Annotated in this window: 86 protein-coding genes and 2 tRNA genes; 53 read left to right on the top strand and 35 right to left on the bottom strand. The window is 45.2% G+C overall.

Translation table 11 applies throughout. The features are described 5' to 3' along the window. Nucleotides 1-21: 21 nt before the first annotated feature. Nucleotides 22-627 carry a LuxR/HapR/OpaR family quorum-sensing transcriptional regulator gene (locus AB4375_RS00675; RefSeq protein WP_019824386.1) on the bottom strand — a complete coding sequence of 202 codons (606 nt, stop codon included), beginning with the start codon at nt 625-627 and terminating at the stop codon, nt 22-24. A 337-nt stretch (nt 628-964) separates the two neighbouring features. On the opposite strand from AB4375_RS00675, the gene hpt reads away from it, so the two are divergent. Further along, nucleotides 965-1495, top strand: a complete 531-nt coding sequence (gene hpt, locus AB4375_RS00670; RefSeq protein WP_017068881.1) for a hypoxanthine phosphoribosyltransferase — start codon at nt 965-967, stop codon at nt 1493-1495. A gap of 74 nt (nt 1496-1569) precedes the next feature. Here hpt and can read toward each other — a convergent pair whose 3' ends face one another. Then, nucleotides 1570-2238 carry a carbonate dehydratase gene (can, locus tag AB4375_RS00665; RefSeq protein ID WP_017063246.1) on the bottom strand — a complete coding sequence of 223 codons (669 nt, stop codon included), beginning with the start codon at nt 2236-2238 and terminating at the stop codon, nt 1570-1572. Nucleotides 2239-2524: 286 nt separating this feature from the next. On the opposite strand from can, the gene AB4375_RS00660 reads away from it, so the two are divergent. The 3 genes from AB4375_RS00660 to AB4375_RS00650 all read left to right on the top strand — a co-directional run bounded on the left by AB4375_RS00660 (nt 2525) and on the right by AB4375_RS00650 (nt 6168). Beyond that, complete coding sequence (locus AB4375_RS00660) at nt 2525-4156, top strand: SulP family inorganic anion transporter (protein ID WP_017063247.1); 1632 nt, start codon at nt 2525-2527, stop codon at nt 4154-4156. 322 nt (nt 4157-4478) lie between these two features. Continuing rightward, a complete protein-coding gene (locus AB4375_RS00655; protein ID WP_017059435.1) occupies nt 4479-5396 on the top strand; it encodes an ABC transporter ATP-binding protein in 918 nt (305 codons plus the stop codon). 1 nt (nt 5397) lies between these two features. After that, nucleotides 5398-6168 carry an ABC transporter permease gene (locus AB4375_RS00650; protein WP_010435987.1) on the top strand — a complete coding sequence of 257 codons (771 nt, stop codon included), beginning with the start codon at nt 5398-5400 and terminating at the stop codon, nt 6166-6168. Nucleotides 6169-6253: 85 nt separating this feature from the next. On the opposite strand, the gene panC is transcribed toward AB4375_RS00650, so the two are convergent. The 7 genes from panC to sfsA all read right to left on the bottom strand — a co-directional run bounded on the left by panC (nt 6254) and on the right by sfsA (nt 12392). Then, nucleotides 6254-7144 (bottom strand): pantoate--beta-alanine ligase, encoded by an 891-nt coding sequence (gene panC / locus AB4375_RS00645; RefSeq protein WP_017059434.1) that lies wholly within the window; start codon nt 7142-7144, stop codon nt 6254-6256. Nucleotides 7145-7152: 8 nt separating this feature from the next. Beyond that, entirely contained in the window at nt 7153-7947 is a 795-nt protein-coding gene (gene panB, locus AB4375_RS00640) for a 3-methyl-2-oxobutanoate hydroxymethyltransferase (RefSeq protein ID WP_017059433.1), read from the bottom strand. A gap of 22 nt (nt 7948-7969) precedes the next feature. Next, nucleotides 7970-8455: a 2-amino-4-hydroxy-6-hydroxymethyldihydropteridine diphosphokinase gene (gene folK, locus AB4375_RS00635; protein ID WP_004735459.1), complete on the bottom strand. Its 486-nt coding sequence runs from the start codon at nt 8453-8455 to the stop codon at nt 7970-7972. Beyond that, a complete protein-coding gene (gene pcnB, locus AB4375_RS00630) occupies nt 8452-9807 on the bottom strand; it encodes a polynucleotide adenylyltransferase PcnB (RefSeq protein ID WP_017059432.1) in 1356 nt (451 codons plus the stop codon). Before pcnB ends, folK begins: the two co-directional genes overlap by 4 nt. Nucleotides 9808-9990: 183 nt before the next feature. Then, nucleotides 9991-10866, bottom strand: coding sequence for a tRNA glutamyl-Q(34) synthetase GluQRS (gene gluQRS / locus AB4375_RS00625; protein ID WP_372050861.1), 876 nt, complete (start codon nt 10864-10866; stop codon nt 9991-9993). Between the two features lie 218 nt (nt 10867-11084). Then, complete coding sequence (gene dksA / locus AB4375_RS00620) at nt 11085-11531, bottom strand: RNA polymerase-binding protein DksA (protein ID WP_017068883.1); 447 nt, start codon at nt 11529-11531, stop codon at nt 11085-11087. Nucleotides 11532-11666: 135 nt separating this feature from the next. Then, nucleotides 11667-12392, bottom strand: coding sequence for a DNA/RNA nuclease SfsA (sfsA, locus tag AB4375_RS00615; RefSeq protein ID WP_102394608.1), 726 nt, complete (start codon nt 12390-12392; stop codon nt 11667-11669). 34 nt (nt 12393-12426) lie between these two features. Between sfsA and hrpB the strand changes: the two genes are divergently transcribed. The 4 genes from hrpB (at nt 12427) to acnB (ending at nt 22554) form a co-directional block, all read left to right on the top strand. Next, entirely contained in the window at nt 12427-14925 is a 2499-nt protein-coding gene (hrpB, locus tag AB4375_RS00610; protein ID WP_080582206.1) for an ATP-dependent helicase HrpB, read from the top strand. After that, nucleotides 14922-17321, top strand: coding sequence for a penicillin-binding protein 1B (gene mrcB, locus AB4375_RS00605; RefSeq protein WP_017063253.1), 2400 nt, complete (start codon nt 14922-14924; stop codon nt 17319-17321). The genes hrpB and mrcB overlap by 4 nt, the downstream gene beginning before the upstream one ends. Before the next feature lie 38 nt (nt 17322-17359). After that, nucleotides 17360-19693: a patatin-like phospholipase family protein gene (locus AB4375_RS00600; protein WP_017068886.1), complete on the top strand. Its 2334-nt coding sequence runs from the start codon at nt 17360-17362 to the stop codon at nt 19691-19693. Nucleotides 19694-19965: 272 nt separating this feature from the next. Next, nucleotides 19966-22554 carry a bifunctional aconitate hydratase 2/2-methylisocitrate dehydratase gene (gene acnB / locus AB4375_RS00595; protein ID WP_017068887.1) on the top strand — a complete coding sequence of 863 codons (2589 nt, stop codon included), beginning with the start codon at nt 19966-19968 and terminating at the stop codon, nt 22552-22554. A gap of 101 nt (nt 22555-22655) precedes the next feature. On the opposite strand, the gene AB4375_RS00590 is transcribed toward acnB, so the two are convergent. The 3 genes from AB4375_RS00590 to AB4375_RS00580 all read right to left on the bottom strand — a co-directional run bounded on the left by AB4375_RS00590 (nt 22656) and on the right by AB4375_RS00580 (nt 26353). After that, on the bottom strand, nt 22656-23789 hold the full coding sequence (locus AB4375_RS00590) for a glycerate kinase (protein WP_017059424.1): 1134 nt from the start codon (nt 23787-23789) through the stop codon (nt 22656-22658). Nucleotides 23790-23805: 16 nt separating this feature from the next. Beyond that, the gene (locus tag AB4375_RS00585; RefSeq protein ID WP_017059423.1) at nt 23806-25071 is read right to left on the bottom strand and encodes a GntP family permease; all 1266 of its coding nucleotides are present in this window, start codon (nt 25069-25071) and stop codon (nt 23806-23808) included. A 127-nt stretch (nt 25072-25198) separates the two neighbouring features. Then, nucleotides 25199-26353: a sugar diacid recognition domain-containing protein gene (locus tag AB4375_RS00580; protein ID WP_017066809.1), complete on the bottom strand. Its 1155-nt coding sequence runs from the start codon at nt 26351-26353 to the stop codon at nt 25199-25201. Nucleotides 26354-26484: 131 nt separating this feature from the next. On the opposite strand from AB4375_RS00580, the gene AB4375_RS00575 reads away from it, so the two are divergent. From AB4375_RS00575 to AB4375_RS00550, 6 genes are all read left to right on the top strand, one after another. Continuing rightward, nucleotides 26485-26853 carry a YacL family protein gene (locus AB4375_RS00575; RefSeq protein WP_019824378.1) on the top strand — a complete coding sequence of 123 codons (369 nt, stop codon included), beginning with the start codon at nt 26485-26487 and terminating at the stop codon, nt 26851-26853. A gap of 238 nt (nt 26854-27091) precedes the next feature. Next, nucleotides 27092-27430 (top strand): P-II family nitrogen regulator, encoded by a 339-nt coding sequence (gene glnK, locus AB4375_RS00570; RefSeq protein WP_004738200.1) that lies wholly within the window; start codon nt 27092-27094, stop codon nt 27428-27430. A 27-nt stretch (nt 27431-27457) separates the two neighbouring features. After that, nucleotides 27458-28687: an ammonium transporter gene (locus tag AB4375_RS00565; RefSeq protein ID WP_017059420.1), complete on the top strand. Its 1230-nt coding sequence runs from the start codon at nt 27458-27460 to the stop codon at nt 28685-28687. A gap of 295 nt (nt 28688-28982) precedes the next feature. Next, on the top strand, nt 28983-29996 hold the full coding sequence (locus tag AB4375_RS00560; protein ID WP_372050860.1) for a Fe(3+) ABC transporter substrate-binding protein: 1014 nt from the start codon (nt 28983-28985) through the stop codon (nt 29994-29996). A gap of 243 nt (nt 29997-30239) precedes the next feature. Then, complete coding sequence (locus tag AB4375_RS00555) at nt 30240-31865, top strand: iron ABC transporter permease (RefSeq protein WP_017068890.1); 1626 nt, start codon at nt 30240-30242, stop codon at nt 31863-31865. Continuing rightward, nucleotides 31865-32893: an ABC transporter ATP-binding protein gene (locus AB4375_RS00550; protein WP_017068891.1), complete on the top strand. Its 1029-nt coding sequence runs from the start codon at nt 31865-31867 to the stop codon at nt 32891-32893. The genes AB4375_RS00555 and AB4375_RS00550 overlap by 1 nt, the downstream gene beginning before the upstream one ends. Before the next feature lie 173 nt (nt 32894-33066). Here the strand turns inward: AB4375_RS00550 and AB4375_RS00545 are convergent, their stop codons facing one another. From AB4375_RS00545 to AB4375_RS00485, 13 genes are all read right to left on the bottom strand, one after another. Beyond that, complete coding sequence (locus AB4375_RS00545; protein ID WP_017068892.1) at nt 33067-34479, bottom strand: phosphoglucomutase/phosphomannomutase family protein; 1413 nt, start codon at nt 34477-34479, stop codon at nt 33067-33069. Nucleotides 34480-34553: 74 nt separating this feature from the next. Beyond that, nucleotides 34554-36959 (bottom strand): GH36-type glycosyl hydrolase domain-containing protein, encoded by a 2406-nt coding sequence (locus tag AB4375_RS00540; protein WP_372050859.1) that lies wholly within the window; start codon nt 36957-36959, stop codon nt 34554-34556. A gap of 128 nt (nt 36960-37087) precedes the next feature. After that, nucleotides 37088-39022 carry a beta-N-acetylhexosaminidase gene (locus AB4375_RS00535; RefSeq protein WP_372050858.1) on the bottom strand — a complete coding sequence of 645 codons (1935 nt, stop codon included), beginning with the start codon at nt 39020-39022 and terminating at the stop codon, nt 37088-37090. A gap of 12 nt (nt 39023-39034) precedes the next feature. Then, the gene (locus tag AB4375_RS00530; RefSeq protein ID WP_372050857.1) at nt 39035-39919 is read right to left on the bottom strand and encodes a BadF/BadG/BcrA/BcrD ATPase family protein; all 885 of its coding nucleotides are present in this window, start codon (nt 39917-39919) and stop codon (nt 39035-39037) included. 2 nt (nt 39920-39921) lie between these two features. Then, on the bottom strand, nt 39922-41643 hold the full coding sequence (locus tag AB4375_RS00525) for a glycoside hydrolase family 9 protein (RefSeq protein ID WP_171732448.1): 1722 nt from the start codon (nt 41641-41643) through the stop codon (nt 39922-39924). 98 nt (nt 41644-41741) lie between these two features. Next, nucleotides 41742-42737: an ABC transporter ATP-binding protein gene (locus tag AB4375_RS00520; RefSeq protein WP_048605696.1), complete on the bottom strand. Its 996-nt coding sequence runs from the start codon at nt 42735-42737 to the stop codon at nt 41742-41744. Nucleotides 42738-42824: 87 nt separating this feature from the next. Further along, complete coding sequence (locus tag AB4375_RS00515; RefSeq protein WP_048605693.1) at nt 42825-43808, bottom strand: ABC transporter ATP-binding protein; 984 nt, start codon at nt 43806-43808, stop codon at nt 42825-42827. A 2-nt stretch (nt 43809-43810) separates the two neighbouring features. Continuing rightward, nucleotides 43811-44836, bottom strand: coding sequence for an ABC transporter permease (locus AB4375_RS00510; protein WP_017056648.1), 1026 nt, complete (start codon nt 44834-44836; stop codon nt 43811-43813). Between the two features lie 2 nt (nt 44837-44838). Next, entirely contained in the window at nt 44839-45825 is a 987-nt protein-coding gene (locus AB4375_RS00505; protein WP_017059409.1) for an ABC transporter permease, read from the bottom strand. Nucleotides 45826-45994: 169 nt separating this feature from the next. Then, nucleotides 45995-47677: an ABC transporter substrate-binding protein gene (locus tag AB4375_RS00500; protein WP_017056650.1), complete on the bottom strand. Its 1683-nt coding sequence runs from the start codon at nt 47675-47677 to the stop codon at nt 45995-45997. 711 nt (nt 47678-48388) lie between these two features. Next, nucleotides 48389-51778 (bottom strand): response regulator, encoded by a 3390-nt coding sequence (locus AB4375_RS00495; RefSeq protein WP_017068896.1) that lies wholly within the window; start codon nt 51776-51778, stop codon nt 48389-48391. A 216-nt stretch (nt 51779-51994) separates the two neighbouring features. Beyond that, nucleotides 51995-53017: a 16S rRNA (guanine(1207)-N(2))-methyltransferase RsmC gene (rsmC, locus tag AB4375_RS00490; RefSeq protein ID WP_017068897.1), complete on the bottom strand. Its 1023-nt coding sequence runs from the start codon at nt 53015-53017 to the stop codon at nt 51995-51997. A gap of 110 nt (nt 53018-53127) precedes the next feature. After that, nucleotides 53128-54213, bottom strand: a complete 1086-nt coding sequence (locus AB4375_RS00485) for an AI-2E family transporter (protein WP_372050856.1) — start codon at nt 54211-54213, stop codon at nt 53128-53130. Between the two features lie 76 nt (nt 54214-54289). Between AB4375_RS00485 and AB4375_RS00480 the strand changes: the two genes are divergently transcribed. Then, the gene (locus tag AB4375_RS00480) at nt 54290-54415 is read left to right on the top strand and encodes a hypothetical protein (protein ID WP_004734537.1); all 126 of its coding nucleotides are present in this window, start codon (nt 54290-54292) and stop codon (nt 54413-54415) included. 140 nt (nt 54416-54555) lie between these two features. On the opposite strand, the gene hemL is transcribed toward AB4375_RS00480, so the two are convergent. Continuing rightward, complete coding sequence (gene hemL / locus AB4375_RS00475) at nt 54556-55851, bottom strand: glutamate-1-semialdehyde 2,1-aminomutase (RefSeq protein WP_010436060.1); 1296 nt, start codon at nt 55849-55851, stop codon at nt 54556-54558. 296 nt (nt 55852-56147) lie between these two features. Here hemL and erpA point away from each other — a divergent pair, with 296 nt between their 5' ends. The 3 genes from erpA to AB4375_RS00460 all read left to right on the top strand — a co-directional run bounded on the left by erpA (nt 56148) and on the right by AB4375_RS00460 (nt 60988). Then, nucleotides 56148-56489 carry an iron-sulfur cluster insertion protein ErpA gene (gene erpA, locus AB4375_RS00470; protein ID WP_004734539.1) on the top strand — a complete coding sequence of 114 codons (342 nt, stop codon included), beginning with the start codon at nt 56148-56150 and terminating at the stop codon, nt 56487-56489. Nucleotides 56490-56760: 271 nt separating this feature from the next. Then, nucleotides 56761-57885, top strand: coding sequence for an efflux RND transporter periplasmic adaptor subunit (locus AB4375_RS00465; protein ID WP_372050854.1), 1125 nt, complete (start codon nt 56761-56763; stop codon nt 57883-57885). A 10-nt stretch (nt 57886-57895) separates the two neighbouring features. After that, nucleotides 57896-60988: an efflux RND transporter permease subunit gene (locus AB4375_RS00460; protein WP_017063268.1), complete on the top strand. Its 3093-nt coding sequence runs from the start codon at nt 57896-57898 to the stop codon at nt 60986-60988. 84 nt (nt 60989-61072) lie between these two features. On the opposite strand, the gene AB4375_RS00455 is transcribed toward AB4375_RS00460, so the two are convergent. Next, nucleotides 61073-62362 carry a peptidoglycan DD-metalloendopeptidase family protein gene (locus AB4375_RS00455; RefSeq protein WP_372050853.1) on the bottom strand — a complete coding sequence of 430 codons (1290 nt, stop codon included), beginning with the start codon at nt 62360-62362 and terminating at the stop codon, nt 61073-61075. A gap of 129 nt (nt 62363-62491) precedes the next feature. On the opposite strand from AB4375_RS00455, the gene tyrS reads away from it, so the two are divergent. Beyond that, complete coding sequence (gene tyrS, locus AB4375_RS00450) at nt 62492-63679, top strand: tyrosine--tRNA ligase (RefSeq protein ID WP_017059402.1); 1188 nt, start codon at nt 62492-62494, stop codon at nt 63677-63679. Nucleotides 63680-64073: 394 nt separating this feature from the next. Beyond that, nucleotides 64074-64919 (top strand): magnesium transporter, encoded by an 846-nt coding sequence (locus tag AB4375_RS00445; protein ID WP_102428941.1) that lies wholly within the window; start codon nt 64074-64076, stop codon nt 64917-64919. Between the two features lie 125 nt (nt 64920-65044). Here the strand turns inward: AB4375_RS00445 and dacB are convergent, their stop codons facing one another. Together dacB and AB4375_RS00435 are read right to left on the bottom strand one after the other, a co-directional pair. Continuing rightward, nucleotides 65045-66472, bottom strand: coding sequence for a serine-type D-Ala-D-Ala carboxypeptidase (gene dacB / locus AB4375_RS00440; protein WP_029235489.1), 1428 nt, complete (start codon nt 66470-66472; stop codon nt 65045-65047). Between the two features lie 112 nt (nt 66473-66584). Further along, a complete protein-coding gene (locus AB4375_RS00435) occupies nt 66585-67652 on the bottom strand; it encodes a porin (RefSeq protein ID WP_017068904.1) in 1068 nt (355 codons plus the stop codon). Nucleotides 67653-68163: 511 nt separating this feature from the next. Here AB4375_RS00435 and greA point away from each other — a divergent pair. After that, the gene (gene greA / locus AB4375_RS00430) at nt 68164-68637 is read left to right on the top strand and encodes a transcription elongation factor GreA (RefSeq protein ID WP_008222155.1); all 474 of its coding nucleotides are present in this window, start codon (nt 68164-68166) and stop codon (nt 68635-68637) included. Nucleotides 68638-68763: 126 nt separating this feature from the next. On the opposite strand, the gene yhbY is transcribed toward greA, so the two are convergent. After that, nucleotides 68764-69060: a ribosome assembly RNA-binding protein YhbY gene (yhbY, locus tag AB4375_RS00425; RefSeq protein ID WP_004738252.1), complete on the bottom strand. Its 297-nt coding sequence runs from the start codon at nt 69058-69060 to the stop codon at nt 68764-68766. 114 nt (nt 69061-69174) lie between these two features. On the opposite strand from yhbY, the gene rlmE reads away from it, so the two are divergent. The 17 genes from rlmE (at nt 69175) to AB4375_RS00340 (ending at nt 87463) form a co-directional block, all read left to right on the top strand. Next, the gene (gene rlmE, locus AB4375_RS00420; protein WP_017059396.1) at nt 69175-69804 is read left to right on the top strand and encodes a 23S rRNA (uridine(2552)-2'-O)-methyltransferase RlmE; all 630 of its coding nucleotides are present in this window, start codon (nt 69175-69177) and stop codon (nt 69802-69804) included. A 107-nt stretch (nt 69805-69911) separates the two neighbouring features. Continuing rightward, entirely contained in the window at nt 69912-71879 is a 1968-nt protein-coding gene (gene ftsH, locus AB4375_RS00415) for an ATP-dependent zinc metalloprotease FtsH (RefSeq protein ID WP_017068905.1), read from the top strand. 88 nt (nt 71880-71967) lie between these two features. Further along, on the top strand, nt 71968-72798 hold the full coding sequence (gene folP, locus AB4375_RS00410; protein ID WP_372050852.1) for a dihydropteroate synthase: 831 nt from the start codon (nt 71968-71970) through the stop codon (nt 72796-72798). Between the two features lie 21 nt (nt 72799-72819). Next, nucleotides 72820-74160 carry a phosphoglucosamine mutase gene (glmM, locus tag AB4375_RS00405; protein ID WP_017059393.1) on the top strand — a complete coding sequence of 447 codons (1341 nt, stop codon included), beginning with the start codon at nt 72820-72822 and terminating at the stop codon, nt 74158-74160. Nucleotides 74161-74454: 294 nt separating this feature from the next. Next, on the top strand, nt 74455-74787 hold the full coding sequence (gene secG / locus AB4375_RS00400; RefSeq protein WP_017059392.1) for a preprotein translocase subunit SecG: 333 nt from the start codon (nt 74455-74457) through the stop codon (nt 74785-74787). 16 nt (nt 74788-74803) lie between these two features. Beyond that, nucleotides 74804-74888, top strand: a tRNA-Leu gene (locus AB4375_RS00395). Between the two features lie 53 nt (nt 74889-74941). After that, a tRNA-Met gene (locus AB4375_RS00390) sits at nt 74942-75018 on the top strand. A 234-nt stretch (nt 75019-75252) separates the two neighbouring features. After that, the gene (gene rimP / locus AB4375_RS00385) at nt 75253-75708 is read left to right on the top strand and encodes a ribosome maturation factor RimP (RefSeq protein ID WP_004738265.1); all 456 of its coding nucleotides are present in this window, start codon (nt 75253-75255) and stop codon (nt 75706-75708) included. Nucleotides 75709-75743: 35 nt separating this feature from the next. After that, complete coding sequence (gene nusA / locus AB4375_RS00380; RefSeq protein ID WP_017059230.1) at nt 75744-77231, top strand: transcription termination factor NusA; 1488 nt, start codon at nt 75744-75746, stop codon at nt 77229-77231. A gap of 22 nt (nt 77232-77253) precedes the next feature. Then, nucleotides 77254-79944, top strand: coding sequence for a translation initiation factor IF-2 (infB, locus tag AB4375_RS00375; protein ID WP_017059231.1), 2691 nt, complete (start codon nt 77254-77256; stop codon nt 79942-79944). Between the two features lie 134 nt (nt 79945-80078). Continuing rightward, nucleotides 80079-80492: a 30S ribosome-binding factor RbfA gene (rbfA, locus tag AB4375_RS00370; RefSeq protein ID WP_017059232.1), complete on the top strand. Its 414-nt coding sequence runs from the start codon at nt 80079-80081 to the stop codon at nt 80490-80492. Continuing rightward, nucleotides 80492-81445 carry a tRNA pseudouridine(55) synthase TruB gene (truB, locus tag AB4375_RS00365; RefSeq protein ID WP_017059233.1) on the top strand — a complete coding sequence of 318 codons (954 nt, stop codon included), beginning with the start codon at nt 80492-80494 and terminating at the stop codon, nt 81443-81445. Before rbfA ends, truB begins: the two co-directional genes overlap by 1 nt. 213 nt (nt 81446-81658) lie before the next feature. Continuing rightward, nucleotides 81659-81928 carry a 30S ribosomal protein S15 gene (gene rpsO, locus AB4375_RS00360; protein WP_010436144.1) on the top strand — a complete coding sequence of 90 codons (270 nt, stop codon included), beginning with the start codon at nt 81659-81661 and terminating at the stop codon, nt 81926-81928. 378 nt (nt 81929-82306) lie between these two features. After that, nucleotides 82307-84427 carry a polyribonucleotide nucleotidyltransferase gene (gene pnp / locus AB4375_RS00355; protein WP_372050851.1) on the top strand — a complete coding sequence of 707 codons (2121 nt, stop codon included), beginning with the start codon at nt 82307-82309 and terminating at the stop codon, nt 84425-84427. 124 nt (nt 84428-84551) lie between these two features. After that, complete coding sequence (nlpI, locus tag AB4375_RS00350; protein ID WP_136981642.1) at nt 84552-85475, top strand: lipoprotein NlpI; 924 nt, start codon at nt 84552-84554, stop codon at nt 85473-85475. Between the two features lie 153 nt (nt 85476-85628). Continuing rightward, nucleotides 85629-86036 carry a MarR family winged helix-turn-helix transcriptional regulator gene (locus AB4375_RS00345; RefSeq protein WP_017056675.1) on the top strand — a complete coding sequence of 136 codons (408 nt, stop codon included), beginning with the start codon at nt 85629-85631 and terminating at the stop codon, nt 86034-86036. Nucleotides 86037-86125: 89 nt separating this feature from the next. Next, complete coding sequence (locus AB4375_RS00340; protein ID WP_372050850.1) at nt 86126-87463, top strand: MATE family efflux transporter; 1338 nt, start codon at nt 86126-86128, stop codon at nt 87461-87463. Nucleotides 87464-87548: 85 nt separating this feature from the next. Here the strand turns inward: AB4375_RS00340 and AB4375_RS00335 are convergent, their stop codons facing one another. The 3 genes from AB4375_RS00335 to AB4375_RS00320 form a co-directional block, all read right to left on the bottom strand. Continuing rightward, nucleotides 87549-88427 carry a U32 family peptidase gene (locus AB4375_RS00335; protein WP_017059237.1) on the bottom strand — a complete coding sequence of 293 codons (879 nt, stop codon included), beginning with the start codon at nt 88425-88427 and terminating at the stop codon, nt 87549-87551. An 18-nt stretch (nt 88428-88445) separates the two neighbouring features. Continuing rightward, entirely contained in the window at nt 88446-89459 is a 1014-nt protein-coding gene (locus AB4375_RS00330; RefSeq protein WP_017059238.1) for a peptidase U32 family protein, read from the bottom strand. A gap of 168 nt (nt 89460-89627) precedes the next feature. Next, nucleotides 89628-91667: a bifunctional diguanylate cyclase/phosphodiesterase gene (locus AB4375_RS00320; protein WP_017059239.1), complete on the bottom strand. Its 2040-nt coding sequence runs from the start codon at nt 91665-91667 to the stop codon at nt 89628-89630. Between the two features lie 216 nt (nt 91668-91883). On the opposite strand from AB4375_RS00320, the gene AB4375_RS00315 reads away from it, so the two are divergent. The 12 genes from AB4375_RS00315 (at nt 91884) to deoD (ending at nt 103138) form a co-directional block, all read left to right on the top strand. Further along, nucleotides 91884-92453, top strand: coding sequence for an SCP2 domain-containing protein (locus AB4375_RS00315; protein ID WP_017080003.1), 570 nt, complete (start codon nt 91884-91886; stop codon nt 92451-92453). Then, on the top strand, nt 92437-92940 hold the full coding sequence (locus AB4375_RS00310) for a GNAT family N-acetyltransferase (RefSeq protein ID WP_004734484.1): 504 nt from the start codon (nt 92437-92439) through the stop codon (nt 92938-92940). The genes AB4375_RS00315 and AB4375_RS00310 overlap by 17 nt, the downstream gene beginning before the upstream one ends. A 154-nt stretch (nt 92941-93094) precedes the next feature. Then, nucleotides 93095-93493 (top strand): DNA polymerase III subunit psi, encoded by a 399-nt coding sequence (locus AB4375_RS00305; protein WP_372050872.1) that lies wholly within the window; start codon nt 93095-93097, stop codon nt 93491-93493. Beyond that, complete coding sequence (gene rimI, locus AB4375_RS00300) at nt 93486-93941, top strand: ribosomal protein S18-alanine N-acetyltransferase (RefSeq protein ID WP_017059243.1); 456 nt, start codon at nt 93486-93488, stop codon at nt 93939-93941. The genes AB4375_RS00305 and rimI overlap by 8 nt, the downstream gene beginning before the upstream one ends. A 172-nt stretch (nt 93942-94113) precedes the next feature. Next, nucleotides 94114-95694 carry a peptide chain release factor 3 gene (gene prfC / locus AB4375_RS00295; protein ID WP_017059244.1) on the top strand — a complete coding sequence of 527 codons (1581 nt, stop codon included), beginning with the start codon at nt 94114-94116 and terminating at the stop codon, nt 95692-95694. Between the two features lie 98 nt (nt 95695-95792). Further along, a complete protein-coding gene (locus AB4375_RS00290) occupies nt 95793-95948 on the top strand; it encodes a DUF5363 family protein (RefSeq protein ID WP_158089201.1) in 156 nt (51 codons plus the stop codon). Beyond that, complete coding sequence (locus AB4375_RS00285; protein ID WP_017068224.1) at nt 95929-96741, top strand: TatD family hydrolase; 813 nt, start codon at nt 95929-95931, stop codon at nt 96739-96741. The genes AB4375_RS00290 and AB4375_RS00285 overlap by 20 nt, the downstream gene beginning before the upstream one ends. Nucleotides 96742-96945: 204 nt before the next feature. Further along, nucleotides 96946-98208, top strand: coding sequence for a NupC/NupG family nucleoside CNT transporter (locus AB4375_RS00280; RefSeq protein WP_017058833.1), 1263 nt, complete (start codon nt 96946-96948; stop codon nt 98206-98208). A 520-nt stretch (nt 98209-98728) separates the two neighbouring features. Continuing rightward, nucleotides 98729-99505 (top strand): deoxyribose-phosphate aldolase, encoded by a 777-nt coding sequence (gene deoC / locus AB4375_RS00275; RefSeq protein WP_010436196.1) that lies wholly within the window; start codon nt 98729-98731, stop codon nt 99503-99505. 222 nt (nt 99506-99727) lie between these two features. After that, the gene (deoA, locus tag AB4375_RS00270; protein WP_372050848.1) at nt 99728-101056 is read left to right on the top strand and encodes a thymidine phosphorylase; all 1329 of its coding nucleotides are present in this window, start codon (nt 99728-99730) and stop codon (nt 101054-101056) included. Between the two features lie 76 nt (nt 101057-101132). Then, complete coding sequence (locus AB4375_RS00265) at nt 101133-102353, top strand: phosphopentomutase (protein ID WP_372050847.1); 1221 nt, start codon at nt 101133-101135, stop codon at nt 102351-102353. A gap of 65 nt (nt 102354-102418) precedes the next feature. Then, on the top strand, nt 102419-103138 hold the full coding sequence (gene deoD, locus AB4375_RS00260; protein ID WP_017066980.1) for a purine-nucleoside phosphorylase: 720 nt from the start codon (nt 102419-102421) through the stop codon (nt 103136-103138). Nucleotides 103139-103265: 127 nt separating this feature from the next. Here deoD and AB4375_RS00255 read toward each other — a convergent pair whose 3' ends face one another. Continuing rightward, nucleotides 103266-103877, bottom strand: coding sequence for a YtjB family periplasmic protein (locus tag AB4375_RS00255; protein WP_076655999.1), 612 nt, complete (start codon nt 103875-103877; stop codon nt 103266-103268). A 109-nt stretch (nt 103878-103986) separates the two neighbouring features. Here AB4375_RS00255 and serB point away from each other — a divergent pair, with 109 nt between their 5' ends. Beyond that, nucleotides 103987-104967: a phosphoserine phosphatase gene (gene serB / locus AB4375_RS00250; protein ID WP_371721146.1), complete on the top strand. Its 981-nt coding sequence runs from the start codon at nt 103987-103989 to the stop codon at nt 104965-104967. A gap of 122 nt (nt 104968-105089) precedes the next feature. On the opposite strand, the gene AB4375_RS00245 is transcribed toward serB, so the two are convergent. Continuing rightward, complete coding sequence (locus AB4375_RS00245) at nt 105090-107435, bottom strand: PilZ domain-containing protein (protein WP_017066978.1); 2346 nt, start codon at nt 107433-107435, stop codon at nt 105090-105092. 161 nt (nt 107436-107596) lie between these two features. Here AB4375_RS00245 and radA point away from each other — a divergent pair, with 161 nt between their 5' ends. Beyond that, nucleotides 107597-108976, top strand: a complete 1380-nt coding sequence (gene radA, locus AB4375_RS00240) for a DNA repair protein RadA (protein ID WP_017063288.1) — start codon at nt 107597-107599, stop codon at nt 108974-108976. A gap of 234 nt (nt 108977-109210) precedes the next feature. Further along, on the top strand, nt 109211-111298 hold the full coding sequence (gene fusA / locus AB4375_RS00235) for an elongation factor G (protein WP_372050845.1): 2088 nt from the start codon (nt 109211-109213) through the stop codon (nt 111296-111298). Nucleotides 111299-111394: the final 96 nt, after the last annotated feature.

Here is a 111394-nt window from a genome sequence, read left to right as displayed (position 1 = left end):
CTCGAATCTCGAATCTCGAATCTACTTATAAATGCACAGCATGTTCAAGTAGCTATCCGTTAAGCTTGAAAGCTCTTCTGGCGTTTCTACACGTTTCGCTTGGATGAATAGCGAGTAGCAAATGCCGTGGAATAGATTCGCTAGATGTTTAGGGTCGTGATCGTCACAGACTTCGCCGCGTTCAATCGCTTTGCTAAACATGTTTTGTACTAACATTTGGTTAGTGCGGTTCGTTGTTACGAATAGCGGCCATACTTCATCACGAGTCGAAGCGCTCCATTCGAACCATACATTTAACCAATGGCTATCTTGAGCCACTAACGTCACCATTTCAGTCGCAATATTATGTAGGTTTTGTTTTGCGTGAATATCTAGATCGATATTGTCTGAAAGGAAGTTCGAGAATTGACGGACAACATGATTTAGCACTTCATCAACTAGATCTTCACGAGTAGGGAAGTAGTTAAATACGGTTGCCACAGACACCTGAGCGATGTCTGCAATGTCAGCGTGACCACCACGACCGATGCCGCGGCGAGAGAATACCTCAAGAGCGATTTCCATCAATTGAAGTTTTCTTTTTAAAGGTGAAAGCCTAGTTCTAGGTCTCTTAGATATTGAGTCCATTTTATTTTCCTTGCCAACGAAATTTTTATATTAATGATTTTATTATTATTTAAGCCAAGATGAGTGTAATGGTGCATATGCGAATGGTCAATCCTTTGAGCTTATTTAATAGACAGTTACATCAAACTTGATACATAAAGCGTGATCAGTATTGATGTGAAAGGAAGAGAGTATCGGACAAGGCATCAACGCGTATTATCGTTGATAATCTGACAGTAAATTTGAACCATAAGGTGGTGTGGGTATTTGAGCAGTGCTAGACTTACGCACAAATTGAGCGGCGCCGATGGCAGAACTGTCTACACTTGTCGCAATCACCAAATAAAATGAGAGCAGTATGAAGCATACAGTTGAAGTCATGATCTCTGAGCAAGAAGTTCAGGATCGAGTGAACGAACTAGGCAAACAGATCACGGAACACTACAAGGGTAGTGAAGATCTAGTTTTAGTTGGCTTATTACGTGGATCTTTTGTCTTTATGGCGGATCTTGCTCGTGCTATCGATTTAACTCACCAAGTTGATTTCATGACTGCGTCTAGCTACGGCAACGGCATGGAAAGTTCACGTGATGTTCGTATTTTGAAAGACCTAGATGACGACATCCAAGGTAAAGACGTTCTACTTGTAGAGGATATTATCGATACAGGTAACACGCTGACTAAAGTAAAAGAGATTCTGAGCCTTCGTGGTCCTAAGTCTATCGAGATTTGTACGCTACTAGATAAGCCTTCACGTCGTGAAGTTGAAGTTGATACGAAGTGGATTGGTTTCGAAATCCCAGACGAGTTCGTTGTTGGTGTAGGTATCGACTACGCTCAAAAATATCGTCACCTACCGTACATCGGTAAGGTAGTACCTCAAGAGTAATCATTACGCTTGTGGTTTAGAAGTCATTAAAAAGCCCGCTTGATGCGGGCTTTTTGTATATATGACGGAATGGGTTAGCTTTGTTGACTAAGAAGAGGCGTCGTTAAGATCTTGTTTAATGCATCTAAGTGACTGTTCTCTAAAGTATCGTTACTTGAGCAACGTACGCCAAGGTCCTGTAGCTTGCCATCGCCAATACCATAAACCACACCATGGATTTCAACGTCTTGGCCACGCTCCCACGCATTTTGCATAATGGTTGAGTTACCTAGGTTATAAACCTGTTCTGCGACGTTAATTTCGCATAACTTGTCACCCCATTGCTCACGAGGAAGCCCCTCGATTTGCTTGCGGTATTTTAGGTAATTGTCACGGATGTGCAGTAACCAGTTGTTGATAAGACCAAGTTTCGGGTTATCAATCGCCGCGTTAACACCGCCACAACCGTAGTGACCACAGACAATAATGTGTTTCACTTTAAGCACATCTACTGCGTACTGAACAACAGATAGACAGTTTAGGTCTGTATGAACCACTTGGTTGGCCACGTTTCGGTGAACAAACAGTTCTCCAGAATATAAGCCAGTCAGGCGCTCGGCTGGAACTCGGCTATCTGAACAACCTATCCATAGAAAACCAGGGCTTTGACCCTCTTCAAGCGTTGTAAAATACTCAGGTCTTTCAGAGCGAATTTCTTCAGACCATTTGGAATTGTTCTCAAAAAGCTGTTTTATTTCTGGCATCTTGCTTCTTACATCCCTCAATTAAGATGCTTAACTATACACAATGTTACAAATTCAATCTCGTAAAAACTGCGTCAAAATGTACTCATCTGACGTGTTCTAGTACGGAAAATCATAAACTTAGCCCACTATCAATAATCCGGTTATAAGACATGAATAATGTGATTGAATTAACACTTTCTGAACACTTGATACATTTGCTAAAGTGATAAGGTTTGTCATTTCATCATCAGGAAGGTGTGTTTTGTTTGGAAGTCGTTTTACGGATATCAATCTCAAAGGGGATATGTTTGGCGGTGTAACTACAGCCATCATCTCGTTACCTTTAGCATTGGCATTTGGTGTTGCTTCTGGCGCGGGAGCTGAAGCTGGCTTGTGGGGCGCCATTATGGTTGGCCTATTTGCAGCATTGTTTGGCGGTTCGAGTAGTTTGATTTCTGAACCTACCGGCCCGATGACGGTGATCATGACTGCCGTAATGACGAGTATGGTTGCTAAATATCCTGAAACGGGTATGGCAATGACCTTTACTGTCGTGATGATGGCCGGTGCATTCCAGATATTACTTGGTACGTTAAAGCTAGGAAAATACGTCACTTTGATGCCATATAGCGTGATCTCCGGATTCATGTCGGGCATTGGCGTTATTCTGATTATCTTGCAGCTGTCTCCATTGTTAGGGCATGCCGCTCCATCCGGTGGTGTAATGGGCACGCTCTCTGCTTTACCTGATACGCTAGCAAACTTAAAAGTGAGTGAGCTATTTCTAGGTGCTCTGACACTCGGTATTCTTTTTGGCTTCCCCGCTAAGTATCGTAAGTATGTGCCTGCTCAACTGGTTGCGTTAGTGGCTGTAACGCTCTTGTCCGTCATTATTTTTGATACCGACTCTATTCGCCGTATTGGTGAAATCCCAGCTGGTTTACCTTCCCTCGTTATCCCTACGATCAGCGCTGAACAGTTTACTACTATGGTTATCGATGCCTTGGTGCTTGGTACATTAGGTTGTATTGATACGCTTTTGACCGCGGTTATCGGAGATTCATTGACTCGTAAAGAGCATGACTCAGACAAAGAGCTTCGTGGCCAAGGCATTGCCAATATGATCTCTGGCCTGTTTGGTGCACTACCTGGCGCGGGTGCCACTATGGGGACTGTAACCAATATTCAGGTGGGAGCGCGTTCTCCGCTTTCAGGTGTTATTCGAGCTTTAGTACTTGCGCTCGTGGTATTGGTTGCAGGTGGTTTAACAGAACCGATTCCTATGGCAGTGCTGGCTGGTATCGCGATGTATGTTGGTTTCAATATCCTAGATTGGAGCTTTATCCAGCGCGCGCACAAGGTTAGCTATGCCGGCATGGGCGTGATGTACGGCGTGATGCTATTGACTGTGTTTGTTGACTTGATTATTGCCGTTGGACTGGGTGTGTTTATCTCGAATATTCTGATTATTGAAAGATTAAGCCGAGAGCAAGCCAGACAAGTTAAGGCGATCAGTGATGGTGATGATGAAGACGATATCCCATTGACTGATAGCGAACGTCAGTTACTCGATAGTGCCAATGGTAAGGTGCTATTCTTCTACCTATCAGGGCCGATGATATTCAGCGTTTCAAAGGCGATTTCACGTCAGCACTCAAGTATCTCTGACTATGAAGCGATGATTCTAGACCTGACAGATGTACCTATGATTGATGTCACTGTTGGCCTAGCGCTAGAGAATGCGATTAAAGATGCATTGGATGCGCAGTGTGAGGTGTATCTGCTGTGTCCTAATGAGAATACTCGTCAACAACTAGAGAAGTTCCATGTGATTGACCTAGTACCTGAATCCAACACTTATCGATTCAGATATGAAGCCCTGACGGCAGCAACAAGCTATGTCGACAGAGATGAGCATCAATTTGAGTCAGTTTAATTTTTCAGTAATAAGCTGATATGAATAAGCCATAGACGCTCACTTCAAGACTGATCATTAATGCCGTTAAGTGAATCACTTAGCGGCATTTTTATATTTATTGAACGTTGATTTAGTCTTCACGTAGCCAAGACGCTTATTTGTTTTCGAAAGAAACTCTCACACGATATTTGTATTCATCGTCAATCAACGATAAACTTGTTCGCAAAATGGCCGAGTTAACAAGTTTGGGTTAGCTTTCAGCTAGTTCGTTTTAAGCATTACTCTCTTCCTCAAGCTCGGTCGTCTACATCTTATCTATAGCAAATGGCAGTCTATCTCTATGTATGCATTAGAAATTGAGCAATTAAGAAAAACTTATGCTGGGGGCTTCGAGGCTCTTAAGGGCGTTAGTTTACAAGTAGAAAAAGGCGACTTTTACGCACTACTTGGTCCCAATGGTGCGGGTAAATCAACCACCATTGGTGTTATCTCTTCACTGGTAAATAAAACGTCAGGCAAGGTTAAAGTGTTCGGCTACGACATTGATACCGATCTGGAATTGGCGAAGCAGAACTTAGGCCTTGTGCCTCAAGAGTTTAACTTTAACCCGTTTGAAACCGTTGAACAGATCGTGCTGCAACAAGCGGGTTATTACGGCGTGCCAAAAGCATTAGCGAAAGAGCGAGCGAAAAAGTACCTATCTCAACTCGATCTGTGGGAAAAGCGTGGCGAACGCGCGCGTAACTTGTCTGGTGGTATGAAGCGTCGTTTGATGATCGCGCGTGCATTGATGCATGAACCTCATTTGTTGATCCTTGATGAACCGACAGCAGGCGTTGATATTGAACTACGTCGTTCAATGTGGGAATTCCTAAAAGAGATCAATGAGAAGCAGGGCATTACCATTATCTTGACCACGCACTACCTAGAAGAAGCAGAAATGCTGTGTCGCAACATTGGTATCATCAATCGCGGTGAGCTGATTGAGAACACAACAATGAAAGCGCTGTTGGGCAAATTGAGTGCTGAGACCTTTATTCTGGATCTGGAAGAGGGCACGACTGAACCTAAGCTTGAAGGCGTGAATAGCCAAGTGATGGTCAATGGCTCGCTAGAAATCGAAATCGACAAGAACCTAGGTTTGAATACCATCTTTGCTCAATTGAGCGAGCAACAGGTTAAAGTCCTCTCTATGCGTAACAAAGCAAATCGTCTAGAAGAGCTATTTGTGAGTATCGTCCGTGAGGGGAGTAAATAATATGTACAGCCTATATTGGACCGCTTTCTGCAGTTTGTTGACCAAAGAGATCAATCGCTTTACTCGTATCTGGGTGCAGACTCTGGTGCCGCCAGCGATTACCATGACGCTTTACTTCATCATCTTCGGTAACCTGATTGGTGCGCGTATTGGTGAAATGAACGGCTTTAGCTACATGGAATACATTGTTCCCGGTCTGATCATGATGTCGGTGATCACCAACTCATATTCCAACGTTGCTTCATCGTTCTTTAGTGCCAAGTTCCAGAAGAACATTGAAGAGCTGCTTGTAGCGCCTGTTCCTAACTACGTGATTATCGCCGGCTTCGTAATGGGTGGTGTGGTTCGTGGCTTGTTAGTGGGTACCATAGTAACCTTCGTGTCGTTGTTCTTTGTCGACTTACAAGTTGACCATTGGGGCGTGATCATTGCGACGGTATTTTTAACGTCGGTAGTATTCGCTTTGGGTGGCTTGATTAACGCGGTATTCGCACGCACGTTTGATGATATCTCTATTATCCCAACCTTTATCTTAACGCCGCTGACGTACCTTGGTGGTGTGTTCTACTCGATCAGTCTATTGCCTGAATTCTGGCAAGGTGTATCGAAGTTGAACCCTATCGTGTACATGGTTAACGCGTTCAGATATGGCTTCTTGGGTGTGTCTGATGTGGGGATCGTGACGTCGTTTGGCGTACTAGGTGTGTTTATCGTGCTGTTGTATGGCATTGCACACTACCTAGTGACAAAGGGTATTGGCTTACGTAGCTAACCTTTGGTTCATCTAAGTAACAGGTAAAGAAAAAGGTCGATATAACATCGACCTTTTTTTGTTTTGCGTTAAGAGCAGAAGCCGACTATTCAGTCGTTTCTTCTTTCACTTCTTCTTTGGTTTCCGTTACCAAATCGAGAACTTGGTTATCGATAAGACGCGTCTTACCTAGGAAAGCCGACATTAGAATCACTGCTTGAGTTGATTCTGAAGTGATCGCTTGCAGAGTTTTAGCATCACAAATGAAGATTTCGTCAGGTTGAAGATCTGCAGCGCGTAGCTGGTCAGTAGCATCTTCAATCACTGATGCGTAATCATCGCGACCACCACGAATAGCGCTGCTGATCCAGCGCATAGTACGCGCTAAAACGGGCGCTCGTTGGCGCTCGTCAATCGTTAGGTTGCTATTGCGAGAGCTCATTGCCAAACCATCCATTTCACGAACGGTCGCAACGCCGACAACTTCAATGTCTAATGCTAAATCAGTGGTCATCTGGCGAATAACAGCAAGTTGCTGAAAGTCTTTCTCGCCGAAGCATGCAAAGTCTGGCTGAACGATATTAAACAGTTTAGTGACAATGGTTGATACACCACGGAAGTGACCTGGACGAGAGGCACCTTCAAGCATGTGAGATATGCCAGGGACCTCAACAAACGTCTGCTTGTCTAATCCATCTGGGTACATCACCTCTGGCGTTGGTGTAAATACTAGCTCAACCCCTTCACCTGTTAGTTTGCTTAAATCTGCTTCTAACGTTCGAGGGTAGTTGTTTAGGTCGTCTGCACGGTCAAACTGCATTGGGTTTACAAAGATGCTTACCACAACGATGTCGGCCAGTTCACGAGCTTTCTTTACCAGAGTCAGGTGGCCTTCATGCAGGTTTCCCATTGTCGGTACAAAAGCAACCGTACGTCCATCACGCTTAAACTGTTTAATCTGCTCACGAAGAGCTGCTATTTCAGCAAAAGTTTGCATACTTACTCCTAAGCGATTGTATGAGCTTCATCAGGGAAGCGCGCGCTCTCTACTTCTTCTTTGTATAGAGCTACTGCCTTACGCATATCACCTGTTTCTGCTAGGAAGTTCTTAGAGAACTTCGGCATGTAGTTCGCAGAAATACCGAACATGTCATGCATAACCAAGATCTGACCATCGGTAACATTACCTGCGCCGATACCGATAACCGGTACGTCACAAGCTTCTGTAATTCGTTTTGCCAATGAAGCTGGCACACATTCAAGTAGAACGATTTGAGCGCCTGCGTTTTGCAGTGCTAACGCGTCAGCAACCATTTTGTCGGCTTGCTCGTCGTCACGACCTTGAATCTTGTAACCACCAAAGATGTTCACAGATTGAGGCGTTAAGCCTAAGTGCGCACATACTGGTACTGCGCGTTCTGTTAGCATTTTCACAGTATCAACCAACCAGCTTCCGCCTTCGATTTTTACCATGTTCGCACCAGCACGCATCAAGGTAGCTGCGCTCTCACAAGCTTGTTCTGGCGTTGCGTAGCTCATGAAAGGCATGTCAGCCATAAGAAGACAGTTCGGGCTACCAGCACGCACTGAGCGAGTATGGTAAGCAATGTCTTCAACAGTTACTGGTAATGTATCGTTATGGCCTTGTAAAACCATACCCAGTGAATCACCGACAAGCAGAACTGGCATTTCTTGGCTTTCGAATAATTGAGCAAAGCTCGCATCATAAGCTGTCGAAGTCGCAAATTTACGGCCTTCACGTTTGCATTTGATCAGGTCGTTAATGGTTACTTTTTTCATTGGTTTTCCTTAATGCGCTTGGCTATTGTTGCCAAACATTGAGCCCGTTCTTATCTACTATTTTCAGTAGTTCTGTCAGCTCAGTCCCATCAGGGAGTTGTAAACTTGGTGCGATTTCAGCAAGCGGGTAGAGTACAAACTCTCGTTCTTTCATTCCATAATGAGGAACGATTAAGCGCTCTGAATCGATCACCTCATTGCCGTATAGCACAATGTCGAGATCCAAGGTTCTTGGTCCCCAACGTTCGTCTTTACGGACGCGCCCTTGCTCTAGTTCGATCTTTTGAGTGCAATCAAGCAGTTCAATTGGCGTTAATTCGGTTTGGATAGCGACTACCGCGTTGATGTAGTCTGGTTGATTTTGCGGTCCCATTGGAGTGCTACTATATAGCTGAGAGGTCGCAATAAACGTTGATCGCGGTAGGCTTTTTAGCGTTTCGATAGCCAAATTTGCTTGGCTAACTGGGTCGGCAAGGTTGCTGCCGACCGCAATGTAAGCAGTTATCATTCTGATTGCTTACTCTTTTTGTTTCGGTAAGTCTTACGGCGACGATGGCCTGACTTTGATGGTGCTGCAACGTCGTTAGCCATTGCTTGACGCATGTTACGACCTGCAGTCTGATAACGCTCCCACCATTTTGCTAACTCTTTGGTTTCGCCACCTTCAATCTCACCACGCATTTCTAGGAAATCGTAGCCTGCACGGAATTTGTTTAATTCCATTAGACGAACAGCGCGTTTACCGTTGCGACGAGGCAGTCGAAGTTGCAGTTGCCAAACTTCGCGAATGGTTGCTGTGTGACGACGAGGAATCGCAATAGACTTTACTTGCTGATCTAGAATGATGTTACTCGCTTCCATGATCGCATCGTAGTGTGCCATACCCTGTTCAGCGACAAGTTTGTCTGCCAGCTTGTTCATTGGGTACCAAAGCATCGCTGCGAACATGAATGCTGGGTTTACTCGCTTACCATCTTCGATGCGAAGGTCGGTTGAATCGAGAACCAAATCAAGCATCTGCTCTGTGTGAGAGTCGTAATCTTCGGTGAAGTGCTCCGCTACCGCTGGGAACATCTGTTGGAATAGATTGTACTCGCGCATCAAGTGGTAGGTTTCTAAACCGTGACCTGATTGCAGTAATTTCAGAGACTCTTCGTAAAGGCGCGCTGCTGGGATATCTCTTAGAAGGTGAGCTAACTCTTCAATCGGGTCAGCCGTGTCTTCTTCGATGTCGAAATCCAGTTTAGCGGCGAAGCGCATTGCACGTAGCATACGTACTGGGTCTTCGCGGTAACGCGTTTCTGGATCGCCAATCAGGCGGATCAGTTTATCTTCTAAATCTTCTACACCACCCGCGTAATCGTGGATGCTGTAGTCTGCAATGTTGTAGTACATCGCGTTGATTGTGAAATCACGACGCTCTGCATCTTCATCAACACTGCCGTACACGTTATCGCGAAGTAGCATGCCTTCTTTCGATTGTGCAGAAACGTTCTTCGATGGTTCTTGGTGGTGACCACGGAAAGTTGCCACTTCAATGATGTCGCGACCAAACATGATATGTGCCAAGCGGAAACGGCGACCGATAAGACGACAGTTTCTGAAGAGGTGTTTGATTTGCTCTGGCGTTGCGTTGGTCGCAATATCAAAATCTTTTGGCTGAGAGCCTAATAAGATATCGCGCACACCACCACCGACTAGAAATGCGTCAAAACCCGCACCATTCAGGCGATATAGCACTTTTAGTGCGTTGTCGCTGATCTGCTTGCGTGAAATATTGTGCTCTTGACGAGTATAAATATTCAGAGCTAATTCGTGGAATCCGCGTTGTTCGCTTGGGGTATTGTCGTTTGTATTCATTAGTTTAGAACAAAGTAGGTATCGCCAACTTTGTTTTTCTCTTAGTCCAAAGTGGTAGTGCAGAGTTTAATTGCGGCTAATAATAGCTTAGCGCGAGCCATTTGAGAACATCGTCTGCTTAACCACAGTGGTTGGTTATGGCATTTTTATGTGTCGTTTTTGCTATTTGCCGTGAGTTTCGAGCTAATTACAGTGCTCTTTTTGTAAACTATCAGGTAACTGATTGACGTTCCATTGCTGGCAGCCCCACAATAAAATCTCATCCATTGAAGCCTCACAAAGAGCCGTCGGGATATCAAAACCTAAGAATCGCATCGCGTTGAGCAGCGTTGGTTTTGGGTTGTCGAGATCTATCGCGGTGGCATGGTTCTGTTTTGACAGTTTATTCCCCAAGCCATCGGTTGCCAATGGTAAGTGCAAGTAGCTCACTGTTTTTTGCTTGAGCGTCTTATACAAACTGATTTGTCGACCGGTGGGTTCTATCAGATCTGCGCCTCTTACGACTTCTGTTACTCCTTGTTCGATGTCATCAAGGACAACGGCCAAGTTATAGGCAAACAATCCATCTCTGCGTTTAATAATAAAATCTTCTACAGCTAGTGCTTTAGGGATTTGAATGGTGCCGTGGCGAACATCATCAAAGGACTCTACTGGAAAGTCCATGCACAAGCGCACCGCCTGTTCACCTGAATCGATTAGGCCTACATCTCGACAGTGACCATTGTAAAAGCCGCCCAAAGCCTTTATCTGCTTGCGGGTGCATTGGCAGTAGTAGGCTTGATTGTCAGCAACCCATTGATCGATTTGAGCTTGATACAAGTCATGACGTTGGCTTTGATAGACGACTTCACCATCCCAAAATAGATGGTAAGCCTCAAGCGTCTTAAGAATGAGGTCTGCAGCGCCGGCCATTTCTCTTGGCGGGTCGAGGTCTTCCATACGAACTAACCATTTTCCTTGGTTAGATTTCGCTTGAAAGTAGCTACCAAGAGCAGCAACAAGTGAGCCAAAATGAAGAGGACCTGACGGTGATGGTGCAAAGCGCCCGATATAATTCATGAGTGAACAACCTAATCTAAATGGTACCGCAGTAGCCGATTCTTAAGACGTTTGACAAGAGCTTTAATGCCTAGAACTAAGCTTCAATCTATAGAACAAGGTTTGATGTATAGAACTAAGGCTTAAAGCTGCTATTTACTATAAAGCGTGTGAAATACTTCGCTTGGATAACAAACAAAAAAGGGAGCCAAGGCTCCCTTTCTTTACATCTGCAAGAATTAACCTTGCATCTGTTTTTCTTTGATCTCTGCAAGTGTTTTACAGTCAATACAAAGATCAGCAGTTGGACGAGCTTCAAGGCGACGAATGCCAATCTCGATACCGCAAGAATCACAGAAGCCGAAATCGTCTTCTTTGATCTTGTCTAATGTCTTCTCAATTTTTTTGATAAGACGACGCTCACGGTCACGGTTACGTAACTCTAAGCTGAATTCTTCTTCTTGAGAAGCACGGTCAACTGGGTCTGGGAAATTCGCTGCTTCGTCCTGCATGTGGTGCACAGTACGATCAACTTCTTCCCTGAGCTGGTTGCGCCAAGCTGCTAAAATTTTTGTAAAATGTTCCGTTTGCTCAGGTGACATGTACTCTTCACCTGGCTTCTCTTGGTACGGTTCAACACCTGCGATGGCTAGGATGCCTAGCGCTTTTTTCTTAGATTCTGGCATACAGCATCTCCTATTTACACCTAGTCAACTGCAAAGCAGCTAATTTTAAGGCGGGTATCTATAGCAGAAAGAACGAATGGTGGCAAATACTCTTATTCAAACTTGCAATCAATGTGATTAGTTCAGCATCTTTGCCTAGCTATTGATAAATTCAACAGCTTGTTTTAGTTGTATTTGAGTACTGCTGAGCTCTGCTTTATAGCAAAGCACTTGAACTCCAGCGTCTTGTGCTTGTTTTAGTAATAACGAATATTTGGCGTCTATATGGTGTGCCGCAGACACTTTTTCAATACCTGAATGTAAAACAGTGAATAAAAGTACGGCTCTATTTCCAGATTCGACCATTTCTGTGAGTTCACGCAGATGTTTTTGGCCTCTGGTTGTGACCGCATCAGGGAAAAAACCTTGCCCTTTAGTTGACGTTTCTAGCTCGTCGAGCAAAGTGACGCTTTTCACTTCGATATAGCAAGGCGGCTTTTCGTTATCTTCAAGCAGAATATCAATGCGACTATTCTCACTGCCATATTTCACTTCGGTTCGTAACGCGTTATAACCTAAGAGTTCAACTATAGTCCCATTTTCAATTGCTTCCACTGCTAGCTGGTTTGCCCGCGCAGTATTTACACAAATACGATGACCTTTGTCTGTTTCTGAGATCTCCCAGCTGTTTGGGTACTTTCTCTTTGCATTATCGGAGGTTGAGTACCACACCGTATTGCCAGGAGTCGCACATCCTGTCATCGCTCCAGTGTTAGCGCAGTGAATAGTACGCTCGCTACCGTCAGGAAGTTGGATGTCAGTGAGGAAACGTTTATAGCGTTTAATAAGAGTCGCAGGCTCTAATGGCGGATTGAAGTGCATATTACTTATTTAGACAGGTAGGTTTTTATGTACAATGTTGCCAACATTACACCACAAGGTTCTCCCATTGCCACAACTGCCCATAGAAGCTGTGATGCCAGATCTGCTCGCTGGCGTAGAAACACACACTCAACTTATTCTAAAGGCCGCTCCCGGTGCGGGTAAGTCAACATTCTTCCCTTTACAGTTAGTTAAGACCAACGCCGTTCAAGGCAAAATCATCATGCTTGAACCGAGGCGTTTGGCTGCAAGGAATATTGCTACTTACTTAGCGAGCCAATTGGGAGAAAAGGTGGGAGAGAGCATTGGCTTTAGAGTTCGTGGTGAATCTAAAAGCAGCAGTGCGACTCGCTTAGAGATTGTTACTGAAGGGATCATGACAAGAATGATCCAAACCGACCCTGAATTAACTGGGGTTGATATGGTGATCTTTGATGAATTTCACGAGCGCAGTATTCACGCCGATACCGCATTGGCGTTTAGCTTAGAGATCCAAGAGGCGTTGCGTGACGATCTGAAAGTGGTAGTGATGTCGGCAACTTTAGATCAACAAGCTCTGCAAACTTTGCTGCCGAATGCCAAATACGTTGAATCACAAGGTCGCACCTTTCCGGTCGATTTCCGTTATCAGCCTCTTAACGCAAATGAATATCTAGCCCCTAAAATGGCTAACGTGATTCGCTCTCTGATGGAGAAAGAGTCAGGCTCACTTCTGGCCTTTTTGCCGGGCGTTTCTGCGATTAAGCAGGTGGAATCTCAACTAGAACAATTCGCCAATGATATCGATGTGTGTCCTCTATATGGGCAACTCAGCTTTTCTCAACAGCAGAAAGCGATCGCGCCATCAGAGAAAGGGCGTCGAAAGGTGGTGTTAGCGACCAATATTGCTGAGACTTCTTTGACGATTGAAGGTATTCGATTGGTGGTTGATTCCGGGCTTGAACGTGTGGCGAAGTTCGATCTGAAAACCGGTATTACTAAGCTTGAGCAAGTGAAAATCTCGCAATCTTCAGCTGAACAACGAGCGGGCCGTGCGGGACGAATTGAAGAGGGCTTGTGCGTTCGTTTGTACAGCGAAACGCAGCTGATGCAGCAACCAGCTATACCAGAACCTGAAATTCTTCATTCTGATTTGTCTTCGCTGGTGTCTGAATTGACGCAATGGGGCGCTGCGAGTGCTGATGAACTGCAATGGTTAGACGTTCCACCCAAAGCTTCTATCGGGCAAGCCAAGCAACTCTTACAGACTCTTGAATTGTTAGACGATAATGGTCAATTTACGGCATTAGGAAAACAGGTCCAACGTTTAGGTCTAGAGCCTCGTATTGCCAGCATGTTGGTTAAAGCGCAGCAAGGTAGTCCTGCTCTGTTGAATGTCGCGATTGTTGCTGCTGCTTTGCTGGAAGAGCCGGAGCGCAATGTGACGGATATTCAACACTCTTTGCATCGACTTAAGCAAAGAAAACATTCCAAAAATAGCGTTGTGATGCAGCGAGCGAAAAGTCTCGCGAGCAAACTCAATCATCACTTAGATTTGTCACAAGCTGACGAATCATTGCTACCATTAGTGCTTTGTTTTGCCTTCCCAGATCGGATTGCACAAGTGAGAAGCGCGACCAGCAGTGCTTTCCTTTTGGCGAATGGCCACGGTGCTGAGGTTCGTGATGATGATCCACTGGCGAACAATAACTATATCGTAGTGATTGATTTGATGCGCAGCACAGGGCGAGCCAGTCAGATTTTCTTAGCCACCGCGGTTGATATCGCACAGTTAGAAGCTGAATTTCCAAAACTGTTTGTGCGTTCCGATTACGCCGATTGGGATGAGAAACGTGGCCGTTTAGTTGCTGAGCAGCGTGTATCTCTGGGCAAGTTGATTATCAGCACCAAAGCTTTACCTGATCCCGATGCGAATCAGGCGAGCCAAGCGCTGCTCAATTATGTCGCTCGATGTGGGTTGGATCGCTTAAATTGGACAGCTTCGGCTAAGCAGTTGGTTGAGCGTGTACGCAGTGCAGAGCTTTGGATGCCTGAGCATGATTGGCCAGCGATGGACGATGCGAGTTTGATTGAACACCTTGATGAGTGGCTATCTCCCTATCTGAATGGCATTAAGTCGGCAAAAGGACTGTCTAGTGTTTCGATTGAGCAAGCATTGTCGGCTTATCTTGGTTGGCCTTTGAATCAAGAAATCGACCAATGGTTGCCAACGCACTATCTGATGCCAACAGGCAGCAAGAAGGCCATTCGTTATCAATATCAATCTGAACCAGTGATCTCAGTGCGAATGCAGGAAGTCTTTGGCGAACAAGACTCGCCATTGATCGCTCAAGGGCGTAAAAAAGTAGTGCTTGAGCTCCTTTCTCCAGCACAGCGACCACTACAAATTACTCAAGATTTAGCTGGCTTTTGGGCTGGCGCGTACAAAGAAGTACAAAAAGAGATGAAGGGCCGTTACCCAAAACATCCTTGGCCGGATGACCCTGCTAACCATGTAGCAACCACTAAAACCAAACGACAGTTGAATCGATGATGACCAAAATGTTAACGCCAAAAAAGGCACCACCTAAAAAAGCGCCAGCAAAGAAGTCACCAGCGACCAAAGCCAAGCCAAGAAAACCAAGAGCGGCTGCGAAAAAGACCAAACCTAAGGCTAAGAAATCTGGCAAAAGAGGTTGGTTGAAGATCCTATGGGGCATTTCTTGGAAAGCGGGCTTAGCGCTTGCGGCATTGCTGTTGTTCGTCGGTATTTATCTTGATTCTGTGGTCAAACAGCGCTTTGAAGGTCAGCTGTTTGATTTGCCAACCGTGGTTTATGCGCGAGTGCTAGACCTGTCTCCGGGAACTCCGGTGAGTTTGGTTCAGGTTAAGAATGAGCTCGATGTACTTAATTACCGTAAGGTGAACGCGCCTCGTCACCCAGGCGAATACTCTTCTTCTTCGACCAAGATTGAAATGATTCGTCGTCCGTTCGAGTTTGTTGATGGACCGGAAGCGGATCGTCATGTGATGCTGCACTTCAATGGTAACGAATTAACTCGCATTCAGTCGCTGGAGAAGAAAGGCGACATGGGCTACCTGCGTGTTGAACCGAAAATGCTTGGCATGCTTGAGAAAAGTAACGATGAGCAGCGCCTGTTCTTAAAACGCAATCAGTTCCCAGAAGTGATGGTTGATGCCTTACTGGCAACCGAAGACCGAAACTTCTATCAACACGATGGTGTGTCGCCACTGGCCATCGCTCGTGCAATGGTCGTTAACGTCAAAGCTGGGCGAACGGTACAAGGTGGTAGTACGCTGACACAACAGTTGGCAAAAAACCTGTTCCTGTCCAGTGAACGTACATTGTGGCGTAAGGTTCGTGAAGCCTACATTGCACTTATCTTAGACCATCGTTACAGCAAAGACCGTATCCTAGAGGCTTACTTAAATGAGGTTTATCTTGGACAGAATGGTGGGCAAGCGATTCATGGCTTCGGTTTAGCGTCTCGTTTGTATTTTGGTCAACCTATTCAAGAGCTGCGCATCGATCAGCTAGCACTGCTGGTGGGTATGGTGAAAGGACCGTCGTATTACAATCCGGTTCGCTATCCTGAGCGTGCTAAGACTCGACGCGATCTGGTTCTTCGCTTATTGATGCAACAAGACATCTTAACTCCGCGACAATACGAAGAGGCGGCGAGTCGTGATTTGGATATTCAAGACAACCCACGCATTGCTAGCCGTCAGCCCGCTTATTTCCAACAAGTAAACATTGAGCTTAAGAAGTATGTCGGCGATCGATTTGAGGCGAAAAAAGGGATTCGAGTCTTTACCTCTCTGGATCCGGTATCTCAAGACAAGTTAGAGAAGTCGATTGCTCGTAAGGTGCCTGATTTATCGAAAACCGCAGGTAATAAGCTGGAAGCAGCAGCTATTGCCGTGGATAGAAATACCGGTGAAATCCGGGCGATGGTCGGTGGTAAGCGTACTGGCTACGATGGCTTTAACCGTGCCTTGAACGCGAGTCGCCCAATTGGTTCTTTGGTCAAGCCTGCAATTTACTTAACCGCACTAGAGCAGCCTCAGAAGTACACGTTGGCGACAACATTGAAAGACACGCCACTGAGCTTGAAAGGCAGCAAAGGTAGCGTGTGGAGCCCGAGAAACTTCGATCGTAAGTTCCGTGGCGATGTGCCTTTGTATGTGGCGCTTTCTAAGTCTTACAACGTACCTACTGTTCGTTTAGGCATGCAATTAGGCATTGATAGTGTCTCGGATACGATTGGAAAACTGGGGGTCGATAAAAATGAGATTCGCCCAGTGCCGTCGATGTTTTTGGGTTCGTTCTCACTGACTCCGTTCCAAGTTGCGCAGATGTATCAAACCATTACCAATTCTGGGCGTATAGCACCTTTGTCTGCGCTTCGCTCAGTTGTTGATAACGATGGCGAGGTTCTGTATCAGTCGATCCCTCGTGTATCACAAAGCGTTGACCAGCAAGCCGCTTGGCTTACAACCTATGCAATGAAACGTGGCGTGTCGGAAGGCACGGGCCGTTTCCTACAAGGTCAGTTTGCATGGGCAGGATTAGCTGGTAAAACTGGCACTAGTAATGACAGCCGAGACAGTTGGTTCGTGGGCGTAGATGGCCGTGAAGTGACGACCATCTGGCTAGGACGTGATGATAATAAGCCGACTAAGCTTACTGGTTCGAGTGGTGCGTTACGTGTTTATGCCGATTATCTCAAACAGAGAACACCCGAGCAGTTATTACTGCCTTGGCCGACAGGAATTGTCACCGCTAACTTTACTCGAACTTCTGAAGGGGCTTTAGAGTTTGATTGTGATGGTGCAGTTAAACTGCCACTTTGGGATGAGGGTGGAAACATTAAAAAGGGCTGTGAAAGTCAACCAAAACAGTGGCTAAAGAAGCTTTTTCAGTGGTAAAGTCGTAACAAGAAAGAATGACAAGGACAGTTAACATAATGATTTCTCGTTGGTTAGTGAGTGGCTTAGGTGTTGTCGGTACTGTGATCAGTTTTCAGCTGTTTGCATCCACCGCGACACAGATTGATCAATCTCAGCAGGCTGAACAAGCTCATAAAAGGCCAACCGTTGCTGTCGTTCTTGCTGGTGGTGGGGCAAAAGGTGCAGCTCACATTGGTGTGCTTAAAGCTCTAGAAGAGATGCAAATCCCGGTTGATTACATTACCGGTACCAGTATGGGCTCATACGTTGGTGGTCTTTATGCGACAGGGATGAGCGCAGACGAGATCGAGAGCTTTATTTATACGGTTGATTGGAATCGCGGTTATCGTGATCGCGTTAACCGTAGTGATCGCCGTGTACGTGACAAAGAATATGAAGACCGCTACCAACTGAACACCGATCTCGGCTTAGGTTGGGGCGAAATCAAAGCAAGGAAAGGGGTGGTGCAAGGCCAGAATATGTTGCGTATTCTGCGTGAGACCACGGGTAATCTATCCTCATTCGATTCTTTCGACCATCTTGCTATCCCATACCGTTCAGTCGCAACTGACATTATCGAACTTGAAGAGGTGGTCATCGATCATGGCCACCTTGTTGATGCCATGATGGCGAGTATGTCAGTTCCCGGCGCGCTTCCCCCTTATGACCTCGATGGTCGAATGCTGGTTGATGGTGGTGTCACCAATAACATGCCCGTCGACGTAGCCAGAGCGATGGGTGCAGACATCGTCATTGCGGTGGATATCAGTACCAACTACAAAGGCAAAGATGATTTCACGAATTTTCTAGCCGCAGCTGACCAACTCTCTAATTATCTTGTTCAACGCAGCACCCAAGAGCAAGCTGAAACTTTAACAGACGATGATGTCTTCCTGCGCCCAGATGTTGGGGAAATGGAGACGACAGAATTTGATAAAATGCCATCGGCTTTCCTCGCGGGCTATGAAGCTGCTAAGCAGCATACTGATGAACTTTCTAAGCTATCGCTCTCAAATGCCGATTATCAGCATTATATCGAGGACAAACAAAAAGCGCGCAGACAGCTAAAACACGGCGATAAGACCGTCGTTGACCGAGTTGTTATCAATAACAATACCCACTATTCCGATAAGCTGATCGAAAACCGTTTAAACCTTGATTCAGGTGAGATTCTGAAGACCAGTGAAATTGAATCTAAAGTACAAGACCTCTATGCGCTAGATAGATTCGAGTTGGTGACTTATGAATTTGACACGGTAGATGGCGAGGAGCAACTGCTGGTCGATGTGAACGAAAAATCTTGGGGGCCAAACTACCTCAACTTTCGATTCTTTCTTGAAGATGATTTCTCTACTACAAGCCAATACTCGCTCGGTGTCTCAGCCAACTTTACTGATATTAATAAGCATGGTGCAGAGCTAAGAACCAATATCGAGATGGGAACGGACAAGCGAATTGAAGCGGAACTTTACTCGCCATTCTTTTCGAGTCAAAAGCTGTTTACTTCGGCATCGGTTGTTTACAGCAAAGAGAACAGAAACCTACCCGCAGATATTGATGATATTGAAGAACCGACACTGGACGTAACGAAAGATTATCTCCCTATGACGTATAGTGAATATGTCGGTGAATTGGCATTAGGCTATCAACCAACCTTGTGGCAGGAGCTGACATTTGGTGTTCGTTATACCGATGGGGATGTTGAGGTTTCTTCGTTACCTTCATTGGGCAGTGGTGGCTACAAGCGTATTGGTGGCTTCATGGGTTACCGACTGGATACTTTGGATAATTTCAGCTTACCGACCAAGGGTTACTTTGTCGATTTAGAGTACCTCGTTTCTCATGATGATTTTGATAATGACAGCTCTCTTGGTGAATCGGATTTAACGTCTGAGAGTGATACGGTTTATGAGTTTTCGGCCAATTTCATGGCAGCAAAGAGTATTGAGAAGCATACTTTAGTCGCAAAGCTGGATTACGGTATTGTAGCGAGCAAAAATTCGATTTTCCCTATTGATCCCAAAGAGCTTGGTGGCTTCTTAAACCTGTCAGGTATTCCAAGGAACAGTATGATTGGTCAGAACTTGGCTTATACCAGTCTTACTTATCGTTATAAGTGGTTTGAAAATGACTTCGGCCTCTTTGAATCACCATTCTACGTGGGTGCATCCATTGAGCATGGTGGTGTTTGGTCGAACAATGATTTGAGTATTGATGAAGCGCCAATGTACACCGCGGGTTCTGTTTTCGCAGGTGTCGATTCACCAATCGGGCCGATCATTTTAGCTTATGGCCGAACCGAAGATAATTTCGATTCGGTGTATCTGATTGTAGGTACGTCCTACAAATAATCATGCGCAGAGTCGCCATTTAAGTGCGTAATTAGGCAAAAATAGTGGGACTTTCGTCTTAACTTGCTATGTTGGTCAAAATGATAAGATTTTAATTTAACGTTAAATTTGCTATTCTACCGCCCACAGTTTGGCCTCTATGACGCCGCTCATCAATACAAATTGAATGACAAAAATGGCAATGGAGAGCCAAGTTTCCAAGGATGTTCACTTCTTTATTTTACTAACAATTATGAAGGGAAGAAGTGAACCGCAATGAGAGGAAAAAAGTCGTGCTTGAAGCCTACCGTAAACACGTCGAAGAACGTGCTGCCGAAGGAGTTGTTCCAAAACCACTAGATGCTGAGCAGGTAGCTGGCCTAGTTGAACTTCTGAAGAATCCACCTCAAGGTGAAGAAGAAATCATTCTTGACCTACTAGAAAATCGCATTCCACCGGGTGTAGATGAAGCTGCTTACGTAAAAGCTGGCTTCCTTACGGCTATCACTAAAGGTGAAGTAGCTTCGCCACTAGTAAGCAAAGCAAAAGCTGCAGAACTGCTTGGTACCATGCAAGGCGGTTACAACATCGAATCTCTAGTATCTCTACTAGACGATGCTGAGCTTGCTCCAATCGCTGTTAAAGCGCTATCTCATACTCTACTGATGTTCGATGCGTTCTATGACGTAGAAGAGAAAGCGAAAGCTGGCAATGCTGCTGCACAACAAGTACTTCAATCTTGGGCTGATGCTGAATGGTTTACAGCGAAAGATAAAGTAGCAGAAAAAATCACAGTAAAAGTATTTAAAGTCACTGGTGAAACGAACACCGATGACCTATCTCCAGCGCCTGATGCATGGTCACGTCCTGACATCCCAGTACACGCGAAAGCGATGCTGAAGATGGAACGTGATGGCATTACTCCTGATGAACAGGGTAGCGTTGGTCCAATCAAACAAATTGAAGAAATGCAAAAAGATGGCATTCCACTGGCTTACGTTGGTGATGTTGTTGGTACAGGTTCTTCACGTAAATCGGCAACAAACTCAGTACTTTGGTTCATGGGTGAAGATATCCCATTCGTACCAAACAAGCGTACTGGCGGTGTTTGTCTTGGTGGTAAAATTGCACCAATCTTCTACAACACAATGGAAGATTCAGGCGCACTACCCATTGAACTGAACGTACAAGACATGAACATGGGCGATATCATTGATATCTACCCGTACGAAGGTGTTGTTCACAAGAACGGTTCTGTGATTTCAAACTTTGAGCTAAGCAAAGTACTTCTTGATGAAGTGCGTGCTGGTGGCCGTATTCCACTGATCATCGGTCGTGGTTTAACAAGTCGCGCTCGTGACGCTCTAGGTCTAGCTGAAACGGATCTGTTTGCTAAACCAATCGATCCATCTGCATCTGATAAAGGCTACACGCTAGCTCAGAAGATGGTTGGTAAAGCATGTGGCGTTGAAGGTGTTCGTGCTGGTCAGTACTGTGAACCTAAAATGACGACAGTCGGTTCTCAAGATACGACCGGTCCTATGACTCGTGATGAGCTTAAAGATCTGGCGTGTCTTGGTTTCTCTGCAGACCTTGTAATGCAGTCTTTCTGTCACACATCGGCATACCCTAAACCAGTCGATGTAAACACTCACCATACGCTACCTGATTTCATCATGAATCGTGCGGGTGTTTCACTTCGTCCGGGTGATGGCGTTATCCACTCATGGCTAAACCGTATGCTTCTTCCTGATACTGTAGGTACAGGTGGTGACTCGCATACTCGTTTCCCTCTAGGTATTTCATTCCCTGCGGGTTCTGGCTTGGTAGCATTTGCTGCAGCAACAGGCGTTATGCCTCTTGATATGCCTGAATCTATCTTGGTTCGCTTTAAAGGTGAAATGCAACCGGGTATCACGCTACGTGACCTAGTACATGCCATTCCTCTTTACGGCATCAAGCAAGGCCTACTAACGGTAGAGAAAGCCGGTAAGATCAACGAATTCTCTGGTCGTGTACTAGAAATTGAAGGTGTTGAGCACTTATCTGTTGAGCAAGCATTTGAGCTTTCTGATGCATCTGCTGAGCGTTCTGCTGCAGGTTGTACCGTTAAGCTTTCTGAAGAGTCTATCTCTGAGTACTTGAACTCGAACATCGTGATGCTGAAGTGGATGATCGCTGAAGGTTACGGTGATGTTCGTACGATTGAGCGTCGTATTACAGCAATGGAAGAGTGGCTAGAGAACCCTGAGTTGCTATCTGCTGATTCAGATGCGGAATACGCGCACGTTATCGAGATTGATCTTGCTGACATCGATCAACCAATCCTATGTGCACCAAACGATCCAGATGATGCTCGTCTTCTTTCGGACGTTCAAGGTACTGAGATTCAAGAAGTGTTCATCGGTTCTTGTATGACCAACATCGGTCACTTCCGTGCTGCAGGTAAGATGCTAGAAGAGTTTAACGGCTCGCTAAATACTCGCCTATGGGTGGCTCCGCCAACGAAGATGGATAAAGACCAACTGACAGAAGAAGGCTACTACGGCATCTTCGGTCGTGCTGGGGTACGTATCGAAACTCCTGGCTGTTCACTATGTATGGGTAACCAAGCTCGTGTTGCTGATGCTTCGACGGTTATGTCGACGTCAACGCGTAACTTCCCGAACCGCTTAGGTAATGGCGCGAACGTTTATCTGGCTTCTGCTGAGCTTTCTGCTGTTGGCGCGATTCTAGGTCGCATCCCAACGAAAGAAGAGTACTTAGAGTACGCTGAGAAGATTAATGCAACCGCTGCTGATACATACCGTTACCTGAACTTCCATAAAATGGGTCAGTACACGGAAAAAGCAGACACGGTTATCTTCCAAGAGCCTGCGTAACGTCTGATTTTGTTGTAAATATAATTAAGGCCGCTGTGAATAGCGGCCTTAATTGCTTTTAGCATACAGCGAAAATTGCTTTTAGCTTACAGAGAGCTCGATTAGTGCTTAATCGTATACATTGCTGCAACATTGCGAGCAGTAAGTTCAATATTTTCAGCCGCTTCAGCCAAAGCTGTCGGCAAGTCTACTGAACGGTTCACTACCGCAAATACCGCGTCGATACCATGCTCATGAACCACACCACAATCACTGGCTAGACAGCCGGCAATACCGATGACAGGCAGTTTATGTTTTTTGGCTGTGCGAGCGACACCAATCGGTGTTTTGCCATGAATGGTTTGGCTATCAATGCGCCCCTCTCCTGTAATCACAAGATCAGCATCTGAGACTATTTCATCTAAATTGACGGCGTCCATTACGATGTTAATACCAGGGCGAAGCTCCGCATTTAACAGGCCAACAAGTGCCGCGCCTAGACCGCCTGCCGCGCCAGCACCAGGGAGATCAATGACATCGACGCCTAACTGGTTTTTCATGATACTGGCATAATGAGCAAGGTTAGCATCTAACAGCTCAACCATTTCTGGTGTTGCGCCTTTTTGCGGACCGAATACCTGTGATGCCCCTTTTGGTCCGCATAATGGATTATCGACATCACAAGCGACCTCTAAGCGTACGTTTTGTAGGCGTGGGTCGAGGTTGGTGAGATCAATGGTTGTCAGTTTTGACAGTTCACCACCACCAAACACCAGCTCGTGACCCTCTGCATCTAGCATACGAATGCCTAGCGCTTGAGCCATTCCTAAGCCACCATCATTGGTCGCACTACCACCAATGCCAATAATAATATGCTCAACACCTTTATCTAATACGGCTTTGATCAACTCACCCGTACCATAGGTAGTGGTTTTTAGTGGATTACGTTGTTCTGGAGAGACTAAATCTAGGCCGGAAGCGGCCGCCATTTCAATAATGGCAGTTTTACCGTCACCGAACATACCGTAGAAGCCTTCGACAATTTCACCTAATGGACCAATCACTGGATGTTGGATGATAGAGCCATTGGTCGCATCCACCAGAGATTGTACTGTGCCTTCACCACCATCAGCCATTGGTAATTTTACGTATTCGGCGTTTGGTATTAGCTGTTTAAAGCCATCTTCAATCGCTTGAGCAACGCCCATTGCTGATAGGCTTTCTTTATATGAGTCAGGAGCAATTACAATTTTCATTTTGATACCTTTAAACTTAAACAAACAGACCAAATACACCGAAGATCATTACTGAGACGAAGGCGATAACAAGACCGACCGCTGACTCATAAGGGATGAGTTTTAGACGTTCATGAATACTCATATGTACCGCACCACCCGTGGCATGGAAGAAGCTACCATGTGGCATATGGTCAAGTACTGTCGCACCAGAGTGGATCATTGCTGCGCCTGCGAGAGCTGGAACACCTAGCTCAAGAATGGTGCTGGCAAATACATTCGATGCCACTACTGTTCCGGCAGTTGTCGATGCGGTTGATAGTGCCATCAGTGCGCCAGAAAACGGAGCAAGTAAGTAAGAAGGCAGCCCAGACATCGTCAGCACTTCAATCAGATCAGCTTTTAGTCCTGAGTTAGCAATGATGCCTGCAATGGTTCCTGTGCCCAGTAGCATTACAGCAACCGGTGCCATACGTGACAAGCCTGAAACCGCAAAGCTATTGGCTTGTTTGAAGCGACCCATAGCCAGTGCACCCAGCAATCCACCCAAGGGTAATGCAATTAGAGGATCAACATTGATATCAGCGAGTGGTCGCAGCGCGAGTAGGGCAATAGCCACTAACGGTGCAACGATTGAAGAAGAAAAGCTTGGCAGTGAACTTTGATCCGCTTTGACCACTTCACTTTCCGCTACTTTTGAACCTTTATTGACGAGGCGCTTTGCCAAGAAGTAGGCGAAAAGCAGCCCAAATAGACCCGGAATCACGCCTGCAGCCATCACAGAGGTTAACGGAACATTGAACGCATCAGCCGCCGCAATGGCATTTGGGTTAGGCGACATGACATTACCTGCTTTACCGCCGCCCACCATCGCCAAAAGGATCGCGGTTTTAGAAAGGTCTGCGCGGCGAGCAATAGCCAGTGCAATAGGAGAAACCGTGATAACGGCCACATCAACGAAAACGCCAACAGCGGTTAAAATCATGGTCGCAATGGCAAGAGCAAGTAAGGCGCGAGTTTCGCCTACTTTTTTGATGATGGATTCTGCAATCGAGGTAGCCGCCCCTGATTCAATTAGTACGCCGGCCAACACACCAGCGGCGAGAATTCGCATCACTGAAGTGACGATCCCTTGGGCACCACCTATCATTAACTCAACGGTTTCGGTGAGAGAAACGCCGCCAACCACGCCGCCAACCAAAGCACCGATGATCATGCCGTAGGTGGGTGGCACTTTTTTAAGAATGAGCGCGATAGCAACAATCAATGCTGAAAGTGCGCCAAGAGTTGAAACTTCAATCATGTTCTATTTCCCAGATAACGATGTGTCATTTTCGGCAAATATAAAGATATAGGGTTGGTAAGTCTTTGTCATTCTCTACAAATAAGTGCTCAAATCGGTCCTTTTAAATTGTGCAGTTGCACATTTTTTAGCTCGACCAGTGGAATAGATTTATTGCAATGTAGAGTTGAAATAGATCGTCTATATTGTTGATATTTAATGATGTTATTTGGTTTATCTTGTCTGTTCGATAGCGTAGCGTATTGCGATGGATATGTAGTTCGTTACAGGTGAGAGCTGAATCACAGTTCTGCTTTAAATATGTCTTCAAAGTTTTGATCAGTATCCCTTTACTGTCCTGTTGTTGAAGATGTAGGTAAGACTGCTCCAGTTGCTCACGAATCCATGGATCTTGTAACAGGCTACTCATAATGGCCGGCAGTCGATAGTCTTGATAGAAAAACATGTCTCCGGGGCGGTTACCGACACTGCGCATAGTGAGCTCAGCGGTATCATATGAGCGTGCTAAACCAGAAAGTCCGGTAAAGTAATCCCCAAGCGCAATCTTGATTTGAAACTTAGCTTCTTTCTTTATTCTTTTGAGTAGCAATTTCACGCGCTTGGCTTCTGCATCCTTGGACCAGCTGTTCCCTATCAGGGTTATAGGCTTGAGTACCACCACTTCGTTTTGTGAAACAGACAAGATACCGACTAAATTATCGCGCTCGGGATATTCAAGTAAATGTACTAATTGCTGTAAGTTTTCCAATGAAGGCGCAGTGTCTCCTATCGGTAACACCTTGACGATGGCGGCAATCCGCGGTTGTGCAAGGTCGAGATCCAGACGCTGTGCGATGGATTGCAGTTGCATGTCATTAAGCGTGCTACCTCGGATTAATTGCAATACCAATTCTTCACGATGCCTCTTATTCCATTCTACTTGAGACATAAGTACAGCTTGTTCAACAATAAGCTCAGCGGTCATCTTCACCAGCTCACCAAAATGATGAACTTGCTGCAGTGTCCCAGAAACCCCAATCGCCCCAATGACATTATCCTGAAATAGAATCGGTAAATTAACTCCAGGCTTAACCCCTTTTAGGTGTTCGGCAGTGGCTTCGTCAATATTAACGACTCGTGATTCGGTGATGGCAAGTACCGCTCCTTCATGTTTTTGGTATAAGCGAGTAGGATCACTGGATCCAATAATGCGACCTTTATTATCCATCACATTAATCGAGTGTGGGATGATCTTCATGGTTCGTTCGACAATTTGTTTGGCAATCATTTCGTTCAACTGCATAGAGCCCTCCTCTTCATTGACTGTGTAGGTTGGATCGTAACGATAAATTCGTCAATACACTCGTTTCTGACAAGACAATGGTATACTCAGAAATAGTATCGCTTGAGTATTAATGCAGTATAGGTTGAGTTATGGAGTTTGAATTTACTAGAAACACTCTAATGGGTGAATACTATGTGAAATGCAGCATGGGCCATGAGATTGTTGGCCGTTGGCTTCAAGAAGAGATCGGTAAAGATAAGCAAAAATTAGATCATGTGATGGCGTTGATTGAGCAATCTCGACAGGACTTGAGCAATGAAGTGACGTTGCTTGGCAAAGAGATTAGCCTTGCGATTAATGAAGACGAAGTAACGATTCAAGAAAACGTGTTAGCGCATGAGCAAGAGATGGAAGAGGGCAGTGAGTTCGACTTCTATAACTGTGAAAGCCAAGCAAGCTGTGGAATCGACGATTTCGAACTGCTCATCGAACGCTGGATGGATTTTTTAGGTTACTAGTCCTAAGACCTATTTGTTAGTCATTCAGAGCTTTGAAGGCTCCGTTGCCCAAAACTGGAGCAATAAGAGCATCGCGCATTAAGATAGTGAAAAGGCTGCACCATGTTGGTGCAGCCTTTTTCGTTATTACGACCTTATTATCTTCATCTTATTTAAAATCAACCACTTAACTTTTTGGCACGCTACTTGGATTGTAATAAGAGAATTAACGGATTAAGTAAGAATTTAAGGAACGAATATGAAATTAATAAATGCCATTGTTAAGCCATTCAAATTAGACGATGTACGCGAAGCGCTCTCTGATGTGGGTATTGAAGGTATGACTGTTTCTGAAGTGAAAGGCTTTGGTCGTCAGAAGGGACATACTGAATTGTATCGTGGTGCAGAGTACCAAGTGGATTTCCTACCAAAGGTGAAGCTAGAGATTGCTACCCAAGCTGAGAATGTTGACCGAGTTGTTGAAGCGATTAGCCAAGCGGCACACACCGGAAAAATCGGCGACGGCAAAATTTTTGTGTATGACCTAAGCCAAGCCGTACGAATTCGTACTGGTGAAATGGATGCTGAAGCACTTTAAAGAATTACAAGGACTGGAGACTTTAATATGGAACTTACAACAACAGTAACGGAACTACGTTACGCACTAGACACTTTTTTCTTCCTCATTTCAGGTGCGTTGGTAATGTGGATGGCAGCAGGCTTCGCGATGTTAGAAGCTGGCCTAGTTCGTTCAAAGAACACCACAGAAATTTTAACTAAGAACATCTGTTTGTACGCAATTGCTTGTACTGCTTTCTTAGTGGTTGGTTACAACATCATGTATGTCGACAACGGTGAAGGCGGTTGGTTGCCATCATTTGGTACTCTAATTGGTACACAAGGTGAAGGCGCAGATCACTCTCTAGAATCAGACTTCTTCTTCCAGGTAGTATTCGTTGCAACAGCAATGTCTGTAGTATCTGGTGCGGTTGCTGAGCGTATGAAGCTTTGGTCATTCCTAATCTTCTCTGTAGTACTAACAGCGTTCATTTACCCTGTTGAAGGTTATTGGACTTGGGGCGGTGGTTTCCTATCAGAAGCGGGTTTCAGTGACTTCGCAGGTTCAGGTATCGTACACATGGCTGGTGCAGCAGCAGCGTTAGCTGGTGTTCTACTACTCGGTGCTCGTAAAGGTAAATACGGTAAGAACGGTGAAATCTACCCGATTCCTGGTTCAAACATGCCACTTGCAACGCTAGGTACATTTATCCTTTGGTTCGGTTGGTTCGGTTTCAACGGCGGTTCTCAACTGATGGTTTCGGATTTTGAGAACGCAACAGCAGTAGGTCAAATCTTCCTTAACACCAACGCAGCAGCAGCAGCAGGCGCAATTGCAGCACTACTAGTATGTAAAACAACTTGGGGTAAAGCAGACCTAACAATGATTCTTAACGGCGCGTTAGCTGGCCTAGTAGCAATCACTGCAGACCCTCTATCACCATCACCTCTATTTGCTGTAGCGATTGGTTCGGTATCTGGTGCATTGGTTGTATTCAGCATCATCGCTCTAGACAAAGCTAAGATTGATGATCCAGTAGGTGCTATCTCTGTACACGGTGTATGTGGTTTCTTCGGTCTAATGGCTGTGCCACTAAGCAACGCTGATGCAACGTTTGGTGCTCAGCTAATGGGTGCAGCAGTCATCTTTGCATGGGTATTCGGTGCTAGCCTAGCAGTATGGGCGGTGCTTAAAGCAACAATCGGTATCCGAGTAACGGAAGATGAAGAACTTGAAGGTATGGACATGCACGATTGTGGTGTCGGCGCTTACCCTGAGTTTGTATCAGTAAAATAATCAACAGTCGTCGCCTAATCTGAATGGGTTAGGTTGGACAAAGAAAGCCCCGCAACTCTTGTTGCGGGGCTTTGTTGTATTTACGGTTGCACAATATATAAACACGAACGTTGAAGTTAGGCTCATTGTTTAAGAGGAACGACAAGACACAAAGTTGAAATGGTTTGTTACAAAAGTGAGAGTTTGAATGGTCTGAGTAGATGGATTTTTTGTTGGTCGTCATTGTAATAATGTTAATGATGAATATAATAACCCAACTGATAGACATTATCATTTCGATATAAAGGATTTTACAATGAAGAAACTGCTAACACTTTCAGCTCTAGCGTGTGGTGTAATTGCCCCGACAGCAATGGCTGCGGAAGAAGTAAACGTATACTCTTACCGTCAACCTTTCCTAGTTGAACCAATGTTCAAGGAATTCACAAAAGAGACTGGCATTAAAGTAAACGTTAAGTTTGCTAAAAAAGGTTTAGCAGAAAAGTTAGCTCAAGAAGGCGAATACAGCCCTGCAGACGTAGTGTTAACTGTAGACATCAGTCGTCTATCTGAGCTAACTAAACAAGGTTTAGTTCAGTCTGTTGAAAGCGAAGTTCTTGAAAAGAATATTCCTGCTCAATACCAAGATACAAACAATGAGTGGTTCGCTCTAACAACACGTACACGTAGCGTTTACTCTTCTCGTGACCGTGTTGGTCGTCTAGGTGAGGAGTTTACTTACGAAGATCTAACTAAGCCTGAATTTAAAGGTAAGATCTGTACGCGTAGCGGTAAGCACCCATACAATGTTTCTCTAGTATCTTCGATGATTGCTCACAAAGGTGAAGCTGAAACGAAAGAGTGGCTAGAAGGCGTAAAAGCTAACCTAGCACGCAAGCCTCAAGGTAACGATCGCGCACAAGTTAAAGCGATTAAAGAAGGCCTATGTGATGTTGCTCTTGGTAACAGCTACTACCTAGGCAAGATGGTTAACGATAAAGAGCAAAAAGTTTGGGCTGACGCTGTTTACATTAACTTCCCTAACCAAGAGACAACGGGTACTCACGTGAATATCTCTGGTATGGCAATGGCTAAATACTCTCCAAACGAAGAGAATGCCGTTAAGCTAATGGAATTCCTATCGGGTAACACAGCACAAAGCATGTATGCAGAAGTGAACTATGAATACCCAGTGAAAGCTGATGTTAAACCTTCTGAGCTTGTTGCTTCATGGGGTGAATTCAAAGCAGATACAATTTCTCTAGACCAAATTGCTGACCACCACGCAGCAGCAATTAAACTATTAGACGAAGTTAAGTTCGATCTTTAATTTATTACTGTAGGCTTCGGCCCAAGTAAAATGACAACCTCAAGTCGCCATTTCGGTCACTTGGGGTTGTTTGTTTTGGAAAATCACTTTTTGATACAAAGCTCGCCGTCGATCCCTTGAGTTATTAGCATCTCACCTTGAAGTCATTACAGTATATGGGTATAAATAACCCCACCATTAAAAGGACATGAGATGTATTTGCAAATGCATTTGTGTTTCATTAAGCCTCTTTGTAGTTAGGCGATGAAAGAAAAGAATTATTTATGGAACACCAGTAGCGGCATTATTGCTGTATTACTGGTTTTACCGATCTTAGCGATTTTTACGACGGCTGTTGGAGAAACAGATGAGCTATTTTCTCATCTGATGTCCACAGTAATGCCCACCTATGCTTACAATACGGTGGTTTTAGTCATGGGAACCTTATTCCTGTCTTTGGTTTTTGGTATTCCGTCTGCTTGGATTATGGCAATGTGCCGTGTTCCGGGAGAGCGGGTTTTGCAATGGGCGCTAGTACTGCCATTAGCAATGCCAGGCTATATTGTTGGGTATATATTCACCGATTGGTTCGACTTTGCTGGGCCTGTTCAAGTTCTACTGCGAGATCTTACTGGGTGGGGACCCGGTGAGTATTGGTTCCCGGATATTAGAACCTTATCTGGTGCTATTATTGTTCTGTCTCTCGTTCTCTATCCTTATGTTTACTTGCTGTGCCGCGCCGCATTTATGGAGCAAAACGTCTCCTTACTGCAATCCGCTCGGTTGCTAAAATGCTCACCTTGGGAAAGCTTTCGTCGTATCTCGTTGCCACTTGTTCGCCCATCAATGGCGGTAGGTCTATCGCTTGTTGCGATGGAAACTATCGGTGATTTTGGTACCGTGAGTTACTTTGCAGTCAACACTTTAACGACAGCGGTTTACGATACCTGGTTAGGTTATTCAAGTTTAACGGCTGCTGCGAAAATATCGGCAATTATGCTAGTTATCGTGATCTTGCTGTTGAGTTCAGAGCGCTACAGTCGTCGTAAACAGAAACTGTTCCAGAATCAATTCAGCAGTCGTGAAGACTTTCGTTACGACCTATCCGGTTGGAAGAAGTGGTTGGCACTGTTTTGGTGCTGGGGATTAGTGTGCGTTGCATTCTTATTCCCTCTGGGTCAGTTGATGATCTATGCCTACAAATACTTTGCACAAAGTTGGACGCCTGAATTCAGAGAGTATGCTGTTAACAGTCTTTATGTGTCAGTAATCGCGGCGATTATTGGCGTTATCATTGCGATGATTGTGAACTTTAATCAACGTGTCAGCCCGAGTAAGAAAAATCAGGCTTACATGCGTATTGCTTCGATGGGCTATGCTGTTCCAGGCACTGTGTTGGCGATTGGTGTGATGGTGCCTGTGTTGTTCATGGATCACTTAGTCAATGATATTGCCAAAGTGATGGAGTGGGGACGTCCGGGGCTGATTTTCTCTGGTTCCATGTTTGCGCTTATCTTTGCAATGGTGGTGCGTTTTTCTGCAGTGGCGATTGGCAGTATTGAAAGTAGCTTGAGTAAAGTATCTCCTTCATTGGATATGGCTTCTAAAACCATGGGTTGCAATACCAACCAGATGTTACGTCGTGTTCATTTACCTTTGATTAAACGCGGCGCGCTGATCGCCGGTTTACTGGTGTTTATCGAATCAATGAAAGAGCTAAATGCGGCATTGCTGCTGCGTCCTTTCAACTTCGAAACATTAGCGACCTATGTTTATAACTATGCCTCAGATGAGCACCTCGAATTGGCGGCGATGCCTGCTGTATTACTGGTGTTAGTAGGTTTAATTCCTCTGATCATCGTAAACCGTTCTTTGGAGCAGAAACACTAATGAGTTGTGCATTATCAATTAAAGATCTGACTTGTAAGTATGAGTCGCAAACCATCTTGGAAGCGCTCTCGTTAGAAGTTGAGCATGGTGAAATTGTTTGTCTTCTTGGTGCAAGTGGTTGCGGGAAAACCACCTTACTGAAGGCGATTGCTGGCCTGCTTCCATTGAGTAGTGGCGTAATGAGTTTAAACTGTCAAACCATCGATGATGGCGATAATTGGTTGCCACCGGAGCAACGAAATATCGGTATGATTTTCCAAGACTACGCTCTGTTCCCGCACTTGACGGTCAACCAGAACGTTGGCTTTGGACTAAAAGAACTCTCAGAGCAGCAAAAGAAAGACAAAGTTCAAGAGATGCTGGAGCTGGTTCACTTAGGTGAGTTCGGTGACCGCTACCCACATCAACTTTCAGGTGGTCAACAGCAGCGTGTCGCTATTGCTCGTTCTTTGGCGTACAAGCCAGACTTGCTACTGTTAGATGAACCATTCTCAAACATCGATACTCAGGTTCGTCATGAGCTGATTTCTCAGATTCGCAAGATTTTTAAGAAGCAGGGTGTTACAGCTATCTTCGTAACTCACAGTCGCGAAGAGGCATTTGCTTTTGCAGATAAGATGGCTGTGATGAACCATGGTGTGATTGAACAGTATGGTTCGGCATCTGAGTTGTATTTCCACCCTTCGAGTAAGTTCGTTGCTGATTTCTTGGGTGGCGGTAGCTACTTAAAGGCACAGCGTATTTCGGAGCATGAATTTGAAACCAGTTTGGGTATGGTTGAAGCCAAACCGCAAACGGAGATTGAGTTCGGCAATACATGTGAGCTTCTGCTAAGGCCCCAGCATATCCAAGCAAGTTACGAGCAAGATAGTGCTATTTCGGTGCTAGAACAGCAATTTATGGGTGATCACTGTCGTTATGTAATCGAAGCGCATGGTCAGAAGTTATTATCGACCTCTTCTGAAGCGCTTGAAGTCGGTATGCCAGTAACTGTGAAAGTAGACACCAAAGGCGTGCTTGCGTTCTAACTCAGTTTAGTCGCTAGCTAGACTCAGTAAATCTTACTCGGCTAAGTAATAGAAGTTCGCTATAAAAAAGCCCAGCACTTTAATTAAAGTACTGGGCAAGAGTTCTTCACCTATAGGCTTTAACAAGGCAGTGATTTGTTAAACCCCATCCAAAACTGCTGCACTCTATAGGCCTATAGAGAGAGGAAGTCTTTCACTTTCTGAAGAACACGTTCTGCTGTCTCTTTATCTTCCATTTCTGCGAAGATTCGTAGTAACGGCTCTGTTCCTGAGAAGCGAGCAATCACCCAGCCGCCATTCTTGAAGTACACCTTAGCACCATCTTCATAGTTGACTTTTTCAATTTCGTACTCAAATTCAGGCAGTTGTTTCTCTACGTAGATCTTAGTGTAGAGTGCTTCTTTCTCTGAAGGCTTAAACTTGCAGTCGCCTTCAGCGGTGTAGGCATAGCCGTATTTGGAATAGATCTCATCAAGCAGTTCAGACAGCTTTTTGCCCGTCACGCTGATCATTTCAACCAGCAAGCTAGAAGCAAATACGCCGTCTTTACCTTTGATGTGACCACGAATGGTTAAACCACCTGAGCTTTCTCCACCAATCAGTGAGTCATCGGCTTCCATTTGCGAGCTGATATGTTTAAAGCCTACCGGAACCTCAAAGCTCTTCTCGCCGTGATCAGCCGCCACTTTATCTAGCAGGTGTGTGGTTGCGATGTTACGCACGACAGAGCCCTTCCAACCTTTGTATTCCAGTAAGTAGTAGTAAAGCAGCAATAACACTTCGTTAGGATGAATGAAGTGACCTTTCTCATCTATAATGCCTAAGCGGTCGGCATCGCCATCGGTACCGATACCGATGTCATAACCTTCAGCGGCTACTAAGTGCTTCAAGCGATACAGCGTTGCGGCATTTGGCGATGGCATCAAGCCACCAAAATCTGGGTTTTTACCATCGTTGATTACGTCGACATCACAGCGACCGTTGATCAGAACCGTTTGTAGAGCATTTTTTGCTACACCAAACATAGGATCAATCAGTACGCGTAGGTTGGCTTTCTTGATCGAATCGATATCAATAAAGTTGATGATCGAATCCACAAAGTCGTTCATCGGATTGATGATCTCGATCTCTTTGTCATTTAACGCTTGTTCGAAATCGACACGGATAACGTCTTCGTTAGTTAGGGTTGCGATTTGCTGTTCGATCTTCTCGGTGATGATCTCGTCAGCATCACGACCACCTTCAATGAACACCTTGATACCGTTGTAGTCTGCTGGGTTGTGAGAAGCGGTAATACACGCTGAGTAGGTACACCCCATCTCTTTTGCTTGGAACATCACGATAGGTGTTGGAACGAATTTATCAATGAAGCTTACTTTGATGTTATTCGCTGCAAGTACTTCTGCAAACCAGCATGCCGCTTTATCTGAAAGGAAACGACGGTCATAACCGATCACAAAACCATTCTTGGCTGCATCTTCGTTGTTAATGATGTTAGCGAGCGCTTGCGCTACTAAGCGAACGTTCTCTCTGGTGAACTCTTCACCAATGAAAGCGCGCCAGCCACCTGTACCAAATTTAATCATTAGAAAATCCTTTTAGTCTCATTGTCTCAAGCCTGTAAAGACTTGAGACAAGAGCTGTTCGTTAAATTGAGTGACTAGCCTAGAACAACGACAACGTCGTTCACGCTGCCTTCTGCTTGTACTGGGATTGCACCTTCAACTGACTCACCATTGATAGTGATAGAAGCAACGCCTTTGCTTACTGCATTCGGGTTTTGCACCGTGATGTTGTAAGTTGCGCCACGCCATTGGCGAGTAACCTCGAACTCTGGCCAATCAGTCGGGATACATGGATCAACCGTTAGGCCTTCAAAGCCGGTACGAACACCAAGAATGAAGTTAGTTACCGCGAAGTAAGCCCAACCAGAAGTACCCGTTAACCAAGGGTGGTTTGCACGGCCGTGGTCTTGGTGGTCTTTACCCATGATGAACTGCACGTACGAGTATGGTTCTGCGTAACGTGTTTCAATCATGTCGTTTTGGTTGTACGGGTTCAGTGCGTCGTAGAATTTCATAGCACGGTCACCACGACCTAGTTTCGCTTCTGCTACCCAAGCCCATGGGTTAGGGTGAGAGAAGATTGCACCGTTCTCTTTTACACCTTGGTAAACGCGAGTTACGAAGCCGATATCATCGTTTGGTGTTGCGAATGAAGGAGAGTTTAGGTGTAGGCCGTATTCAGAGAAAAGGTTCTCATCAACAGCGTCCATCGCTTTCTCGCCACGTTCTTGAGAAACAGCACCAGATAAAACCGCGAGCGTGTTTGACTCAAGGTGCACACGACCTTCAGCTTGTTGAGCGGTACCGATCTTGTCGCCATTTTTAGTCAGACCACGGATGTACCAGCCACCCTCGTCATCCCAAAGGTGCGTTTCACACGCCTCGCGAACGTTAGCAGCCATTTCAGTGTATTTCGCAACATCAGCATCGTTATTACGGAACTTAGCAAGATCTAGGAATTCTTGTAGCGCCCAGAAGTGTAGGAATGAAACCATTGAAGATTCACCACCACCTAGGTTCAAACAGTCATTCCAGTCAGCTCGAAGACCTTTACAGATACCCGTTTGACCCACGTATTCAGCAGAGAAGTTCAGTGCCGCTTTCATGTGTTCATAAACTGTCGCCTCGCCACCGTCTGCGTATGGAATCACTTCATCGAAGAAGTCGTGCTCACCGGTTTCCATTACGTATTTGATAATGGTCGGAACGATCCATAGGTGGTCATCAGAACATGTGTCTTCAATGCCGTGGATCTTGTCGTCATCTGACGGTGTTGGAACAACAGTTGGTGATTTTGAAGGCTCAACGTCGGCTTTCTCTGGATCGAACCAGTCAGGATCGAACAAGTGTAGACCGTAGCCCGCTTTCACTTGGCCGCGAAGCAGGTCGATAATACGTTTCTTGGTCATTTGTGGGTTGGCATGGGGTACTGAAATAGCATCTTGAGCCGTATCACGGTAACCAAGACCAGTACGACCGCCAACTTCGATGAATGATGCAAAGCGTGACCAAACCACACAGGTTTCCGCTTGGTATAGCGTCCACGTGTTGATCATTGTGTCTAAGCCTTCGTTTGGCGACTTAACTTGGAATTTGTTGCAACGCTCGTCCCAGTGATCTTTGATGCCTTGGAAAGCGGCGTCTACGTTTGCTGTGTCTTGGTACTTCTCACGTAGGCGTTCACCGTTGCCTTTACCGATACCGAGTACATACGCAAAGCGAACTTCTTCACCGGGTTGAATCGTAAATTGCTTGTGCAGAGAACCACAATGGTTGTAACAAGTTTGAGCGCTGTTAGAACACTTACCGTTTTCAACCGCAATTGGATTTGCTTCATCACGGTACATACCAAGGAAGTTATCACGTTGGCCATCGTAGCTGTCTGGTGAGAAAGTTGAAGCTAGGTAGTAGAAGCCTTCAAAGTCGTTAGTGTTGTAGTACAGGTCGTATTCCAGAACACCTTCTTGGTAAGACGTGCCCGCAGAGTACAAAGACATCTGATGGTTTTGATTGTCTGATTGAATATGGCTGAAAGAGAACTCAACAAACGAGAAAGTGCTGATAGTACGTGGCTTGTCAGTGTTGTTCTTTAATATAACGTCCCAAACTTCTGCATCTTCACCCTTAGGTACGAATAGCGTCTTGGTTGCGGTAATGCCGCTGTATTCACATTTGAATTTTGAGTATGACAGGCCGTGACGAACTTCGTAGTTCGCTTCATCTAGGCTCTTTGCCACTGGTTGCCAAGAGATAGACCAGTAATCACCCGTCTCATCATCACGCAGGTAAACATAGTGTCCTGGGCGGTCAAAGGTGCCGTTTGGACGGAACTTAGTAACACGGTTGTATTCCGGAGAATTGTAGAACGAGTAACCGCCCGCATTGTGCGAAATCACGGTACAAAACTTTTCAGTACCTAGGTAGTTTGTCCAAGGTGCTGGTACATCAGGGCGAGTGATGACGTATTCGCGATTGTCGTTATCGAAATAGCCGTATTTCATTGTCATTTCCTTTTTAACAAACTGCATCTATGCAGCTAATTTTTAAATAGTGATGCTGAGTCTTATCTGACTGAGCACCTTAATTTGAGTTAGCAAGCGCTCGATGTGAGTGTTGCTTTGGTTTTGTTTTATTGAGCTTTCCAAGGGTTGCGATAGTCAACATTGAGTCTGTCGAGTAGCGGCAAGTGACCCTTTAGGCGAGACAGGTAATCTAGCCAGTTTCGGTTGTTTTTATGTGTCCAACATCCTTCAGCTAAAGCGCTAATTCTTGGAAATACCATGTAATCCATACGCTTTTGGTTGGTGACGATCTCACACCATAGAGCACACTGAATTCCGCGGATCCGCTTACGAATTGGGTCGGTGTCGGATATCTCAGCAAGCGCTTCGTAGGTATAAGCTTGTTCTAATGGGATAACGGCAGCCCAATCTACGCCCGGCTCTTCCGGTGCATAATCTTGGGTCATGTCGAGATAGGTAAATTGTGCAGGTTGCAATACCACATCAAAGCCTTGGCGAGCGCAGTTCACAGCCGCTTCTTCACTGAGCCATGAATAGATGATGGTCTCTTTGCTCACCTTGTCGCCGTGCTGAGCTTCTTCCCAGCCCACCATGCGTTTGCCGAGTTGCTTAAGCTTATTCTCGGCATAGCGGAATAGGTGACCTTGCAAATCTTTGCTGTCTTGGTATTGATGTTCTTTCATCAGCGCTTGAGCTGCAGGGCTGTTAGTCCATACGCCCGGTGGTACTTCGTCTGCGCCCATGTGAATCAATTCGCTAGGGAATAGCTCTGCGACTTCTTCAATAACCGCATCTAAGAACTGGTAAGTGCCCGGTAAACCTGGGTTTAGGACGTTGTCGTTGTAGTGCTGAATGCTTTTGTATTGAGTAGTGTCAGCTTGCTCCACCAACATGTCAGGCAGTGATTTGATTGCGGCACGGCAGTGTCCCGGAATATCGATCTCTGGGATCACCGTGATGCTGCGTTGCTCTGCATATTCAATGACTTCGCGAATCTGTTGCTGGGTGTAGAAGCCGCCGTAGTTTTCAGCAATATGGGTATATTGTGGCTCTAATGCATGGTCAGGACCTCGCCAAGCACCGATTTCAGTGAGTTGAGGTAGGCTCTTTATCTCGATCCTCCAACCTTCATCATCGGTTAGGTGCCAATGAAAAACGTTGAATTTGTAGTGCGCCAACTGGTTGATTAAACGTTTCACTTGCTCCACCGAGTGGAAGTGACGTGCACAGTCCAACATCATGCCGCGGTATTTGAAACGAGGTTGGTCGGCGATTTTGCAACATGGCACAGAGAAGCGTTCAGCATTTTGTTGTTGAACTAATTGTATTAAGCTAGCTACTGCATGAGTGAAGCCTGATTGACTGCCTGATTCTACGACCACTTGTTGAGTTGTGATGGTCAGTTTGTATTCGGCTTCATCTAAAGTTGGGTTGCTACGAAGTAGAATGTCTCCGCTCGCTTCTGGTGAGAGTTCTGTTGAAATCGCTAGCTCGAACGTAATCAGTAACTCTTGTTGTAACCAAGCGCTGGCCTTCTCTGCAAGGTGAGATTGAACCTCAATTTTGCATTTACTATTTAACGCGAAGCTACCTTGCTTAAGTTCGAACTGATTCGGCTGAGGAATTAATGCCACCTCAGCAGCGTTCACTTCAGGTATCTGATTGCGTTCACGGTATGGTGACGCCAGAACAATAGGTGATATCGCGACTGGCAGCACCGAGGTTTCGCCTTGGTGATGTGTTTGGATAAAGGCATCGTTTAGACCGTCAGAATAAAAACGGAATGGGGCGCTTTGAATGCTGAATTCAAGGTAGTAATGGTTGTTCGCCTTTAACACTGACGAACTTGGTTTGAACGAACAAAAGCTTCCAACTTGAGTCAGTTCACCTTGCGATAAACTTTCTGGAAGGATGAATCGATCAAATGCAAAGTGCAGAGACCAATCTGTTACGTCGAGGTCACTTAAGTTATGTACCGTAAGGCCAAATCGGCAGTTATTTTTTTGTTCAGAAAGAACAGCTAAGTCGATGCGATAATTCATATAACTTCCCTGCTAAGCCTGTTGATACAAGTTGTGTTGTGGTTTCCCGGCAAACATCAATGCGCCTTCGATAGCGTCGAATTGAGGTTTAACGATCCATTGCTGTACTGGTGGTGATAGCCAGTTGAGAATTCGCTCTGCGATACTTCCCATCAGGCATACCTTGTCCGCACCTTTGTGATGCAGTGCTAGTACAAACATTTCGATATCAGCGGCGGTTTGCTTGAGCATCTCGATAGCCAGTTCGTCACCTTCATTAGCGAGTTGAAAAATAACTGGTGAGAATTGACCGTAATCCTTTGGAATAGCACCTTTTGACCATTTGACAATGGCATCCACATCATTATTAAAGTGATTCATCACATGTAGAGTCAGCGGGGTTTTGTTGCGAATACCGTCTTCTGCAAGCAAGACTTGTTGAATCAAACGTAAGCCCATGACTGCGCCGCCGCCTTGATCTGAAATCGGAAATTCACGACCGCCAACCACATATTGCTCACCGTCTTTTAGGAAGATACCGCAAGAACCCGTACCACCGATCATGATTGCGCCGTTTTGGCCATTGTGAGCACCAATGCAAGCGCCATAAGCGTCGGTATTTAGTGTCATGCTTGCGAAAGGGTGTGGTTGAGCCATGAAGTCGAACCATGCTGATTTTTGCTCAGCGCCAGCCAGTGCTAGGCCAACATGCATATTTGAAAAATGGTCTGAGTTGAGTTGCCCTTGTTGTGCTGCTTTTGTAATGGCATCAATAATTGAGATCATTGCAACATCAACACCCAAAAGGATGTTGGCACTGCCACTTTTCGCTTCACCAATCAATTTGCCTTGGTCGTCACGAATACGAGCACGACAAGAAGTACCACCACCATCAATACCTACGTAGTAAAGAGTCATTATTATTGCTCCTTACGCTGAGCTAGGAAGCTGAACTGTGCCGCTGTGGCTAATAGGAACCAAGCGCCGTGAGGGATCCATTGTTCGCCCCAGCGCCAGTTTTGAAGCATGTCATCTTTTTGTGCTGGTGGATTGAACGCAATGTCTTGTTCATCTTCAAAACCAGCTGTGATGCCATTACAGATACCGCCTTTCGCATTGAAGAACCCAAGCTGAGGTAGGTAGTCTGGGTTGTTATGGCCATGACCATCGAGCATGCACATGTGGTATGGGTTGAGGCCCAAGATCCAATCAAGGCTATTTTGTGAAAGCTGGATTAAGCGCTCTTGAAGCTCGCTATCTTTAATGTGCGGTTGAACTAGGTAAGCCATGGTTGCGAGTGAGCCAAGGCGTGCGTTCTCGCCTTGCCACCAGTAACCGGTTTCGTTCTGTTGAGCGACGAAGAAGGCATCACGTTTATCACCATCGATAGATTTTACGTATTGTCTTGGATAGCCAAATGGGTTGGTGACTTTGTCGGTGATGTTGATTTCGAACTGACAAGCTTGTTCAACAACTGTGCGAGCCTGTTCTTTTAGTTCAGCATCGGTTTCGTTGTTGATGTATTCACATAGTGCAATCACCGGAAGACCGGCTTCAGCTGCGTGAAAGTATGGACGAGAGCCATCAGAGTTTGCCGACCAGAAGTGCTCAAATGAATCATCGGATTGCTGACGAGAGATTAAACGAGTCGCCCAAGTTCTTGCTTCTGATAGGTATTGCTGGTCTTGTGTTACGCGATACAGCTCATTGGCTGCGAGTAGGGCGCAATACTCATCGATGATGTTCTCTTCACCATCGTTTAGATACTGGAGGTTGTACTCTTTTAGATGCCAGTAACCCTTAACAGCCGTTTCAAGGTATGTGTGGCTCGAGTAGCTGCCAGAGATTTCAAGCTCAGAAGCTGCGGCTAATGCTGCGATAGCAACACCTGCACCTTGTCGGTAGCCCGCTTGTAAGTCCGTTGATTTATGACCTTCTTGAGTCGCATAAGCGCAGATATCGCGTTGGTTGATATCTTTGCTCCATTTGTCGAATACCGTCATATAGAAGTATCCGTCAGCGTCTTGCATACGCACTAAGAAGTCGGCACCGAACAGAGCCTCTTCCGTTAGACGAGTCATGGAGAATTTCGGGAAGTCTGGGTTATGGCCAGTCAAGCGTACGCTTTTTAGCATGTTCCAAACGACCATCGGAATTTGTTGTGGGTTTAGGTAGTTACCATAAGACAGGTGGCTAAAATATTTACTGACATCACCTGATGCGTCATACCATCCACCGTGGACATCGACGTATCGGTCGGTACCTAGAATTTGTGCTTGTCGATCTTTTTTGTCGAAAATACCGCCACAGCGTTGTGACTTAAAGTAATGAAGCACATCAGAAAACGTGTGGTTCATTAATAGGTTGCTACCAATCTCAAATACTTCTGAACGCAGGTTGTCAAAACGTAGGTAGTAGCGACCAGATTCAGTGACTGAACTGAAATCAATAGTGAAGAATTGCCCTTGATGCCAATTTGCTACGCGGCCTTGTTTAACCACATCAAAATTTCCGACAGTCATATGGTTGTCAGCACAGACGAGTAGAGCCGTAGTGCTTGATAGGCGAGCTTTCTTAGTTTGTAGGATAGCTTGCTTCGGGCCTGTGGACTCATAGCCAATATGGTTGGTCAATAACAGCATCAATATTCTCCGACAGTCCTAGTTTCTATTGGCTAGGTACTTGAATGTTTTGGATATAAATAGTTAGGGTCCGAAGACCCTAACTTGGGTTTTATTGCTTAGCTTTCGTGTAGGTAACAGCGCACAAAGTGGTTATCAGCGAGCTGCGTAACCCCTGGTAGCTGCTCTTTGCACTTATCCATTGCGTGAGTACATCGGCCTGCAAATGGGCAGCCTGCTGATACTGGTGTCCACAGAGGAATCTCACCTTTGTTGCCTGCAAGTTGCTCGTGGATCGACTTCTTAGGATCTGGAACGGCCGAAACAAGCAATTGGGTGTATGGGTGCTGAGGGTTAGCAATCACGTCATCGGTATCGCCCCATTCCACCATGTGTCCCACGTACATCACCGAAAGGTCTTCAGCGATGTAACGAGCGGTTGCGATATCGTGAGTGATGTAAAGCAGAGACATTTGCTTCTCGAACTTCATCTCTTCCATCAGGTTTAAAACACCCGCACGAATTGAAACGTCTAGCATTGATGTTGGTTCATCGGCCAGAACAACTTCAGCACCAACTGCGATGTTACGTGCTAGATTGACACGTTGACGTTGGCCGCCAGACAGTTGGTGAGGGTATTTCTTCGCCGTCTCTTTTGGCGGAATGAGACCAACTTGCTCTAAAAGATCGTAAACGCGTTCTTCTAGTTCTCTTTTATTGCCCGGAGATACTTTCTTGTGGATTAACAACGGTCGAGCAATGTGGTGGAAGATATTGTGCGTTGGGTTCAGTGAACCAAACGGGTCTTGCCATACCATCTGCACGCCTTCACGGTAGTGCATAAGATCTTTTCTGCTTGAGATCTCTTGGATATCACGGCCTTTGTATTCTATCGTGCCGCCCGAAGGCGCGTACATTTTTGCGATCATCTTTGCCGTTGTTGATTTGCCTGAACCAGACTCACCAACCACCGCTAAGCCGCGACTTTTATACATCTTGAATGACACGTCGTTAATCGCACGCATCATTGGGGTTTGAATGGTGGTACTGCTTATTGGGAAGTCTTTTACGACATTTTTGCCTTCTACCAATAATTGACCGAAATCTTTGCTCATAATTGTCTCCAGAATCCTTATTCGCTTTGCTTGTTTTTAGGCGGACGGGCCGCCTTGTTCGTTATTCACGCCAAGTTAGCGTGCAAGCTATAGCTTCCTTTGTACTATTGGGTCACCGTACAGGTGGCAGTTAGACAAATGTCCCGGGTCGATAGAACGCAGCTTGGTTGGCACCTTGGTACACGTTTCATGTACACGGTCACAACGAGCTTGGAAACGACACCCTTCAGGGATCTCTAACAGGTTCAGAGGGTTACCTGGAATACCTGCTAACTTTGTCTTTGGCCCTGTCAGTGGAGGGAAAGAACTTCCCAGCCCTTTGGTGTAAGGGTGGTAAGGGTTTTCTAGAATATCTTGAGAGTTAGCCACTTCGATTAGCTCACCTGAGTACATGATGCCGATGCGGTCAGAGAACTCAACCATCAATGACAAGTCATGGGTGATGAACAGAATTGAGAAACCAAACTCTTCTTTTAGTGCATAGATCTTTTGTAGGATTTCGCGTTGAACAACCACATCAAGCGCGGTCGTTGGCTCATCCATAATGATCAGCTTCGGATTCAGTGCTAACGCGATAGCAATAACCAAGCGCTGACGCATGCCGCCAGAGAATTGGTGAGGATAGTCACTCAATCGGCTCGGGTGAATATCTACGATTTCAAGTAGACCTTCAGCACGCTGCTTAGCTTGCTCGCGAGTCATGTTGGTGTGACGCATGATTACGTCACAGAACTGCTCTTCCATCGGTAGTACTGGGTTGAGTGCGTTCATCGCGCTCTGGAATACCATCGACATCTCACTCCAACGGAACGACTGCATACGGTCATCACTGTATTCAAGGATGTTCTCACCGTTGAAGATAACCTCACCACCACTGATGTAAGCGGGCGGCTTATGAAGACGCATAAGAGAGAAAGCGACCGTTGATTTACCACAGCCAGATTCACCAGCTAGGCCGAAGACTTCACCTGGAGCGATGTCGAAACTTACGTTGTTACACGCACGAACATCGCCAGACTCTGTGATGTAATCCACGCATAAGTTGCGGATAGAAATTAGTGGTTCAGACATGATTATTTATCTCCGCTCCAAAGTGCATTTTGTGGTGGTAGTTCTGGTTCACGTTCTTCTTTGTCTTGAGCTGCTAGTTTCTTCCAACGCTTCATGCCTTTGTGAGAACGCAGTTGCGGGTTAGCAATTTCATCGACCGCGAAGTTAAGTAGAGCAAGACCAGTTACAAGTAGTGTCAATGCGATACAAGGAGCCAACAGTTCCCACCAAGCGCCAATCAGCATTGATGAAGAGGTTTGAACGTTGTAAAGCATGATGCCCCAGCTGATTGTGTTCGGGTCACCAAGACCTAGGAACGAGATGGTTGCTTCCATCATGATTGCGTACATCACCGAACCGATGAAGCTTGCGCCAACGATAGAGATAAGGTTTGGCAGAATCTCTACGAAGATGATGCGGAATGAAGATTCACCCAAAACTTCAGCGGCTTTTACAAACTCTTTTTCACGCAGTGCTAAGGTTTGGGAGCGAACAACACGGGCACCCCAAGCCCAAGACATAAAGCCGATAACCAAGGTTATGGTGAGTGGCCCTGCCTCACCGATAAAGGCTGCTACTACGAACAGTAATGGGTATTGAGGGATTACCAGCATGATGTTCATTGCGGCTGTTAGAACGTCATCGACACGGCCACCGAAGTAACCTGCAGAAACACCAATAACAGTTGCGAGTAAACATACGGTTAGACCCGCACCAAAACCTACAGCAAGAGATACCCGTGCGCCGTATACCACTTGAGACCAAACGTCACGACCCATACGAGTTGTGCCTAGTACGTGGTCTGCCTTTTTAGACATGATCAATGTACGACGGTCGTCTGCTAGATTTTGAGCAACCCAGCCATCAGGGTTAGTTTGTGCAGACTTCACCACGAAACCAGGATATTCGTGTGGGTTACCTGTACGCTTGTCTGGTACATGTTTGGTGATTAATGGAGCTGCAATCGCGCCAAGAATAAAAATACTTAGGATGATGACGCCTGTTAGGGCCATCGGGTTACGCCAAATGAGTTTTAGAAAGTCTTTCATGATTATTTACCACCCTTACGAAGACGAGGGTCAAGAACAACGTAAAGCATGTCTGCAACTAGGTTAAAGAACAGCATGAATAGCGTCATGATAAGCAGCTGACCTTGCAGTACTTGGTAGTCACGAGCGTTAATTGCGTTGAAAAGTACGCTGCCAAGACCTGGGTAGTTAAAGATGATTTCGATAATTAACTGACCGCCGATTGCCATACCTAGCGACATTGACAGGGCTGTCACACTAGGTAGCATCGCGTTACGAGCTGCGTAGTTGAATACCACTCGGTTTTCGCTCAGGCCTTTGCCTTTCGCCATGGTGATGTAGTCTTCGGCTAGTAGGTTGATCATGTTGTTACGCATGTTTACTAGGAAGCCACCAATTTGAACAACAGAAGCACAGAACAGTGGTAAGAAGGCGTGGTAAGCGACATCTTTAATGAATGCCCAGCTTGTCCAATCAGGTATAGTACCAGCGGTGTAGGCATACCCTGTTGGGAACCACTTCAAGCCAATTGCAAAGGTAAATAGTGCAATCATCGCGATAACAACTTGAGGAACGGCTTGTAGAATCAGCATCCCTGGCGTTACGAAGGCATCGTACTTACTGCCGCGTTTCCACGCTGCGAAAATACCTAGGATTGAACCAATCGAGAAAGAAAGAATAACTGCGGTGCCGGCTAAGAAAAGCGACCAACCGAATGCTCCACCCAACAGTGTGTTTACAGAAAGTGGGTAGAATTGAATTGATGTACCAAGTTCCCAGCTAAGAATGTTCTTCATGTACGCCACGTATTGAACTAAGTAGCCACCATCAACGAAGCCTAATAGTTCTTTCATTGCAGCAATACGCTCTGGAGTAACTTGTACAGAAGCGTTCGCAAACATCATGGTAACTGGGTCACCAGGCATTGCTCTTGGAATAATAAAGTTTAACGTCGCAGCAACTAATAGCGCGACAAAATAAAATGACAAACGTCTTAAAAAATAACCCATAACTCACACCTTACTCACCCAGATTGTTTCCCTGTTTCTGGATTCAGGTCGCTCCTAGCGAAATTTGGAACGAAAAATCCCCTGACGACTAGCGCCATACTTTCAATTGAGAGTGTGGGGATTTTTATAAGCGGCGTAAGAGGTTACGCCGCAAGGATTGAACGATTACTTATTTAACTGGTTTTAGGTCCAGTACATGAAGTAGACGCTCTGGAATACCAGCCCAAATGTTTGGACGGCCTTTTGGATTTTCTTCGTTCCACCAACCAGTGAAGCGAGTTGTGTTGTATTGGTACATGTAAGCACCAGACATCACAGGGATTGTCACTTGGTCTGCAGCGATGATTTGCTGGATACCGTGTGCAATGTCTAGCTGCTCGTTCTTATCAGCTGTTTTGTAGAAGCTGTTTAGAAGACCATCTAGCTTGTCGTTTTTGTAGAAGTGCATTGCGAAACGAGGCATACCGTCACCAGATTGTAGTGATGAGTTGTAAGCACTGTTCCAGTACGTGTATGGATCCGCACCGTGGAAGTAGTTTGTGTATGCTACGTCGTATGTACCTTCAAGCATTGCTTGGTTGTAAACAGAGAAGTCAGGTGTACGAGCTTTTGCTTTAATACCGATTTCGTTTAGCTGTTCTACCGCTAGTTGAACTGTGTTGTTGAAGTCAGTCCAGCCGTTTGGCGATTGAATCATTAGTTCGAAAGACTTGCCTGATGGAGTGTCAACAAAACCATCTTTGTTTACATCTTTGAAGCCAGCGTCAGCAAGAAGCTTCTTCGCGCCTTCAGCGTTGTAAGTGTTGAAGCCTTTGTACTTGTCATGAGTTTTTTCATCAGACCAAGCTTCAAACGCGTAGCCAAGACCCGATGCGAAATCGTTTACAGTACCGCCACCGTAGAATGCGATGTCGATGATAGTTTGACGGTCAAGAGCCATAGAGAAAGCACGACGGAAGTCAACGTTGCTCAATGCTTCATGCTTCGCAGCATCAGGGTGCTTGAAGTTAACGATGAATGCCTGTGTACCTGCTGGCGGGTACCAGTAGTGGTGTTTAGGGCTAGCTGCTGCGTATGTACGATCGATATCTGGAACGAAAGAAGACGTCCAGTCCATTTCACTGTTTACAACTTTACCTAGGAATTGGTCGTTGTTCGCAATTTGTGGAACACGTAGACAGTCAACATCTAGGTTGTCTGCATCCCAGTAGTTCGGGTTTGCACACTGGATGTATAGCTGCGCTGTAAACGTATCGATTTCTGTAAATGGACCAGAACCTACCGGGTTCTCATTGGTAAACGTTGATGGATCTTTAACGTCTTTCCAGATGTGCTTAGGTACTACAGGTACTTTAGCAATCTCGTAAGGTACGTTTGAGTTTGCTTCTGTTAGTGTGAACTTAACTTGGTTGTCGTTCAGTTTTTCTACAGAAGTTACCCAAGAGTTGATACCAGATTGGTCAAGCTCTGGCTTCTCTTTTACAAGGTTGAAAGAAAAAACAACATCATCAGCAGAGAAAGTTTCTCCGTCTGACCATTTAACACCCTTACGAATGTCGAAAACAACGCTCATCAGATCATCTGACATCTTGAAGTTTTCAGCTAGACGGAACACTGGAGTGTTACCGTGCATTTCGTTAAATACTACTAGCGGCTCATACATGAAGTCAGTTGTAGTATGTAGGTTAGTAGCACCAAGGTACGGGTTAAAGTTACGTACGAAGGTAGTGTACTCTTTCGGGTGAACGGTCAGTTCACTGCGTTCTGCAGCGGTTGCTACTGATGCAAAACCTGTTGTAGCAGTTGCAATAATTGCTGTTGCTATTGCTGTTTTTTTTATATTGGCAAGCATAGCTGTTCCTTACTATTTGCTTTCATTTCACTAATGGATTGAATGTTATCTGTCGCTAAATTGTTTAGTAGATACACACTCTGGTTAAAGGCCTACCTCTTCTTCGTTGCTCCAGATTCATCGTTGATTCTGAGAAGTGGTAAGAGTGGCCTGTAGGCCTTTGGCAGGAGTAAGAAAACACCTTATCGATGAATTAATCAAACTCGTTTCCCGTCAAAAATGTTAAAAACACACAACCCCACGTCATTAACGTCAAAATAGGTTGCTTTGGTGGTTTTTCGTACGCAATTGTTAAAGTGATGTGACTCGCATTTGGTTTTGAGGTTCTTGCAGGTTGTAAGTGGCCACTAACTTTAAAGGCTTTTTATTATAATGCCTTACCCTACGTTGGTATAATTGTAGATCTCGGTCACTTGCCAGTTTTACGTTAAATTTCCCTAGAAAATTAAATCTGCCGTTCTGTTGTGACTCGCTTCTCAAACTGCAACAAAGAGTCAGATAACGGTCAGATATGATTGAGAATAGAACGAAAAGTACTGACGGTTACCAGCACGCACTGTGAGTAATTAGCGTGAATTTCCCCTTGTTTAAAGGCGTAAAAAAAGTGCGTTGCAAGCGTTGGGATTCTACTTTTTGTGATTATTAGGCGTACAAAAAAGCCCACGCTAGGTGGGCTCCATTATTCAAAGTATCGTGATGTTGGTTCAGGGTTTAACTGGTCAGTAGTTTCTGAAGTTTATCCCTCAGCATCTCAATATGGGTTCTTTCTGGCGTCTGTTCTTTGCAGTGTTCCAGAATGAATTCGATTGAGCTCAGTACCGTTCGCCAGCGAGGCGTTTTCGGTAGGGTTTCTACGCGTAGGTATTTGTCTAGCGTTCGAGTTTGCAGCGTACTGCGGTCTAAGTAGACGCGCCACAAGCCACTCTTCTCGGCGAAAGCAAACTTGGTTTCACCCGTCACCGATTCCCAGTAGATGATGGCATTCGTCATCGCATCGACCAGTACCTCACGCATTAACTCTTGCTTGTTTTTACCTTCACCGGTTGCCTTGTCAGCAAGACGAGTAAATTCTCCGCCAAGCTCTTTAAGCTGCTGTAACTTATCTTTGTCGCCTTCAAAGGCATAACTAGAGAGAGCTTCAACCGCCGTTTCAAGGTTATTGATTCGGTTTGAGTTAACACCACCACCTACATTAAAGATATACATGGTGTCGAGCCCTGAGCCTTCAGGCAGCTTAAGGATGTCACTTGGTATGCGCTGACGTGTGTCATCTATATAGATATCAATGTCACCGCAGTAGTGGGCTTGTTCCACCTTAAGGTATTTAGGCGCAATGATTTCGTCAGCCATTGAGCGTTTAAGTTGTTCTTGTCCGCGTCTGAATAGCTTCGCCGCCGCTTCGTTAGCAAAGCGAATACGTTGGTCATCACGAATACAGATAATGGCTTCAGGTGCCGATTCTAGTTGCTCTAATAAGCGGCCTTGAGTTTCTAACAAGTTAGCTTCAACCATCGCTCTATGTTTGAGCTCGAGTTGCAGTTGGTCGTTTTCAAGGCGTCTCTGTTCCGCTTTACTTGCTGATAGATGCGCTGTAATTCGAGCCGCCAGTTCTTGTTTGTTGAACGGTTTAGACAAGTAGTCATTGGCACCCGCTTCGAAACCTCGAACACGGTCTTCTGCTTGGTTGAGTGCCGTTAGCATGATGATTGGCAACTGAGCATGATCGTATTGCTTACGCAGTGCTTCACAAACCTGATAGCCGCTCATTCCTGGCATCATTATGTCGAGCAGAAGCAGCTCTGGCTTCTCTTTCTCAATCAGTTCAATGGTTTCAGGGCCATCACATGCAGTACGTACTCGATAACCTTCTAACTTCAAGAAGCTGTCTAATACTCGCAGGTTAACCGGCTCATCATCGGCGATAACCAATAACGGGCCATCTGGGTTTTCACTGATAACACTATTTTCTTGTTGGCTGTTATCAATTAAATCAGGCGTTTGGAAGTGCGAGTAGTGACCTGATTCGTTGTAACTGTCTAACTCATCTTGAGTAGCTAGGGGCAGGGTAAAGCTAAACGTAGTGCCGAGCATTGGTTGGCTACTAACGTACAGTGAACCGCCCATTAGCTCGATCAACTGACGACTGATCGATAATCCAAGCCCTGCACCTTGGCGGTAGTTACTCGCATCTTGGCCTGCTTGAATCAATGGCTCAAAGATGTGCTCAAGGTACTCGGCCGGTATACCTTGGCCAGTATCGACAACTTGTACACGAATGTTGTCATCGATAACGCTGGCAGAGATAACAATTTTACCTTCTGAGGTGTACTTGATGGCATTGCCGACCAAGTTATACATCACTTGCTCAAGTCGTTGAGGATCCGATGAAACCAGACCTAAATCACTTGGGACTTGGTTAATAATACGGATTGGCTTATTGCCCAATAGGTGATGAGACAACTCTAGGACCAAGCTGGTGGCTGCCGACAAATCAACGGCTGATTTCTTAATATCTAAGCTGCCATAGCGCATCTTGTGATAATCAAGCAGATCATCAACCAAGGTCGCCAATCTCTGACCGCTATTGATGATGATATCCAACTGATATTTCTGATTAGCAGGAATAGGGCCGTTAGCTCCAGATATCAACGCTTCAGCGATACCCACCATGCCATGCAGTGGTGTTCTCAATTCATGTGAAGTAGTCGCTAAGAACTCATCTTTGAGTTTATTTGCCAGTTGTAACTCTTCGTTTTGCTTTTGAATGGTCTTAAGGTTGTCCTCAAGCTCATCGTTTTGGCTTTTGATGAGCTGCATTTTTTCACGAATAGATCGCTGCATTCTTTCGAAGCTCACCGCGAGTCGGCCTATCTCATCTTTGCGCTCGGTATTGATCATGGTTTCATCGAGATCACCCGCCGATACTTTTTCGGCAGCCCACGTCAGTTTAAGCAGTGGGGATGTGATGAAGTTAGACAGATAGTGCGATGCAACGACTACCAGAATGATCGCCGTTAGCATCACGATCACGAAGATCTTTTCTAACTGATGAATACGGTCAAACGCCTCTTTCTCTGGCAGCTCTACGACAAGAGCCCATGTTGCGTATTTCAGCTCAATTGGCGTATATGCCGCGATGATCGCTTGATCTAGGGTGTTGTCGAAGGTGCCAACCGCTGTTTCGCCAGCCAATGCTTTATCGACAACATCTAGGCTCAAGTTGATAGATTCTTGTGAATGAGCAAGGCTACGCGGCAGGTGATCATCACCTACAAGCAGCGTTTGAATATTCGAACTCTTGTTGAGATCCGCAATCAACTTAGTAATGCCGTTGATTGGTAGCCTAAACATCGCGTAACTGTGTAGGTAGCCTTGTTGAACGATAGGTGCGCCTAGCCATGCGGTCTGTTTGCCATTCTCGTCTTTAAAGTCAGAAACGATAACCGGCGTGTAATCTTCGTTAGATTTGCGTCGGTCGGTTACGTCTTTGGCTAGTCGTTGAAAGGTAATACCTAGGTTGGAGTCCTTGTATTTTCCTGTCAGCAGATTGGTGCCGTAATCGTCATTTTTAAAGACGGAATAAGCGACGTTACCGTTGATATCAACTAAGAGAATATCGTCAAAATCAGAGCGTTTAAGCAGTTCTAGGTAAGCATTATGGTAGCGCTTGTGGAGCAGGCGATAACGCTCGCTGCCAATAAAGCTGCTGGATTCAGGGAGGATCGACGTTTTGATTTGATCGCCAGAGCCTTGAATATAGCGCTGCTGTGCATTACTGCGTGCCTCGTCAATATCTAACCCCAATCGTTGAAATGCATTGATCAAACCATAAAATCGCCCGCCACTGGCATTGGCCAATTCTGAGCGAACAAAGCCCATCACTTGGGATTCTTGAGCTTGTAGGTAATCGACAATTTGCTGCTGCTTAGTATCACGAACCGAAACAAGGTGTGAGGTGCTTTGTTCCTGGAGATCCTGACTGTGCGATTGGAGGAAAAATATCGCGATAAGTGTCACAGGGGTAATACTGAGGACAAGAAATGCCAGCATTAGGGTATTTTGAAGGCGCTTAAACTTCTGCTTACGATAGAATCTAAACATAAATTGGGTACTACTTTCCTTTGATGTACTGCTAAAAGGGGCGAAAACAAGTACAGAGAATAGAATTAACGGGTTCCAATTTAACGAAATTAACGAGTTTTTTTACTTTGACAAGTAAGTGGTATTTAAAGCGTGTGCAAAAGCTCATTTTTATAGAGTTTTGACAAAAATATGAACAGACAGCGCAGATAATGACCCTGCGCTGTGCTAGAGAGGTTATTTGTTTGCGTGATAGATCGCGAATTTAGTGGTCTTATTTAGAGTCGAGCATTTTCCAAACGCTTGTTCAATAATTGGAATGTATTTTAAGAAACTATTCGCAACAATAATCATCTCACCAGAACGCTTCAAATGCTTAGGAGCCTGAGAAAGTAAGGTCTCAGTCGCGCTGTAGCTAGTGTCTAAACCTGAATGGAATGGTGGGTTACTGATGATGAACTGATAGTCTTCTGCAGTATCAGAATAGACATCGGATGCGAAGACTTTACCCGTTAAACCATTCGCTTCTAGCGTTGCTTGGCTTGATGCCACGGCAAATGCACTGATGTCGCACATTTCTAGCTCGATATCTGGGTTACGAGATGCCATCACCGCGCCCAATACGCCTGCACCACAGCCAAAATCCAGTACCTTGCCTTTTAGTTTTGGCAGAGTATCCAACAGAAGTTGGCTACCGACATCGAATTGACCGTGACTGAAGACGCCAGGAAGGCTTTTTACCGTAAGTGATTGCTCACCAATGTTAACCGTGTAGGTCTTAAACCAGTCTTGCAGGTTGAACGCTTGTGGTTGCTCGAAGCATTGACCCCAGTAGAAAGAGCAACGACGCGCTGAATCGTATTTAACAACTTTGCCGTAAGGAGCAAACATCTTCTCGATGCTTTTCACGCCTGAACGGTTTTCACCAACCACGACGATCTCGGTATCTTTGCCTAGCTTGGCAAATAGCATCGCCAACAAAAATTCCGCTTCCGCTTTGGCTTTTGGCCAGTACAACATCACTAAGTCGGCTTTGGTCTCTTCGGTAAACTCCGCACCATAAAAACGTTGGATGGTGTTGTAGCCTTCTAATTGACGGTAGTAGCTGTAATTAGAAGTAAACACAGAGACAGATTCACAATGCTTCGCTAACTCAACAGGGAACAAGTCTTCTGCCTCACCGGCAACTAAAACATGTTTGCCTTCAAAGTAGGCGAGTTGGCGTTGAGCAATCTGGCTTGGTGCAATATAAGCTGACATAGGACACTCTGTTGAATCGTTAGCAAAAAATGAGGGCGGATTTTCGCATAATCCGCCCAAAGCTTGAAGTGTTTAATACGGGTTCGCCAATCAAGTTGACGTCAAGTTCGTTAACTCTTGTCTTGCTGGTTTAAAAAGTCCTTAAACTCTTCATCGTAGATGTTGAATAGGACAATGGTAATCGCAAAAATCAATGGTCCGTAGATAAGACCAATTAGGCCAAACAGTTGAATACCACCCAATAGTGAGAAGAAGATCATCAGGGTATTCATGCCTGCACTGCCTTGCATTAGCAGCGGACGCAGAAGGTTATCAATTGAACCAACAATCGCTACACAGTAAACCGTTAGGAAAATCGCCCACGTGGTATCACCAGTTAGGAACAAGTAGGTTGCTGCTGGAATCCAGATTAATGCGGTACCCACAACTGGGATGAAAGAGGCAAAGCCCATCATAGTACCCCAGAATAGACCTGGGAAACCGGCAATCCACATACCTAAACCGCCGGAAAAACCTTGCGCTATTGCGGTTAAGAATGAGCCCATTACTGCTGATTTAGATACTTGTTCTATCTCTGTTAGAAGTTTGTCTTCTTGGCTACGAGACAGCGGCAGAATATGACGAACCACACTGATGATTTTGTCATGATCTCTTAATAAGAAGAACAAAACGAACAGCATCAAGAAGAAATCCATCAAGAAATTGGTCGCGTCACCTAAGATTTTGGCACTGATACCAACTAGCTTAGAACCAAAGCTTGTCGCAAACTCACCGACTTTTTGTGCGATGGCTTGGGGATCAATGTTGTCGAAAGGCAGGTAGTTATTCACAAATGACAGCGCTTTGACCACTAACGGGTGAGCAAACAGAGTCTGAATGCCACCGTGGGTCACCCATTGGTAAGTATTCTGAGAGAACAGAGAACCTTGCTGAACAATTGCTGCGAATACTGCCAATAAAGGGATAACAATAATGAAAGTCAGAATCACACAAGACAGCAGAGAGACGATGTTTTCTTTATTCGGGAGCTTTTTTTCAAGCCACTCATGGATTGGGAACATCAATAGTGAAATGATAAAGGCCATCACGATAGAGTTAACGTATGGCTCGATAAGTAAGTAACAAGCATAAGCCGCCGCGAGTAGGGCAATGATGATCACCCAGTGGCTGGAATTGATTTTGAGTTTTTCTGACACGGTAATGGTCTCTATATTTGCGTTCTGAGTTTATAATGGCTGCAAAACAGAGAGTTAGCAATGAGGAGTTTTGATAATGGGATGCTGTAATAAAGATAAGAAATGCCAAGACGAAGAACAGCAAACAAAAAAAGAGATCCCTTGGTTCAGAATGTTCCTTGGTACCTTGATGTTGTTGGTTTTCCTTTTCTGGGAACGTTAATGCTTTTGGTTCAGCTTTAGCCTTAGTCGACGGCTAAATAAGCTGTCATATTTGTGGCTGGTGAGCGCGATATATAAAAAAGGGCTGCATTTAATGCAGCCCTAAATTCAATCGGTTAGCGACTTATAAAGTGCTTTCGATTATTTGCTTTCAGCAGCAATGATCGCAAGAGAGCGGTCAGCAGCTTCTAGTGTTGCATCAAGTTCTTTTGAACCATGAGCAAGAGAAGTAAAGCTTGCTTCGAATGCTGAAGGTGCAAGGTAAACACCGTGATCTAACATTAGGTGGAAGAAGCGCTTGAAGCGTTCTACATCACACTTAGTTACATCTTCGTAGCACGTCACAGTTTCTTGATCTGTGAAGAAGAAACCAAACATACCGCCAACTTGATGAACTAGCATCGGGATGCCGTGCTTGTCAGCAAGTTGCTTGAAGCCTTTTGCCAACTGCTTAGTTTTTGAAGCTAGACGCTTTTCGTTGCCTTCTTCTCGTAGAAGGTTCAAACATGCGTAGCCAGCAGCCATTGCAACAGGGTTACCTGAAAGCGTACCCGCTTGGTAAACAGGGCCAGTTGGTGCGATGTATTGCATCACGTCTTTACGACCACCGAAAGCACCGACAGGCATGCCGCCGCCAATCACTTTACCAAGACACGTTAGGTCTGGCTTGATGTTGTAGTAAGCCTGAGCACAACCTTCAGCAACGCGGAAACCTGTCATTACTTCATCAAAGATTAGCAATGCACCTTCTTGATCACAGATTTCACGTAGACCTTCGTGGAAGCCTTCTACAGGAGGGATACAGTTCATGTTACCCGCTACTGGCTCAACGATGATACAAGCGATCTCGCCTTTGTTTGCTGCGAAGATTTCACGTACTGAATCTAGATTGTTGAAGGTTGCTGTTAGCGTTAGTTTCGCAAAATCAGCCGGTACGCCTGGAGAGCTTGGTTGACCTAAAGTCAGTGCGCCAGAACCAGCTTTTACAAGTAGGCTGTCTGCGTGGCCGTGGTAGCAGCCTTCAAACTTAAGAATTTTGTCACGACCAGTGAAGCCACGAGCTAGACGAATCGCGCTCATTGTTGCTTCTGTACCTGAGCTCACCATACGTAGCTGTTCCATTGATGGAACCATCTCAGATACCAGTTCAGCCATTTTGATTTCAGTTTCGGTTGGAGCACCGAAGCTAAGGCCGCGTTGAGCTGCTGCAATAACAGCGTCACGAATAACCGCGTGGTTGTGACCAAGGATCATTGGACCCCAAGAGCCAACGTAATCGATATACGCTTTACCATCAGCATCAAAAATAAGTGGGCCATCAGCGCGTTCAACGAAGATTGGAGAACCACCTACGCCATTGAATGCACGAACTGGAGAGTTTACGCCACCAGGAATGGTTTGCTGTGCTTTTTCGTACAGCTCTGCTGATTTGGTCATTGATATATCCTCTTTTGACTGTCGGACCAATTGGCACGCATTGTACCTATCCCTAATCCAACTAGGAATGCTTTCGCCCAGATAATCACCCGAATCTGGTTGTTTTGTGTGGTTACACGTTTTAATTGTTAGATATTGGCGAGTTTACAGCAGTAAAAGGACCGATCCTGTGGTGAATACTTGAACGTTTCAGTCAGGTATTAGATAATCACCGGAATATAAGAAAATACTCAACAACTATGGTCTCGAATTAGATTTGTATCATGTTGTTTTTGACACAGGTAAGAGAGGTTGTCGTGAGCGAAGTAAATATCCCATTGTCTTTTTCTGATGCAGCAGCTACCCGCGTACAAACGCTAATTGCTGAAGAAGAAAACCCAGAACTAAAACTGCGTGTATACATTACAGGTGGTGGTTGTAGCGGTTTCCAATACGGCTTCACATTTGATGAAAAAGTAAATGATGGCGACACTACAATTGTAAACAGCGGTGTAACGCTGGTTGTTGATCCAATGAGCCTACAATACCTAATGGGCGGCATGGTTGATTACACTGAAGGCCTAGAAGGCGCACGCTTCTTTGTGAACAACCCGAACGCTACAACAACATGTGGTTGTGGCGCATCATTCAGCGTATAGCATGAGTTGAAAATAGCTTGAGCTCAAAGCTGTATTAGATACATTTCAAACGCCGAACTTATGTTCGGCGTTTTTGTTTTTACTTAGTAACTTATTACTTTTCAAAGCATTCCTCTCATTTTTAGTACACGGCATATTTTTTAAACTGTCGATAGCGTCCAACTTCGTTGAGGATTGGTCTGTTAAGGTTACCTTTGTGCATAAGGAAGTTGCACATCACGCTATTAAGCCAACTAGCGCGCCTGAATGACATCGGACAAAAGGATTTGTTATGCCCACTCTATTTTCTAACTCACCACTTTTTCAGAAATTGAAGCAGCCGTGGCTGGTTTCTCTGACTCTAGTCGTGTTGTTGTCGATCTGGCTTGGTTTAGGCGTAGGGCAAGCAGAAGAGTCACCTGAAAAAAAGGCAACAGAAATTCCGCTGGCTAAGGTTTCCTTTCAAACCTTCACCTCATCACCGACCTTTAAAACGATTGATCTCTATGGAAGAACGGCGCCCGATCGGCATGCTCGTCTAGGTGCAGAAGTCGCGGGCAAGATTGTCAGATTGAACGTTGTTAAGGGGGATATGGTTAAAGCTGGACAAGCCATTGCCCAGATAGATAAGGGTGATTTAGAGATTCAACTAGAGCGAGCCTCGGCTTTATATCGCTTGAAGCAGAAAGAGTTTAAAGCGGCGCAGTCACTGAAGAAAAGAGGACTGCAAGGCGAAATCGCCTACACCACAGCAGAGGCCTCATTAACAGAAGCAAAAGCCATGATGCGCAACGCGGAATTGGCTTTAAAGAATACTGTCATTACTTCGCCTTTTTCGGGTGTGGTTCAAGACTTAATGGTTGAGCTCGGTGATTTCGTTAGTGTTGGCGATCCTGTTGCTGGCGTGATTGACCTCGATCCTTTGGTTATTGAGGCGGATGTCAGTGAGCGTCATATCCAACATTTGCTAGTCAATCAATCTGCTTTGGTTCGTTTGTTAGGGCGAGAAGAAGCGGAAGGCCGTTTACGCTATGTTTCTCGTATCTCTTCTGTTGCTACTAATACCTTCCCAATCGAGATAGAAATCGATAACTCTAGAGGCCTATTACCAGCAGGTGTCAGTGCCGAAGTTAAACTCAACCTAGAAACAAGAGATGCAATAAAGATAACACCGGCGATGCTAGCATTGGATGAGGCGGGTAACCTAGGGGTCAAAACCTTGGTTTCAGTCGATGACTCACCAACGGTGAAGTTTGTAGGCATTCAGCTAGTAAAGGCCGAACAAGATGGAGTGTGGCTCACGGGGCTAGGTCAACGCGTCGATATCATCACAGTAGGCCAAGGGTTTGTGCGTGATGGTGATTCGGTGATTGCTGTTGAGCAAGTCGCTGAACTCTCTAACGTAACCGCAGAGTAGGAGATAACCGATGTATTCAATTATTGATGCAGCCTTGTCTCGTGCTCGAACAATGCTCTCCCTTTTAGCGTTAATCCTTGTAGCCGGTGTCGTCACCTATATCACGATACCTAAGGAATCGAGCCCAGACATTACCATCCCAATTATCTATGTTTCGGTCGGGCACCAAGGGATCTCGCCAACGGATGCAGAACGTTTATTGGTTCGACCTATTGAGCAAGAGCTGAGGTCGATTGAAGGCGTAAAAGAGATGACAGCAACCGCAGCAGAAGGGCATGCCTCTGTTGTGTTGGAGTTTAATGTTGGCGTCGATCTCACCAAAGCAATGGCCGATGTGCGTGACGCGGTTGATCTGGCTAAACCAAAACTACCAGAAGACAGTGACGAACCGACCGTAAATGAGGTGACGCTGGCTTCTGAGCAACCTGTTTTGTCTGTTGTGCTATTCGGTACCGTTCCTGAGCGCACCATAGTGCAAATTGCCCGAGAGCTTGGAGACAAATTAGAAAGCTATCGCCAAATCCTTGAAGTCGATATTGCGGGCGATCGCGCTGACATCGTCGAGATCATTGTCGATCCGTTATTGATGGAGAGCTACAGCTTAGATCAAGCGGATATCTATAATCTGATCGCTCTGAACAATCGAGTGGTGGCCGCAGGTTTTGTTGATACTGGCTACGGACGTTTTTCTGTCAAAGTCCCTTCGGTATTTAACTCCTTAAAAGACGTGCTTGAGTTGCCTATTAAAGTGGATGGCAAGCAGGTGGTCACTTTTGGCGATGTCGCTACGGTTCGTCGAGCGTTTCGAGATCCTGAAAGTTTTGCTCGTTTAGATGGCAAATCTGCGGTGGTGTTGGATATCAAGAAGCGTGCAGGTGAGAACATCATCGAAACGGTTGAGCTAGTCAAAGCCGTAATGGCAGGCGCTCAGCAGCAAGCGGAATGGCCAAATAACCTGTTGGTCAAATACACCTGGGATGAATCTAAAGATGTGAAGATCATGCTTAATGATCTGCAAAACAATATCTTATCCGCCATTATTCTGGTGGTGATCGTTATCATCGCCATTCTTGGTGTGCGTACCGCTTTGTTAGTGGGTATTTCAATCCCAGGCTCCTTTCTTACCGGGCTGCTAGTACTGTCTGTGTTTGGCCTAACCGTCAACATCGTAGTGCTGTTCTCTCTGATTATGGCGGTGGGGATGCTAGTAGACGGTGCGATTGTGGTGACCGAATTTGCAGACAGGCGAATGCAAGAGGGTGAAGGGCGCAAAGCCGCTTACCGAGATGCAGCGAAACGGATGGCGTGGCCGATAACCGCATCGACTGCCACAACCTTAGCCGCATTTGCTCCGTTACTGTTTTGGCCTGATGTGACGGGCGAATTTATGAAGTTCTTACCACTAACTCTGATCGCGACTTTAACTGCATCATTGATCATGGCGTTGTTGTTTGTGCCCGTGCTGGGCGGTTTGATTGGCAAACCTCAATACGTATCGTCTAAAAGCCAAGCTCGAATGGTCGCACTGCATAATGGTGACTTTTCACAGGCTACTGGTTTAACCAAGGCTTACTACCACACGCTTTCTTTAGCGATTAAACACCCCTTTAAGATTTTGTTCAGTGCGGCACTGCTCGCGGTTGCAGTTGGTTTTACTTATTCAAAAGCGGGTCTAGGTGCAGAGTTCTTCCCAGAAGTTGATCCGCCATTCTTTAATGTCAAAGTTCGCTCGCATGGGGATCTGTCTATCCAAGAAAAGGATGACATCATGCGTGATATTGAACTGATGATGCTCAATCATGATGAGTTCGATACCGTTTACACGCGTACTGGTGGTGACGACCAGATTGGTTTGATCTCAATTACGCCTGTTGACTGGCAATATCGACGCAGCGTTAAGGCGATTATTGATGAGTTGAAGGTACAAACCGATCAATACGCTGGTGTTGAGATTGAATATAAGTTCCCTGATGCTGGGCCTCCGGTTGAAAATGACTTAGTGATTGAGCTGTCGGCAAGAACTCCAGAGCAGCTCAATCAGGCTGCAAAAATTGTGAGAGGTTGGGCTGATGGAAATAAAGCACTGACCAATATCAGCGATACTGCGAGTAAAGATGGCATCGATTGGAAGGTGGATATTCGCCGCGACGATGCTGCGCGCTTTGCAGCTGATGCGACCTTAGTGGGTAATACCGTTCAATTCGTGACTAATGGTCTCAAGATTGGTGATTATCTGCCCGATGACTCTTCAGAAGAGGTCGATATCTTGGTGCGCTACCCTAATGATAAGCGTGATATCGGGCGCTTCGACCAGCTTAGGGTGAAAACGCCAGCAGGTTTAGTACCTATTACTAATTTCGCTCAGATCGTTCCCGACCATAAGCAAGACACCATTAAACGCCTTGATGGCAAGCGTGTGGTGAACATCATGGCGGATATGGAAGAAGGGTATAACCTTGCTCTCGAACTACCAAAGATCGAACAAGCATTGAGTGAGCTAGGGCTGCCGAGTAGCGTGGAATTTCGCATCCGTGGTCAAAACGAAGAACAAGAAAACTCGTCAGCCTTTTTACAAAGTGCTTTCTTGGTTGCTTTGGCGGTAATGGCTTTGATTCTGATTACTCAGTTCAATAGCTTCTATCAAGCGTTTTTGATTCTGAGTGCTGTATTGTTTTCGACCGTTGGCGTGTTCGTTGGCTTACTGATCTTCCAACGTCCGTTTGGCATTGTGATGTCGGGAATTGGGGTAATAGCGCTCGCCGGCATAGTCGTGAACAACAACATCGTGTTGATTGATACTTATAATCAGCTCATCAAAAGAGGCTTGGACAAGCGAGATGCGATTCTAAGAACCGGTGTTCAGCGTTTAAGGCCAGTAATGCTCACGACGGTTACGACTATCTTAGGTTTAATGCCGATGGTGTTAGAGATGAACATCGACCTGATTAATCAAAAGATAGAGTTTGGCGCGCCAAGTACACAATGGTGGTCACAGCTTGCGACCGCTATTGCTGGTGGTTTGGCGTTTGCCACGGTGCTGACTTTAGTATTAACCCCTTGTTTGTTAATGCTTGGACGGAACAACAAACCTGAAAAACAGTAGCTAGTTGTGGTATGTGAGCATAAAAAAGAGCGCCTTGATGGGCGCTCTTTGCATTTTTCTATTTTGCAGTGAAGCTACAAACGCCTAGTTAGTCGCTAGTAACTGACCGTATCGCTCAAGGTTTCTTAATCGAATCTCTGAGTTGGCAATAAAGGTTGCTTTTGCTTTACCAGTTAACGACTTGGATTGAGGCAATTTCACGGTACGCGCATTTTTATGTACGCCATTGACCAAGAATTCATAGTGTAAGTGTGGGCCAGTCACTCGGCCCGTACCACCCAAAGTACCAATGGTTTGGCCTTGTTTTACGCGCTGACCAGTTTTCACCATACGTCGCTTCATGTGCAGGTATTTGGTGATGTAGGTGTTGCTGTGGCGTATGAACACGTAGTTACCATTGAATTGGTTGTAACCCGACTTCTGAACGATACCGTCACCGGCAGCCCAGATAGGCGTGCCAACAGGGGCTGCGTAGTCAGTGCCGCGGTGAGCGCGAACCTTACCGGTTACTGGGTGTTTTCTGTTAGGGTTAAAGTTCGATGTTACACGACGAAAATCAATAGGAGAGCGCAAGAACGCTTTCTTCATTGCACGACCATTTTCATCGAAGTAGTTGCCGCTCTTATCATCTAATACCGCGGTAAATGAATCACCTTGGTTTTTGAATACGGCTGCCATGATCTTACCGCGACCAACCACTTCACCTTCAACTACTTTTTCTTGGTATAAGATTTTGAAGCTGTCATTCTTACGAATATCTAACGCAAAGTCGATATCCCAGCCGAAGATGCCCGCCAGTTCCATAATTTGGTTTGCGGTTAAACCTGCGCTTACGCCAGCATTCCAGAAATTCGAGGTGATGTCGGCTTCGGCATAATTGTATTGGTAGGCAACCTCTTTCTTGTCGAAACTAGAGGAAAACGAATCGCCAGACTTAGTGATCTTGAAGCTTTCAAACGCACTAAGTTGTCGTTTTAACTGAATAAGGTCGTTGTTTTCATCAAAGCCGAACTGCAAGACATCACCAGGTCTTAGGTTAGACAGCTGCTTCTTAATATCATTATTGGTATTGAGTAGCGTGATCAGCAGACGGTATGAGAGGCCAATACGTTCAAATAAAACAGAGGTGCTTTCGCCAGAGCGAACGGTGTATTTCTCCCAATTGAGCACTGCCGTCGGTGGAGCGTCACTTGAGCTAATAAGTGCAGAGGCATTGATAGTCAGTGGGTAATGTTTTCCCACAACTAAAGCGCCCGAATCGTCACGCAAACTGTTGACGTCGGGGAGTAAGAAAATCGCGACGAAAATTATGGCACTAAAAAATGCGATAAAAGCCCGGTGCAAAATAGGAAGGCGTGCAAAAATAGACAACATGTTCCGGTTCGTTCTGTAAATATTATGAAAATCGACGACGGAATAGTGTAACTGGTTTCAAAATACATCGCTATTCAAGTAAGATGTCTAATTAATGTATTTTTGCCAAATCTGTGGGAGTGAACAAGAATGGCGAGTATTGAAGCTGCACTAGCCGAGATCAAACGTGGCGTAGAAGAACTGATTCCAGAAGACGAACTGATTGCAAAACTAAAAGAAGGTCGTCCTTTACGCATTAAGCTGGGTGCCGATCCAACAGCTCCAGATATCCACCTAGGCCATACGGTTATCTTTAACAAGCTTCGTGCTTTCCAAGAGCTTGGTCATGAAGTGACATTCCTTATCGGTGATTTCACTGCAATGGTTGGTGACCCATCAGGTAAAAACTCAACACGTCCACCGCTAAGCCGCGAAGACGTATTGAAGAATGCTGAAACTTACAAAGAGCAAGTATTCAAGATTCTAGATCCTGCGAAGACGCAAATTCGTTTCAACTCTGAATGGCTATCTGAGCTTGGCGCTGAAGGCATGATTCGTCTTGCTTCTAACCAAACTGTTGCTCGTATGCTTGAGCGTGATGACTTCAAAAAGCGTTACGCTGGTGGTCAACCGATCGCAATCCACGAATTCATGTACCCACTTCTACAAGGTCACGACTCTGTTGCACTAGAGAGCGACGTTGAGCTTGGCGGTACTGACCAGAAGTTTAACCTTCTAATGGGTCGTGAACTGCAAAAAGCAGCAGGTCAAAAACCACAAGCGGTACTAATGATGCCACTACTTGTTGGTCTAGACGGTGTTAAGAAGATGTCTAAGTCTGCGCATAACTACATCGGTATTAGCGAAGCACCAAGCGAGATGTTTGGTAAGATCATGTCTATCTCTGACGATCTAATGTGGAGCTACTACGAGCTGCTGTCTTTCCGTCCTCTTGAAGAAGTTGCGGAACTGAAAGCTGGCGTTGATGCAGGTAAGAACCCGCGTGACGTTAAAGTGCTTCTTGCTAAAGAGATCATCGCTCGTTTCCACAGTGAAGCAGATGCTGAAGCCGCTGAGCAAGAGTTCGTTAACCGTTTTGCTAAGAACCAAGTTCCTGATGAAATGCCGGAGTTTGAATTCGAAGCAGGCCTGCCAATTGCGAACGTTCTAAAAGAAGCGGGTCTTGTAAACTCGACTTCTGATGCGATGCGTATGATCAAGCAAGGCGCTGCTAAGCTTGAAGGCGAGAAGATTGAAGACAGCAAATTCGTGCCTGAAGCAGGTACTGCCGTTTACCAAGTAGGTAAGCGTAAGTTTGCTCGTATTACTATTAAGTAATAATGCACATCAATAATTGAACCAAAGGCATCCACGGATGCCTTTTTTATTGACCCCTATTTATTGACAGGAATTTGACGAAGTTTTTGAACGGCTATTGCTACACTATGCGCGCTGTCAAATTGACAGTAATTCTGGAGATTTTTATGAACAATACCGACCATCCTCCTAGTTTGAATGGAGAAGAATAACCTGTCTCGGTATTGATCTATTGTCCTGCCGTTCAGGTAGGGTATCTTTGTTTTCCCTTCATTCTTTTCCACACACTAGATTCTAACAAGTAGACACATCAGTAGCTTTCAGCTCTTGGTGCGCTTAGCTGTACGCTCTTGGTGTATTAGCTATAGGCTATTTGTTTTGATGGTCGTTACCTTTGCCAATCGGGAGATTCGCCATGACGGTAATGAACAACACTTTTTTATCTATTGAAGCTCTGTACTCAGAGCAAGACATCCAAGCTGTATCGAATGCATTTCAACAGTACGGACGTGAACAACAAATTAATCTTTTGAATCGAATGCCGCTCGAAGATGCGGTGCTAGTGCTGGGGCAATGCTCTTTGAGTACGATTCAGACTTTACTTAGTGAGCTAGAAGAGCAGGGCTTTGAGAAGCGCTCTCGACATCTAGCTCACCAACTAGGGCTGATCTACTCTGAGGTAGAACCTCAACAGGGTTACCTTTCGACTGGCGTCATGAGCCACGTCAGGCAGCGTATCGGTTGGATTATTGCGTTAGCACTATTGGGAATCGTCTCAGGGCTTATCATTGCTCAGTATGAAGACATTCTCAGTCAGTTGGTACTTTTGGCAATCTACATGCCGGTAATTGCTGCTGCTGGTGGTAACACCGGAACACAAGCAGCGACTTTGGTGATCCGAGCCTTAGCCACAGGTGAGTTGAAAAAACGCCAATGGGCTAACGTTCTATGGAAAGAGTTTAGAGTTGCTATTTGTTTAGCTTTAGCGATTGCTGTAGTGATGATTGGACGTATTTTGCTCTTTAGTGAAAACCAAGCGACAGGTGGTTATGATATCAACATGATTGCGTTAGCTATTGCGGTAGCGCTGTTTATTCAGGTGACCATATCAACCGTGCTGGGTGGCGGATTGCCGATAGTTGCTAGGCTATTTAAGCTTGATCCAGCGGTGTTAGTGAGCCCAGTGCTTGCTTCCATAGTTGATATCTCAGGAATGTGGATCTACTTCACTGTGGTGAACTCATTTTTAGGAATTGCTTAGCTCTTATAAAAATGGGCACCTATAAAAATAGTTAAATACATCTGAGAAATAAAAATGGCGCTGAAGATTTAAGGTCTTCAGCGCCATTTTTGTTATTAAAGTAGAAGCTTACACAGATCTAAGCATTATTTAGATTTGCTTTGTGTTTGACTGAATTCGACTACATCTTTGTAGAAAGCACGTTCAAACTGGGTGATTGGTGCTTCCACTGGTTTGTCTGGATCTTGTTCTTCAGGGAAGTAATCACGGACAAATTGCACAAACAGAGAGTTTGGTTTTCCCGCTTTATCTAATCCGTATCCCGCCATGTTGTAACTGCCGTATAGAGAACCACTTTTGGCGATAATGTTGCCTTGAATCGGTGCTTTTCTCATGCTTTGACGGTATTTGAGCGTTCCATCAGTGCCAGATGTAGGCATAGCCTCAATCAGGCTGAGCTGTTGATCGTTTTCCCAGATATAACGAAGCACTTGAGCCATGGTCTGTGACCTCATTCGGTTATTTCTGGATAACCCTGAACCATCGACGAGCTGCGCTTTACTGAGGTCAATATTAGCCTTGGTCAGCAGTATCTGTTTTATTGCTTCAGTGCCGTTATTGAAGCTGCCCGGTTGAACATAAAATGTTGCTCCTAGCGTTTTAGTTAGATTATCTGCGATAAGGTTATCTGACTTCTTGAGCATGATATCGAGCAGTTCAGGAAGCTTTTCTGAGTTGTGACTAGCGACTAACGTGGTTTTGTCTGCTTGCGCTTTTTTACCAATAATCACATCACCTTTTACTTCTATTTTCAGTTCTTTGAGAAGCGATGCAACAACTTGATAGGTGTAAAGTTCTGGATTTTGAATGGCGAACTTAAGTGGCAGTGGCTTTTTGCGCTCAACCAAGCAACCAGAGAGCTTGTAAGCGTTATCTGGTGTGGTGATGAGTTCCAAGTCGCATTGTGTCGCCTTCTGCCCAGAGCGAGTTACCGTGGCAGCGGTGGTCGTCACGTCTATCGGATAGTGAGCGGGAATATAAACGCGAGTGTTGCCATTACCTTTTGTATAAATAGAGGCTTGTGCGCAGTTGCTGTCTAAGGTCATTGCACTAGAAGGCGCGCTGTAACAAACCCCTAGAATGTCCCAAGGCCACCCCACCGCTCGCTGATAGCCGGTATAAGCTGTGTTATCCAGATATAAATTGCCCTTGATGGTTCTGGATTGAGACTTAGCGTATTGAGTTAACAGGCTTTTTAGCTGCTCACGTTGCAGTGTTGGGTCGCCGCTAAATGAAATGATTGAATCATTGCCAGAACGAAGAATGCTAGTCGTGTAATGAAAGTCATCTCCCAACTCTAGCTTGGCCGCTAAAGCCGTCACCAGTTTTAACGTGCTGGCTGGTGGATAAAAGTCATCGCTATTGGTATTAAGCTCGCTTGAACCACTGCTTAACGATTTGATGATCAAACTCGTACTACTACCATCGGGCAGTGTATCTAGCGGGGCGTATGCGTTAACAGATAAAGCGCTAATGGAAAAACTACATAGCAGTAGTGGGGATAGAAGGCGCATAGAAGATTGTCTTGGATGGCTGATGTTTTCAGTATACAGATATAAAAAACGCCCGCTAGAGAGCGGGCGTTTTGATTCTCAATTAACTAATTAATCAATTAGGTAATCAGAATTAGAAGTCGTAACGTAGACCTAGAGCGATTTCGTCTTCAGCGTCTGCAGAGCTTGCTTTGCCGTTAGACACTAGGTTTGTTGTACCGATCGTATCATTTTCACTGATTAGGTTGAAGTTGTACGAGATGTACGTACGGAAGTTCGGCTTGAAGTAGTACGTTGCATCGATTGCAATGTTGTCAGCTGAAGTTTCACCGTCAGTTTCTGCATTGTTGTACGTTAGTGTAAATGCAGTCTTATCTAGCGTGTAAGCAGTTGCGAATTCGTAACCAGTGTAATCTACAGATCTGTTGCTGTATTCAGCGCCGTTTGCTGTCGTCGCTTGTTTTTCACCATCAGTGAATAGACCTGCGAAGTAGAAGTGGCTCATGCGGTAAGATGCAGAAAGCATGTATTCATTAGATTGATCTTGGTCTGCGTAACCAGCACCTAGCTTAACGCCAGAATCACCGATTGCGTAGATAGCAGATAGAGAGTAGCCATCTTTACCGTTGTCGTTGAACTCACCGCTAGTTTCAGAACGGTCAGCGAAGCGGTAGCTTGCTTTTAAGCCTAGGTCTTGGAATTGACCTTTGTAAGAAAGCATGTTGTCTGAACGGTCAGCTACTGCGATTTTGTCTGCCGCTGAGTTACCGTGGTAAGACATGATATCGGTAAAGTCAGTGATAACGCCTAGCGCACCGTCGTTTTTACCGTATGTAACTTCACCGAATGTACCGCCGATACCAGCGTATGTGTAACGGTTAGTGATGTCGCCGTCGTTGTTATCAGTAGAGCCGCCGTTTTCAGCAGTTGTGAATTCGCCTTCGTAGAAACCAACACCGTATAGGCCGTCTTGGATTTCAACTTTACCTAGGAAGTTAAGACGTACACGTGTTTTGTCTTCAGCTTTGCCATCTTTCATCGATAGACGAGCTTCCGCACGACCACCGATCTCTAGAGAAGTGCCGTTTGAGCTGTATACAGAAGTGCCGGCAATATCACCAGCTTGTTTACCGTCGGCTGCCACTGCGTTAGTAGCAAGAGCTGCAGCAGATACAGCAAGCGCGATCATAGTCTTGTTCATGTTATTATTTCCTAATTACTGTCCATAGAAGTTTTATTAAGGATTTGAACCCTTTTGTGTATTGCCTGTATTAATCAGGCTTCATAATCATGATTAGAACAGAAGTCTGAAAATGCCAGTGCAATCCATGGGTTACTTTTTACCTCTAAAGTTCCATGGTCAGTTAGTAAAATGATATAAAACTAAAAAATGAACACTGTTTTATTATATCTTTTTTGTTTAAGTGGTTGTTTTTGAGTGTATTTTATAAAAGTGTGATCTGTGTTTATTTTGTTTGTTTTTTGTTTTTTTAGGTATTTAGCTCTCCACTTATTGATGGGTAGGTTATTATTCATTTTTGTGATGTCTGTGATTTAGACCTAGATAAAGCTTTTATAACGCAAAGTGGAATAAAGGTGATTTAGCCATAAAGTTTGTTTACACTAAGCCAAATCGTTTTGTTTCTATCACCCAATAAATACGTTGGGTGTATTTATGTTGGCCAAAGAAAGCTTTGGCATAGAGGTAAAAAATGGAAAAGGTTCCAATGACAGTACGTGGCGCTCAGCAGCTACGTGACGAATTAGATCGCCTACTTAAGCTACGCCCTGTTATCTCAGCAGCTATTGGTGAAGCACGTGAACTAGGTGACCTGAAAGAGAATGCTGAATACCACGCCGCTCGTGAAGAGCAGGGTATTTGTGAAGCTCAAATCCGTGATATCGAATACAAGCTATCTCTAGCTCAGATCATCGATGTAACCCAAATGGAAAACACGGGTAAGATTATCTTTGGTACAACAGTCACTCTGATTGATGTTGATACAGACGAAGAGTACCGTTACCAAATCGTTTCTGAAGACGAAGCCGATATCAAAACTGGCCGTATCTCAGTGAAGTCACCAATTGCTCGTGGTCTTATCGGCAAGATGGAAGGCGACGAAGTGATGATTTCGACTCCTGGCGGTGATAAAGATTACGAAATTGACAAAGTAGAATATATCTAATTGAATTTTCTTTGTTTCTGATAAGTAAAAAGGTCGCTAAATGCGACCTTTTTCGTTTCTCACGCTACACTAAAAGATAAGCGCACTGGCTATCCCTTTGTGAAGCTAGCTTATTATATGGCTAACTTATTTACGTGGAATCTCGATTTTACGTGCTTCTGACTGGCGGAACAGTACTAGAACTTTACCGATAGTCTGTACTTTCTCAGCTTTAGTTTCACGTACAATTGCATCGATAATCAGTTGCTTAGTCTCACGGTCTTCTGATGCAACTTTAATCTTGATCAGTTCGTGGTGGTCTAGAGCTAATTCGATTTCCGCTAGAACAGCTTCAGTAAGTCCATTTGCGCCCATTAGCACAACAGGTTTTAAACTGTGAGCTAGGCCCTTTAGATGCTGCTTTTGTTTGGTACTTAGGTTCATTACGCGGCCAATTTTCTTTACTATTAGGGTTGAAAAAACCTATTTTAACGCCATCTAAAGCTGAAGACTATAATTTATTCAGCAATTAGTACTTTCCTCCAATTTAGGTATCCAATGAGCAAACAGAAACACTCGGCCAGTTCAGGCCGTTGGTTGAAGGAACACTTCGACGACAAGTACGCAAATGAAGCAAGAAAGAAAGGCTATCGTTCACGTGCTTATTTCAAAATGGAAGAGATTCAAACGAAAGATAAATTGCTGTCTCCTGGGATGACCATTGTGGATTTGGGTGCAGCACCTGGCGGTTGGTCTCAATATGCTGCTAAGATTGTTGGAGACAACGGACAAATCATTGCGTGTGACTTGTTACCAATGGATCCGATTGCTGGTGTTAGCTTTTTACAAGGCGATTTCCGCGAAGAAGCTGTGCTAGATGCCTTGTTGGAACGTATACAACCAAACATGGTTGATGTCGTGATGTCAGATATGGCACCTAATATAGCAGGCAACAATTCTGTGGATCAGCCAAGAGCTATGTATTTAGTTGAATTAGCGTTGGATATGTGTCGACAAGTTCTAGCTACCAATGGTAGTTTTGTTGTAAAAGTATTCCAAGGCGAAGGGTTTGACCAATACGTTAAGGACGTCCGCGAGATGTTTAAAACAGTAAAAGTTAGAAAACCCGACTCTTCTCGAGCTCGATCTCGTGAAGTGTTTATCGTAGCCACTGGTTACAAAGGTTAACGATTCTCTTCCAAGAGTGAGAGTTAACAACATGGCTACAGGTTACAAACTGTAGTACCCTACCTTTAATTACAATTAGTTATCGAGAGGCTTACACCTTGAGTGACATGGCAAAAAATTTAATTCTGTGGCTTGTTATCGCGGTAGTGTTGATGTCGGTATTCCAGAGCTTCGGCCCTGGGGAAAGTAACGGCAGAGCAGTAGATTACACCACGTTTGTACAGGAAGTTGGCCAAGGCCAGATTCAAGACGCACAGTTCAATAACAGCGAAATCACTTTCACACGTCGTGGTGGTGGTTCTAAGTATGTAACTTACATGCCTGTTTATGATCAAAAGCTACTTGATGACTTAATTAATCAAAACGTAAAAGTTCAGGGTACACCACCTGAAGAGCAGAGCCTGCTTGGCACTATCTTCATCTCATGGTTCCCAATGATCTTACTGATTGGTGTATGGATTTTCTTCATGCGTCAAATGCAAGGCGGCGGCGGCGGTAAAGGCGCGATGTCTTTCGGTAAGAGTAAAGCTCGAATGATGAGCGAAGAACAAATCAAAACCATGTTTGCTGATGTTGCTGGTTGTGACGAAGCAAAAGAAGACGTGAAAGAGCTTGTGGACTACCTTCGTGACCCAAGCCGCTTCCAAAAGCTAGGTGGTAAGATCCCGACAGGTATCCTGTTGGTTGGTCCTCCTGGTACGGGTAAAACATTGCTTGCAAAAGCGATTGCCGGTGAAGCGAAAGTACCGTTCTTTACTATCTCTGGTTCTGACTTCGTTGAAATGTTTGTTGGTGTTGGTGCATCTCGTGTGCGTGACATGTTCGAACAAGCGAAGAAAGCGGCACCTTGTATCATCTTTATCGATGAAATTGATGCTGTAGGTCGTCAACGTGGCGCTGGTGTTGGTGGTGGTCACGATGAACGTGAACAAACACTGAACCAAATGTTGGTTGAGATGGATGGTTTCGAAGGTAACGAAGGTATTATCGTTATCGCTGCGACTAACCGTCCAGACGTACTAGACCCTGCATTACTTCGTCCTGGTCGTTTTGACCGTCAAGTTGTGGTTGGTCTACCGGATGTACGTGGTCGTGAACAGATTCTTAAAGTACACATGCGTAAAGTGCCACTATCAGGTGATGTTGAACCGTCGCTGATCGCTCGTGGTACTCCAGGCTTCTCTGGTGCAGATCTTGCGAACCTTGTGAACGAAGCGGCGCTATTTGCTGCTCGTGGTAACAAGCGCAATGTATCTATGGTTGAGTTTGAACTTGCGAAAGACAAAATTATGATGGGTGCAGAGCGCCGTTCAATGGTTATGTCTGAAGAAGTGAAAGAGTCAACGGCTTACCACGAAGCGGGTCACGCAATTGTTGGTCGTTTGGTACCTGAACACGATCCAGTGTACAAGGTGTCAATCATTCCACGTGGTCGTGCGCTTGGTGTAACCATGTACTTGCCAGAGCAAGATCGTGTGAGCATGTCTCGCCAACATCTAGAGTCTATGATTTCTAGCCTGTACGGTGGTCGTCTTGCTGAAGAACTTATTTACGGTAAAGACAAAGTGTCAACTGGTGCGTCTAACGATATCGAACGTGCAACTGATATTGCTCGTAAGATGGTTACGCAGTGGGGCTTCTCTGAGAAATTGGGTCCTCTTCTTTACGCAGAAGAAGAAGGTGAAGTTTTCCTAGGTCGCGGCATGAGCCAAGCTAAGCACGTTTCTGATGACACGACTAAGCTTATCGATGAAGAGATTCGTATCCTTATCGACCGTAACTACGATAGAGCTAAGAAGATTCTTGAAGATAACATGGATATCATGCATTCGATGAAAGACGCTCTAATGAAGTTCGAAACGATCGATGCAGGTCAAATTGATGACTTGATGGAGCGTAAGCAAGAGATTCGTGATCCAGCTGGTTGGGGTGATCAGGTAAAAGCTGAACCTACAAAGGAAGAAGCAAAACCTGAAGCTAAGGCAGAAGAAGCTAAAGCGGAACCAAAAGCTGAAGAGTCGAAAGTTGAAGAAGTTAAATCTGAAACAGATGATGCTCAAAACAAAGATTCTTAATCGCTAAGTTATAAATTAAAACCCTGAGTACGCTCAGGGTTTTTCTGTTTCTAGCCCTAGATGTTTTTACCTTTAAGACCCACCTTCCATGATATTAAAAGCACATAATAAAACGCTCGTTTTAGACCGCCCACATGTGATGGGTATCCTCAATGTCACCCCTGACTCTTTCTCTGACGGTGGGAAATTTAACTCACTTGATAATGCCTTACAGCAAGCTGAACGCATGGTTCAAGCGGGCGTTAGCATTATCGATATTGGTGGTGAGTCAACTCGACCTGGCGCTCCTGATGTTTCGTTAGAAGAGGAGCTTGCTCGTGTCATTCCTGCTATTAAAGCCATTCGTGCCAAGTTTGATGTGTGGATCTCGATAGATACCAGTAAAGCGGAAGTGATGCGCCAAGCTGTTGAAGCGGGCGCTGATTTGATCAATGATGTGCGCGCTTTGCAAGAGCCTGGAGCATTACAAGTCGCCGCTGATGCTAATGTTCCGATTTGTCTGATGCACATGAAAGGTCAGCCAAGAACCATGCAAGCTAACCCTAATTACGATGATGTCCTAATGGATGTTGAAGCGTTCTTAAAAGAAAGGGTGGAGGCTTGTGAGGCTGTTGGTATATCAAAAGATCAGCTGATTCTGGATCCTGGTTTTGGTTTTGGTAAAACCATTGAGCATAATTACCACCTATTAGCGCACCTTGAAAAGTTTCATTCGTTAGGCTTACCTGTTTTAGCGGGGATGTCGAGAAAATCGATGATCTTTAAATTGCTAGACAAGGTTCCGGCCGACTGCATGGTCGCAAGCGTCACTTGCGCGACGATTGCCGCGATGAAAGGCGCACAAATTATTCGCGTTCATGATGTCGAGGAGACACTGGAAGCGATGAAAATAATCGAAGTGATGAACAACAATCACTAAATATAATTAAGGAAAATCACTATGTCTGATAAAAGACGTTATTTCGGCACAGATGGTGTGCGTGGCAAAGTAGGCCAGTACCCGATTACACCTGATTTTGTTCTGAAGCTTGGCTGGGCTGCGGGTCGTGTTCTTGCGAAGCAAGGCACAAAGAAAGTCATCATTGGTAAAGATACTCGTATCTCTGGTTACATGCTTGAGTCAGCGCTAGAAGCTGGTCTTGCTGCTGCTGGTCTTCAGGCTACGTTTACTGGCCCAATGCCAACACCTGCTGTGGCTTACCTAACTCAAACCTTCCGCGCTGAAGCCGGTATTGTTATCTCTGCATCACACAACCCATACTACGATAACGGTATCAAGTTCTTCTCTTCTGAGGGAACAAAACTGCCGGACGATATCGAGTTGGCAATTGAAGCAGAGTTGGATAAAGACATCGAATGTGTTGATTCTTCAGAGCTAGGTAAAGCAGTACGTTTGAACGATGCGGCTGGCCGTTACATCGAGTTCTGTAAAAGTACGTTCCCACATAAAATGACATTAGCTGGCATGAAGATCGTTATCGATTGTGCACATGGTGCGACTTACCACATTGCGCCTGCTGTATTTAAAGAACTGGGTGCTGAGGTCGTTGCGATTGGTGTTGAGCCAAACGGTACTAACATCAACCACGAAGTCGGTGCGACGGATGTACGTGCTCTGCAAGCAAAAGTGCTTGAAGAAAAAGCGGCATTAGGTCTTGGCTTTGATGGTGATGGTGACCGTATCATCATGGTTGACGAGCTAGGCAACAAAGTTGATGGCGACCAAATCGCTTACATTATTGCTCGTGATGCACTGCGTCGCGGTGAGTTGAAAGGCGGCGTTGTTGGTACACTAATGACCAACCTGGGTATGGAAAACGGCCTTAAGCAGTTAGGTATTCCGTTTGTACGTGCTGCTGTTGGTGACCGTTACGTAATGGAACAGCTTCTTGCTAAAGGCTGGAAGATCGGCGCTGAAAACTCGGGGCACGTTATCCTACTAGATAAAGTGACGACGGGTGATGCTATCGTTGCTGCTCTGCAAGTTTTGGCTTCAGTTGTTGATAGCGAAATGACACTGAATGAGTTGTCTCAGGGCATGACGTTGTACCCTCAAGTTCTAGAAAACGTTCGTTTCAGCGGAGATTCAAACCCACTAGAAGCCGAAGCGGTAAAAGCAGCGGTTGTTGAAGTAGAAGCAGAGCTTGGCGAGAAAGGCCGTGTACTATTACGCAAGTCTGGTACCGAGCCACTACTGCGTGTCATGGTTGAAGGCGAAGATGCAGAGCTTGTTCAAGCATCAGCGCTTAAGATTGCAGATGCAGTAAAAGCAAACTGCTAATTTAACCTTTTACTTAGCTGGCGCAGCGAATAGCGCTTGTGATTAGAAGTGGTTGACTTATATAACGGTCAAAAGATATAACGGTCAAAAGAGACATAAATGAGTTTTGTGTCGCTTTTGACCTTTTTTTGACCATTCACTTGGTAAAGGCTTATTTTTTAGCAAATTCTCCTTGTCAGCCATCGTCGCATTCGCTAGTATTGCTCGGCCTTCAGTTAGGAGGTCGCTAGCCTTGTTCTTAAAAATAGTTTTTTGAACGGCGCTGGCTCAACAATTAGGAACATAGGTGGAAAAATGTTTACAGTTCTACTTGTGATTTACCTGTTGGCAGCGCTTGGTGTAATTGGCCTAGTGTTGATTCAACAAGGTAAAGGCGCAGATATGGGAGCCTCTTTCGGTGCTGGCGCTTCAAACACTGTGTTTGGTGCTGGTGGCTCAGGAAATTTCCTTACCCGAATGACTGCAATTTTTGCAACTACATTTTTTATCCTTAGCTTAGTGCTTGGTAATATGTCTACACATAAAACTGAGTCACAATGGATTGACCCGACCCAAGGTCAGGTGATTCAACAAGCTGATGATGCAGTGAGTGAAGTTCCGGCGCAAGGCGACGAAATTCCACAATAATCTGTAAAGATTTGATGCCGAGATGGTGAAATTGGTAGACACGCTAGCATGAGGTGCTAGTGCCTTAGGGTGTGAGGGTTCGAGTCCCTCTCTCGGCACCATGTTTACAAACTTGTAAAACATCTTGTTGGGCGTATAATGCTCGCAAGTCGGACGCGGGATGGAGCAGTTTGGTAGCTCGTCGGGCTCATAACCCGAAGGTCGTCGGTTCAAATCCGGCTCCCGCAACCAATTTCAATGCTATTATATAGCTTGTATTGGTAGCAAGTTTGCACAGTGTGAACCTCACTGTGAGTTAGGTGCGATATCGAATGTGATGGCACTTAACATATAAGGGTCCAGCAACAAAAACCCCGGCTTATACGGGGTTTTTTGTTATCTAAGCATTTGTAAATGTATTTAGATAATGTTTGCTTGGAATTTAAATTGGGCTTTGAGCCCTTTTTTTGTTTCTGGAGTGGTTAAATGACTGGTTTAGAAAGACAACTTACTGAAATGCTTGACGCTCCAGTAGCAGCATCAGGTTATGAGTTAGTTGGATTAGAATTTATTCGTGCTGGTGAGCACTCAACGCTACGTATTTACATCGATTCACCAAACGGTATCAATGTAGATGATTGCGCTGAAGTTAGCCACCAAGTAAGTGCCGTAATGGACGTTGAAGATCCAATTTCAGTGGCTTATAACCTTGAAGTGTCTTCACCAGGTTTAGAGAGACCACTGTTCAAAGCAGAGCATTACCAACAATTTATTGGTCACGAGGTAAGCATCGTTTTGAAAATGGCTGTCGGCAACCGTCGTAAATGGAAAGGTGATATCCAATCTATCGAAGGCGAGACAGTGAAAGTATTGGTTGAAGGACAAGAAGAAGAATTCGTCCTGAGCAATATTGCGAAAGCTAACCTGATCCCTAAATTTTAGTTCTCCTAGAGAGAAGAGCTTAAGAGGCTAGATTAATGAACAAAGAAATTTTGGCGGTAGTAGAAGCTGTTTCAAATGAGAAAGCAGTTCCTCGTGAGCGTATTTTTGAAGCGCTTGAAATCGCGCTTGCAACGGCAACAAAAAAGAAAAGCGAACTAGAAATTGAAGTTCGTGTTGAAATTGACCGTAAAACGGGTGATTTCGAAACTTTCCGTCGTTGGGAAGCTGTTGAGGAAGTTGAATTCCCAACAAAAGAAATCTCTATTGAAGCTGCAAAGTACGATGACCCAGAGATCGAACTTGGCGGTTTCATTGAAGATGATATCGAATCAGTAACGTTTGACCGTATTACGACTCAAACGGCTAAGCAAGTTATCGTACAGAAAGTACGTGAAGCTGAACGCGCTCAAATCGTTGAGCAGTTCATCGATAACGAAGGCGAGCTAGTAACTGGCGCAGTTAAGAAAGTTAACCGTGACACTATTATCCTAGACCTAGGTAACAACGCTGAAGCGGTAATCCTTCGTGATGACCAACTTCCTCGTGAAAACTTCCGTCCAGGTGACCGTGTTCGTGGTCTTCTTTACGCAGTTAAACCAGAAGCTCGTGGTTTCCAGCTTTTCGTTACTCGTTCGAAGCCAGAAATGCTAGCTGAACTATTCCGTGTTGAAGTGCCTGAGATTGGTGAAGAGCTAATTGAACTTAAAGGTGCTGCACGTGATGCCGGTTCTCGTGCTAAAATCGCTGTGAAAACAAACGACAAACGTATTGACCCAGTTGGTGCGTGTGTTGGTATGCGTGGCGCACGTGTACAAGCTGTTTCTAACGATCTTGGTGGTGAGCGTATTGATATCGTTCTTTGGGATGATAACCCGGCTCAATTCGTAATCAACGCAATGGCTCCTGCTGATGTTGCTTCAATCATCGTTGATGAAGACGCACACTCTATGGATATCGCTGTTGAAGCGGATAACCTAGCACAAGCGATTGGCCGTAGCGGTCAAAACGTACGTCTAGCGTCTCAACTTACTGGTTGGGAACTGAACGTAATGACTGTTGCTGATCTTGAGAAGAAGCACCAAGAAGAAGCAGTTGCTTCTATTGAAAACTTCATGAAGCACCTAGACATTGAAGAAGACTTTGCTCAAATGCTTGTTGAAGAAGGCTTCTCTACGCTTGAAGAAGTAGCATACGTTCCTGTGAACGAGCTTCTTGAAGTAGACGGTCTAGACGAAGGTATCGTTGAAGAACTACGTAACCGCGCAAAAGACGCACTGACTACTCTAGCGCTAGCGAAAGAAGAAACTTTCGACGGTGTTGAGCCTGCTGAAGACTTACTTGCACTTGAAGGTCTTGAGCGTGAAATGGCTTACAAGCTAGCAGCAAAAGGCGTTGCGACACTGGAAGACCTAGCTGACCAAGGCGTTGATGAACTAGAAGGCATCGAAGACCTAACTGCAGAGCGTGCAGGCGAGCTAATTATGGCTGCGCGTAACATCTGTTGGTTCGGCGACGAAGAATAATTCAGCAAGGAGAGAAAGCGGTATGACACAATTAACAGTTAAAGCACTGAGTGAAGAGATTGGTACGCCAGTTGACCGCTTAATTGAACAACTTGCTGATGCAGGCATGAAGAAAGCAGGGTCGGATCAAGTGACTGATTCAGAGAAGCAAACATTGCTAACGCACCTTAAAAAGGAGCACGGCGATACTTCAGGCGAAACAGAACCGACTCGTTTAACTCTTCAACGCAAGACCCGCAGCACGCTAAGTGTTGCCGCTGGAGGCGGTAAGAGTAAGGATGTTCAAGTAGAGGTACGTAAAAAGCGTACTTACGTGAAGCGCAGCACTATTGAAGATGAAGCGAAACGTGAAGCTGAGGAAGTAGCTAATCGTGAAGCGGAAGAGAAAGCACAACGCGATGCTGAAGAGCAAGCGAAACGTGATGCTGCAGAGAAAGCACAGCGCGAAGCCGAAGAAAAAGTAACACGTGAAGCGGATGCAAAACGTGAAGCTGAAGAGAAGGCTCAACGCGCACAAGCTGAAAAGGCTAAAAAAGACATGAATTCAAAAAATGCAGACGCTAACGCACAAGCGAAAAAAGAAGCGGATGAACTTAAAGCTCGTCAAGAGCTAGAAGCAACTCGTAAAGCAGAAGCTGAAGCAGCTAAGCTTGTTGAAGAAGCTCGTAAGTTAGCAGAAGAGAACCAAGAACGTTGGTCTGAAGAAGAGAAGAAGAAGAAAGAGCAAGAGAAATCTGCGGATTACCATGTGACTACTTCTACTTACGCTCGTGAAGCTGAAGATGCGGCAGATAAGAAAGATGAGAAAGCACCTCGTCGTCGCAAGAAGAAAGCAGCTCCTGCTAACCAACCTGCAAACAACCGTGGTGGTCGTAACCAACGTGGTCGTGGCGGTAAAGGTAAGCTTGCTAAACCAACTTCAATGCAGCAAGGCTTCGATAAGTCAGCAACTGTTGCTAAATCTGACGTTGCTATCGGCGAAACTATCGTTGTTTCTGAACTGGCTAGCAAAATGTCAGTTAAAGCAACTGAAGTTATCAAAGTAATGATGAAGATGGGCGCTATGGCGACTATCAACCAAGTGATCGACCAAGAAACAGCACAACTTGTTGCTGAAGAAATGGGTCACAAGGTAATCCTACGTAAAGAAAACGAACTTGAAGAAGCAGTACTAGCTGACCGTGATAGCGATGCTATCGCTGAAGGTCGTGCTCCTGTTGTTACTATCATGGGTCACGTTGACCACGGTAAAACTTCAACACTTGATTACATTCGTAAAGCACACGTTGCTTCTGGCGAAGCTGGCGGTATCACGCAGCACATTGGTGCTTACCACGTAGATACTGACAACGGTATGATCACTTTCCTTGATACTCCTGGACACGCGGCGTTTACCGCTATGCGTGCTCGTGGTGCTCAAGCGACAGATATCGTTGTACTTGTAGTTGCAGCAGACGATGGCGTAATGCCACAAACAATCGAAGCAATCCAGCACGCGAAAGCGGCAGGCGTTCCTCTGATTGTTGCTGTGAACAAGATCGATAAAGAGGGTGCAAACCCAGACAACGTTAAGAATGAGCTAGCTCAATACGACGTTATCCCTGAAGAGTGGGGTGGTGAGAACATCTTCGTTCACATCTCTGCTAAACAGGGTACAAACATCGATGGTCTTCTAGAAGCTATCCTTCTTCAGTCTGAAGTTCTTGAACTTACAGCGGTTAAAGAAGGCATGGCGTCTGGTGTTGTTGTTGAATCTCGTCTTGATAAAGGTCGTGGTCCAGTTGCAACAGTACTAGTACAGTCTGGTACTCTAAACAAAGGCGATATCGTTCTTTGTGGTCAAGAGTACGGCCGTGTTCGTGCAATGCGTGATGAAAACGGTAAAGACATCGAAACTGCAGGTCCATCTATTCCTGTAGAAATTCTAGGTCTTTCTGGTGTTCCTTCGTCAGGCGATGAAGCGACTGTTGTACGTGATGAGCGTAAAGCACGTGAAGTTGCGAACTACCGTCAAGGTAAATTCCGTGATGTTAAACTAGCTCGCCAACAAAAAGCGAAACTAGAGAACATGTTCGCGAACATGACGGCTGGCGAAGTTGCTGAGCTTAACGTGGTACTTAAAGCTGACGTTCAAGGTTCTGTAGAAGCGATTGCTGACTCTCTACTGAAACTGTCAACTGACGAAGTGAAAGTGAACATCGTAGGTTCTGGTGTTGGTGGTATTACTGAAACTGATGCAACGCTTGCTGCAGCTTCTAACGCTATCATCCTTGGTTTCAACGTTCGTGCTGACGCAACTGCGCGTAACACGGTTCAGAACGAAAACCTAGATCTACGTTACTACTCAATCATTTACCAACTAATTGACGAAGTTAAACAGGCGATGGGCGGTATGCTTGCTCCTGAATTCCGTCAAGAGATCATTGGTCTTGCACAAGTTCGTGACGTATTTAAGTCGCCTAAACTTGGTGCAATCGCTGGTTGTATCGTGACTGAAGGTACGATTAAGCGTAGCAACCCAATCCGCGTACTTCGTGAAAACGTTGTTATCTACGAAGGTGAACTAGAGTCACTTCGTCGCTTTAAAGATGACGTACAAGAAGTTAAGAACGGTTACGAGTGTGGTGTCGGCGTTAAGAACTACAACGACGTTCGCGTTGGTGACCAGATCGAAGTATTCGAAATCGTTGAGGTTAAACGTACTCTAGACTAATCAGTCTGTACGACTCGACATATTGACTAAGGTTACTAACATTACTAGTAAAGGTAATAAGTAATCGGTTGTTGAATACACCATGGGGGGCTGGTAATTACCAAGCCCCCCATCTTTCTAAGTGAGAAAAGAAAATGTCAAAAGAATTTAGCCGCACACAACGTGTGTCTCAGCAGCTTCAAAAAGAGCTTGCTCTTATCCTACAACGTGAAGTTCGTGACTCACGTATTGGTATGGTAACTATCTCAGACGTAGAAGTGTCTCGTGACCTTGCTTACGCAAAAGTGTTCGTGACTTTCCTGTGTGTTGGTGAGCAAACTCCTGAATCATGCCTTAAAGCTCTTAAAGAGCATGAAGTGCCAGTTCGTATGGCTCTTGGTAAGCGTATTCGCCACCGTCTAACGCCTGAAGTTCGTTTTACTTACGACAACACACTAGTAGAAGGCATGCGTATGTCTAACCTAGTAAGTGAAGTTCTGAACGATGATAAGCGTAAGCAAGAAGAAGCTGGCCGCACTGACGAAGCTCAGTCTAAGGGCGAAGAGTAATGGCTCGCCGTCGTAAAGGTCGCCCTATCAACGGGGTAATTCTATTAGATAAGCCGACTGGCATTTCGTCTAATGATGCACTGCAAAAAGTAAAGCGTATTTACTTTGCAGAGAAGGCAGGGCACACCGGTGCTCTGGATCCTCTTGCGACTGGCATGCTGCCAATTTGTCTTGGTGAAGCAACGAAGTTCTCTCAGTTTCTTCTAGATTCTGATAAGCGCTACGTTGTTATCGCTAAGCTTGGTGAGCGTACCAATACCTCTGACTCTGATGGTGAAGTGGTAGAGACACGTGATGTTAACGTGACTCAAGAACAGCTTGAACGTTGCATTGCGAGCTTCAAGGGTGAAACCGATCAGATACCATCAATGTTTTCGGCATTGAAGTATCAAGGTAAGCCTTTGTACGAATACGCACGTGCAGGTATCGAGGTTCCTCGTGAGTCTCGTAAGATCACTGTGTACTCTATTGAACTGCTTCGCTTTGAAGGTGATGAAGTTGAAATGGAAGTGCATTGTTCGAAAGGCACATACATCCGCACAATTACCGACGACCTTGGTGAAATGCTAGGTTGTGGTGCTCACGTGACCATGCTTCGTCGTACAGGTGTCGCAAAGTACCCATACGAGCGTATGGTGACTTTGGAGCAGTTAAACGAGATCCTAGAGCAAGCACAGGCGCAAGAAATTGCACCGAAAGAGCTGCTTGATCCACTGCTGATGCCAATGGACACTGCCGTTGAAGACTTACCAGAAGTAAACCTGAACGCGGAACTGACTGACCTAGTTCAGCACGGTATGCCAGTTCAGGTTGCTGGTGCGCCAACTGAAGGCACGGTTCGTATGACAAGTGGCGAAGAGAAGCTGTTTGTCGGCGTAGCTCAGATTGCTGAAGATGGCCGAGTTGCACCGAAGCGTTTGGTTGTTTTCAGAGATGAAGAGCCACAAGCGTAGCGCTTACATCGGATCTTAGCGCTGAGTCGTGAAAAGCGAGCAAATAAGATAGAAAGCGAACGCCTAATTTAGGTGGTTCGCTTTTTTCGTTTTTAATGGGTTCGATTGTTATTGCGCCAACTGACAAACTTCCCTATAATCCTCGGCTCGCGTAGCGGCTGAATCAGAGATTGGCTGCTACAAATATAAACTTACTCTTATCAGGAGAGAATTATGTCTCTGAATGCAGAAACTAAAGCAGCAATCGTTGCAGAATACGCACAATCTGAAGGCGACACAGGTTCACCAGAAGTACAAGTAGCACTACTTACTGCTTCTATCAACCACCTACAAGGTCACTTCAAAGCGCACAAACACGATCACCACAGCCGTCGTGGTCTACTACGTATGGTTTCTAGCCGTCGTAAGCTTCTTGATTACTTGAAAGGCAAAAACCTTGCTCGTTACCAAGACCTAATCAAGCGTCTAGGCCTACGTCGCTAATAGCGATGTCTGCAAAGACAGTTTGAAGAAAAGGAGCATTTATGCTCCTTTTTTTGTGCCTGTAAGAAAATGCTAGGCTGGATGCTCAGAATATCATCTGGCTTTTTCTGATAGGAAATATATCTCCTAATAAAAATAGTTTATACTACGCCCGCCTATAGCGTTTTCAGCGTTTGGCAATCAACCTCTCAAGAGATTACAGTCACAGATGTCGGCCAATAGGTCGCGACTATTCAAAGGCGGATTTGGTCTTAATTCGGCGTATGAACACATACAAAGAGTCACCATCCTAAGTCCCTTTTCACTAGTCGCGATTGGTAATGTCTTGAGTCATTATTCACTTAATCTAAAGTCTGACTTTAGAGCTAAGGATATACAATGTTTGAAAAACCAGTTGTAAAATCGTTCCAGTACGGTAACCACACCGTTACTCTAGAAACGGGCGTAATTGCACGTCAAGCTACTGCTGCTGTAATGGCGACTATGGACGATACTTCAGTATTCGTTTCTGTTGTTGCTAAGAAAGAAGCAGTTGCAGGTCAAGACTTCTTCCCACTAACAGTAAACTACCAAGAGCGTACATACGCTGCGGGTAAAATCCCTGGTGGTTTCTTCAAGCGTGAAGGTCGTCCATCTGAAGGCGAAACACTAACAGCTCGTCTGATTGACCGTCCAATTCGTCCACTTTTCCCAAGTGCGTTTAAAAACGAAGTTCAAGTTATCGCTACGGTTGTTTCTATCAACCCTGACGTAAACCCAGACATGATCACTATGATCGCAACATCTGCTGCGCTTGCTATCTCTGGTGTTCCATTCAATGGTCCTATCGGTGCTGCACGTGTTGGTCACATCGACGGCGAACTTGTTCTTAACCCATCAAATACTGAGCTTGAAAACTCTAAACTAGACCTAGTTGTGTCTGGTACAGAAGGCGCAGTACTTATGGTTGAATCTGAAGCAGATAACCTATCTGAAGAAGAAATGCTTTCAGCTGTTGTTTACGGTCACGACCAACAACAAGTTGTAATCAAAGCAATCAACGAGTTTGCTGCTGAAGTTGCAACTCCATCTTGGAACTGGGAAGCACCAGCAGTTAACACTGAGCTTAAAGCTCAAGTTGCTGAACTTGCTGAAACTCGTCTATCTGACGCGTACCAGATCACTGAGAAAATGGCTCGTTATGAGCAAGTTGGCGCAATCAAGAACGACGTTGTTGAAGCTCTAATTGCACAAGACGAAAACCTAGATGAGCGCGAAATCCGCGGCATGCTTGGTTCTCTAGAGAAAAACGTAGTACGTAGCCGCATCATCGCTGGCAACCCACGTATCGATGGCCGTGAAAAAGACATGGTTCGTGCGCTAGACGTACGTACTGGTGTTCTTCCACGTACACACGGTTCTTCTCTATTCACTCGTGGTGAAACTCAAGCACTTGTTACTGCAACGCTTGGCACACAACGTGATGCTCAAATCATCGACAGCCTGATGGGTGAGAAGAAAGACAACTTCCTTCTACACTACAACTTCCCTCCATACTGTGTAGGTGAAACTGGTTTCGTTGGTTCTCCTAAGCGTCGTGAAATTGGTCACGGTAAGCTTGCTAAACGTGGTATCCAAGCAGTAATGCCTTCTGTTGAAGAATTCCCATACACAGTTCGTGTTGTATCGGAAATCACAGAATCTAACGGTTCTTCTTCAATGGCTTCTGTATGTGGTACATCTCTAGCTCTTATGGATGCTGGTGTTCCAATCAAAGCTTCTGTTGCGGGTATCGCAATGGGTCTTGTTAAAGAAGGCGACGATTTCGTTGTTCTTTCTGACATCCTTGGCGACGAAGATCACCTAGGTGACATGGACTTTAAAGTAGCAGGTACTAACGCTGGTATCACTGCACTTCAAATGGACATCAAGATCGAAGGTATCACTAAAGAGATCATGCAAATAGCACTTAACCAAGCGCAAGGTGCACGTAAGCACATCCTTTCTGTAATGGATGAAGCTATCTCTGGTGCTCGTGAAGATATCTCTGAATTCGCTCCACGTATCCACACAATGAAAATCAGCTCTGATAAGATCAAAGATGTTATCGGTAAAGGCGGCGCAGTTATCCGTGCTCTTTGTGAAGAAACTGGTACTACAATCGAAATCGAAGACGATGGCACAATCAAGATTGCTGCTACTGAAGGCGCAGCTGCTAAAGAAGCTATCCGTCGTATCGAAGAGATCACAGCTGAAGTTGAAGTTGGCCGCATTTACCAAGGTAAAGTTGCTCGTCTAGCTGACTTCGGTGCATTCGTTACTATCCTTCCAGGTAAAGATGGTCTAGTACACATCTCTCAAATCGCTGACAAGCGCGTTGAGAAAGTGTCTGACTACCTAACTGAAGGTCAAGAAGTTCCTGTTAAGGTTCTTGAAATTGACCGTCAAGGCCGTGTACGTCTAAGCATGAAAGAAGCAGTTGAAACGCCAGCTGAAGGCGAAGCACCTGCTGCTGAGTAATTCTCAGTGTGTCGATGGTGATATCGCTTTTTAGTGATTTCTAACCTATCGTCAACAAAGCATGTTATAAAGGGGAGCATATCGCTCCCCTTTTTTATTGCGGTCATAACAGGAGTAATTATTTGTGAAATGGTTTCAAACCGCGAGTATGTGTTTACTGCTTGTACTAACAGGTTGTGCGACAACATCAGATAACACCTCAAGTTGGGTTTATCCACCGATGGCTGTGCCACTGCAACCAAGCGTTCAGCAAGAAGTTCAAATTGCACGTCTTAGTCAGTTATTACAGCGCCCAGATTTGAACGATGAAGTTCGAGCTAAGATGCTGTTTGAACGTGGTAACTACTACGACAGTGTTGGCCTGCGTGATCTCGCGCGTCTCGACTTCAACCAATCTCTTTCATTGAACCCTGCTCAACCTGATATCTTCAATCTTTTGGGTGTTTACTTTACGCAGGTAGGGGAGTTTGATGCGGCTTATGAATCTTTTGATTCTACGTTAGAGCTTGATCCTGCAAACTCTTACGCAGAAAGGAACCGCTCTATCGCGCTTTACTATGGCGAGCGTTACGACTTAGCCAATGAAGAGATGATGAAGCACTATGCCGACGATCCTAGCGATCCGTTTCGCGCTCTGTGGTTGTACATCATTCAGCATGATCTGACGCCAGAGCAGGCTAAGCTTGATTTGCAAAAACGTTACGAGAGCCGTGATGAGCAGTGGGGTTGGGTATTAGTCGCGATTATGCTTGATGACATTACTGAAGAGCAGGCTTTCAAGGCGATCTTAACCGGTACTCGTGACAACACGTTACTTGCGCAGCGTCTAACAGAGACGTACTTCTACCTTGCTAAGCGTTACCATATGAATGGTGATTACGCGAATGCTATCTCTTTGTACAAGTTAGCGGTTTCTTTTAACGTGTATGAATACGTAGAACACCGTTACTCTTTCTTAGAGTTAAGCCGTATCTTCACCACACTTAAAGCTGAGCACTTAGCGCAAGTTAAGCTGGCTGAGGCCGAAGAAGAAGCCAACGCTAAGTAAGCAACACATTTTGATTCCGAAAAGCCGCTGTCTGTCAGCGGTTTTTTTATGCTCCTTTTTTATGATCTTCATCTCGTTTTGATTGCTTTTTATTTAAACAACACTAAAATAGTTAGCCTTGCTAACTAAATGCTATTCTTTCATTAGGTGAGTATGCTGAACCAGAATTTAGAAAAGATTGAGCGCTTCGCCTCTAAGATATGGCGCACTCAGGTAAATGAAGATCCTATTTGCCAATTGAGCTTCAATGAATATGACTATTTGAAGGTCATTCAAGCCTCTCCTGAACCGATCCGATTGACAGATCTGGCGATTGAAATGCAAGTAACCAAGCCTTCAGCAACTACTATGGTTCAAAGGTTAGAGAGAAAAGGTCTCGTTGAGCGTAAAGCTTCGCTCGAAGATGCGAGGTCTAAGTTGGTCGTACTGACTAGCAAAGCGGAAGTCGGCTTGGAAGAAGAAAGTAAGATCTATCAGGTCATGGCACAGATACTGGAAAGCCGTTTGTCTGAGCAAGAATCTCAGCAGTTAAACCTATTATTAAATAAAGCTTTAAAGTAAATAATTTAGATATTTAGTTAGCCTTGTTAACTAATTTTTCGAGTCATATCTTGTTGATATGCGACTCACAAATGAAAGTAGAGTAAGAAATGAGTAACTCAATTAGTCGTCAATTTTGGCGATACACAATCCCTACCGTGGCGGCCATGTTGGTTAATGGCCTGTACCAAGTGGCGGATGGCATCTTCATTGGCCGCTATGTGGGGGCTGATGGACTTGCAGGTATCAATGTTGCGTGGCCAGTGATTGGTTCGATTCTTGGTATTGGTATGTTGGTGGGTGTGGGCACAGGTGCGCTTGTCTCGATTCGCCAAGGTGAAAAAGATACTCAAGGCGCTAAGCAGATCTTAGCAACGGGCTTAACCTTGTTGTTAGCGATAACGCCTATTGTCTCTGCATTGTTGTTCTTGTTTGCTGATAACTTCTTGCTTTGGCAGGGCGCTGAAGGGCGAGTGTATGAACTTGGTCTGCAGTACTTACACATTCTGATTGGTGCTAGTGTCTTCACGCTAGGTTCGATCGCGATGCCGTTTCTACTGCGTAACGATGACAGTCCGAACTTAGCGACGATACTGATGATCGTTGGTGCGGTGATTAATATCGTGCTCGATTACCTGTTTATCGCTCTCTATGGCTGGGAGTTGATGGGTGCAGCATTAGCAACAGCGATTGCCCAGTTTGTAGTAACGGCTCTCGGCTTGGCTTACTTCTTCTCGCGTCGAGCAAACCTACGTTTACGTTGGAATGAGTTGAGATTGAAGCTGGATGTGATTCCACAAATCTTCGCCATTGGTACATCAAGCTTCTTTATGTACGCTTATGGTTCGATGATGGTGGCGTTGCACAATGCGTTGTTCTCTCAATATGGCGACCAGTTGATGATCGGTGCTTACGCGATTTTGGGCTACATCGTGACGGTTTATTATCTCACGGCTGAAGGTATCGCCAACGGCATGCAACCATTGGTGAGCTACAACCATGGTGCGCGTAACCAAGCAAACATCCGCAAGCTACTTAAGATTTCGATGATGAGTTCGGTATTGATTGGTGTGGCGTTCGTGCTGCTTCTCAATGCGTTCCCACGTGAGTTTGTATCAGTATTTAACTCAGACGAACCTCAGTTGGTTGAGTACACCGTGTTGGGTATTCGCCTTCACATGTTTGCACTGGCGCTGGATGGCTTCTTGGTAGTCGCAGCTGCTTACTATCAAGCGGTGAACAAGGGCAGCAAGGCGATGTTTGTGACTATAGGTAATATGCTTATCCAACTACCGTTCTTGTACATTATGCCTAAGTTGTATGGTGTGCCGGGGATCTGGATTGCGTACCCACTGTCTAACATCGCACTAAGTGTGGTGGTGATGGTAATGCTCTACAAAGACTTAAAGAAGCTCGATGCCTCACCGATGGAAACAGCGACGGCATAGGCCGTGTTTCCTAAGTCGCATTAAAAAGGTCTAGCGAACGCTAGACCTTTTTTGTATCTGTTGCTGGTTAGTCCAATGCGAGGAACTAGATGTTCTTAACGTCTAAACCTGCAAGCTGATGCCAGTAACCATTACATTGGCGGCTTTCAATCTTCATCGGTTTTTGACCTTGCTCGTTCGCTCTGAAGTTATTGATTTCAGAGAAGGTATCGATGCCGAGTGGGCTTAAACGAACCACATCAACCAAGTCGTGCATATTTGGCAAATCGTTGACTAGGTTGTAGCAGTAGCCTGATTGCGTCTGAATACCGTTAAGGTTGAAGACTGATTGGCCTTCTTGGCTTTCTACTTGTAGCCCTGTTGGGTACTTGATACAGCAGGTTTCGCAATCGTCTTTAGCTTTGTTTTCAGCGCGAGCGGTAAAGCAGCGTGCTGAGTAAGCAAGCGGTAGGTAGCCGTGGCTAAACACTTCAACTTCGAACTTGTTACGAATATTTAGCTCTTCGCACTGGGTCATTACGTTGCTTAGCCATTCGCGAGAAAGCTCAACCGGCATACACCAACGCGTCATGCCTTGTTTCAAGAATAGGTTCAGGGTGCGTGCGTTGTAGGTGTTTACTGCCGGGCCAACCACGAAAGGTACTTTGCTTTCGCTGGCCAGTTGAATTGCAGACACATCATTGGCTTCGATCGCAAAGTCACCGTTATCGATGTACTTCTTCATGATGTTGACTTCGCTTGGTGCTTCTAGCAATGCCATGGTGGAAAGTACGACTTGCTTACCTGAAGCCGACAGCTCTTTAGCAATGTCCATCCAGTGTTTCGCTTTCATCTCACGACGCTTTGAACACACCGCTTCACCTAGGTAGATGATATCGGCAGAGCTTGATTTCGCTTGCTCATAGAAGCTTTCAACGTCTTGTTTTGGCCAAAAATAAAGTAGAGGGCCTAATGCGTATTTCATTGAGTTCTCCATTTGGCTCTATTGCCATTTACGGTGATAAGCGCCAAGCGTGGTTTGTGTACCTTCCGATACATTCGCCAGTGTCGCATTCCAAGCTTGTTCCACTTGGTATTGTTCTGGGTTCGCTAAGTAGCGATCGATAGCTGCACGCCACGTACGAGTGACTTGTTCAACATAAGCCGGGCTGCGTTGGCGACCTTCAATCTTCACTGAGGCAACGTTCGCCGCGAAAAGCTCAGGCAACATGGATAGCGTGTTGAGGCTGGTTGGCTCTTCAAGTGCGTGATAGCGCTTACGTTCACCATCGATATCTGCTTCAAAGCGGCCTTTACACAGCGTTGGGTAACCTGCGTTTTCACCTGCTTCATATTTATCGATAAGGATTTCGTTCAAGCGAGATTCGAGGCCAGTTTCTGTTTCTTGCCAGCGAACGTATTTCGCCGGAGAACAAGCACCAACAGTATTTGGTGATTCGCCTGTCATGTATGAAGAGAGGTAGCAACGGCCTTCTGCCATGATGCACAAGCTACCAAAAGCGAATACTTCAAGGTCAACGTCAGAAGTGATGTTACGAGAAAGCTGTTTGACCTGATGAATCGACAACACACGCGGTAGTACGACACGCTTAACGTTGAAGTTTTTATGGTAGAAGTCGATAGCCGCCGCATTGGTCGCAGATGCTTGCACTGATAGGTGCAGTTCTAGATCTGGATACTTATTTGCTGCGTACTCAAGCACCGCGATGTCTGCGATGATCAGCGCATCAACACCCAGAGCAGCGGCGTTGTCTACGGCATTAGTCCAACGGTCGAAGCCATTTGGGTGAGCAAACGTATTTAGGGCAACATGAATTTTCTTGTTGTGGTCATGCACATACTGCACAGCACGATCGAGCTTTTTACCCGCAAAGTTTAGGCCTGCAAAGTGTCGGGCATTGGTATCGTCTTTGAATCCGATATAGACAGCATCCGCACCACAATCAATAGCGGTTTTCAAAGCAGGTAAGTTACCCGCTGGGCATAAGAGTTCCATTTGCTCACTACCAGTAGAATTAAGTTGAAGCGAGCATTTTATGAAGAATTGTGAATGACGGAATTGATGTAAGGCAGGTTTAGATGGATAAATCTGCTTTTACTCCGTTTGAGGTACTGACGAGTGACCGTTTTACATGTTGGCTTGGTTTAAATATGAGGTACTTGATTAGTTCTTATGACGGCGGTTTTGGGCAAACAACTCTTCGACATCTTGTTTTGGTTGCGGACGGTAGAAGTGGAAGCCTTGAATCGAACTACAGTTGAGGTTCGATAATAGAGTCGCTTGCTCACTGGTTTCGACACCTTCAGCAACCACGGTCAAATCGAGAGATTTACCTAGGTTGATGATGTTTTCAATTACGGTGATTTGCTTTGGTAGGGTATCGATATCAGAGATGAAAGCACGGTCTATCTTAAGCTCATCAATTGGGAAGCGAGCAAGGTAAGACAGTGAAGAGTAACCTGTACCAAAATCATCAATGGAGAGAGCAAAGCCAAGTTTCTTGATGGCGTTAAGCATTTGGAGTGTGTGTTCACTATCACTCATCACCGCACTTTCCGTTAGCTCGAACGTAATCGCACTTGGATCAAGCTCGGTCGAACGCAGTAGCTTTTCCATGTAATCAATCAGCTTTGGGTTACCAAACTGTTCTGGTGAAAGGTTGATAGCCACTCGACCTGGAAGGATACCTTGCATCTTCCAGCGTTTAACCGTAGCAAACACTTCACGCATTACCACTCGGCCAAGTTGTTCAATAAGCCCTGCTCGTTCCGCCACAGGAATGAACGCGGCCGGACTGATATAACCTTCGACAGGATGCTTCCAACGTACCAGAGCTTCAGCGCCGTTGATGGTGAAATCACGGGCATTCACTTTCGGTTGATACCAAACCTCAAGTCCATTTTGTTGCAGTGCTTTTTGGAGCTCTATCTCAAGCCACAGTCGCATACGCGCTTCTTTATTCATCTGTTCGTTGAACTTGATCAGGCGATTACGACCACGATCTTTCGCTTCATACATTGCTGTGTCTGCATTTTGCAGCAAGATACGAGCATCAGTACCATCTTGAGGAAAGCTCACACTACCAATAGAGCAGGCTAAGCGCTTGCTAAAGTGGTGAAGATCGAAGGGTTGATTGATCAGAGATATGATCTTTTCAGCGAGCATTTCAGGTGTTCGCTGATGTTCAGGTTCTGGCAGGATAATACCAAACTCATCCCCGCCTAAATGTCCAATCACGGCCTTACGAGGCAGTAAGCGTTTAAGACGCGAAGCGACCTCTTTAATCACCTTGTCACCGATGTGATGACCAAGTGAGTCATTGATATTCTTAAAGTTATCAATGTCTAAGTAGAGCATCACCACCGGCGTATCATTGTGAATGAACTGCTCAAGACGCTTAGTAAACCCAACTCGGTTGTAGAGCTTGGTCAGTGCATCGATGTAGGCATCTTCACTGTTTGCCGGTGTGTATTGTTTTGCGGTTTCTTGTGCGTCTTGGATAAGCACCAACTGAGTGTTGCTTCCAAGAACAGTGGTGGAGTCGATGTTGAGCTGAACCTTACGTTCAAAGCCGCATCGTGCACCCGTTAAGCAAACCAAACCAGACTCAGAAATAATAGAGCTGAGGTTATTATTGAAGACTGTTTTGGTTTGTTCATCGATAAATAGGCGTCCCAGCTGTTCGCCAATTAACTCTGTGGTTGAGTTAAAGCCAAGCAGGCGCGCTGCCGCTGGGTTGGATGACAAGATATAGTCACTTTCAACGAGCAGTAATCCGTCAGGGAGTAGTTGAGATAGTTTGTGGAATTTGGCTTCGGATTCTTCTAAAGAACGGACAAGTACTTGGTTTTCTGATGTATCGAAGGCGTGAAAGACGATGTAGTCGGTTTTGTTGCCATTGGTAAGCGGAGATAGGCTGAAATGAAGGCTGGTATCGAGGTCTGTTTCGTTGAGGGTGACTTCGGCCTCAATCGTTTCGCCACTGAATGCACGCTCATAGTAAGGCTTGAGATGTTGGTAGAACTGTTCGCCCAATGTTTGGCGATCATTCATGCCTGCAAGCTCTGTTTGACTCAAACCAGCAATATCGCAGTAACGCTCATTAACCATAAAATAGTTATGTTGGGCGTCAAGTACCGCAAAAAAGAACGGACTGTTTGCTGTTAGCTGGGTAAACCAATGTTGTAGTTGCTGGGGAGGCATCAAAGTACTACCAATTCTCCAAGAGCTTGAATATTCACTATCGATAAATATTTATTACTTTTTGTGTGGCTATCGATATTTACCTGTGAGTGCAGCGATCCGCTGTAATTCTCATGACCTGAGTTACTATAACTGTGATTTTCAGGATATTAAAGGTCGAGTATCAAACCGAAGTTAATTTGATACATAACAGTAACTGAGATTTCAACATCATCTATGATGCATTCCATATTATTGACAAAGTTACGGATAAGTCACGTGATAAACAAGATTCGCACTCAACTAGTTCAAAATGCCGCATCAATTTTGCGATCTCCAGTCCAGTTATTGCCTAAAACAGTACAAAAAAGAGCCTTATTGGAGGCGCTTAAGAATGTCTTTAAGGAAGCTTTAGAGGACGGTGACTTTGAATTCTTAGAAGACAAGTGGCTTAAAGTCTCAATAAAAGATATGGGGTTAAGTTGGTGTATTAGCTATCAAAATGAGCAACTAGTTGTAGCTGATAACGAGGTTGTTGAAGATGTAAGCTTTAGCGGAAACCTTAACGATCTTGTGCTGATTGCCGGGCGTAAAGAAGACCCAGATACGCTTTTCTTTCAACGTAGACTGTCTATTGAGGGCGATACAGAGCTTGGTTTAGAAGTCAAAAACTTGATGGATAGCGTAGATTTAGACGTATTGCCGACTCCTATGAAAACTTTGTTAAATCAATTAGCTGATTTTGTGCAGAAGGGAGTACAATCCCCAGATACACAAAGTGAGGTAATGAATGCTTATTCGAACTGAAGCACCGGCAGATATACTTGTCATTGATCGTTTATTGAAATCTGTTTTTGAAACAGATGCGGAAGCTAATTTGGTTATGAGCTTGCGTGAGAATAGCCATTTAACGCTATCGCTGGTGGCTTGTTCTGATGAGGGCGAGGTGGTTGGTCACCTGATGTTTAGCCCTATCACTCTCCATGGTGACGATCATAACTGGCAGGGACTTGCGCCTCTCGCAGTGAAAGAAGAGTACCGCAATCAAGGTATTGCCAAATCACTGGTTGAAGACGCATTTTCTACATTGGTAGATTTCGGTTACCCAGCCTGTGTTGTGCTTGGTGATCCTGCTTACTACGGCCGCTTTGGTTTTAAGGCTGCGAGCGAGTTTGGCCTGAGTTGTGTTTGGGATGTACCTGAAGGTGCTTTCCAAGCGATTGAGTTGGTAGAGGGTGTGTTTGCTGGGCATTCTGGTGAGATTGCTTACAGCCCAGAGTTCAACGACTTATAAGCTGATTTACCACGTAATCCGATACAAACTAATTTAGTCTAAATAAAGGAGCTTGATGCTCCTTTATTTTTTGTTAGTATCAGCCCCAATGAGCTCCTTTTCAGTTCGCTCTAAGAAGAGCAATACCAACAAACCTAAGGTTACACCGCTAGATATGTCACAAACACACGCGCAATACCTACATGAGATGGGCATTAGCCAATGGGAACTAAGTCACCCAGAGCGTTTAGCAGGTTATGAATCTGAATTGACTCCGCTCTCGAGCGATTGCAAGTTACTGTTGGTTTCGCCTGAAAAACCTCAGGAAGACCTCGCTGTGATGTTTGAGCGTGTACTCAAAAGTATCAAACTCGACTTATCTCAAGCCTTACATATTCAGCCTCAACACTTATCTTCTATCGAACTTGGTGATGTTGAATGGGTGTGGTTTGCTGGTTGTGAATCGGCTCAAGAGCTGAAGGCTAAAACACTTCAATCGCCATTACTGTCTGACATTAACGGTAACAACCAACACCGCCGCGACTTATGGCAACAAATTTGTGCTTATGACTAATCAATTTTTACCGACTTCACAACAACACCTAGACGCCATTTGGAAGATAGAGCAGGCCGCGCATTCTCACCCTTGGTCTGAAAATATGATCCGAGATCTTGATAGCCGAGGCGCTTGTCATCATGTCCTTGAAGTTGATGGACAAGTGGTGGGCTATTTCTTCGCTCAAAATATTGTTGGTGAAGTGACGCTGCTTAATATTGCGGTAGACCCAAGCAAGCAAGGCAAAGGTTATGGTAAGGCACTAACTGAACATTTCCTTGATATATGTGAACAAGCTGATGCTGAAAGCGCTTGGCTGGAAGTTCGCGAAAGTAATGTGAACGCGTTTAATCTTTACGAAAAGGCAGGCTTCAACGAAGTTGATCGCCGTCGTAATTACTATCCAACTAAACAAGGCAACGAAGATGCCATCATTATGAGCTATCTTTTTATGTCTTTTAGCTAGTCATGTTACGTCTTTTCGCTAACTAGATAGCTAATCACAAAATTAGCCAAAAAATAGGGTGTAAACTGACCCTTTAGAAAGTGATACGCTTTCTGTATAATCCGCACACAGAATTCAAGGGCAAGTATTATCTACTTGCCCTTTTTACGCTTTAGATCAGCAAAGGGCGACTATGTCTTTCCAACAAGAAGTGAGCAAACGTAGAACGTTTGCGATTATCTCTCACCCGGATGCGGGTAAAACCACGATTACTGAAAAAGTTCTTTTATTCGGAAACGCGATTCAAAAAGCGGGTACCGTAAAAGGCCGTGGCTCTAACCAGCACGCTAAATCTGACTGGATGGAGATGGAAAAAGAACGTGGTATCTCGGTAACTACGTCGGTAATGCAATTCCCATACAATGATTGCCTAGTAAACCTACTAGATACTCCAGGACACGAAGATTTCTCGGAAGATACGTACCGTACGCTAACAGCGGTTGATTCATGTTTGATGGTTATCGATGCTGCGAAAGGTGTCGAGGATCGTACTCGTAAACTAATGGAAGTAACGCGTCTACGTGATACGCCAATCGTAACGTTTATGAATAAACTTGACCGTGACGTTCGTGACCCAATGGAAGTGCTTGATGAAGTAGAGAGCGAGCTAGGTATGGCTTGTGCTCCTATCTCATGGCCTATCGGTTGTGGTAAAGAGTTTAAAGGTGTTTACCACATTCATCGTGATGAAACGATCTTGTATGAATCTGGCCACGGCCACGAGATCCAAGAAGTTCGTATCATCAAAGGTCTCGATAACCCTGAGCTAGATGAAGCAGTAGGTGCTGATCTTGCGGAAAGCGTACGTGAAGAGCTAGAGCTTGTTATCGGTGCTTGTCCTGAGTTTGATCATGAACTGTTCCTAGCGGGTGAACTAACGCCGGTTTACTTCGGTACTGCATTGGGTAACTTTGGTGTTGACCACATGCTTGATGGTCTAACGAAATGGGCTCCAGCACCTCAAACGCGTCAAGCGAACGAGCGTGATGTTGAAGCAACCGAAGAGAAGTTCTCTGGTTTCGTCTTCAAGATCCAAGCAAACATGGACCCTAAACACCGTGACCGTATCGCATTCATGCGTATCGTTTCGGGTACTTACAACCAAGGTATGAAGATGAACCATGTTCGTACAGGCAAGAGTGTAAGTATCTCTGATGCGGTAACCTTTATGGCGGGTGACCGTGCACGTGCTGAAAAAGCATACGCGGGTGATATTATCGGTCTACATAACCACGGTACTATCCAGATTGGTGATACCTTTACTCAAGGTGAGAGCCTTAAGTTCGCTGGTATTCCTAACTTCGCACCTGAGCTATTCCGTCGTATCCGTCTACGCGATCCACTGAAGCAGAAGCAACTTCTAAAAGGCTTAGTTCAGCTTTCAGAAGAGGGCGCAGTACAAGTATTCCGTCCTATGCAAAACAACGACCTGATCGTTGGTGCGGTTGGTGTGCTTCAGTTCGACGTGGTTGTAGCGCGCTTGAAAGCGGAATACAACGTAGAAGCTATCTACGAAGGTGTTAACGTTGCAACAGCTCGTTGGGTTGAATGTGATGACGCTAAGAAACTTGAAGAATTCAAACGTAAGAACCAATCTAACCTTGCGCTAGATGGCGGTGATAACCTGTCTTACATCGCACCAACTATGGTGAACTTGAACCTAGCTTCTGAACGCTTCCCTGAAGTTCAGTTCCGAGCGACGCGCGAGCACTAATTTCTTCGATCTCTATTCGAGTTAAACAAAAACGTCTATTGTTCTGCAATAGGCGTTTTTTAATGCGTGCCATTTTAGACAATAAGCTTGAGGTAAATATGTTCGGTTGGATAAAAGCTTGGGTTAGGAAATACGATAAGTGGTGTGAAGAGCTTGGGCTAACGCCTGAAAACAAGCGCAGTTGTGTTGCTTATCGTCGTGATCCTCAAGGGAAACAAATGGAGAGTAGGGAAGATGACACAGCAAATAAGTGACTTTCCGCTGTTTGATACCCATTGCCATGCGGATTTTGAGGCGTTTGAGCAAGGTTTTACACCGGATCAAAGTATTGATAGCTACCTTAAAGAAGCGAAACAAGCTCAAGTCGAGAAGATTCTTATTCCTTCTATTGGCAGAAGTAACTGGTCGAAGCTCGATAAAATCGCCAAATTTTACCCTAATGTTTACTACGCCTTAGGTTTCCACCCTTACTTTTTAGAGCAAGCCAATGACGAGCAATTCTCGGAACTTCGCCAATTACTCGCTTCAAAAAACAGCCAATGTGTCGCGATAGGTGAGTGCGGGTTGGACTTTTTTGTGGACGTTGAACGAGAGAAACAAGAGCGCTTTTTCATCCAACAAATGGAGCTTGCGAAGGAGTTTGACCTGCCTTTAATCATCCATGAGAGGAAGTCTTACAACCGACTTATCGAGCTAATAAAGCAGCATAAGTTCACCTTAGGTGGTGTGATTCACGGTTTTTCTGGGAGTGAACAGCAAGCTTTGGCGTGGATCAAGCTCGGTTTCTATATTGGCGTCGGTGGAACGATAACTTACCCAAGAGCGCAAAAAACACGCACAACCATCGCAAAATTGCCCCTTGAATGTCTGGTATTGGAAACGGATGCTCCGGACATGCCCATGTATGGAAACCAAGGAAATGTTAATCATTCCAAATATTTAGTTACGATCTTAAATGAACTTTTTTTGCTTAGAAAAGAGCCAAAGCAATCGATTGCAGCGCAAATTTGGCAAAATAGTCATCGCGCATTCGGTATATGTGAATAAAATCGAAGGTTTTTGTTTATCGTTTGCGTAAATCGCACTGAGCTTGTGATTTGGGTCACATTTGCGTGTGAATGGTACATGAATCTTCTACGAAAGTGTGAGGACGGCATTACTTTATTAGTGGTCGCATGAGTATAATTGCCTCCGCTTTATAGCCCCATTTTGTAACACGCCAATAAATAACTAATAAGGAAGTCATAAACTATGAGCCTGTTTATGAGCCTAGTCGGAATGGTTGCACTGATCGCAATCGCAGTACTACTATCTGACAACCGCAAAGCTATTAATCTAAGAACAGTGGGTGGCGCTTTCGCTATCCAATTCGCACTTGGTGCATTCGTACTTTACATCCCTTGGGGTCGTGATCTACTTGCAGGTTTCTCTGCTGGTGTAGCAAACGTGATCGACTACGGTAAAGACGGTACTGGTTTCCTATTCGGCAGCCTAGTTAACTTCTCAGTTGACGGTATCGGTTTCATCTTTGCTTTCCAAGTACTACCAACTCTGATTTTCTTCTCTGCACTTATCTCTGTACTTTACTACATTGGTGTTATGCAAATTGTAATCAAAGTTCTTGGTGGTGGTCTTCAGAAAGCTCTAGGTACTTCTCGCGCCGAGTCTATGTCTGCAGCAGCAAACATCTTCGTTGGTCAAACTGAAGCACCTCTAGTTGTTCGTCCATTTGTTCCTAAAATGACTAACTCTGAACTATTCGCAGTAATGTGTGGTGGTTTGGCTTCTGTAGCTGGTGGTGTACTAGCGGGTTACGCATCTATGGGTGTACCTCTAGAGTACCTTGTAGCAGCATCATTCATGGCAGCACCAGGTGGTCTACTATTCGCTAAAATCATCAAGCCTGAAACAGATACGCCAGACGACAACATCGCTGACGAAATGGACGGTGGCGATGACAAACCAGCTAACGTTATCGACGCAGCAGCAGGTGGCGCATCAGTTGGTCTACAACTAGCACTTAACGTTGGTGCAATGCTACTAGCATTCATCGGTCTAATTGCTCTAATCAACGGTATCCTAGGTGGCATCGGTGGTTGGTTCGGTATGGAAAACCTAACTCTAGAACTTCTTCTAGGTTGGATCTTCGCACCGCTAGCATTCATCATTGGTGTTCCATGGGAAGAAGCAACTATCGCTGGTTCTTTCATTGGTCAGAAGACAGTTGTTAACGAATTCGTTGCATACCTAAACTTCGTACCATACGTTGGTGAAAACGCTCAAGTTGTTGCAGCAACTGGTCAAGTGATGTCTGAGAAGACTCAAGCTATCATCGCATTCGCACTATGTGGTTTCGCAAACCTTTCTTCAATTGCGATTCTTCTAGGTGGTCTAGGTGGTATTGCACCAAGCCGTCGCCACGACATCGCACGTATGGGTGTTAAAGCGGTAATTGCTGGTACTCTATCTAACCTGATGGCAGCAACAATTGCTGGCTTCTTCCTGTCTTTCTAATTAGTTAGAAATCGATATATAGACGCCATAATAATATCGCCCCGTAGCAAGAAATTGCTGCGGGGCTTTTTTGTTTTTAGGCCTGCCGTTTTTAGTATATGCACGCGCTTATGCTTAGATTCGATGTAGGGTCTAGAATGTTTTTTTGAGATACAAACCGTTTGCGTTCTAAGGAGCACTACAATTTATTGATGGATACCTATAATGTATAAGCTAAAGGGATAGGATGTCTCTGTTGGCAAGAAAGTAACCTCGAAATCAACTCGAACGTTATTCTTCTGGGATTAAGCCAAAATTAGCGATACGCTATAGATGTTAGACACAACATGACTGATTTGTTGTGCCATAGACCAAACTGGTACTGTGCGGTGACAAGGATTGCAATTGGTAGCGAAAGTTATCAAGTCTTCAGGGAACCAAGTCCGTTCATTTGTGGCTACTGAGCATTACTAAAATATCCATCTATACTGGATGGAGGGCGAAGTAGTTAACTATTTGAATATATTGATCGGAGATAGAAATGAGCGATTTAAAAGCAGCAGCTCTACGTGCACTTAAACTTATGGACCTAACTACGCTAAATGACGACGATACTACTGAAAAAGTAGTGGCGCTTTGTCATGACGCGAAGACTGCAGTAGGCAACACCGCTGCAATCTGTATTTACCCTCGCTTTATCCCAGCAGCTAAGAAAGCGTTGCGTGAGCAAGGTACTCCAGAAGTACGCATTGCGACTGTAACTAACTTCCCTCATGGTAATGACGACATCGAAATTGCTGTTGCAGAAACAAAAGCAGCGGTAGCGTACGGCGCAGACGAAGTTGACGTAGTATTCCCATACCGTGCTCTTATTGCTGGCAACGAAGAAGTTGGCTTTGAGCTAGTTAAACAGTGTAAAGCAGCTTGTGGTGACATCACGCTTAAAGTGATCATCGAAACAGGTGAACTGAAAGAAGAAGCACTAATCAAGAAAGCTTCTCAAATCTGTATCGAAGCAGGTGCAGACTTCATCAAAACTTCAACAGGTAAAGTGCCAGTAAACGCGACTCCAGAGTACGCGCGCATGATGCTTGAAGTTATTCGTGACATGGGTGTTGCTAAAACAGTTGGTTTCAAACCAGCTGGTGGCGTACGTACTGCTGAAGATGCAGCACTATACCTAGCAATGGCTGATGAGCTACTAGGCGCTGAGTGGGCAGACAACATGCACTACCGTTTTGGTGCTTCAAGCCTACTAACTAACCTTCTTAATACATTAGAAGTGACAGACCAGACTGCTGATCCAGCAGCATACTAATTTACTCGTCATATTTGACACCGCAGCGTTGTTGACTGCGTAAGTTCCTCCTAATTACATAGAGCCTCTATGCTCATAGGAATGAACTCACTGGTCGCCTAACTGCAACGCCAAATATTTAGAGTATTGAACATAATAAGTCTGTTTGATGGAGTGACGTTAAGTCACTCCATATTACCTCTTTCCCTACAAACCATACTCACTAGAGTTTGGGAGGCACTAATGTATCTACCTCAAGAAATTATTCGCAGAAAACGTGACGGTGAAGTCCTAACAGCTGAAGAAATTAACTTCTTCATTCAAGGTGTGGCTAAGAACACGGTTTCTGAAGGCCAAATTGCCGCATTCGCAATGGCTATCTTTTTTAATGAAATGACGATGCCAGAACGTATCGCACTAACGTGTGCAATGCGTGATTCAGGCATGGTGATTGACTGGAGCCACATGAACTTTGATGGCCCAATCGTTGATAAACACTCTACTGGTGGTGTTGGCGACGTTACTTCTCTGATGCTTGGCCCAATGGTGGCAGCATGTGGCGGTTTCGTTCCAATGATCTCTGGTCGTGGTTTAGGCCACACTGGCGGTACGCTAGACAAGCTGGAATCTATTCCGGGTTACAACATTACACCAACCAACGATGTGTTCGGTGAAGTAACGAAAGATGCTGGCGTGGCTATCATCGGTCAAACAGGCGATCTAGCTCCTGCTGACAAGCGTGTTTACGCAACTCGTGATATCACAGCAACAGTCGATAACATCTCGCTGATCACGGCTTCAATCCTATCTAAGAAACTGGCTGCGGGCCTTGATTCTCTAGTGATGGATGTAAAAGTAGGTTCAGGCGCATTCATGCCGACTTACGAAGCATCTGAAGAGCTAGCGAAATCTATCGTTGCAGTAGCAAACGGTGCGGGTACTAAAACAACAGCAATCCTAACGGACATGAACCAAGTGCTGGCTTCTTCAGCGGGTAACGCAGTAGAAGTTCGTGAAGCGGTTCAGTTCCTAACGGGTGAATACCGTAACCCTCGCTTGTTAGAGATCACTCTAGCATCGTGTGCTGAAATGCTGGTGCTCGGTAACCTAGCTAAAGACTCAGACGAAGCGCGCGAAAAACTGATGGCAGTACTGGATAACGGTAAGGCAGCAGAGTGCTTCGGTAAAATGGTAGCGGGCCTTGGTGGTCCAGTTGATTTCGTAATGAACTACGATAACTACCTAGAAAAAGCAGACATTATTAAGCCAGTGTACGCGTTAGAAAGCGGTGTGGTATCAGCAATGGATACTCGTGCAATTGGTATGGCTGTGGTTGGTATGGGCGGCGGTCGTCGTGTAGCAACTGACAGCATTGATTACGCAGTCGGTTTTGATCACTTCATTCGCCTAGGTGAAGTAGCAAGTGAAGATAAGCCATTAGCAATGATTCATGCTCGCAACGAACTACAGTGGCAAGAAGCTGCAACAGCATTACAAAATGCAATCACTGTGGGCGGAGAATATACAGCAACGCCAGACGTTTACCGTCAGATTCGTTCTGAAGACGTGTAAATAACAGGTATCGGTATACCTCGCGTATACCGATAAACAGAGTTCTGGTGCAAAGAGCAATAAGTTGGTGAAGAAAATGAAAAGAGCATTTATTTTAGTTTTAGATTCATTCGGTATCGGTGAAACAGCGGATGCAGACAAATTTGGTGATGTAGGTTCTGACACTATGGGCCACATCGCAGATCATTGTGACCAAGGTCTTGCAGACAATGCAGATCGTAAAGGTTCACTGGCACTGCCAAACCTGTCTAAGCTAGGTCTAGCGATGGCTCACAAAGAGTCTACAGGTCGCTTTGCTCCTGGTATGGATGCAGACGCTGAGATCATTGGCGCTTACGGTCACGCTGCTGAGCTGTCTTCTGGTAAAGACACGCCATCAGGTCACTGGGAAATCGCAGGTGTTCCTGTACTGTTTGACTGGGGCTACTTCACCGACAAAGAGAACAGCTTCCCAAAAGAACTGACTGACCGCATCCTTGAGCGTGCAGGCCTGTCTGGTTTCTTGGGTAACTGCCACTCATCAGGCACTGAAATCCTAGATAACCTAGGTGAAGAACACATGAAGACAGGCCTGCCAATCTTCTATACTTCAGCAGACTCTGTTTTCCAGATCGCTTGTCATGAAGAGACATTCGGCCTACAAAACCTATTAGACCTTTGTCAGATTGCTCGTGAAGAGCTAGAAGATTACAACATTGGTCGTGTTATCGCTCGTCCGTTCATTGGCCAAGGTAAAGGTCAATTCGAACGTACTGGTAACCGTCGTGACCTTTCTGTTGAGCCACCTGCAGCTACCATTCTTCAGAAGTTGGTTGATGAGAAGGGCGGTAACGTTCACTCAATCGGTAAGATCTCTGATATCTACGCGGGTTGTGGCATCACTCAGAAAACCAAAGCAACAGGTATCCCTGCGCTATTTGAAGCAACCAAAGATGCGATCAATGAAGCGGGCGACAACACTATCGTGTTCACTAACTTCGTTGATTTTGACTCAGCTTACGGCCACCGCCGTGATGTTGCTGGTTACGCAGCGGCACTTGAGTACTTCGATGGTCGCATCAATGAAATCATCGATATGATGAAAGAAGACGATGTGCTTATCTTAACTGCTGACCACGGTTGTGATCCGACATGGCCAGGTACAGACCATACTCGTGAGCACATCCCTGTGATTGTTTACGGTCAGAAGGTTCCAGCCGGTTCTTTAGGCCGTCGCGATACATTTGCTGATATCGGTCAAAGCTTAGCGTCATACTTTGGTACATCGCCAATGGGACACGGTACAAGCTTTCTATAATAGTTAACGAAGAGAGAGGGAAACTTCTCTCTTCTTTTTTTGTTTTGAGATTAAGGATATTTTCAATGGCTACTCCACATATTAATGCTGAAATGGGTGATTTCGCTGACGTAGTTTTAATGCCAGGCGACCCGCTACGTGCTAAATACATCGCTGAAACCTTCTTAGAAGAAGTGGTTCAAGTGTGCGACGTTCGCAACATGTTTGGTTACACCGGTACTTACAAAGGTCGTAAGGTTTCGGTAATGGGACACGGTATGGGCATTCCATCTTGTTCTATTTACGCGACTGAGCTGATCAAAGACTTTGGTGTGAAGAAGATCATTCGTGTGGGCAGTTGTGGTGCAGTGAGCGAAGATATCAAAGTGCGTGATGTGGTGATCGGTATGGGCGCATGTACTGACTCTAAAGTGAACCGTATTCGCTTTAAAGGTCATGACTTTGCAGCTATTGCGGATTACAAGATGGTGCGCGCGGCAGAAGATGCAGCCAAAGCTCGCGGTGTTGGCGTAAAAGTCGGTAACCTGTTCTCGGCTGAGTTGTTCTACACGCCAGATCCAGAGATGTTCGAAGTAATGGACAAATACGGCATTGTTGGCGTAGAGATGGAAGCTGCAGGCATCTATGGTGTATGTGCTGAATATGGCGCCAAAGCTCTAACGATTTGTACTGTTTCTGATCACATCAAGACCGGTGAGCAAACGACATCAGATGAACGTCAAACGACTTTCAACGACATGATGGTTATCGCACTAGACTCAGTGTTGCTTGGTGACCAAGAATAATCTTGATTTGTCTTAGCTTGATAAGTTAACAGATAACAAAAAGCCCCGTTGCTGCCTGAGCGTCGGGGCTTTTTATTGGATTGCTGTACTTATTCTGAGTCTAGTATTTATTGTCAGCCTAGTGTGTTTATGAGCTTACATTTTTCAATAGTAAGTTCTCACCAGACTTAGTTGGTCTTCTGCGAATCAGCATGATGAACAACACGCCACTCACAAACCCCATCAACACCATACCGATCATGTAGCGATCACTTTTGCGGTAGTGGTGATCAGAAATCGCCGTCATCTTACCGGTTTCAAAAGTCACTCGAATAAAGCCGATGATCGTTTTCTCTGGAGAATAAATAGGTTCAACTAACTGTTGTCTGCCGATACTTGCTGTTGAAAGTGGTGTATCTAAGCCAAGAACCTCACGTACCGAGAGGGCTTTTTCGCTCGAAGCCAGTCGAATACCCTCTGCATCATAGATGGTGGTATCGAACACCAGTCGGTCTTGAGATAGCTGGTTAGTCAGATCAAGCAATCGCTCTTGGTCTTGTTGCGTGATCATCTTGCTGGCTGAAAGTGATGCCTGAGAGATAAGCAGCTTGGTAAGAGTTTCCAATTGTTTTGCTTGGATCTTCTCGTTACCTTTACTGATCACGACCGTATTTTTAATCGTTACAACGAACATGGTAGCCAACAAAATGAGGGCTAGCATTCGTAAAGCGTTACGTATTGAGAACAATGATTCATTCATGTTTAACGAAGCCTGAAATAAACAAATGTTATGATTAAGACATATTGAGACTTGCGTTTTCAAATTGCAATAGGTTAACGTTTAGCATAGTTAATTAGGAATCATACACATGGACGATCAGAAATATCTGCCGATAAAAAGGCATACGACATTATTAACTCGACTCCCAGAGACTCGTTTCGCTTCTCAACTCGCTAAATCCAAGGCCAATTGGATTGTGTTTGGTGAGTACCTATCTCCACAATCTTTCGATGACATCGACTTTTTCACTGGCACTTACAACACCATCCTCGATACGTGGAAGGTTGGGCATTATGAAGTGGCTTTGATGTCAGGCAATCTAACGCCAGCACACGAAGAAATCCTCCAAGCGCTAAAGCTTGATTATGCTTGCCTTAGCGAGGTCCCAGACTTATCTAAGCCAGGTTTGATCGTGATGGATATGGATTCCACAGCGATTCAAATTGAATGCATTGATGAGATTGCCAAGCTAGCTGGAGTGGGAGAGTTAGTCTCTGAAATCACAGAACGAGCGATGCAAGGCGAGCTCGACTTTGAACAGAGCCTGCGCCAACGAGTAGGAGCACTGAAAGGTGCGGATGAGTCGATATTAGAGCAAGTGCGTCAGTCATTGCCATTCATGCCAGACTTGGTCGGGCTGGTGAATACTCTAAATAAGCTTGGCTGGAAAACGGCGATTGCATCAGGCGGTTTTACTTACTTCTCTGACTACCTGAAAGATACCCTTGATCTAGACCATGCTCAATCAAACACGCTTGAGATCGTCAACGGTAAGTTGACGGGTGAAGTCTTAGGCGATGTTGTTTCGGCGCAGACCAAAGCGGATATCTTGGTAGAGTTGGCTGAAGAGTACGAATTGGAACTACATAATACCGTTGCCGTTGGTGATGGTGCCAATGACTTGGTGATGATGGGCTCTGCAGGTTTAGGCATTGCCTACCACGCAAAACCAAAAGTAGAGCAGCAAGCTCAAACTGCTGTTCGTTACGCAGGTTTAGGCGGTGTGCTGTGTATCTTGTCGGGTGTATTGGCTAAGCAACAGAAGATCAGCTGGCAAGCGAAACCTTAGGGGCTCTACCTAAGTGCTATTGGCTATGTATCTTATTTAGCAATAGTGGCTCAGACACAAAAAAAGCAGGCTATCAGCCTGCTTTTTCAATTTTCATGCTTAAGTTAATACGCCACTCGAGGCTAGCGTGTTAGCTCCAATCGAATCAGCACTTCATCGGTAATGTCCTCTATCTCGCCATAACCGATAAACGCCGTCACCTCATTCTCTAGCTTCTTAGCTTGATGCATACTGATGCGTGAAAGCTCTTCTAAATCCGACTGGAATAAACTCGTTAGCGGATTAAAGATAGGTGCCGTGGTGACTCGCAATACATACACATCACCTAAGTGCTGCGCTTTCTTGATGAATAAGATGCGTTCCTTTGCTGAGGCGAAGTCTTTGACCAACTTGGTGTGTACCGACTGGATTTTGTCGCCAAACTTCACTGCAGCAATGTACACGTCATGATGCTTAGGCTCCGCACCTTCAATTCTTTTTAGTGGCTCAGCCAACAGTGAGTTGGTGTGACCCTTGAAGATTGGCTCGAGTGAGAACTTTTGGTTGTGACCAAGTTTAGCAAGTAACGTTAGATGCTTATTCAGTGGGAAATTCACACCAATGATCTTACAGCGCAGCGTTGAACTTGGCTTATCAATGAATATTGGGTTACTGACCATCTTGCTCAACAAAATGTTGTGCAGTGATTCGAGTAGCGAATGTGTTGGCAGTATCTCTTGCTTCTTAATCAGCTTACTTTGGTTTTGATCGATAAGCCCATTAAGGAAAGCGATGGTACGCATTGTCTTGGCGTTCTCGGCAATAACCAACTGCACGTTGCGACCATTCGGACTCACTCGAATTACGTGGTAAGGCACTGTGCTCAGTGGCAGGTTCTTGTCATAGAGCTGCAGTTCATTGAAGTTCACTAATACCGGATCATTAATCTTGAGTACCATTGGGTGTTCAAGGCTAATGCTCAGTCCACGCTTCGAAATATCTAAGGTGTGTCCGTTCGCCGCTGCGCCATCTTGTGATGTAAGTTGCAACGGTGACTTAAATTGGTATCTCGGCTCTTTACGACGAGTCTGAGAGTCAAAGTAGATGCTTTGAATATTGCCGACGACAGTACGCGGGTGACGGAAGCGGTTCAATTCACTGCTTGGAATGCGTGGCTTTTCACTCAGAAGATAGTCCGCCGCACTTTCGTGATCGCCAATCTCTTGCAAGATTCCGCAATGAGTCAGTTGAGCTGAGCTTTGAGCCAGCGTATCCGAGTGTTTAGCTAATGCTTGTCGCTCAGTGTCTGAAAGTTCGAAAACCGAGAACTTGAACGCCTTCCAACTTTTACGTTTGCCACCGATGTGCCAGAACAGCTGTCTTTGTTCACGAGAGGCTTCAGGCAGCATCATTGAATAGAACAAGGTCTTGTTTTGGTGTTCATGGGTAAAAGAGTAGATAACGTTACTGGTTCCCTTCACTCCTGGTTTCGCCAACAGGTTCATACGTTGCTCGTTGAACAGGGTACCCAGCGCTTGTTGATTTCGTTCGTCGTGCCAATATTGCCATAATGGATGGTTGTTATCCGTCAGTAGGGCAAGCTTTAGTTCGCTGCCGCTGAAAAACAGGGGTAGGTTACAAGTATGCTTTAGATAGGTATGTTCGATTCCTCGAGTACGAGTTCGAATAATCCTATCTTGATTCTCATGGCTGGTTTTCTTACTGGTGCTATTCAAAGACTCATCGAGTAAGCGAGCCACAATATTGTTGTCGCTTACCTTGATGGTTCTTAGAAATTTGACCGCGTTGTTCTCATAAGATTCGTCGATACCCAAAACACGAAATTCAACCGCTTGGTTAACATCGTTTTCTTGGGACTTTTCGATAAGCTCTGAGAACTTAACGCTGATGATCTCGCCGAGGTTGTATCGAAAGGCGCTCGGTACTTTGAACTTTGCACCCGACGGGGAGATATCAACCGTTACACCATGTAGGCTTTGCCCTTTCGATGTGGTGATCTCGACCTGCGAGCTAATCTTGAGTCTGTTCTCTTGGCGTTTTAAGTCGTAACCTAGGTTAATAGCTTCCGCTTCGTACGGGCTATTGGCGCTAGTAATGTCGTGGTTACCTTGAGAAGATGTTTTAACAACGCTCAGAGGCTGAGTTCGCGGAGTCATTACTAACTCCCATGCGCCTTCTGTGTAACCTTTAAACTTTTTCGTACCACGTTGATATGCGTTTAAAGCGATATCATCGAGCCAGTGCTTACGGCCATCGAGAGTGAACTGACGACACTCATTATCAATACGCCCGCGTAAATCAATGCTCTTTGTACACGGAGCCATGATACGATTCAGTTCCATTTTAACGAGCAGCTTCAGAGACGGCGATTCCCCTTCTGTCATTTGAGAAAGAAGGAATTCGAAATCTTCGGCGTGGTAAGCCGGGATTAAACGTTCTGCTACAGATAGAATTTCAGATTGCTGCATACTTTTCTTGTTAGAATGGACGGTGCGTTTATGTTATCGACTAGTTTAAATCGATCTTTAAGTATAAGTGGTATGACTGCAACTTTTATTTTCATCCGTACGGTCAAATAAGTCACAAATTGACAACATCATTGTGTAATTGAGTAAATTATTGAGGTTTTATGGCGAAGGCAAAGCGAGCTTATGTGTGTAATGACTGTGGTGCCGATTTTCCACGTTGGCAGGGGCAGTGCAATGCATGTGGTGCTTGGAACACGATTACAGAAGTTAGGTTAGCCGCTTCACCTCAGGTCGCACGTAATGAACGATTGAGTGGTTATGCGGGCGGTGCAACTGAATCTTCGGTTCAAACGCTGTCAGAAATCGATCTGCAAGAAGTCCCACGTTTTAGCAGTGGCTTTAAAGAGCTAGACCGCGTACTTGGTGGTGGTGTCGTACCGGGTGCTGCGATCCTGATTGGTGGTAACCCGGGTGCCGGTAAATCAACGCTGCTATTACAAACCATGTGTCAGCTTTCTTCTCAATTACCGACTCTCTATGTAACCGGGGAAGAATCTCTGCAACAAGTCGCGATGCGTGCGTCTCGACTTGGATTGCCAAAAGAGCACCTAAAGATGCTCTCAGAAACGAACGTGGATAAGATTTGTCAGGTTGCAGAAAAAGAACAACCTAAGATCATGGTTATCGACTCGATCCAAGTTATGCACGTTGCGGATGTTCAATCTTCTCCGGGCAGTGTTGCACAGGTTCGTGAATCGGCAACCGCATTAACGCGCTACGCAAAACAGAATAACGTTGCTGTGTTCTTAGTTGGACACGTAACTAAAGACGGCACCTTAGCAGGGCCAAAAGTACTTGAGCACATTATTGACTGTTCTGTTTTATTAGATGGCGGAACCGATAGCCGTTTTAGAACGCTACGCAGCCACAAAAACCGTTTTGGTGCAGTGAATGAACTGGGTGTGTTTGCGATGACAGGCCAAGGGCTAAAAGAAGTCAGCAACCCATCCGCTATCTTCTTGTCTCGTGGTGAAGAAGAAACCTCGGGCAGTTCTGTCATGGTGGTGTGGGAAGGGACGCGTCCACTTCTTGTCGAAATCCAAGCGCTGGTGGATTATTCACAGCTGGCTAACCCACGTCGCGTCGCTGTCGGCCTAGAGCAAAACAGGCTTTCTTTGTTATTAGCGGTGCTGCATAAACACGGCGGCTTACAAATGGCTGACCAAGATGTGTTTGTGAATGTCGTCGGTGGTGTTAAAGTAACCGAAACCAGTGCTGATCTTGCGTTGGTGATGGCTCTACTTTCTAGTTTCAGAGACCGCGCATTACCAAAAGATGTGGTGGTATTTGGAGAAGTAGGCCTAGCGGGTGAGATTCGACCTGTACCGAGCGGACAAGAGCGTTTAAATGAAGCATTTAAACACGGCTTTAAGAAAGCGATTGTACCGGCGGCTAACATGCCTAAAGGTGGCATTCCAGGAATGCAGATCCACGGTGTGAAAAAATTATCGGAAGCAATTAATGCTTTTGATGAGTTGTAATTGAACTCACTTCAGCTACTCTATACAGCAGCAATTCAGCCTAACCTTAACGCCGATTAGGCTTTAGGTTAGCACTATAATTAACAATCATTTAGATTGTTACTACTGAGTGCCTTTTTCTACATGTTAGAAAAAGGCAAAGTTTTTTAGTCCCAAATGCATGCAAAGCTATCAGTCTTCACAGATTGTGATATACTCTGCGCGCATTTTATATCCTATTAACAGAGTAAGACAATGGCAGATTTATCGAAATACAGAAACATTGGTATTTTCGCGCACGTTGATGCGGGTAAAACAACTACCACTGAGCGTATCCTTAAGCTAACTGGTCAAATCCACAAGACTGGTGAAGTACATGATGGCGAATCAACGACTGACTTCATGGAACAGGAAGCTGAGCGCGGTATTACTATCCAATCAGCAGCTGTAAGCTGTTTTTGGAACGATCACCGTCTAAACGTTATCGATACTCCTGGACACGTTGACTTCACAGTTGAAGTATACCGTTCTCTTAAAGTTCTTGATGGCGGTATCGGTGTATTCTGTGGTTCTGGTGGTGTTGAACCTCAATCAGAAACTAACTGGCGCTACGCTAACGAATCAGAAGTATCTCGTCTGATTTTCGTTAACAAACTAGACCGTATGGGTGCAGACTTCTACAACGTTGTTGACCAAGTTAAAAACGTTCTAGGTGCAACTCCTCTAGTAATGGTTCTACCAATCGGCCGTGAAGACGAGTTCGTTGGTGTTGTAGACCTACTAAGCCGTAAAGCATACGTTTGGGATGACACTGGTCTTCCTGAAAACTACGAAATCAAAGATGTTCCAGCGGACATGGTTGATGACGTTGAGCAATACCGTGAAGAGCTAATCGAAACTGCTGTAGAGCAAGACGATGACCTAATGGAAGCTTACATGGAAGGTGAAGAGCCTTCTATTGAAGACGTTAAGCGTTGTATCCGTAAAGGTACTCGTGATATCGCATTCTTCCCAACGTTCTGTGGTTCTGCGTTCAAGAACAAAGGTATGCAACTTATCCTTGATGCTGTAGTAGATTACCTACCAGCACCAACTGAAGTTGACCCTCAGCCTCTAATGGATGAGAACGGTGAAGAAACTGGCGAACACGCTATCGTTTCTACAGATGAGACTTTCAAAGCGCTTGCATTCAAAATCATGGATGACCGCTTCGGTGCTCTAACTTTTGTTCGTATTTACTCTGGTAAACTGAACAAAGGTGACACGATTCTTAACTCATTCACTGGCAAGACTGAACGTGTTGGCCGTATGGTTGAGATGCAAGCTGATGACCGTAACGAACTAACTAGCGCACAAGCTGGTGACATCATTGCGATCGTTGGTATGAAGAACGTGCAAACTGGTCACACTCTATGTGATCCTAAGCACCAAGTAACGCTTGAGCCAATGGTATTCCCAACTCCAGTAATCTCAATCGCTGTATCTCCAAAAGATAAAGGCGGTTCTGAGAAAATGGGTATCGCTATCGGTAAAATGGTTGCAGAAGATCCATCTTTCCAAGTTGAGACTGACGAAGAGACTGGCGAAACTATCCTGAAAGGTATGGGTGAACTTCACCTAGACATCAAGGTAGATATCCTTAAGCGTACATACGGCGTTGACCTTGTAGTAGGTGCTCCTCAAGTAGCTTACCGTGAAACTATCACTCAAGCAATTGAAGATAGCTACACGCACAAGAAGCAATCTGGTGGTTCTGGTCAATTCGGTAAGATCGATTACCGTATCAAACCAGGCGAAGCAGGTTCTGGCTTCAAGTTCAACTCTGTAGTTGTGGGCGGTAACGTTCCTAAAGAATTCTGGCCTGCAGTTGAGAAAGGCTTCGCATCTATGATGGAAAACGGCGTACTAGCTGGCTTCCCAACTCTAGACGTTGAAGTTGAACTTTTCGATGGTGGTTTCCACGCAGTCGATTCATCTGCTATCGCATTTGAAATCGCAGCGAAAGGCGCATTCCGTCAATCTATGCCTAAAGCTGGCGCGCAACTTCTTGAGCCAATCATGAACGTTGACGTGTTCACTCCAGACGATCACGTTGGTGATGTTATCGGTGACCTTAACCGTCGTCGTGGCATGATCAAAGATCAACAAGCTGGCGTTACTGGTGTTCGTATTAAAGCTGACGTACCTCTTTCTGAGATGTTCGGCTACATCGGTCACCTACGTACTATCACTTCTGGTCGTGGCCAATTCTCTATGGAATTCGCACAATACGCACCATGTCCAACTAACGTTGCTGACGAAGTGATTGCAAAAGTTAAAGCAGAAAAAGAAGCTGGTAAGTAATTAGCCCTTTTCTCAATTAGCTAAAAAAGCCCCGCAAGTGAAAGCTTGCGGGGCTTTTTATTGCTTGTAACATACTGCGAGATGCGAGATGCGAGA

Origin of the sequence: Vibrio sp. 10N.261.51.C6, from assembly GCF_041471785.1 — a bacterium.
Taxonomy (GTDB): domain Bacteria; phylum Pseudomonadota; class Gammaproteobacteria; order Enterobacterales; family Vibrionaceae; genus Vibrio; species Vibrio crassostreae_C.
This window is presented reverse-complemented; position numbering and strand designations above follow the sequence as displayed.

Excerpts from the sequence above, each read along its gene's own strand:
- pnp (WP_372050851.1), top strand. The coding sequence starts at position 82,307 with ATGTTTGAAAAACCAGTTGTAAAATCGTTCCAGTACGGTAACCACACC.
- glmM (WP_017059393.1), top strand. The coding sequence starts at position 72,820 with ATGTCTGATAAAAGACGTTATTTCGGCACAGATGGTGTGCGTGGCAAA.
- deoC (WP_010436196.1), top strand. The coding sequence starts at position 98,729 with ATGAGCGATTTAAAAGCAGCAGCTCTACGTGCACTTAAACTTATGGAC.
- AB4375_RS00560 (WP_372050860.1), top strand. The coding sequence starts at position 28,983 with ATGAAGAAACTGCTAACACTTTCAGCTCTAGCGTGTGGTGTAATTGCC.
- AB4375_RS00305 (WP_372050872.1), top strand. The coding sequence starts at position 93,095 with ATGTCACAAACACACGCGCAATACCTACATGAGATGGGCATTAGCCAA.
- dksA (WP_017068883.1), bottom strand. The coding sequence starts at position 11,531 with ATGCCAGAATCTAAGAAAAAAGCGCTAGGCATCCTAGCCATCGCAGGT.
- yhbY (WP_004738252.1), bottom strand. The coding sequence starts at position 69,060 with ATGAACCTAAGTACCAAACAAAAGCAGCATCTAAAGGGCCTAGCTCAC.
- hpt (WP_017068881.1), top strand. The coding sequence starts at position 965 with ATGAAGCATACAGTTGAAGTCATGATCTCTGAGCAAGAAGTTCAGGAT.
- AB4375_RS00280 (WP_017058833.1), top strand. The coding sequence starts at position 96,946 with ATGAGCCTGTTTATGAGCCTAGTCGGAATGGTTGCACTGATCGCAATC.
- AB4375_RS00455 (WP_372050853.1), bottom strand. The coding sequence starts at position 62,362 with ATGTTGTCTATTTTTGCACGCCTTCCTATTTTGCACCGGGCTTTTATC.
- infB (WP_017059231.1), top strand. The coding sequence starts at position 77,254 with ATGACACAATTAACAGTTAAAGCACTGAGTGAAGAGATTGGTACGCCA.
- AB4375_RS00660 (WP_017063247.1), top strand. The coding sequence starts at position 2,525 with ATGTTTGGCGGTGTAACTACAGCCATCATCTCGTTACCTTTAGCATTG.
- hrpB (WP_080582206.1), top strand. The coding sequence starts at position 12,427 with ATGTTGCCAACATTACACCACAAGGTTCTCCCATTGCCACAACTGCCC.
- folK (WP_004735459.1), bottom strand. The coding sequence starts at position 8,455 with ATGATAACTGCTTACATTGCGGTCGGCAGCAACCTTGCCGACCCAGTT.
- AB4375_RS00555 (WP_017068890.1), top strand. The coding sequence starts at position 30,240 with ATGAAAGAAAAGAATTATTTATGGAACACCAGTAGCGGCATTATTGCT.
- rsmC (WP_017068897.1), bottom strand. The coding sequence starts at position 53,017 with ATGTCAGCTTATATTGCACCAAGCCAGATTGCTCAACGCCAACTCGCC.
- AB4375_RS00525 (WP_171732448.1), bottom strand. The coding sequence starts at position 41,643 with ATGCTGTTATTGACCAACCATATTGGCTATGAGTCCACAGGCCCGAAG.
- truB (WP_017059233.1), top strand. The coding sequence starts at position 80,492 with ATGGCTCGCCGTCGTAAAGGTCGCCCTATCAACGGGGTAATTCTATTA.
- rimP (WP_004738265.1), top strand. The coding sequence starts at position 75,253 with ATGACTGGTTTAGAAAGACAACTTACTGAAATGCTTGACGCTCCAGTA.
- AB4375_RS00335 (WP_017059237.1), bottom strand. The coding sequence starts at position 88,427 with ATGAAATACGCATTAGGCCCTCTACTTTATTTTTGGCCAAAACAAGAC.
- AB4375_RS00320 (WP_017059239.1), bottom strand. The coding sequence starts at position 91,667 with ATGCCTCCCCAGCAACTACAACATTGGTTTACCCAGCTAACAGCAAAC.
- greA (WP_008222155.1), top strand. The coding sequence starts at position 68,164 with ATGGAAAAGGTTCCAATGACAGTACGTGGCGCTCAGCAGCTACGTGAC.
- folP (WP_372050852.1), top strand. The coding sequence starts at position 71,968 with ATGATATTAAAAGCACATAATAAAACGCTCGTTTTAGACCGCCCACAT.
- secG (WP_017059392.1), top strand. The coding sequence starts at position 74,455 with ATGTTTACAGTTCTACTTGTGATTTACCTGTTGGCAGCGCTTGGTGTA.
- AB4375_RS00540 (WP_372050859.1), bottom strand. The coding sequence starts at position 36,959 with ATGAAATACGGCTATTTCGATAACGACAATCGCGAATACGTCATCACT.
- panB (WP_017059433.1), bottom strand. The coding sequence starts at position 7,947 with ATGAAAAAAGTAACCATTAACGACCTGATCAAATGCAAACGTGAAGGC.
- rimI (WP_017059243.1), top strand. The coding sequence starts at position 93,486 with ATGACTAATCAATTTTTACCGACTTCACAACAACACCTAGACGCCATT.
- AB4375_RS00340 (WP_372050850.1), top strand. The coding sequence starts at position 86,126 with ATGAGTAACTCAATTAGTCGTCAATTTTGGCGATACACAATCCCTACC.
- AB4375_RS00655 (WP_017059435.1), top strand. The coding sequence starts at position 4,479 with ATGTATGCATTAGAAATTGAGCAATTAAGAAAAACTTATGCTGGGGGC.
- AB4375_RS00600 (WP_017068886.1), top strand. The coding sequence starts at position 17,360 with ATGATTTCTCGTTGGTTAGTGAGTGGCTTAGGTGTTGTCGGTACTGTG.
- AB4375_RS00535 (WP_372050858.1), bottom strand. The coding sequence starts at position 39,022 with ATGAATTATCGCATCGACTTAGCTGTTCTTTCTGAACAAAAAAATAAC.
- AB4375_RS00315 (WP_017080003.1), top strand. The coding sequence starts at position 91,884 with ATGATGCATTCCATATTATTGACAAAGTTACGGATAAGTCACGTGATA.
- AB4375_RS00580 (WP_017066809.1), bottom strand. The coding sequence starts at position 26,353 with ATGCAGTTGAACGAAATGATTGCCAAACAAATTGTCGAACGAACCATG.
- tyrS (WP_017059402.1), top strand. The coding sequence starts at position 62,492 with ATGGCGAGTATTGAAGCTGCACTAGCCGAGATCAAACGTGGCGTAGAA.
- AB4375_RS00255 (WP_076655999.1), bottom strand. The coding sequence starts at position 103,877 with ATGAATGAATCATTGTTCTCAATACGTAACGCTTTACGAATGCTAGCC.
- AB4375_RS00550 (WP_017068891.1), top strand. The coding sequence starts at position 31,865 with ATGAGTTGTGCATTATCAATTAAAGATCTGACTTGTAAGTATGAGTCG.
- AB4375_RS00285 (WP_017068224.1), top strand. The coding sequence starts at position 95,929 with ATGACACAGCAAATAAGTGACTTTCCGCTGTTTGATACCCATTGCCAT.
- AB4375_RS00530 (WP_372050857.1), bottom strand. The coding sequence starts at position 39,919 with ATGACTCTTTACTACGTAGGTATTGATGGTGGTGGTACTTCTTGTCGT.
- AB4375_RS00310 (WP_004734484.1), top strand. The coding sequence starts at position 92,437 with ATGCTTATTCGAACTGAAGCACCGGCAGATATACTTGTCATTGATCGT.
- fusA (WP_372050845.1), top strand. The coding sequence starts at position 109,211 with ATGGCAGATTTATCGAAATACAGAAACATTGGTATTTTCGCGCACGTT.
- AB4375_RS00465 (WP_372050854.1), top strand. The coding sequence starts at position 56,761 with ATGCCCACTCTATTTTCTAACTCACCACTTTTTCAGAAATTGAAGCAG.
- nusA (WP_017059230.1), top strand. The coding sequence starts at position 75,744 with ATGAACAAAGAAATTTTGGCGGTAGTAGAAGCTGTTTCAAATGAGAAA.
- panC (WP_017059434.1), bottom strand. The coding sequence starts at position 7,144 with ATGCAAACTTTTGCTGAAATAGCAGCTCTTCGTGAGCAGATTAAACAG.
- AB4375_RS00650 (WP_010435987.1), top strand. The coding sequence starts at position 5,398 with ATGTACAGCCTATATTGGACCGCTTTCTGCAGTTTGTTGACCAAAGAG.
- AB4375_RS00500 (WP_017056650.1), bottom strand. The coding sequence starts at position 47,677 with ATGCTTGCCAATATAAAAAAAACAGCAATAGCAACAGCAATTATTGCA.
- AB4375_RS00445 (WP_102428941.1), top strand. The coding sequence starts at position 64,074 with ATGACGGTAATGAACAACACTTTTTTATCTATTGAAGCTCTGTACTCA.
- AB4375_RS00330 (WP_017059238.1), bottom strand. The coding sequence starts at position 89,459 with ATGGAACTCTTATGCCCAGCGGGTAACTTACCTGCTTTGAAAACCGCT.
- serB (WP_371721146.1), top strand. The coding sequence starts at position 103,987 with ATGGACGATCAGAAATATCTGCCGATAAAAAGGCATACGACATTATTA.
- AB4375_RS00585 (WP_017059423.1), bottom strand. The coding sequence starts at position 25,071 with ATGATTGAAGTTTCAACTCTTGGCGCACTTTCAGCATTGATTGTTGCT.
- hemL (WP_010436060.1), bottom strand. The coding sequence starts at position 55,851 with ATGACCAAATCAGCAGAGCTGTACGAAAAAGCACAGCAAACCATTCCT.
- radA (WP_017063288.1), top strand. The coding sequence starts at position 107,597 with ATGGCGAAGGCAAAGCGAGCTTATGTGTGTAATGACTGTGGTGCCGAT.
- deoD (WP_017066980.1), top strand. The coding sequence starts at position 102,419 with ATGGCTACTCCACATATTAATGCTGAAATGGGTGATTTCGCTGACGTA.
- prfC (WP_017059244.1), top strand. The coding sequence starts at position 94,114 with ATGTCTTTCCAACAAGAAGTGAGCAAACGTAGAACGTTTGCGATTATC.
- AB4375_RS00495 (WP_017068896.1), bottom strand. The coding sequence starts at position 51,778 with ATGTTTAGATTCTATCGTAAGCAGAAGTTTAAGCGCCTTCAAAATACC.
- gluQRS (WP_372050861.1), bottom strand. The coding sequence starts at position 10,866 with ATGAATTATATCGGGCGCTTTGCACCATCACCGTCAGGTCCTCTTCAT.
- AB4375_RS00515 (WP_048605693.1), bottom strand. The coding sequence starts at position 43,808 with ATGTCTGAACCACTAATTTCTATCCGCAACTTATGCGTGGATTACATC.
- can (WP_017063246.1), bottom strand. The coding sequence starts at position 2,238 with ATGCCAGAAATAAAACAGCTTTTTGAGAACAATTCCAAATGGTCTGAA.
- AB4375_RS00675 (WP_019824386.1), bottom strand. The coding sequence starts at position 627 with ATGGACTCAATATCTAAGAGACCTAGAACTAGGCTTTCACCTTTAAAA.
- AB4375_RS00460 (WP_017063268.1), top strand. The coding sequence starts at position 57,896 with ATGTATTCAATTATTGATGCAGCCTTGTCTCGTGCTCGAACAATGCTC.
- AB4375_RS00505 (WP_017059409.1), bottom strand. The coding sequence starts at position 45,825 with ATGGGTTATTTTTTAAGACGTTTGTCATTTTATTTTGTCGCGCTATTA.
- AB4375_RS00545 (WP_017068892.1), bottom strand. The coding sequence starts at position 34,479 with ATGATTAAATTTGGTACAGGTGGCTGGCGCGCTTTCATTGGTGAAGAG.
- mrcB (WP_017063253.1), top strand. The coding sequence starts at position 14,922 with ATGATGACCAAAATGTTAACGCCAAAAAAGGCACCACCTAAAAAAGCG.
- AB4375_RS00345 (WP_017056675.1), top strand. The coding sequence starts at position 85,629 with ATGCTGAACCAGAATTTAGAAAAGATTGAGCGCTTCGCCTCTAAGATA.
- glnK (WP_004738200.1), top strand. The coding sequence starts at position 27,092 with ATGAAATTAATAAATGCCATTGTTAAGCCATTCAAATTAGACGATGTA.
- AB4375_RS00510 (WP_017056648.1), bottom strand. The coding sequence starts at position 44,836 with ATGAAAGACTTTCTAAAACTCATTTGGCGTAACCCGATGGCCCTAACA.
- AB4375_RS00290 (WP_158089201.1), top strand. The coding sequence starts at position 95,793 with ATGTTCGGTTGGATAAAAGCTTGGGTTAGGAAATACGATAAGTGGTGT.
- AB4375_RS00265 (WP_372050847.1), top strand. The coding sequence starts at position 101,133 with ATGAAAAGAGCATTTATTTTAGTTTTAGATTCATTCGGTATCGGTGAA.
- rbfA (WP_017059232.1), top strand. The coding sequence starts at position 80,079 with ATGTCAAAAGAATTTAGCCGCACACAACGTGTGTCTCAGCAGCTTCAA.
- AB4375_RS00565 (WP_017059420.1), top strand. The coding sequence starts at position 27,458 with ATGGAACTTACAACAACAGTAACGGAACTACGTTACGCACTAGACACT.
- rpsO (WP_010436144.1), top strand. The coding sequence starts at position 81,659 with ATGTCTCTGAATGCAGAAACTAAAGCAGCAATCGTTGCAGAATACGCA.
- sfsA (WP_102394608.1), bottom strand. The coding sequence starts at position 12,392 with ATGCACTTCAATCCGCCATTAGAGCCTGCGACTCTTATTAAACGCTAT.
- deoA (WP_372050848.1), top strand. The coding sequence starts at position 99,728 with ATGTATCTACCTCAAGAAATTATTCGCAGAAAACGTGACGGTGAAGTC.
- AB4375_RS00480 (WP_004734537.1), top strand. The coding sequence starts at position 54,290 with ATGGGATGCTGTAATAAAGATAAGAAATGCCAAGACGAAGAACAGCAA.
- rlmE (WP_017059396.1), top strand. The coding sequence starts at position 69,175 with ATGAGCAAACAGAAACACTCGGCCAGTTCAGGCCGTTGGTTGAAGGAA.
- AB4375_RS00520 (WP_048605696.1), bottom strand. The coding sequence starts at position 42,737 with ATGAGCAAAGATTTCGGTCAATTATTGGTAGAAGGCAAAAATGTCGTA.
- ftsH (WP_017068905.1), top strand. The coding sequence starts at position 69,912 with ATGGCAAAAAATTTAATTCTGTGGCTTGTTATCGCGGTAGTGTTGATG.
- AB4375_RS00245 (WP_017066978.1), bottom strand. The coding sequence starts at position 107,435 with ATGCAGCAATCTGAAATTCTATCTGTAGCAGAACGTTTAATCCCGGCT.
- AB4375_RS00575 (WP_019824378.1), top strand. The coding sequence starts at position 26,485 with ATGGAGTTTGAATTTACTAGAAACACTCTAATGGGTGAATACTATGTG.
- dacB (WP_029235489.1), bottom strand. The coding sequence starts at position 66,472 with ATGCGCCTTCTATCCCCACTACTGCTATGTAGTTTTTCCATTAGCGCT.
- pcnB (WP_017059432.1), bottom strand. The coding sequence starts at position 9,807 with ATGAATACAAACGACAATACCCCAAGCGAACAACGCGGATTCCACGAA.
- AB4375_RS00435 (WP_017068904.1), bottom strand. The coding sequence starts at position 67,652 with ATGAACAAGACTATGATCGCGCTTGCTGTATCTGCTGCAGCTCTTGCT.
- AB4375_RS00590 (WP_017059424.1), bottom strand. The coding sequence starts at position 23,789 with ATGAAAATTGTAATTGCTCCTGACTCATATAAAGAAAGCCTATCAGCA.